Genomic DNA, 113,004 nt, shown 5'->3' with positions numbered 1-113,004 from the left:
ACTGGCCCCGGCAAACAGCGCCTCCAGCCCCAGCAACGGCAACGGTCCGCGCCTTGGCAGTCCCAGCAGGCGCCGTGCAACGCGATTGGCTGCACGCAGCTGGCCATCCTCCTGCACCGCCAACAGTCCCTGCAGCGGTGACGCCAGCCAACGCGGATCATGTTGCACGGCCAGCAGATGCACGTCGGCGAGGCTACGGAACAAGCGATTTTCGCTGGCAAGCGCAGCCTGCCGGAAATAGCCCTGCAGCAGGGCGGGATCCCGCTCTCCAAGACCGGTGATGTCGATCACCCCACAGACCCGACCGTCGAGATCGTGCAATGGCTCGCTCAGACAGAACACCGGCGCGAAACGCTGCAGGTAATGTTCGTTGCCGCGTACCAGTGCCGGCACATCGTCGGCCAGGCTGACCGCCGGCGCGGTGGTGCCGATCTCCGTCTCGCCCAACCGTCGCCCGACCTGGATCGGCCGCAGCAAGGGAGCGTCTTCCAGGCCGTGGGCCTGCTGCGCAATCACCATGCCGTCGCGGTTGGCGCAGAACATCGTCCAGCCACGCCCACCGAAGGCCGCCCAGAGCTGTTCCAGCTCCGGCTGCACGCAACGTGCCAGGCGCCGATCGTCGGGATGGGGGAGACGCTGTCCGCCCCCCAGTAACGGCCGATAGTCCGGCTCCTGCCCCGGTTGCAGGCCCGCCGCGCGCGAACGCAGCCATGATTGCTGCAGCGGCACAGGTAGCAGACCCAATGAGCGCGCATCGCCCTCGGCGAAAGCGGCACGAGCCGCCACCAGTTGTTGCTGTCCGACAGTCGTGGCCATCATGGGCGCAGCGTACACCCGCCAGCCGCAACGCCGCGTTACGCCTCGACAACGGAGCGTTTCCGTTTCAAGACGCGTTCAAACAAGGGATCAGAGCCCATGCCGGCCAGCGGCCGGCACTACCGACGGTGGACGTTACGCTGCGATCCGCAGCACCGGCTTCAGGGTGATGCCACGGGTGCTGTCTTCGGCCGCTTGGTTGATCTGTTCCAGCGGATAGAACTTCACCAGCTTGTCGAACGGGAAGCGTCCCTGCTGGAACAGGGTCACCAGCTGCGGAATGAACACCTGCGGCACGCTGTCACCTTCGACGATGCCGCGGATGCTGCGACCACCCAGCAGCAGGTTGTTCACATCGAAGCTGGCGGTCGTGCCCAGTTTCGGCGCGCCCACCACGCCCATCATGCCCAGCCCACCCAGCGCCTCGATGCCGGCGGACAGCACTTCCGGACGACCGGTCGATTCCAGCGCGAAGTCAGCACCACCTCCCGTGATCGCGCGCACCGCCTCGATCACATCGGTCTCCCGGCTGTTGACCACGTGGGTGGCCCCCAGCTCCAGAGCAAGCTCCAGGCGCGAAGGCACCACGTCGATGGCGATGATGGTGGTGGCGCCGGCGACCTTGGCCGCCATCACCGCACTCAGGCCCACCGCGCCGGCACCATAACTTGCGAAGCTGCTGCCTGACCGCACCTGCAGCGAGTTGAGCACCGCACCGGCACCGGTCTGGATGCCGCACCCCAGCGGGCCCAGCAGTTCCAGTGGTGCATCGTCTGGCACCTTGATCGCATTGATCTCGCGCGCCAGCGCGTAGGTGGCGAACGAGGATTGTGCGAAGAAATGGTCGTGCAGCGGCTGGCCCCGTGCATCGGTGATGGCGGTATGTCCGTGGCCGTCATCGCCACCGAAGTTCAGCGCGAAGAAATCCCTGCAGTAGGCACCGTGTCCGCCCCGGCAGGGATTGCAGTGACCACAGGCGCCGTAGGTCAGCACCACATGATCTCCCACCTTCAGTTCCTTGACGTTGGGCCCGACCGCTTCAACGATGCCGGCACCTTCGTGGCCCAGCACCGCCGGCAACGGCACCGGGTAGTACTGATCGCGCACGATCAGGTCGGTATGGCACAGGCCGGTGGCCACCACCTTCACCAGCACCTCATCATCCTGCGCGCCGCGCAGGGTTGCCTGCTCGATGACGAAGGGCTGCTCCTTGCCGCGTACCACCGCGGCGGTGATCTCACGCGTTGCGTTGTTGTCGTTCATCGTGATGGCTCCTTCGATCAGATCGGGTAAGCGGGCGCTTCGCCCTTGATGGTCAACCACTGCCACTGGGTGAACTCCTCGCCGTTGGCCGGGCCACCGATGCTGGTGCCGTTGCCGGACGCGCCGACGCCACCGAAGGGGTTGATCACCTCGTCATTCACAGTCTGGTCGTTGATGTGCAGCAGGCCGGTACGCAGGCGCTCGCCGATCTTCAGCGCGCGGCCGACGTTGCTGGACACGATCGCCATCGACAGCCCGTACTCGCTGTCGTTGGCCAGGCGCACGGCTTCGTCGTCATCGTCGAACGGCACCACCACCGCCACCGGTGCAAATATCTCTTCGTTGAATGCCGGATTGTCGGCCGCGACGTTGCCGAGCACGGTGGGTGCGAAGAACAGGTCCCGGTGCGTGCCTCCCGCTTCCAGCGTGGCACCGGCCTGCACGGCCTGCTCGACCACGCGTGCGGCATGGTCGCGCTGACCGGCATTGATCAACGGACCGATCGCCACGTCCTCGCGTGCCGGATCGCCTACCGTCAACGCGTTGGCCTTGGCCACCAGCTTCTGCAGGAACGTGTCGTGGATCTTCCGGTGCACCAGCACGCGGCCGGTCGCCATGCAGATCTGGCCCTGGTGCAGGTAGACGCCCCACGCGGTATTGGCCACCGCCAGGTCGAGATCGGCGTCATCAAGAATGATCAGCGAGTTCTTGCCGCCCAGTTCCAGCGAGACCTTCTTCAGATGCCTGCCTGCGGCTTCGCCAACCTTGCGGCCGGCCGCGGTGGAACCGGTGAACTGGATCATCGCTACGTTCGGGTCACTGGTCAGTGCGGCACCGGCAGCACCGTCACCCGGCAGCATATGCAGCACGCCCACGGGCAGGCCGGCCTGCTCGAACAGGCGCGCGATCACCGCGCCACCAGACACTGCCGTGCGCGGGTCGGGCTTGAGCACCACCGCATTGCCAAGTGCGATCGCCGGGGCCACCGCGCGCATCGCCAGGTAGAGCGGGAAATTGAACGGCGAAATGACCCCGACCACGCCCAGCGGGCGGCGCCGCGCCAGGTTCAGCTTGCCCGGTTCGGAGGGCAGGATCTCACCCGTGCTGCGCGACGGCAGCGCAGCGGCTTCGTGCAATGCCTTGATGGTCACCTTGGCTTCAAAACCCGCTTTGAGCCGGGTCGACCCGCTTTCGCGGACCAGCCAGTCAACCAGGGTGTCGATGTTCTCTTCGGCCAGCCGCGCGGCGGCGCGCAGCACCTGTGAGCGCTGCTCGTACGGAGCGCAGGCCCAGGCCTGCTGGGCCTGCGCGGCGGCGGCGGCCGAACGCGCGACCTGCACCGGGTCGGCCAGGCCGATCTCGCCGAGTACCTGGCCGGTGGCCGGCTCAACCACCGGGTGCCGCTGCGGGGCAGCCTGCCAGTGGCCATCAAAGAAGGCGCCGGCCCAGAGGGCATCCGGCAGCCACGGGGAAGATGCAGTCATGGGTGTCCTCCTGTGTCGTGCATCCATTCCACGCCCGTCTGCCTGGGCTGGCAATCGGCCATTCATCGGTAGCGTGCAACGGTTTGAATCATCAGGGATTTCCAGCTTCGCCACTGTCCAGTTCCTGCACAGTGGACAGCGCAGCACCGGCACACTGCCTACAATGGCGGCCCCGCCAGCCGACGTGCCCGCCATGACCGATACCACCCTGCCCACCGATGACCCCATCGCCGCCACCCGCCTCTGGCTGGAGCGCATCGTCATCGGCCTGAACCTGTGCCCGTTCGCCAAGGCGGTGTACGTGAAGGACCAGGTGCGCATCGTGCTGAGCGACGCCACCACCCCCGAGGCACTGGTGGAACAATTGGCCGAGGAACTGGTGCTGCTGCGCGATACCCCGGCCGAGCAGATCGACACCACCTTGATCGTGCACCCGCAGGTGCTGACCGATTTCCTCGATTACAACGACTTCCTCGACAACGCCGACGCGGCGATCGAGGCGTTGGACCTGCAGGGCATCCTGCAGGTGGCCAGCTTCCACCCGGACTACCAGTTCGATGGCGTGGCCGCTGACGACGCCAGCAACTACACCAACCGAGCCCCCTTCCCTACCCTGCACCTGCTGCGCGAAGACAGCGTGGCGCGTGCAGTGGATGTCTACCCGGACCCGGACGTGATCGTCGAGCGCAACATCCAGACGCTGGACCGCATCGGTGTGGAAGGCTGGCACCGCCGCCTGCGCGGCGACGACCTGTCATGAGCACGGTGCCGCCGATCGCCGCATGGCCGACGGCACCGCTGTCGGGCAAGGTCGTGCTGGTCACCGGTGGTGCCAACGGCATCGGTCGCGGTATTGCCCAGGCCGTGCTCGGCGCCGGTGGCCGCGTGCTGATCGGCGATCTGGACATGGAGGCCGGCCAGGCCTGCCTGGACGAATGGCAGCGCGGCGATGACGCCGCGTTCCATCGCCTGGACATCACCGATGAAGCCAGCGCACGCGACTTCATCAGCGCGGCCCTGCAGCGTTTCGGGCGCATCGATGGCCTGGTCAACAATGCCGGCATCGCCGGGCCACACGGCACACTGCTGCAGGATATGGACTGGGACGAGTGGCAGCGTCGTCTGTCGTCGCTGCATGGTGCGTTCCTGTGCAGCAAGCACGCGCTGCCAGCACTGACGGCCAGTGTTGCGGGCGCGATCATCAACATCGCCTCCACCCGCGCATGGCAATCCGAAGCGCACAGCGAGGCGTATGCGGCGGCCAAGGGTGGGCTGGTGGCCTTCACCCATGCGCTGGCGATCAGCGCCGGCGCGGCGGTGCGGGTGAACAGCATCAGCCCCGGCTGGATCGGCACCAGCGAGTGGCAGGCACCCTCGCGACGCCACGAACCCGAATACTCAGCCATCGACCATGCGCAGCACCCGGCCGGTCGTGTCGGCCGGCCCGAAGACATCGGTGCACTGGCGGTATACCTGCTGTCATCGCTGTCCGGTTTCACCACCGGCCAGGACTTCATCGTCGACGGTGGCATGACCCGGAAGATGATCTACGCCGAATGACCCGTCGTCGGTAATGCCGGCCGCTGGCCGGCATATGCGTGGATGGCGGCGACGTGCCAACCAAGGTTGGCACCTACCAGGGCATGTTCCAGTAGATCCACGCCATGCGTGGATGGCGGTGAAGTGCCAACCAAGGTTGGCACCCACCACAACGGTTCACGCCATGCCCGAATGGCGCAGCAGCGCGTCGATCTGCGGCGCGCGGCCACGGAACGCCTTGAAGTTCTCCGCCGCCGGGCGGCTGCCGCCACGCGACAGGATTTCATCGCGGAAGCGTGCACCGGTTTCAGCCAGTGCCTGTGGAGCCTCTTCAAACGCGGCGTAGGCATCGGCGCTGAGCACTTCAGCCCACTTGTAGCTGTAGTAACCGGCCGCGTAGCCGCCAGCGAAGATGTGGCTGAACTGGTGCGGGAAGCGATTCCAGACCGGCGGATGATTCACCGCCACCTCCGCGCGCACGCGATCGAGCAATGCCAGCACGCTGTCCTGCGCAGGTTCGAACTGGCTATGCAGCAGCATGTCGAACAGGCCAAATTCCAGCTGGCGCACGGTGGCCATGCCGCTGTGGAAGTTGCGCGCCGCCAGCATGCGCTCGTACAGCGCGCGCGGCAGCGGCTCGCCAGTGTCCACGTGCGCGGTCATGCCCTGCAGGTGGTCCCATTCCCAGCAGAAATTCTCCATGAACTGACTGGGCAACTCCACCGCATCCCATTCCACGCCGTTGATGCCAGCCACGCCCAGTTCACCGATGCGGGTCAGCAGCTGGTGCAGGCCGTGGCCCATTTCATGGAACAGCGTGGTGACTTCGTTGTGGCTGAAAGTGGCCGGCTTGCCATTGGCACCACGGCCGAAGTTGCACACCAGGTAGACCAGTGGCGTCTGCACGCTGCCGTCGGCGTGCACGCGGCGGTTGCGGCAATCATCCATCCACGCGCCACCGCGCTTGCCCTCGCGCGCATACAGATCGAGGTAGAACTGGCCGACCAGCGCACCTTGCGCGTCAACCAGGCGGAAGAAGCGCACATCCTCGTGCCAGACCGGCGCGCTGTCGTCCTGCACACGCAGGCCGTACAGCTGTTCGATCACCGAAAACAGGCCGCCCAGCACCTTCGGCTCGGTGAAGTACTGCTTCACATCCTGCTCGGAATAGCTGTAGCGCGCCTGCTTCAGGCGGTCTGCGGCAAAGGCCAGGTCCCATGCCTGCAGGCTGTCGATGCCGAGCTCATCGCGCGCGAACTGCTCCAGCTCAGCGCGGTCCTTGGCCGCGAACGGCTTGGCGCGCGTGGCGAGGTCACGCAGGAAACCGAGCACCTCGGCCGGGTCCTGCGCCATCTTGGTCGCTACCGAGTAATCACCATACGAACCGAAGCCGAGCAGCGCGGCCAGTTCGGCGCGCAGGGCCAGGATGCGGTCGATGTTGCCGCTGTTATCCAGCGCATCGTCGCCAAATTCGGACGCACGCTGTGCACTGGCGCGATACAGGATCTCGCGCAGGTCGCGGTCCTCGCCCCAGGTCTGCACCGGCAGGTAGCACGGCATCTGCAGGGTCAGCTTCCAGCCCGGCGAGCCGTCCTTCTCCGCCGCAGTGCGGGCGGCAGCCTTCACGTCGGCCGGGACACCGGCCAGGCGGTTTTCATCCTCGACGATCAGCGACCAGGCGTCGGTGGCGTCGAGCACGTTCTGCGAGAACTTCGCCGACAGCGCCGACAGCTCTTCCTTGATCGCCGCGAAGCGCTGCTGCGCCTCGGGCGCCAGTTCGGCACCGCCGAGGCGGAAATCGCGCAGAGTGTTGTCCAGCACCTTGCGCTGGGCCTGATCGAAGGTCGCGGCCTCCGGGCTGGCGGCCAGCGCCTGGTACTGGCGATACAGCGCCAGGTTCTGGCCCAGCGCACTGGCGAAGCGGGTCACCCGCGGCAGGTTGCTGTTGTAGGCCTCACGCAGTTCCGGGGTGTTGACCACGCCCTGCAGGTGGCCGACCAGGCCCCAGGCGCGCCACAGGCGCTCGGTGGCATCGTCCAGTGGGGCGACGAAGGTCTCCCAGCGCACCGGCGTTACCTGCTCGGCTGCGCTGACGGCGGCTTCGGCCTCGGCCAGCAGCACATCCAGCGCCGACGCCACGTGCTCGGGGCGGATCGCCTCGAAGCGCGGCAGGCCGGAAACATCGAGCAGGGGGTTGGCAACGGTCACGGCAGATCTCCAGGGAACGGGCCCGGCAGGCGGGCAGCTCTCTGGATATGGCGCTGCCGGGCGTGGCTGACAAGGGGGCGCGGCCCGGCATTCACGTCGGCCTTACGCTTCCCTGCCGAAGCTCTGGCTGCGGGGGAGTCCGCAGCGGTAGGTACCCAACGAGGCCCCACATGGAAGGTCTGGCTGCAGTTGCATCCGCCTCATCGGCGCGGTCGCTGGCGTTGTCCGCCAGCCCGGCCGAATTGACCTGGATCGCCGCGTTGTGCGATGCCGGCGACGACGCCCGGCGCCACCTGCATCAGCTGCAGGCGGTGCTGCAGCAGGGCGGCACGTTCAATGATGCACAGGAGTGGTACCCGTTCGAGGTGATCGAGCGTGGCGCCAGCCAGCTGCAATTGGGCCACGAGCGCGAGTTCGTGATCTGCGTGCTGCTGTGGCTGCAGGCACTGGCCCAGGGACGCGCCAGCATCCTGGACCCGAGCCTGCATCTGGATGACCGTGCGATCGACATCGAGGCACTGCCCGATGCGCTGCGCGATGCAGTACTGGATGCGTTCACCGCGGCAGGGTATTGATCTGGATGTAACACACCGCTGCGCTCGCCGGGCACGGCCCGGCGCTACCCGCCCGGCATGATCGGTAGCGCCGGGCCATGCCCGGCGGAAATGCCGGCCGGTTACAGTGCTTCCAGGCTGCACCACGGCAGCTCGGGCAAGCCTTGCCCGGCCACCGCTGCGGCCAGTTGTGCATCGGCGCCTTCGACATCGATGCCCTGGCGCGCGTACCACGCCGGGTCGTAGTAGCTCTGCGCATAACGCTCGCCGCTGTCGCACAGGATACTGACGATGCTGCCCTGGTGGCCCGCTTCTCGCATCCACTGCGCGGCCTGCAGCACGCCGATGAAGTTGGTGCCGGTGGAGCCACCGACACGACGGCCGAGCTGGCGGCTGACATGGCGCATCGCGGCCAGGCTCAGTGCGTCGGGCACCTTCACCATTGCATCGACACTGGTCGGGATGAAGCTTGGTTCCACCCGCGGGCGGCCGATGCCTTCCACACGCGAGCCGCCGCTGCAGGTCAGGCCCCGCCAGTCCTGTTCACCGGCCACGGCGGCTTTATAGCCATCGAAGAACACCGACACTTCCGGGTCCGCGCAGAGAATGCGGGTGTCGTGCCGGCGATAGCTGACATAGCGGCCCAGGGTGGCCGCGGTACCGCCGGTGCCGGGGCTGCACACGATCCATTCCGGAACCGGGCTGGGCTCTTCGGCCATCTGCTTGAAGATGGATTCGGCGATGTTGTTGTTGGCACGCCAGTCGGTGGCGCGCTCGGCGTAGGTGAACTGGTCCATGAAGTGACCGCCGGTTTCGCGGGCCAGCTTTTCCGAATCGCAGTTGAGGTCACAGGCACGCTCGACCAGGTGGCAGCGGCCCCCGTGGAACTCGATCGCGGCGATCTTTTCCGGCGAGGTGGTGGCCGGGATCACGGCAATGAACGGTAGGCCGAGCAGGCGCGCGAAGTAGGCTTCGGAGACGGCGGTCGAGCCGCTGGACGCCTCGATCACAGGCCGCCCTTCGCGCAACCAGCCGTTGGTCAACGCATACAGGAACAGCGAGCGCGCCAGCCGGTGCTTCAGGCTTCCGGTTGGATGGCTCGATTCATCCTTCAGGTACACGTCGATGCCCTCAAACCCGGGCAGCGCCAACGGGATCAGGTGGGTATCGGCGGAACGGTTGAAATCGGCTTCGATCTTGCGGATGGCGGCGGCCACCCATTCACGCTGCGACATGGCGGGCAATGCTCAGAACGGAACGGTGCGATCAGCCCATTGTACGTCGCGGTGCCGTCAGGTGCGGGCCGGTAGAATGAGTCCATCCGGCCGGCAACGGCCCTGTCTGAAGGACCTCCCCCATGACCATTCCCGCCCTGCGCGATGTCCCTGGCGTCGCCGCCCAGGCTCCGGCCGAAACCACCGGCTTCGTGTTCAACCACACCATGCTGCGGGTGAAGGACATCACCGCCTCGCTGGACTTCTACACTCGCGTGCTCGGCTACCAGCTGCTCGACAAGCGGGACTTCCCGGACGCCCAATTCAGCCTGTACTTCCTGGCCTACGTGCCGGCCGGTGCGGTGGTGCCGGAAGACGACAGCCCGCGCCGCGTGTGGATGGCCGGCCTTCCGGGAGTGCTGGAACTGACCCACAACCACGGCACCGAAACCCAGGACGGCGCGGTCTACCACGACGGCAACAGCGACCCGCGCGGCTTCGGCCACATCTGCGTCTCGGTGCCCGACATCGAGGCCGCCTGCCAGCGATTTGAAGACCTGGGCGTGACCTTCCAGAAGCGCCTGACCGACGGCCGCATGAATAACCTGGCCTTCATCAAGGACCCGGACGGCTACTGGGTCGAGATCATCGCCAACGCTTGACCCAGAAAGGGGCACAATTCCGGTAGCGCCGGGCCATGCCCGGCAGCCTTGAACAGGCCGCGCTGCGCGCTCGCCGGGCACGGCCCGGCGCTACCGACTCCGTCCCCTTTTTTGCGAGGTTCGTATGGAAACCATGGAACTGCACCGTGGCCGCCTGATCGACCACATCCAGCTGGTCGTACGTGATCTGGCCGCCAGCCGCCGCTTCTACCAGGCGGTGTTCGATACGATCGGCATCCCGATCGCTGGTGAAGGCGATGACTACTTCTGGGCCGATGAGCTGTTCATTTCCAGCGCCAGCAGCGAGGCGGCTGCCGGCCAGTTGACCGGTCGCCACCATCTGGCGTTCCAGGCCCGCGACAGCGCTACCGTCGATGCCTTCCACACTGCAGCCATCGCCGCCGGCGGTACCGACAACGGTGCACCGGGCGAACGCCCCTACCATCCGGGCTACTACGGCGCCTTCGTGCTCGATCCGGATGGCAACAACATCGAAGTGGTCTATCACGGCCCGGCGAACTACAGCGCCGATTCGGTGAAGGTCACTTTCTGATATCACCGAAGCCGTGAACGAAGAAGCCGGGCAATGCCCGGCTTCTCTGCGTCCAATGGCGTGGCCCTCAGTGGGCCGCCATGTAGATGTCCTGCAGTACAGCCTTTTCCAGTTCCAGTTCGCCCAGCAGGTTCTTCACGATGTCGCCCAGGCTGAGGATGCCAACCAGTCGAGTGCCTTCGGTAACCATCAGATGACGGCGCCGCGAGTACGTCATCAACGACATGGCCTGCTTCAGGGTCGCGTCCGGCGCAATGCCTTCCAGACCGGTGGACGGCAGACTGGAGATCACCCGGCGGCCGGCCTGCGGGCCGTCGTCGGCCAGGGTACGCACGATGTCCTTTTCGGAAATGATGCCGACCGGGGCATCGTCCTTGGTCACCACCAGCGCGGCGATTTTATTCGCGCTCATCTTGTGGGCGGCGGCACCGATGGTGTCTTCCGCATCGATGGTGATGACAGCTTCTTTCTTGGATTGCAGGAGCTCGCGGACGTTCATTCTTGTTTCCTGGTGCAGGTCACTAAGTCAAAAAGTGTGCTCTTCCGATGCGCCCCCTCCCCGGGAACAGACCTTTCAGCGCACGTCTGGCGCACCCGGCTGCCGGTGGAAATGGATCGGCAGACGACGTGCTGCAACGCGAACGAGGTGGGCTCAACGGCTCAACCCGACCCTCGGTCAACCTGATTCTACGACTGCGACCATCGGTCACTACCGGCATCGATAGGACAGTTCGTCGTGGGAACCAACTGACGATCCAGAGAATGGCACTACGGCTGAAACCGAGGCTGAATGCCGCAGCCGCGCAACGCTCAAGCTTGGCCGCCCGCTGCCGATGTGCGGACAGAACCCCAAGGTCCTGTCCCACTTCCGCGAATGGTGAGGAACTGGCCAGGGCCGGCCGGCCTCAGGGCGTCCCGCCGTTGACCGGGTTCGCCCGCAGCCCCTGGGGAAACGGCATGACCACATAGTCATTGCCGAAGATGTTCGGTGCGAACGGATAGTCGGTGGAGATGACCTGCGCACCGCTGGCCAGCGCCGCCTCACGCCGCGCTGTGTCGTTGGCGCGCGCCTCGCCGGTATCGATGTCGGCACGGCTGCGGACCAGGTAGCCCTCGCCCACCAACCGGCGGATCTCGCTACCTCGGGTCAGGGCGTTGTCGATCATCACGAAGGCAGCGTGGTCCATGCCCGGTTGTCCCTGCACGAATGCCATCCGCCCCTCCAGGTTCGGATGCCCCTGCAGATAGGGCGCGAAGGTCTCCAGGTTCAGGCCCGGCACGATCATCAGGAACACAAACCTGCCACGGGCTGCCGACAGCGTGGGCCATTGTCCCGCGCGCGCGGCAGCTTCCAGCGTCGGTGCGTTGCCGCGCACATCATCCGGGGTGATCACATGCCCACGACCGAGAATGCTCTCGATGGAAGCATCCATTTCGGCGAACGCCCGGGCATCGAACGGCTGCACCGGCGTAGCTCCAGCCACCCGCGTGGTGAAGCTGGAGAACTTCGGCTCCAGCAGCACGAACACCGGCGAATGCCCGGGGTTCGCATCGGACCAGCTGCGCAGTTGCTGCAGGCACATGCGGAAGGTCGGGCAACTGCTGCGGAAATCGACGTCCACCATGTGCAGGGTTTTCAACCCAGGCTCAAGCAGTGCGGCATCATGCAGCGGCGCCAGGTTGCCCTCGCCCTTCGCACGCAGCAGGCGGTAGGGAAGCGGATCGCTGAATCGTCCGCCGTCATGGTCGACGTTGAGGTCCAGTTCGATGCTGCGCAGGCCGGAACGCAACTGCGCGTCCAGCGTCGGGAAGCGGTATTCCAGCGCAGGCTGCAGTCCACCGTCGAAGGCATGCGGATGTTCGTCGGCAAAGGCTTTTCGCATCTGCTCAGGCATCTGCTTCATCATGCCATCGATGACCGGATTCAACAGGGGATCCATCACATCGAACACGCGTGGATCGGCTGGTTGACTGTAGCTGTTGTGGGTGCCGATGACCTGTATCTGGTTGAGGCGCAACTCCGACGCCTGGACGGCGGCGCCCGCCGCGCACAGCAGCGCGGCGCATGTCAGCGAACGGATCATCGTGCTTCTCCCCAGCCCTGCAGCCGAACCCTGATGCCGAACATCCGTGGATTGGCCCGGATGGACGTTGGCACGCCAAAGAACTTTCCTCCATTGCCGACATCGCGCACCCATTCGCGATCCTGCGCGTTCTCGACGTAGGCCTCGACCATCACTGCACCGTCGTTGCGCTCGAAACCCGCCCGCAGGTCGAGCAGGCCAAACGCCTTCTGGCTTTCGTTGTCGAGGTTGTCGTTGTTGAGGTAATAGCGGGAGCGCCACGCATAGTTGCCATTGGCGAATACCTCCCAGCGCCCGAAGGCCGGGGCACGCCAGTCCAGGCTGACGCTGGCCGTATGCTTCGGTGCCATGCGGAAAACATTTCCCGAGCGATCCACCAAGGTGCCGTTGACCACCTCGCTGAAGGTGTCATAGCGAGTGTGCAGGTAGGCATAGGCCGCCGACAGGGTCAGGTCTTGCGTCAGCTGGAGCGCACCACTGAGCTCAAGGCCACGCGCCGATGCCTTGCCGGCGTTGACCATGCCCACGGTGATGTCGCTGGCGCGCGTCTGGAAGTCCTTGTAGTCGTAGGTGAACGCAGCCGCGTCGAAGTACAGGCGCTTGCCCACCGTGCCCTTGGCGCCGATCTCATAGTTGACCACTTCTTCGGTCCCGAGCTTGCCGAAGGTCGGGTTCGGCTGCCCGTTCAACGGCGCACCGAAACTGATCTGCGGATAGCCCGAACGCAACCCTCGCGATACGCCGGCATACAGATTGATCTGGTCGCTGAACTTCCACGTCAATGCTGCGCGCGGCTGCAGCAGATTGAAGTCACCATCAGTGCTGAACTCCTGGCCCAGGGAGTTGCCCAGCCCATTGGGCATCGCGATGGGTGCCACCCCGTCGATGGTGGAGACCCGCGACCAGTTGCGCACACGGGCTTGGTCGCGGGTGTAGCGTACACCCGCATCCACGGTCAGTCGCGGCAGCAGATCCCACGAGACGTTGGCATAGGCGGAGGCGCTTCCACGCCGGTTGCGGGTAGAGGTACGGGTGGCCACGCCTTCGGTCACCGCACGGCCGAGATAGCGCGTGACCGGCGTGGTCACACGCGGGAAGCCGGCCAGGAGGTACTGCTCGTTGATCACCGTTTCAGCCAGATTGTAGGTGCTGTCCTGGTAGTAGCCCGCGCCGACGTTGGCACGGAAAGCGCCGCCATCATCGAATCCGAGGCGGAACTCCTGGCTGAGAATGCGCTGGTTGTCCGCCAGATTGCGGCCGATCAGGAACGGATAGGTGGTGCCATCGATGTCCCATGACTCGGAGAATTCCACCTTGCGCCATGCACTGATCGAGCGCAGTTGCCACGCGTCTGCCAGGCTCCAGTCGGTCAGCAGGGTAACGCCGGTCTGGCGACGGCGCTGCGGCGGATCGTAGCTGCTCTGCGCAGCCTCACTGAAGGGACTGGTATCACCGCCCGGGGAGGCGACGTTGATCGCTTTGGTCATCACGAAGCCATCATTGTCGGACTGATGATCGACGATCAGATCCATCGACAGCACATCGGACGGCTGCCAGCGCAATGACATCCGCGCAGCGCCCATGTCGTCATCGTTCAGATCCGGGCCACCGCCCAGGTTGTGCACATAGCCATCGCGCTCGCGCTTGCGCACGGCAATGCGCAGACCCAGCTCATCCTTCACCAGCGGTGTGTTGTAGATCGCTGTAGCGCTGTACAACCCATGGTTGCCCAGCTGTCCTTCCAACTGCCATTCCACATTGGAAGGGTCGGCCTTGCGCGTGTACACGGCGATCGCACCGATCTGCGCACCGCGACCGTACAGCGTGCCCTGCGGCCCCTTGGCGACTTCCACCCGCTCGATGTCAAACAGCTCCTTCAGCATGCCGCGCGAACGGCTGGTGTCCACATCGTTGAGGAAGAAGGAGATGCTCGGTTCCGAAACCGCACCGGAATTGCCTGCCTCGATACCGCGCATGACGAAGCTGGCGGAACTGTCGGTCTGCTGTTGCACGAAGAAGCCAGGGATACGGGTGGACAACCGCTCGAAGTCGGTGAAGTTCTGCTTCTCGATGTCCTGGCCGGTGACCGCAGCAATCGAAATGGGCACGTCCTTGATCGACTGCTCGCGCTTCTGCGCGGTGACGGTGACCGCATCGAGCTGGACGGGAGAAGGCGTTGCATCAGCGGCCTGGGCAGACACTTGTTCAGTCCAGGACAGACCGAGCGCGACCGCCAGGGCCAGGCTCAACGCACTGGGCTGGAATGGATGAGACAGCATGGATGGATCCCCTGGGAATAGGTTCAGGGCGAGATCCTAGGCAGGCGCAATGACAGGAACATTACGCTTGTACGGTTAAAATTTACCTAAAATATTGCGAATCAACAAAACACAGAACACTTGTTCAGCTCGCAAGATCCCGCAACTGCCACTCGACCAAGTGCCCGGTGCGCTGCTCGTCCCCACCCTCGGCATCGGTCAGCGCAGCGGCCCCCAGGCCCGTGATCGCCGCAGCCTGTGCGTCCAGCCGATCCGCCAGTCGGTGGTCGCCCTCCCGCAGCAGGCGCGCCAGGTTTTCACCGCGCAATCGACGCAGGTCGATCGCATGTGGGCGCAGCAGGGGATCGCGTGCAGCCGCAAGGCTGATCGACAGCGTGCCGCGCATGGTTACCCGTTGCCGCTGCGTCGCCGAATCGTCGCGCGGCGCCGGCATGCGTCCCTGCGCCACCAGATAGACCATTTCCTGCCCGGCGATGAGCAGGTCTGCACCAGTGCGGCAGTGATAGGCCACGCTGGAGGCGGGGATGCCAAGACGCTCGGCGACCGCACGATGGGTCAGGGCCTGCGCACCCTCTTCAAGGATCACCTCACACGCGGCCACCGCGATATCACGCCGCCGCCCCGGTTCCAGCAGCGGCGATGTTCCTTCCGGGGTGGCCAGGCCCAACGCCGGATCCAGCCGCTGTACGAGCGCCTCGAAGACAGCTGTGGTACTGGCCAGCCCCACTCTTTGCAGGGGATCCAGTCCATGCGACAGCCGCTCGATGGCCAACCGCCGCAGCAGGCGATAGTCCGGCAAGGCTTCCAGCGCCAGCGCATGCACACCCTCGTCGCTGGCATAGGCAAAAAGCAGTTCGGACCATTGCCCATCGTCGTCGATGCGAGCGGCCAGCAACTGTTGCCAGAAACGGCGCCGGTCCTGCAGCCAGGGCTGCAGCAGCGTGGCCGTCGCAGGGTCAACGCCGGCATGCAGCATCAGCTCGGCCCATACCATGCGGGTCACCCGCACATCACCGTGGGCATCATCAGCACCGGTGGCCTGCAGATACTGCTCCAGCATCGTAGCCAGGGCCGGCGCATCCCAACGTGGCACGGCGGCCATGCACGCGAGCCAGTCGGCATGCCACAACCGATCCCGTTCGCGTTCGGCGTCGACCAGCGCCTGCATCAGCTGAGCCTTGCTACCCAGGTGATAGCTGAGCGTTGCCAGGGTTACGCCAGCAGCTGCAGCGATTCGGCGCAATCCGAGTGCCCGCGTGCCTCCGCCTGCCAGTTCATGCCGCGCAACCCGCAGCAGGTGTAGACGCATCGGCAATGCCTCCGCCTCCATGCCCGCCATGGCCACAGCCCCATCCAGATCGCTCATGCTCGCATTCCTTCCATCTTCCGCGGCACCCACCAGGCGCCGCCCGCCAGCAGCAGGCAACCCGCAGCCGCCAGGGCCGGCCCCACCGCCATCATCGTTGCCAGCTGTGCGCTGTCCTCACCACGATAGTCGAATCCTGACAGCCAATGGCCCAGCCACCACGCACCACATGCCAACGCCGACTTGCTGGTGGCGGTAAGCAGTCCGAATGCCGCACCGGCCCGCAAAGGCGAACGCCCCGCAACCGCATCAGCGAACGCCGCCCACAGGGTCATGCCGAGCACACCACCCGCCAGGCCCATGGCCATCGCGCAGGCAATGGCGGCCCAGACGGCGGGTGCCAGTTGCCACCACGCCAGAGCCACCAGCATCAGTGTCAGGCTGCACGCAAAGATCACCGGCAACCGCGGTTGCCGGGCCAGTAGAAACTGCATCAGTGGTTGTGCGGCCAGGGTGCCGAGTGCGCCGCCCAGCAGCAGCGCTCCACCCCACAGGGATGAACGCAGCACATGGCCGACGAAGTATGGTTCCAACTTGGCGAACAGCGGAGCCCCGACCAGCAGTACAAAGAACATCGCCAGCAGCAGTGGAACGGGCAAGATGTGCAAAGGCGCGTCAGCGCGTTCGGATTCGCAGGGGCCAGGTGTTACCCGCGCATGGGTCAACACATGCCTCAGGCACGCCGCGCTGGCGATCGCCAGAATGGCCAGCAGCACGGTCAGCAGCATGAAACGCAGTGCCCGCTCCTGATGAGGTTGCTCCTGCAGCAGGGGCACGATCGCCAGCGCCAGGCACACCCCTGCCAGGCTGCTCACCGCTACCCGTACCGATGCAATCCGGCTGCGCGCAGCCGAAGAACGGGTCGCCAGGCTGAGCAGCACGTTCTGCGGCACGTCGTAGACGCTGTATCCGACCCGGAACATCAAGGCCAAGGCCAGCGCGAACGGCAGTTTCGCGTGCGGCGGCAGGTGGCCTGTGGAAAACAGGCCGATCAGCGCGATGGCTGCCACCCACGCTCCCTGCCATTGCAGGTGCGCGGCACCTGCAACCGACGCCAGCGAGTTCCGCCAGAACCGGCCGACCAGCAGATCGCTGGCTGCGCTGGCCAGAAGGCTGGTGGCGACCACAGCGCCCATCGCCATGGGCGGCAATCCAGCCACCTCAGTGAGGAAAAACGCCAGCAGCAGCTCACCGGTCTGCCAGAACAGGCTCTTTCCGAAGTGGGCTGCCGCATAGGCCTGGTCAACACGGAACTGGCCCTCGGCCAGCCTGGGCGGCGCAACATCCATCCACGCGCCTTCGCCTGCTGATACGGGAAAGCACTATGTGCCGCCAACATGATGCGGACATGACAACCCCGGCCGGGACATGGCCCGCAGAAGCGCGGGGGCCAGGCCTCCGCGCTTCCATTACCTGCTGCTGGCAATCGCCTTTACATCCACGATGCCGCGCGCCTTACTCCACCGTCACGCTCTTGGCCAGATTGCGCGGCTTGTCCACGTCGGTGCCCCGTGCCAGCGCGGTGTGGTACGCCAGCAGCTGCACCGGAATGGTGTGCACGATCGGGCTGAGCACGCCGGCATGGCGCGGCGTGCGGATCACATGTACGCCTTCGGACTCGTTGAAGTTGCTGTCCTGGTCGGCGAACACGAACAGCTCGCCACCACGGGCGCGTACTTCCTGCATGTTCGACTTCACCTTTTCCAGCAGGCTGTCGTTGGGCGCGATCACCACCACCGGCATGTCCTCGTCCACCAGCGCCAGCGGGCCGTGCTTCAACTCGCCCGCCGGATAGGCCTCGGCGTGGATGTAGGAGATTTCCTTGAGCTTGAGCGCGCCTTCCAGCGCGATCGGATAATGCAGGCCACGGCCGAGGAACAGCGCGCTGCTCTTGCGGGCGAAACGCTCTGCCCACGCGGCAATCTGCGGTTCCATGTTCAGCGCGTGCTGCACACTGCCCGGAAGGAAGCGCAGCTGTTCCAGGTAATCGGCTTCCTGCGCCTCATCGATGCGGCCATGCAGCTTGCCCAGCACTACGGTCAGCTGGAACAGCGCGGCCAGCTGGGTGGTGAAGGCCTTGGTCGAGGCCACACCGATCTCGGCGCCGGCACGGGTATAGCAGACCAGTTCGCTGGCGCGCGGAATCGCACTTTCCGGCACGTTGCAGATCGACAGCGTGTGCTTGTGGCCGAGCGACTTGGCGTACTTCAACGCCTCCATCGTATCCAGCGTTTCGCCGGACTGCGAGATGGTCACGATCAGATGCTTGGGGTTCGCGTAGGCCGCGCGATAGCGGTACTCGCTTGCGATCTCCACGCTGCACGGCAGGCCGGCGATGGCCTCGATCCAGTAGCGCGCGGTCAGGCCGGAGTAGTAGCTGGTGCCGCAGGCCAGGATCTGCACGCCTTCGATGCCCGACAGCACGGCCTCGGCATTCTTGCCGAACAGCTCGGCCGGGAAGCCGCCTGCGTCGATCGCCGCCTCGATGGTATCGCCCAGCGCGCGCGGCTGTTCGTGGATTTCCTTCTGCATGAAGTGGCGGTACGGGCCCAGCTCCAGCGATGCCAGCGACACATCGGACAGATGCACGTCACGCTCGATCGGCTGGTCATGCTCGTCGAAAATGCGCACGCCATCGCGCCGGATCTCGGCGGTATCACCCTCTTCCAGGAAAATCACCTTGCGGGTAGCCGACAGCACCGCCGAAACGTCGGACGCGACGAAATTCTCACCCTCGCCCAGGCCGATCAGCAGCGGACAGCCCATGCGCGCGCAGACAAACCGCTCCGGTTCGGCACGGCTGACCACGGCCAATGCATAGGCACCGGTCAGTTCCTTCACGGTGCGCTGCAGCGCGACCAGCAGGTCATCGCCGTCCTTCAGATGATGGTGGATCAGGTGCGCGATGACTTCGGTATCGGTCTGCGATTCGAAGCTGTAGCCCAGCGCGCGCAGCTTCTCGCGCTGTTCCTCGTGGTTTTCGATGATGCCGTTGTGCACCAGCGCCACGCCGTGGCTGATGTGCGGATGCGCGTTGGCCTCGGTGACACCGCCATGGGTGGCCCAGCGGGTATGGCCGATGCCCAGCACCGCAGTGAAGCCTTCGGCCTCGGCCGCCGTGGCCATTTCCGATACGCGACCGGTGCGGCGCACGCGGCGTACATCGCGGCGCTCACCCTGGTCGATCACCGCGATGCCGGAAGAATCGTAACCACGGTACTCAAGCCGCTTCAGGCCCTCGATCAGCACCGGCACCACGTCGCGATCAGCAATCGCACCTACGATTCCACACATGTCACACGTTTCCTTGAAGACGATCGGCGCATTCTAGCCTGCGTGTCCGGCGTCGCCCTCCTGTCCGCTTAATGAAAGTGTCCGGAAAGGTGTCCGCGGACACCCGGACACTTGAAGTCGCCGCGCAAATCATTGAACGAAAAGGAAATAAAGTTGGCATGCATCGTGCTTGTATCGGGTACCACCCAGGCACCACCGACAGGCACGCATCGATGATCCGCGACACTTCCGCACAGGACCAGATCGTTTCCTCCGCCCCGGCGGGCACCACCCGCGCCTCCTGGCAGCGCTACCGCTGGCCGGCGCTGGCTGCTGTCGCGCTGCTGGCCGGCATCGGCTGGGCCGTGCACGCCTGGTCCAATGCCAGCCGCTCCTTCGACAGCAGCCGCGTGCGCATCGCCGAAGTGAAGCGCGGCGACCTGGTCCGCGACATTGCCGCCGACGGCCGCGTGATCGCCGCCAACAGCCCGATCCTGTATGCCATCTCGGCCGGTACCGTGGACCTGAAGGTGGTCGCCGGCGACGTGGTCAAGAAGGGCCAGGAACTGGCGGTCATCGACAGCCCGGAACTGCGCAGCAAGCTGGCCCAGGAACAGGCCACCCTGGCCGGCCTGGAGGCTGAATCGAGCCGCGCCGCGTTGGACGCCACCCTGGCCCGCGCCAAGTCGCGCAAGGAAACCGATCAGGCCACCATCGAACGGCAGGCCGCTGACCGTGACCTGCAGCGCTACCAGCGCGGCTACGACGGCGGCGCGGTTCCGCAGATCGACCTGGCCAAGGCCAAGGACTCGCTGAAGAAGGCCGACATCACGCTGGCCAACGCCACCACCGATGCACACCTGCAGAGCCAGGGCGCGGACCTGGATGCCCGCAACAAGCGCCTGCTGGCCGACCGCCAGAAGGCCGTGGTGGCCGAAGTGCAGCGCCAGGTCGACGCGCTGACCCTGCGTGCTCCGTTCGATGGCCAGGTCGGCCAGGTGCAGGCCATCCAGTCCACCAACCTGGTCGCCAACGCGCCGGTGCTGGGCGTGGTCGACCTGTCCAAGTTCGAAGTCGAGATCAAGGTGCCGGAAAGCTTCGCCCGCGACCTGGCGATCGGCATGCCGGCGCAGCTGACCGGCGGCAACGGCAAGCCGTTCCCGGGCGAGATCAGCGCGGTGTCGCCGGAAGTGGTCAACGGCGAGGTCAACGCCCGCGTGCGCTTCGCCAGCGCACAGCCGGAAGGCCTGCGCCAGAGCCAGCGGATGTCGGTGCGTGTGCTGCTCGATACCCGCAAGGACGTACTGAAGGTCGAGCGCGGCCCGTTCGTCGAACAGGGCAACGGCGTGGCCTACGTGATGGATGGCCGCACCGCGGTGCGCCGCCCGGTGGAACTGGGCGTCAGCAGCCTGGGCGAAGTGGAAATCAAGTCGGGTGTGCAGCCGGGCGACCGTATCGTGGTCTCCGGCAGCGACCTGTTCAAGGACGCCGAACGCGTCTCCGTCAACTGATACCTGATACCTGAATCCTGGAGAGAGGACACCCCATGTACATGCTCGAAATGCGTTCGGTCGCCAAGGTCTTCCGCACCGAACAGGTGGAAACCCACGCGTTGCGCTCACTGGAACTGCAGGTCAAGGAAGGCGAGTTCGTCGCCGTCACCGGCCCGTCCGGCTCCGGCAAGACCACGTTCCTCAACATCGCCGGGCTGCTGGAAACCTTCACCAGCGGCACCTACATGCTCGACGGCCAGGATGTGAGCAAGCTTGGCGACGACGCACGCAGCCGCCTGCGCAACCAGAAGATCGGCTTCATCTTCCAGGGCTTCAACCTGATTCCGGACCTGAACCTGTTCGACAACGTCGACGTGCCGCTGCGCTATCGGAAGATGAGTGCCAACGAGCGCCGCGAGCGCATCGAGAAGGCACTGAGCCAGGTCGGCCTGGGCTCGCGCATGAAGCACTACCCCAACGAACTGTCCGGCGGCCAGCAGCAGCGCGCGGCCATCGCCCGTGCCCTGGCCGGCAGCCCGCGCCTGCTGCTGGCCGACGAACCGACCGGCAACCTGGACACGCAGATGGCCCGTGGGGTGATGGAACTGCTGGAAGAGATCAACGCTGCCGGCACCACCATTGTGATGGTCACCCATGACCCGGAGCTGGCCGCACGCGCGCAGCGCAACGTGCACATCGTCGATGGCCAGGTGACCGACCTGGTGCGCGAGCCGGTGCTGGCCACCCCGCCGCGCCACATTGTCGCCGTCAACGAGTGAGGGCCCGACCATGTTCGCCTACTACGCCCGATTGGCGGTGCGCAGCTTCCGCCGCAACAAGATCCTGACTGCGCTGATGGTGGTCGCCATCGCGCTCGGCATCGGCGCCTCGATGACCACCTTGACCGTGTTCCATGTACTTTCCGGAAACCCCATCCCGGAGAAGAGCGAGCGCCTGTTCTACGCGCAGATCGACCCCCGCCCGCGCAACGGCTTCGGCCTTGAGGAAGAGCCGGAGGAGCAGATGACGCGCTACGACGCCGAAGCACTGCTGCGCGAAGCCAAGGCCGAGCGCCAGGTGATGATGACTGCTGGCGACGCTACCCTCGAACCTGACAACAGCACGCTGAAGCCGTTCTCGATCGATACCCGCTGGACCTCGGCCGACTTCTTCCCGATGTTCAACGTGCCCATGCAGTACGGCCGCCCATGGACGCGTGAAGACGATGACGGGCGCGCGCGCGTGGCGGTCATTTCCAAGACACTCAACGAAAAGCTGTTCCAGGGTGCCAACAGCGTCGGCCGCGAAATCCGGCTGGAGGGCAATGCACTGCGCATCGTCGGCGTCATGAAGGAGTGGAACCCGGAGCCGCACTTCTTCGACCTGACCACCGGCGCGTTCGGCAAGGAAGAGGATCTGCTGGTGCCAGTCTCCACCTCCTTCGAACTGCAGTTGGGCAGCAACGGCAACATGAACTGCTTCGGCGAGAATCCGGACGGTGCCAACAGTTACTCGCTCAACGCACCGTGTGCCTACCTGCAGTACTGGGCGGAAATGGATCCGTCCAAGGCCGGCGACTATCGTCGCTACCTGGAGAACTACTCCAGTCAGCAGCGCCAGGCTGGCCGCTTCGAGCGCCCGGTCAATGTCCGCCTGCGCACCGTGATGGAATGGCTGGACTTCAAGGGTGCGGTACCCAGCGACGTGCGCCTGCAGTTGTGGCTGGCACTGGGCTTCCTCGGCGTCTGCCTGGTCAATACGGTCGGCCTGCTGCTGGCCAAGTTCCTGCGCCGCAGCGGTGAGATCGGCGTGCGCCGCGCATTGGGCGCCAGCCGTGGCCAGATCTTCCTGCAGTGCCTGGTCGAAGCCGGTGCCGTGGGTGTTGTCGGCGGCGTGCTCGGCATCGGACTGGCCCTGCTGGGGCTGTACGCGGTGCGCCAGCAACCGGTGACATACGCGCAGCTGGCCCATCTGGACGGCAACATGCTGCTGCTCGCGCTCGGCCTGACGCTGCTCGCCAGCCTCGCCGCCGGTTTCCTGCCGGCCTGGCGTGCGATGCAGGTCACCCCAGCCATCCAGCTCAAGTCGCAGTAAGCACGAGAACGAGGACTTCCCATGGACATCCGCCCCATCCTCAGCACTCTGCGCCGGCACAAGACCGCTGCCGCGCTGATCGTGCTTGAAATCGCACTGACCTGCGCCATCGTCTGCAACGCCCTGTTCCTGGTCAGCCAGCGCGTGGAGCGCATCAGCCGGACCAGTGGCATGGTCGAAAACGAACTGGTCATGGTTCGCGTGACCGGCGTCGGCAAGCAGACCGATGCCGCCGCCCGTACCCGTGAAGACCTGGCCTCGCTGCGCGCCATTCCCGGCGTCACCGCGGTCAGCGTGATCAACCAGCTGCCGTTCCGCAACAGCTCCTCCAACACCAGCATCTCGCGCGAGATGAACCAGGAGCGCCCCACCGCCAGCGTGGGCATGTACACGTTCTCCGAAGACGCGCTACGCACCCTGGGCCTGAACCTGGTTGCGGGACGCGACTTCCAGCCCGGTGAGTACTTCGATTTCGACAACCTGAGCAAGGCCAACGGAACGCCGGTGATCCTCAGCCAGGCCGCCGCGCACAAGATGGCACCGGACGGCAATGCGCTGGGCAAGACGTACTACATGGGCAAGCAGACGGTGAACGTGATCGGCATCGTCGACACGCTGGTCACCCCCAATGGCTGGGGCAACAACTGGGATGACACGATGATCATGCCGGTGCGCCGTGTATTCGGCGATGGCATCTACATGCTGCGCACCGACCCGGCGCGCCGCGACGAGGTGCTGAAAGCCGCACTGGCCGCACTGGACCGCAACGATCCCAATCGCCTGACCCGCGAGAAGGAGTCGTTCTCGGAGCAGCGCGCGGACTTCTTCAAGAACGACCGGGCGATGGTCGGCCTGCTGATCACCGTCTGCGTGGCCCTGCTGGTCGTCACCGCGCTGGGCATCGTCGGCCTGGCCAGCTTCTGGGTGCAGCAGCGCAGCAAGCAGATCGGCATCCGCCGTGCGCTCGGTGCGACCCGTGGCCAGATCCTGCGCTACTTCCAGACCGAGAACTTCCTGCTGGCCACACTGGGCATCGTGCTGGGCATGCTGGCAGCCTACGCGATCAATCTGGCTTTGATGAACCTGTACGAGCTGCCGCGCATGCCGCTGCTGTACCTGCCATTGGGTGCGCTGTTGCTGTGGGCCCTCGGCCAGATCGCGGTGTTCGGCCCTGCACGCCGTGCCGCAGCGGTGCCGCCGGCGGTCGCCACGCGGGGTGCCTGAGATGCGCGCGCAGCTGCTGGCGCTGCTGCTGGTCCTGCCGCTGCCGGTGCTTGCCGGCGGCGGCAGCTCGAAGACCCTGCAATGGCAGCAGGACGCCGCCCGGCTGGCATTGCATTCAACCGAAGGCCAGGTGCAGGTGGAGGCTGCCAGCCCGGAAGCCCGTTTTGGTGTCCGCCGGGGGGACCGCATCCTGCGCGTGGATGACACCCCCGTCTACCAGATCGAGCATCTGGCCCAGGCGATGAACCAGACCCACGCAGCCCGGGCCTACCTGTTGCTGCGGCGGGAGCGGCGGCTGCTGAGCGTCGCCGTGGATGTCGACGTCTGGCGCCTGGCTTTGGCAGCCCCGCCGCCACCGCCGCCACCGCCTGCTCCACCCCGCCACTGAGAAGCGGCACCCCCTGCACGTCCACGGGTTTGGCTATGCTTGATGGGTGGCGCCGGGCTCTCCCGGTGCTTGGACACGATCGGCTCCATCGGTGCCGCCCATCCCTTTCTGCAGAACCGCTTGATGCCTTCGATCCTGATCATCGACGACAACGCCAGTGTGGGCACCGCGCTGGACGTGCTGTTCTCCCTGCACGACATCGACACCCTGCAAGCGCAGAGCCCTTCCGAGGGACTGGCGCTGCTCGAGTCGCAGCCGGTCGACCTGGTCATCCAGGACATGAACTTCAGCGAGGACACGACCTCCGGTGAGGAAGGCGAGGCCCTGTTCGCGCAGATCCGCGCGCGCCATCCGGACCTGCCGGTGATCCTGCTGACCGCCTGGACTCACCTGAGCAGCGCGGTGGATCTGGTCAAGGCCGGTGCCGCCGACTACCTGGCCAAGCCCTGGGATGACCGCAAGCTGATGACCACGGTCAACAACCTGCTGGAATTGTCAGAGGCGCGTCGCGAACTGGACCGCCGCCGCAGCCGCGAACTGCGCCAGCGCAACGCGCTGGAAGAGAAGTACGACCTGTGCGGCGCCGTGTTCGCCGACCCGGCCAGCGAGCGCGTCATCGCCCTGGCCTGCCAGGTCGCACGTTCGGAGCTGCCCGTATTGATCACCGGCCCGAACGGCGCCGGCAAGGAAAAGATCGCGCAGATCATCCAGGCCAATTCGCTGGTGGCCAAGGGCCCGTTCGTGGCCGTCAACTGTGGCGCGCTGCCCTCGGAGCTGATCGAGGCTGAGCTGTTCGGTGCCGAGGCCGGTGCCTACACCGGCGCCAACAAGGCGCGTGAAGGCAAGTTCGAAGCTGCCGATGGCGGCACCCTGTTCCTGGATGAGATCGGCAACCTGTCGCTGGGCGGGCAGATGAAACTGCTGCGTGTGCTGGAGACCGGCCGCTTCGAGCGCCTGGGCTCCAACCGCGAACGCCAGGTCAAGGTGCGCGTGGTCAGTGCGACCAATGCCGACCTGCCAGCAATGATCCGCGACGGCAGCTTCCGCGAAGACCTCTACTACCGCCTCAACACGGTGGAGCTGGTGCTGCCGCCGCTGGCCGAACGCCCGGGCGATATCGTGCCGCTGGCCGAGCGCTTCCTGACCGCTGGCAAGCCCCTGTCCAGTGCCGCCACCGCGGCCCTGCAGCGGCACCCGTGGCCAGGCAACGTGCGCGAACTGCGCAACGTGATCCAGCGCGCCGAACTGCTGGCCACCGGCAACCGCATTGAAGTGGCCGATCTCAACCTGCCGCGCGCAGCCGCCGCACCGCGCCCGGCGCCGAGTACTGGCAATGATCCCGACCGTACGCGCATCGAGGACGTGCTGGCGCGCAACCACGGCGTCATCGCCCAGGCCGCCGCCGAACTCGGCCTGAGCCGGCAGGCACTGTACCGGCGGATGGATCGCCACGGCATCCCACGCGAATGAAGCGGCGCTCGTTCACCTTCCGTCTTTTCCTGCGCCTGCTGCCGGTGCTGGCGCTGGCTGCCGCGCTGCCGTGGCTGCTGGCGTACTGGATGGACCATGGTTGGGTAGTCACCACGGTGTCCGCGCTGGTCCTGCTGTCGCTGATGTGGTGGACCCTGCGCCGGGCCACTGCGCCGGTGCGTTCGCTGATGCGCGCCCTGTCCGGCACCACCAGCAGTTACCGCGATGGCGAGTACAACTTCGGTGTGTACTGGCCCGGCAACGACGAGCTGGGCGACCTGGTAGAAGCCCACCGCGAGCTGGGTGACGTGCTGCGCGCACAGCGTCAGGGCCTGGTGCAGCGCGAGCTGCTGCTGGACACCATGGTGCAGAACACGCCGGTGGCCATGCTGCTGATCGCCTCGGGCGGTGATGGCATCGCCCGCGTGGTGTTCTCCAACCTGGCCGCGCGCAAACTGCTGCACGGCGGCTGGAAACTGGAAGGGCAGCGCCTGGAAGAGGTACTGGAACAGGTGCCGGTGGAACTGCGCGATGCCATCGCCCGTGGCGGCGACAGTCTGTTCGCGGTACACGCCGAGGGAGAGGACGGCGACGAGGACGACGAGCAGGTCTACCACCTCTCGCGACGCGCTTTCCAGCTCAACGGCCGACCGCATGATCTGCTGCTGGTGCGCCTGCTCACCGCCGAACTGCGCCGACAGGAAGTGCAGACCTGGAAGAAAGTGATCCGGGTGATCAGCCACGAGCTCAACAATTCGCTGGCGCCGATCGCGTCGCTGGCCCATTCCGGCGGCGTGCTGGTGCAGCGTGAGCGCTTCGATCGGCTGCCAGAGATCTTCACCACCATCGAAGACCGTGCGCGCCACCTGGAAGGCTTCATCCGCGGCTATGCACGCTTCGCCAAGCTGCCGCAGCCGCAGCTGCAGACCGTTCACTGGGCGCCGTTCCTTTCAAGCATGCGGCAGCAGATTCCGTTCGGCATGGAACGTGAGCCGGATGAAGAAATGAGCAGCCGCATCGACATCGCACAGTTCGGGCAGGCGCTGTTGAACCTGTTGAAAAACGCGCACGAAGCCTGTGCCGAAGCAGAGCCGCCCAACGACGACGTGCAGGTGCAGCTGACCCGGTTGCCACAATGGTTGCGCCTGGATGTGCTCGACCGTGGCAAGGGCATGAACGAACAGGTGCTGCAGAACGCACTGATGCCGTTCTATTCGACCAAGCGCAACGGCACGGGGCTGGGACTGGCCCTGACGCGCGAGATCGTGGAAGCGCACGGCGGCCGGGTGTCGCTGCAGAACCGCGGTGACGGCGGGTTGTGCGTGTCGATCCTGTTGCCCGTGGGCTGAGCGGGCCAACGGGATTCCCGGTAGTCGCCGACCTTGCCCGGCCAGTAGATCCACGCCATGCGTGGATGCCGTTCCGGCAGATGCCGACCTTGGTGGGCCAGTAGATCCACGCCATGCGTGGATGCTGTTCCGGTAGCTGCCGACCAAGGTCGGCAGCTACCAGACCCGCCGCATCGCCACCCGCAGCTGCATCGGAAAACCCAACGCGGCTTCTTCGACCATCACCGCACGCAAGTCATCGTTCCACTGCGCCTGAGGCACTACGTCGAACCCTTCGCTGGCATAGAAAGCCGCATTCCACGGCACATCGGACAAGGTGGTCAGCACCGCCGCAGGGTAGCCACGCGCCTTGGCCTCGCCCAGTGCATGCCGCAACAACGCACGACCGTAGCCACGCCGCGCATGCATGGGATCCACGTCCATCTGCAGCACATGGAACTCACCGCAGAGCTCACCGGCCAGCAGATAGCCGGCAATGCCGCCGTCGGCCGCATCCACCACCCACAGCTGCCCGCGCTGAAGGCCGTCCTGCAGCGTCTGCAGGTCCAGGCCATGGCCGGCGAACACCGGGTAGGCCGGGTGGCCCTTCAGCAGTTCACCGGCACGTTGCTCGATGACAGGCAGCGCACCGAGCTCGTCGGCGCGCGGTGCACGTGGCTCAGGACTTCTTGAGCGGGCGCTTCCAGCCATCGATGGTTTCCTGTCGTGCACGTGCCAGGGTCAGCTTGCCGTCCGGGGCATCGCGGGTAATGACCGAGCCCGCTGCAATGGTGGCGCCCTCGCCGATCAGCACCGGTGCCACCAAGGCGCTGTTGGAGCCGATGAAGGCGTTGTCGCCGATGGTGGTGGTCGACTTGTTGACGCCATCGTAGTTGCAGGTGATCGTGCCAGCGCCGATGTTCACCCTGCTGCCGATCACCGCATCGCCCAGGTAGGTCAGGTGGTTGGCCTTGCTGCCCACGCCCAGTGTGACCTTCTTGGTCTCGACGAAGTTGCCGACATGCACGCCATCGGCCAGCACAGTACCGGGGCGCAGCCGTGCGAACGGGCCAACCTGCGCAGCGCCTTCGGTGACCACGCCTTCCAGGTCGCAATGCGCGCGCACTTCGGTACCCGGGCCAAGATTGACGTCCTTCAACCGGTTGAACGGTCCGATGGTCACGCCATCGCCCAGCACGATGTTGCCCTCGAGCACGACGTCGACGTCGATCAGCACGTCGCTGCCCACGGTGACGGTACCGCGGATGTCCAGCCGCGCCGGATCACGCACCCGCGCCCCCTGTGCGCACAACGCGCGCACCGCACGGCGCTGCCAGGCACGCTCCAGCTGCGACAGCTGCCAGGGATCGTTTGCGCCTTCGGCTTCCTGCGCATCGGCCACCAGCGCCATCTCGGCAGGGGTGTATTCATGTGCGGCGAAAGCAAACACGTCGGTGAGGTAGTACTCGCCCTGTGCATTGCTGTTCGACAACTGCGACAACCAACGGCGAAGCGCGGTCGATTCGGCAGCGATGATGCCGGTATTGATCGTGCGCACGCGCAGTTGGTCGTCGTTGGCATCCTTCTGCTCGACGATCGAGCCGACCTTGCCTTCGGCATCGCGCAGCACGCGGCCGTAACCGGTCGGGTCATCGACATCGGCGACCAGCACCGCCAGTCGACCCGGCTGCGCCAGCAGGTCGCGCAGGGTCTGCGCGCGGATCAGCGGCACGTCGCCGTACAGCACCAGCACCTGCGCGGCGTCTGGCACCTGCGGCATCGCCTGGGCTACCGCATGGCCGGTGCCAAGCTGCTGCGCCTGCTCGGCCCACTGCAGATCGGGCTGGCCGGCAAAGTGCTGGCGCACCGCTTCACCACCATGGCCGTAGACCACGTGGATCGCCGAGGGCTGCAGTTCGCGGGCCGCATCGATCACATGCGCCAGCATCGGCTGGCCGGCGATCGGCTGCAGTACCTTCGGCAGCACCGACTTCATGCGCTTGCCGGCGCCAGCGGCGAGGATGATGACGTGCAGGGGCTGGGTCATGGGCAATGGTCCGCGCAGCCGCGGAGCTTGGGGAATAGAGCTGATAGCATAGCCGAGCAATCCGCAGGACCGATGTGAACCGTGTACGCCGTCAAGGAACGACTCTGCAATCTGCTGCCCTGGCTGGGCGCGTTACTGCTTCTGCTGGGCCTGTGCATCACTCCGTTGTACAGGCAACTGCCATCAGGCCGCCTCAAAGAGCTGGTTGTCCTTTGCCTGTTGGCCGGCGCAGTTGCCTGGCTGCTGAAACGGACTCGCAGCATTCCCATGGCCAGCGGGCTGGCCTTGTTCTGGGTATTGCTGTTGCCCATATTCACCGGCCCGTTACCCTGGCTGGCCTCAGCGTTCCTGGCGCTTGCCGGCATTGCGATCGGGCAGATGCTGTTCCCCCGACGCCCTCTTGCGCTGCAGGCCATCGTTGGCATGGTAGCAATGGCCGGAGTAATGGGATGGACCTTGCTGTTGCCCATCCACAGCCGCTGGCTCTATCTTGCCGCCGCCGTCGCGCTGGTTGCTTGGCGCCGCTCCACCTTGTGGGCCCTGCTTAGGGTGAGCAGGACGCACTGGCGGCGGGCAGTGGAAGCGGCGCCGCGAAGCGCCACCCTCGCCATGTTCGCAATGGGCTTGGCCAGCACCGCCTGTTGGCTGCCGACTCTGCAGTATGACGATCTCACCTATCACCTGCGGCTGCCCTGGCAGCTCATGGAGAACGGTGTCTACTTCCCCGCACCGCAGTATCAGATCTGGGCTCTGGCACCTTGGGCAACAGATATCCTCCAGGCCATTCCACAGGTGATCACCGGTACGGAATCCCGGGGGGCGGTCAACGCCATCTGGCTCGTGCTGCTCGCCACCGGTGCATGGCAGTTCGCGGCTGCGTTGGATGCAGGCCCTCAACTGCGCTGGCTGGCGATTGCCTTGATCGCCAGCCTTCCGATGACGGCCAACCTCGCCGCTGGCATGCAGGTCGAACTGCCCAGCGCCGCGGTGGTGCTGTGGCTGTGCGCACTGGCGGCTGCGCCCGCCGACGGTCGCCTGTCCAACTGGATGTTGATGGCAGTGTTGGCGGGCGGCTTGCTGGCAATGAAATCGATGAGCGGGTTGCAAGCCCTGCCTGTCCTGATCTGGGCGCTGTACCGCCATCCATGGCCTTCGTGGCCCAGCATCGGACAGGTGCTGCTGATCGGGCTGTTGATCGGTGGTTCCAGCTATGTATTCGCTACGTGGATCGCCGGAAATCCGGTACTTCCGCTGTTCAACAGTGTTTTTCACTCTCCCTACTTCGGGGCCGAGGATTTCGTTGACCTGAGGTACAAGACCGGATTTGGGCCCGGCCTGCCATGGAACCTGACCTTTCACTCGTCGAGGTATCACGAAGGATTCGATGGTGCCGCGGGGGTGATCCTGATCGGACTGGCAGGACTTTGGCTGCTCGCCCTGCTGCGTCCCTCCACGCGTGCAGCGGCCGTGGTCACGCTGGCCGTGCTCACCTTGCCCCTTATGCTGGTCCAGTATCTTCGCTATGCCTATCCAGGCATGGTCATGTTGTGCGTGCTGGCGCCAGCGGCACTCGGGGCGGGCCCTGTCCGTCGGTCGCTGGTGGGGCTGCTGGTGGCTGTCTGTGTACTCAACCTGGGCTACCAGTCTTCAGCCAACTGGATGCTGCGCGGTGGCGCACTGAAGCAGACGCTGAAGGCGCCAGGGGGCGATGTTCCGATGTTCCAGCGATTCGTGCCCGAACGCTCACTAGCCTCGGCCATCCGCCGATCAGGTGAAGCCCGGGGAAACGTACTGCTGCTGGACCCTTCCGACGCCTTCTTCGCCGAATTCGGTACGCGTGGGCGCACGATCAGCTGGTACGCGCCGGGCCTGCTGTCAGCGGCGGCAGCCGCCGAACTGGACCCCACTGGCCAGCGCTGGCTTGCCTTGCTGCAGAAGGAGCAGGTGAGGCACGTGATCCTGCGCGTGGAAACGACGACGCCTGTGCAACGAGCGGCGCTTGAGCTTGCTGGCGCGCGCCTGCGCGAGGAAGCTGGTGACCGTCAATGGTGGAGCTTGCCGCCGCTGCGGGAGCGTCATCCTTGATGGTCATCGTCGTCGCATCCCGGGCGCTGGAGCGCAGCGCCGTATCGGTGCATGCATCCCATCACCAGCCGAGAGGATACCGAGCGCTATGACCCTTGCCCGCCAAGGCGGCTCCTATTTCCTTGTCGGTCTGGTGCAACTGCTGCTGGACTGGCTGGTGTTCGTCGGCACCACAGCACTGGGAACTCCGGTTGTGCCAGCGAACATCGCCGGTCGCATGGCCGGGATGCTGCTCGGCTTCTGGCTCAATGGTCGCTACACCTTCGCCGAGGCCGGTACCCAAAAGCTTGGCTGGAAGCGCTTCGCGCGATTCTTCGGACTATGGCTGCTGCTGACCGTGTCAAGCACGTTGCTGATGAGCCTGGTCGACCACGCGCTGGGCCTGCAGTACACGTGGCTGGCCAAGCCGCTGGTGGAAGGCGGATTAGCCTGCGTGTCGTTCCTGTTGATGCGCTGCGTGGTGTATCGCTGATGCGGGATCGGGATCGGGATCGGTAGAGTCGATTGTTGATCGGCTGCGCTTCCAACAGGCCGCGAAAATCCCGTGCTGCGCGCGATAGTCGACGCTCCCTGACGCACAAACAAAAACGCCGGCACAGGGCCGGCGTTCTCGTGGGTGCAACGCGAACCTCAGTGCTTGAGATTCTTGCGCAGACGCTCCAGCGCCTGCAGCTGGACGACGGCTTCAGCCAGCTTCTGCTGCGCTTCGGCCACTTCCATCGCTTCGCCGCGGTTGGCCAGGATGCGCTCGGCTTCTTCCTTGGCCTTGCGGACCGAGGCCTCGTCGATGTCCTGCGCGCGGATCGCGGTGTCGGCCAGCACGGTCACCACCTGCGGTTGCACTTCCAGGATGCCGCCGGAAATGGCGAAATCCAGCTGCTCGCCGTTCGGCGTGGTCACCACCACCTTGCCCGGCTTCAGGCGGGTGATCAGCGGCGCGTGCTTGGGCGCGATGCCCAGTTCGCCCAGCTCACCGGTGGCCACGACCAGGGTCGCTTCACCACGGAAGATTTCCTGCTCGGCGCTGACGATGTCGCAACGGATGGTGCTCATGGAACTCTCTTCGCTAGGGGGCGGGTGTTACCCACCGCAGGGGTTTCCGCAGCGGTGGGCACAGGCCCACCCCGTGTCACGGATGGGACAGGCCGAGGCCTGTCCCTGCCGCATCAGGCCTTCTCGGCCATCTTCTTGGCCTTCTCGACCGCTTCTTCGATGCTGCCGACCATGTAGAACGCCTGCTCCGGCAGGTGGTCGTACTCGCCATCGACGATGGCCTTGAAGCCACGGATGGTGTCCTTCAGCGACACGTACTTGCCCGGCGAGCCGGTGAACACTTCGGCCACGTGGAACGGCTGGCTGAAGAAGCGCTCGATCTTGCGGGCGCGCGACACGGCCTGCTTGTCTTCTTCGGACAGTTCGTCCATGCCCAGGATGGCGATGATGTCCTTCAGTTCCTTGTACTTCTGCAGGGTCTGCTGGACGCGCTGGGCGGTGTCGTAATGCTCGTGGCCGATGACCAGCGGGTCCATCTGGCGGCTGGTCGAATCCAGCGGATCGACGGCCGGGTAGATACCCAGCGAAGCAATCGAACGCGACAGGGTCACGGTCGAATCCAGGTGGGCGAAGGTGGTCGCCGGCGACGGATCGGTCAAGTCATCCGCGGGAACGTAGACGGCCTGGATCGAGGTGATCGAACCGTTCTTGGTCGAGGTGATGCGTTCCTGAAGGACGCCCATTTCCTCAGCCAGGGTCGGCTGGTAACCCACGGCCGACGGCATACGACCCAGCAGTGCCGACACTTCGGTACCGGCCAGGGTGTAGCGGTAGATGTTGTCGACGAACAGCAGCACGTCCTTGCCCTTGCCGTTCTCGTCCTTCTCGTCGCGGAAGTACTCGGCCATGGTCAGGCCGGTCAGCGCGACGCGCAGGCGGTTGCCCGGCGGCTCGTTCATCTGGCCGTACACCATCGCGACCTTGTCCAGGACGTTGGAGTCCTTCATCTCGTGGTAGAAGTCGTTGCCCTCACGGGTACGCTCACCCACGCCGGCGAACACGGACAGACCGCTGTGCGCCTTGGCGATGTTGTTGATCAGTTCCATCATGTTGACGGTCTTGCCGACGCCGGCGCCGCCGAACAGGCCGACCTTGCCGCCCTTGGCGAACGGGCACATCAGGTCGATGACCTTGATGCCGGTTTCCAGCAGCTCGGTGGCCGGGGACTGGTCTTCGTACGACGGTGCGTCGCGGTGGATTTCCCAGCTGTCGCTGGCGGTCACCGGACCGGCTTCGTCGATCGGACGGCCGAGCACGTCCATGATGCGGCCCAGGGTACCGGCGCCGACCGGCACCGAGATACCGCGGCCGGTGTTGTTGGCGACCAGGTTGCGCTTCAGGCCGTCGGTGGAACCCAGCGCGATGCAACGGACCACGCCGTCGCCCAGCTGCTGCTGGACTTCAAGAGTGATCTCGGTGTTTTCCACCTTCAGTGCGTCATACACCTTCGGCACCGACTCACGCGGGAATTCGACGTCGACGACGGCGCCGATGATCTGAACGATCTTGCCCTGACTCATTGCTGCATCCTCTAAATGTGTGCTTTGAACGAACGCGGTCAGACTGCTGCCGCGCCGCCGACGATTTCGGAAATTTCCTGGGTGATCGCTGCCTGGCGCGCCTTGTTGTAGACGAGCTGCAGATCGCCGATCAGCTTGTTCGCGTTGTCGCTGGCCGACTTCATCGCAACCATGCGTGCAGCATGTTCGGACGCGACGTTTTCCAGCAGCGCCTGGTACACCAGCGATTCGATGTAACGCGTCATCACGTGCTCAAGCACGGTCGCGGCATCGGGTTCGTACAGGTAGTCCCAGTCGTGATGGGCGACCTGCTTCTCGGCGGCCGGCAACGGCAACAGCTGATCGAAGCTGGCCTTCTGCGTCATCGTGTTGATGAAGCGGTTGTAGACCAGGTACACGCGATCGACCTTGCCTTCGGTGAAGGCATCGAGCATGACCTTGATCACGCCGATCAGCGATTCCAGCTTCGGCACGTCACCGATGTGGGTCACGCTGCCGACCATGTTGACCTTCACGCGACGGAAGAAGGTCGATGCCTTCTGGCCGATGGTCACCATGTCCACTTCGGCGCCCTTGTCCTGCCAAGCCTTGGCTTCACCCAGGAGCTTGCGGAACAGGTTGTTGTTGAGGCCACCAGCCAGGCCGCGATCGGAGGAGATCACGATGAACCCGACCCGCTTGACCTGCTCACGCTCGACCAGGAACGGATGCTGGTAGTCGGTGCTGGCCTGCGCCAGGTGGCCGATCACCTGCTTCATCGCCTGCGCGTACGGACGCGAGGTCTTCATCCGATCCTGCGCCTTGCGGATCTTGGAGGCCGAGACCATTTCCAGGGCGCGCGTCACCTTGCGGGTGTTCTGCACGCTCTTGATCTTGGTTTTGATTTCGCGTCCGCTTGCCATCTTTGATTCCCGTAGAGCGGGGCGATGCCCCGCTGCATTCAGCGGTGTAGCGGGGCCAGGCCCCGCCACACGTTCGTCTTACCAGCTGCCGGTGGTCTTGAACTCGGCGATGCCCTTCTTGAAGGCACCTTCGATGTCGTTGTCCCAACCGCCGGTGGCGTTGACCTTGCCGATCAGCTCGCCCTGGGTGTTGGCGAAGTGCGCGTGCAGGCCTTCTTCGAACGCCAGCAGCTTGTTGACCGGCACGTCGTCGAGGTAGCCCTCGTTGACGGCGTAGATCGACAGCGCCTGGTTGGCGATCGACATCGGCGCGTACTGCTTCTGCTTCATCAGCTCGGTGACGCGCTGGCCACGCTCCAGCTGCTTGCGGGTCGCTTCGTCCAGGTCCGAGGCGAACTGCGCGAACGCAGCCAGCTCACGGTACTGCGCCAGCGAGATACGGATGCCGCCGGACAGCTTCTTGATGATCTTGGTCTGGGCCGAGCCACCGACGCGCGACACCGAGATACCGGCGTTCACGGCCGGACGGATGCCGGCGTTGAACAGATCGGTTTCCAGGAAGATCTGGCCGTCGGTGATCGAGATCACGTTGGTCGGAACGAAGGCGGACACGTCGCCGGCCTGGGTTTCGATGATCGGCAGCGCGGTCAGCGAACCGGTCTTGCCGGTGACCTTGCCTTCGGTGAACTTCTCGACGTATTCCTCGGACACGCGGGCAGCGCGTTCCAGCAGGCGCGAGTGCAGGTAGAACACGTCACCCGGGTAGGCTTCACGGCCCGGCGGGCGCTTCAGCAGCAGCGAGATCTGGCGGTAGGCAACGGCCTGCTTGGACAGATCGTCGTACACGATCAGCGCGTCTTCGCCGCGGTCCATGAAGTACTCACCCATGGTGCAGCCCGAGTAGGCGCTGATGTACTGCATGGCAGCCGATTCGGAGGCGGTGGCGGCAACAACGACCGTGTGTGCCAGTGCGCCGTTCTCTTCCAGCTTGCGCACGATGTTGGCGATGGTCGAAGCCTTCTGGCCGATCGCAACGTACACACACTTGATGCCGGTGCCCTTCTGGTTGATCACCGCATCGATGGCCATCGCGGTCTTGCCGGTCTGGCGATCGCCGATGATCAGCTCGCGCTGGCCACGGCCGATCGGGATCATCGAGTCGACCGACTTGTAACCGGTCTGCACCGGCTGGTCGACCGACTTGCGCCAGATCACGCCCGGTGCAACGCGCTCCACCGGAGCGGTCAGGTCGGTACCCAGCGGGCCCTTGCCATCGATCGGCTCGCCCAGGGCGTTGACGACGCGGCCCAGCAGTTCCGGACCAACCGGCACTTCCAGGATGCGGCCGGTGGTCTTGGCAACGTCGCCTTCGCGCAGGTGCTCGTAACCGCCCAGGACCACGGCGCCGACCGAGTCGCGCTCCAGGTTCAGGGCCAGGGCGAAGCTGTTGTTCGGCAGTTCGATCATTTCGCCCTGCATCACGTCGGCCAGACCGAAGATGCGCACGATGCCGTCGGACACGCTGGTCACGGTGCCTTCGTTGCGCGATTCCGCGGCCAGCTTGACCTTCTCGATGCGGTTCTTGATCAGTTCGCTGATTTCGGAGGGGTTGAGCGTGGTTGCCATCGTCAAGTCCTAGTGCCGGCAGCGGGGCCGGACGTTAAATGAATTCAGTTAGCGAGCGCGGTCTGCAGACGGGCCAGCTTGCCCTTCAGCGAACCATCGATGACCACGTCACCGGCGTCGATCACGGCGCCACCGATCAGCGAAGCGTCGACCGCGGTGGTCACTTCGACCTCGCGGTTGAAGCGCTTGCGCAGCGCGGCCTTGATCGCATCCAGTTCACCGGCCGAGAGTTCGGCGGCAGAGGTCACGTTGGCCTTGACCACGTGCTCGGCATCGGCGCGCAGGGCGTCGAACATGCCGGAGATTTCCGGCAGCAGCGGCAGACGATGCGATTCGGCCAGGATGGCCAGGAAGCGCGAGTAGGTTTCGCCGTGGGTCGCCGGCGCCAGCAGGGCGACGGCATCGTCACGGCCCAGCTCCGGGTTGGCGAGCAGGGCCGCCACGCGCGGATCGGCGGCGACGTGGGCGGAGAACGCGAGGGCGTCCGACCACGGCGCAAACGCGCCTTCGTCGCGCGCGGTCGCGAACGCGGCGCGGGCGTACGGGCGGGCAAGCGTGAGGGCCTGGCTCATCCTTAGATCTCCGAGGCCAGCTCGTCGAGCAGCGCCTTGTGGGCGTTGGCGTCGATTTCGCGCTTGAGCAGCTTTTCGGCACCAGTCACGGCCAGCGCGGACACCTGCTTGCGCAGATCTTCACGGGCACGGTTGGCGGCGGCGTCGATCTCAGCCTGGGCCAGATCCTTCTGACGGGTGGCTTCGGTGATCGCTTCGGTGCGGGCAGCGTCAACGATCTGGTTGGCACGCGCGTGGGCCTGATCGATGATCTCGTTGGCCTTGGTGCGGGCTTCCTTCAGCGCTTCGTTGACCTTCTCCTGCGCCTGGGCCAGATCTTTCTGGCTGCGGTCGGCAGCAGCGAGGCCTTCAGCAATCTTCTGCTGGCGCTCTTCGATCGCGTTCATCAGCGGCGGCCAGATCTTGGTCGCGATGATCCAGATCAGACCAGCGAAGGCGAGCGCCTGCGCAAGAAGGGTGAAATTGATATTCATGGTTAGCTCGATCGCTGGTTTCGGGGTGGACGCGCCGCCGAAGCGGCGCATCCGGCCTTCATCCGAAACCGGGTGCATCAGCACCCGGTCTTCTCAAACCGCTGTATCAGCCGGCCAGAGCCTTGGTGACGGCGCCAGCAAAGGCAGCCGACAGCGGGTTGGCGAAGGCCAGCAGCAGGCCGACGGCGACCGAGATGATGAACGCGGCGTCGATCAGGCCAGCGGTGATGAACATGCGCACCTGCAGGACCGGGATCAGCTCCGGCTGGCGGGCGGCCGACTCCAGGAACTTACCAGCCATGATGGCCAGACCCAGACCGGCGCCCAGCGCGGCCAGGCCGATCATGATGCCGACGGCAAGGGCGGTGGAGCTCTGAATCTGCGCGAAGTTGGTCAGGACGGCGAAGTACATGGTTATCTCCAGGAACTTAAGTTGCTAAGGGTGATGAAACGGATGAAGGTTGAAACGCGTTGAAGCTTGAAACTCAGTGAGCGTCTTCCGACAGGCTCAGGTACACGATCGACAGCATCATGAAGATGAAGGCCTGCAGCGGGATCACCAGCAGGTGGAACAGCATCCAGCCGAGGCCGAACACACCACCGGCAATGGCACCGAAGAAACCGGCACCACCCAGCACCCAGATCAGCAGGAACACGATTTCGCCGCCGAACATGTTGCCGAACAGTCGCATCGCCAGCGAGATCGGCTTGCTCAGCCACTCGACGATGTTGAGGATCAGGTTGAACGGCATCATCCACTTGCCGAACGGCGCCGTCAGGAATTCCTTGATGAAGCCAAGCAGGCCCTTGGACTTCAGCGCGAAGAACAGCATCAGGAAGAACACGCTGAAGGCCATGCCCAGGGTGGCATTGACGTCAGCGGTCGGCACCGGCTTCCAGTAGTGCACGCCCGCCCATTCCAGCGGCTTGGCGATGAAATCGGCCGGGATCATCTTCAGCAGATTCATCATCAGGATCCAGAAGAAGATCGTGATGGCGATCGGCGTGACCAGCTTGCTCTTGCCGTGGTAGGTGTCCTTGGCCTGGCGGTCGACGAACTCCAGGCAGATTTCCACGAACGCCTGCCACTTGCCCGGCACGCCGGCGGTGGCCTTGCGGGTTCCCAGCCAGAACGCGACAACGATCACCAGGCCCATCAGGACAGCGGTGAGGAAGGTATCGACGTGGATATGCCAGAACATACCCTCACCCTTGCCGACCGGCGCGGTCAGGTTGTGCAGGTGATGCTGGATGTAGCTGGTAGGGGTTAGAGCCTCGCCCGCCATGTGTCCGGAACCTTCAGTTAATTGAATTCTGTCAACGCCTGGCCATGGCCAGGACCTGGAACATCAAGCCGACGGCGATACCGGCCAACAGCGCCAATGCAGGCAGCTTGAAGACCAGGAACCCCACCAGCAGGACGCCGAATACCACCACCCACTTGGCGACGATCGCGATGATCAGGCGAGCCATCGCCGATCCCGCGGCCAGTGCTCCCCCACCCAGTGCCATCCGTGCCGCAACCCAGCCACCGGCCGAAATGGCCACACCGGACGCCAGTGCGCCGAGGGCATACTTCGGACCTACCAGCAGGAAAGCCAGGGCCAGGACAGCCACCGCGGCCAGCGGGTAGACCGCGGCGCGCAGCATCAGTCGCCGACCCGCATCAACGGAGTTCAGCACAGGACGTCCCGCGTGGTTGCAAGTGGAGGGCTGAGGCGGCTACAGCAGGGGGGGCCTCATCGAGCCGCCAAATTATAGCAATGGGACAATTTGCGAGACAACCGCTGCCTGTTCATCCCGGGAAGCCGCAAGTTGCGGTAGCGGTTACATTTTTGCGTGCCACCCTGGGGACAATGACGTCCGTATGATGTTGCAGCGCAGTATTGAACTTTGGTCGCAGGCCACGGAACTTTCGCCGCAGCGGGTTGGTCCGACCTTTCGACCTGCCTGCAGCAACCTCGTCGACGCTTCGCCCGCAGGTCCCACGATGGCCCCGAAGCCCGGCTCCGGGGCCATCTTTTTTGCATCTTCGCGACAGCGCTGAACCGTGCACATGCTGTGGACCATACGTTCACGGATGGTGGACGCCGCCGTCCGGCACAGTGGTCTTCATTCTGATGAACCACTGCAAGGACTCTTCGATGCGCCCTGTACCCACCCTGCTCGCCCTCTCCCTGCTCGCCACCGGCGCTTCGTTCGCCACTGCCGCCCATGCGGCCGAAGGCGACGACCGCTTCGCCATCCGTCTGGGTGCGATGAACATCGATTCGGACAACACGCTCCGCGGCAGCACCACGGTAGCCGGCCAGGACATCGCCCTGAATCAGGACTTCAAGCTGGGTGGCAAGGAATGGGAGCCGCGCATCGACGGCATGTTCCGCATCAGCAACCGTCAGCGCCTGCTGTTCAACTACTTCAAGTACGACAAGGACCGTCGCGAGACGCTGGACCAGGGCATTTCCTTCGGCGGTGAAAATGTGCCGGCCGGCAGCTTCGTCAAGGGTGAGCTGAAGTACCAGGTGGCCAGCCTCGTCTATGACTACTCGGTCGTCGATACCGACACCTTCGACCTCGGCCTGCAGATCGGTGGTGAGTACGCCAAGATCAGCACCAAGGGCTATGCGGACCTGGGCACCGTCTACGAGGGCCAGTTCCTCAACGAGAAGGCCGACGGCATTGCGCCGGTGGTGGGTGCGCGCATGACCTTCAACCCGTCCGAGCGCTGGATGATCACGCTGCAGGGCCAGTACCTGAACACGCGCTGGGGCAGCTTCGATGACTACAAGGGCGACCTGAGCCGCGCCAATGCGATCGTCGATTACCGCCTCACCAAGAATTTCGGTGTGTTCGCCGGCTATGACTGGTTCAAGCTGGACGTGGACAAGAAGGGCAGCGACGGCACCATCGGCCTGAAGCAGGAGTTCAAGGGCCCGGTGGCCGGTATCAGCTTCGTGTTCTGATCCCCCGCCCCTTCCACGGCACTCTCTCTCCTGGCGCGGCCTCCGGAACATCGGGGCCGCGCTTTTTTGTGCTGTTTTTCCCTACGTGCAGGAGCAAGAGCAGCTGGGTCGAGCGCCTGAGGGAGAGGGGGCTGGGTGCGAATGTCCCCCGGCGCCGGCCTGCGGCCGTCACCTCCTCCTTTACTTCGCACCCAGCCCCCCCCCTCCCTCCGCGTGTCAGGCGTCCACGCGGCCCAGGCAGTGGCTCTCGACTGTCCGCAAGCCGAGCCGCTGCGCGGGTGGCAGGCGTTTGGACAAAGTAAAGGAGGAGGCGACCGCCACAGGCGGGCGACGGGGGACATTTGTCGAAATGCCTGCCACCCGCGCAGCCGCCCAATCGCTCGCAATGAGAACGATCGAAGTCCACACAAACGACCAACAAAAAACCCGGCTTGCGCCGGGTTTTCCGTTTCGCCGGACATGGCCCGGCGCTACTTCTTTCTAGGAAGGTACAGATCGGTGATCGTGCCGTCGTAGATTTCCGACGCCATCGCCACCGATTCGCTCAGCGTCGGGTGGGCGTGGATGGTGTGGCCGATGTCTTCGGCTTCAGCACCCATCTCGATGGCCAGGCCGATCTCGGCCAGCAGGTCACCAGCGTGCACGCCAACGATGGCACCACCGATGATGCGGTGGGTCTCTTCGTCAAAGATCAGCTTGGTGAAGCCCTCGGTGCGACCAATGCCGATCGCGCGGCCGCTGGCGGCCCACGGGAACTTGGCCACGCCGACCTTCAGGCCCTTGGCCTTGGCTTCGGTCTCGGTCACGCCAACCCAGGCGATCTCCGGATTGGTGTAGGCCACCGACGGAATCACGCGGGCCACCCACTCCTTCTTGTGGCCGGCAGCCACTTCAGCGGCCAGCTTGCCCTCGTGCGTGGCCTTGTGGGCCAGCATCGGGTTGCCGACGATGTCGCCGATGGCAAAGATGTGCGGCACGTTGGTGCGCATCTGGCGGTCCACCGGGATGAAGCCACGGTCGGTGACCTGCACGCCGGCCTTTTCGGCATCGATCTTCTTGCCGTTCGGCGAGCGGCCCACGGCCACCAGCACGCGGTCGAAGGTGCCCTGCGCCAGCGCAGGCGTCTGGCCTTCCTCGGCGGCTTCGAAGGTCACGGTGATGCCCTTGGCATCGGCGGCGACGCCCGAGGCCTTGGTCTTCAGGTGCACTTCGATGCCCTGCTTCTTCAGGCGGTCAGCCAGCGGCTTGACCAGGTCCTTGTCGGCGCCCGGCATCAGCTGGTCCATGAACTCGACCACGGTGACCTTGCTGCCCAGCGCACCGTAAACGGTGGCCATTTCCAGGCCGATGATGCCGCCACCGACAACCAGCAGGGAGCCCGGCACTTCGGCCAGCTCCAGCGCGTCGGTGGAATCCATCACGCGCTTGTCGTCCCACGGGAAGTTCGGCAGCTTCACTGCCTGCGAACCGGCGGCGATGATGCACTTCTGGAAGCGCAGCAACTGAGTGCTGCCGTCAGCAGCGGTGATCTCCAGCTCGTTGGCCGAAACGAATTTGCCGACGCCCTGCACGCTGCGGACCTTGCGCTGCTTGGCCATGCCGGCCAGGCCCTTGGTCAGCTGGTTGACGACCTTTTCCTTGTACTCGCGCAGCTTGTCCAGGGTGATGGTCGGCTTGCCGAACTCGACGCCGAAATCACCGGCGTGGGCCACTTCGTCGATGACCGCTGCGGCGTGCAGCAGCGCCTTGGACGGAATGCAGCCGACGTTGAGGCAGACGCCGCCGAGGCTGGCGTAGCGCTCGACCAGCACCGTATCCAGGCCGACGTCGGCGGCGCGGAAGGCAGCGGTGTAGCCGCCCGGGCCCGAGCCCAGCACGACCATCTCGCATTCGATGTCAGCCGGCTTGCCGCTGGACAGCGCCGGCTTCGGTGCGGCTGGTTCGGCCGGGGCGCGGTGCGACGGAGTCACCGGCGGCTTGCTGGCCGGGGTGGCCGCAGCCGGGGCCGGGGTGGCCGCAGCCGGGGCCGGCGCAGCGGCCTTGGCCGGAGCTTCGGCGGCGCCTTCAGCATCCAGCAGCACGACCACGGCGCCTTCAGACAGCGTGTCACCCAGCTTGACCTTGATTTCCTTGACCACGCCGGCGGCCGAGGACGGCACTTCCAGGGTGGCCTTGTCCGATTCCAGGGTCACCAGACCCTGGTCTTTCTTCACCGTGTCGCCGACGGCGACCAGCACTTCGATCACCGGTACATCGCTGTAATCGCCGATGTCGGGAACCTTGATTTCAATCGTGGCCATGGTGGATTTTCCTCGTGCCCGACCGGCATGGCCGGTGGGCTGTCACTGCGTTTCGACAGGCGGCCGCGCCAGGGGCAGCGGCCGCACGGTGGGGGCGAAGCGGGTGCCTTACAGCAACACGCGGCGCATGTCGGCCAGCACCTGCGACAGGTACGTGGTGAAGCGTGCGGCCAGGGCGCCATCGATGACGCGGTGGTCGTAGCTCAGCGACAGCGGCAGCATCAGCTTCGGTGCGAATTCCTTGCCGTTCCAGACCGGCTGGATGGACGACTTGGAGACGCCGAGGATGGCCACTTCCGGTGCATTGACGATCGGGGTGAACGCGGTGCCACCAATGCCGCCCAGCGAGCTGATCGAGAAGCAGCCGCCGCTCATGTCGGCCGGGCCCAGCTTGCCGTCGCGCGCCTTCTTGGCCAGTTCGCCGGTTTCCTGCGCGATCTGCACCACGCCCTTCTTGTCGACATCGCGGATGACCGGAACGACCAGGCCGTTGGGCGTGTCGGCGGCGAAGCCGATGTTGAAGTACTTCTTCAGGGTCAGGTTCTCGCCGCTGGCATCGAGCGACGCGTTGAACTCCGGGAACTGCTTCAGCGCCGCAGCACTGGCCTTGATCAGGAAGGCAAGCATGGTCAGCTTGATGCCGGCCTTCTCGTTCTCCTTGTTCAGCGCCACGCGCAGGCCTTCCAGGTCGGTGATATCGGCCTGTTCGAACTGGGTGACGTGCGGAATCATCGCCCAGTTGCGGGCCAGGTTCGCACCCGAGATCTTCTTGATGCGCGACAACGGCTGCACTTCGACATCGCCGAACTTGCTGAAATCGACCTTCGGCCACGGCAGCAGGTTCAGGCCACCACCGGCAGCGACAGCAGCACCGCCGGCAGCCGGCACGCCACCACTGAGTGCGGCCTTGACGAACTTCTGCACATCACCCTTGGTGATGCGGCCACCCTTCTCGGTGCCGTTGATCTGCAGCAGGTCCACGCCCAGTTCACGGGCGAATACGCGCACTGCCGGGGTGGCGTACGGCACCTTGGCCGGCAGCACGCCATCGGCGTTGAACTGCACCGGCGGGCTGGACGGGGTACCGGCCGAGGCGATTTCGCGGGCAGCCAGCTTGTCCGGCTGCGCCGGCACAGCGACCGGCTCGACCTTGGTGGCGGTCTCGGCGGCAGCCGGAGCGGCAGCAGCGGCAGCCTTGGTCGGTGCCGGCGCGGCGGCGCCCTCGGCTTCGATGATGGCGACCACATTGCCCTGCGACAGATTGTCGCCGACCTTGACCTTGATCTCCTTGACCACGCCGGCCACCGAAGACGGCACTTCCATGGTGGCCTTGTCGCTTTCCAGCGTCACCAGGCCCTGGTCCTTCTTGACCGTGTCGCCCACGGCGACCAGCACTTCGATGACCGGGATGCCGGCGTAATCGCCGATGTCCGGCACCAGCGCTTCAACCGCGCCACCGCTGGCAGCCGAAGCGGCCGGCGCAACTGCGGCCGGGGCCGGCGCGCTCTGGGCGGCGGCGGCCGGGGCAGCGGCCTTGGCCGGTGCGGGTGCCGGGGCAGCCGCGGCCGGCTTGGCAGCCTCGCCTTCAGCCACTTCGATCAGCGCCACAACCTTGCCTTCAGACAGGCTGTCACCGACCTTGACCTTGATCTCCTTGACCACACCGGCCACGGCCGACGGCACTTCCATGGTTGCCTTGTCGCTTTCCAGCGTCACCAGGCCCTGGTCCTTCTTGACCGTGTCGCCGACGGCGACAAGCACCTCGATTACCGGGATATCGCTGTAGTCACCGATATCGGGGACAAGTGCTTCCTTGATTTCGGCCATGGGGATAACTCCGGCAATCTGGTGTAGGGAAACGTCTATTGTGCGGCCAGCGGGGGCCAGCGCCAACCGTTACAGGTGTTTTCAGTACGCACGCAGCCGAGACACGCTGTTGCCCATGGGTTGTGGCTGCATCCAGTCGGTAGCGTATTGTCCGGACAATGTCGGCTTCATGTCGCCAGTGCGTCGGCCACCGGCTGCCAGGCCAGGCGCAGGCGCGACAACGACCACGCCGCATTGGCCGGGCTGGTGGACGGCAGTGCCAGCAGCCTCGGTGGCGCCTTGAGCCCGGGCAGTACCCAACGCTGGAATGCCTGCAGCGCCGCGCCGCCGTTGCAACCGATCAGCTCCAGCTCAGGAAGCGAGGCGATCAGTGCCGGTAGTGCATTGGGTATTTCCGTACCACGCACGATGTCGGCATCCAGGCTGCCGCGCCGTTCGCACTGGCCGATCACATCCCACAGGCCGATCTTTGCCGCCATCAAGGCCTGCAGCCGTTGCGGGTAGGCCAGGGTCACGTCGAAACCGCAGATATCGGCCAGCAGCGGCCAGAATCGATTGCGCGGGTGCGCGTAATAGCGCTGCTCCTGCAATGACGCAACGCCCGGCATCGAGCCCAGCAGCAGCACCCGGCACTCCACGTTCACCTGCGCTTGCAGGCCGATGCACATCGTTGCTTCGCTCACATCTTCTCCAACTGCATGAATGCCGCTGATGGCCGAAAAGCCCATGAAAACAGGCTTTCCGCTCCAGTCGCTGAACAAAGAAAACTATTTTTTAACGCGCGTCGGATTCGATTCATGTTGGGGCGACTACGGTGTGCTCGCCCCGCAACCGGGGGCCCAAAACAAGAAACATTAGGAGATACCCCCATGCGCTCCATCCGTATCCTGAGTCTCGCCCTGCTGACCTCCGCCGCGTTCGCGCCGGCCGCTTTCGCCCAGGACAGCAGCAGCACCGACACCGCTTCGGGCAAGCATTTTGCCGTTGTTGGCGGCATCTCGCTGCTGGAACCGAAGAACGACCCGATCACCGGCGTGAAGAAGACCGATGGCGGCCCGGCGCCGACCGTCAGCTTCAGCTACTACATCAACGACAACTGGGCCGTTGAACTGTGGGGCGCTGCCGACAAGTTCGACAACAAGTTCAAGGGCCCGGACAACGCCCGCCTGGGCTCGGTCGAGCAGCAGCCGATCGCGCTGAGCGGCCAGTACCACTTCGGCCAGGCTGACAACGTGTTCCGTCCGTTCGTGGGCGTGGGCTACTACCAGTCGAGCTTCAGCAACGAGAAGCTGGGCAACGGCGCTGACACCGACATCCGCTTCAAGGATGCCAAGGGCGTGATCGGCACCGTCGGCGTGGACATGAACATCAACTCCACCTGGTTCGCCCGTGCCGATGCGCGCTACATGCGCTCGCGCCCGGACGTGAAGGTCGGCGGCGAGAAGATCGGTGAAGCCAAGATGGATCCGTGGACCGTCGGCTTCGGCATCGGTGCCCGCTTCTGATCCAGGCAGTACCTGCTTCATTGATGTAACGCGACGGGCCCTACGGGGCCCGTCGTCGTTTCCGTCACCTGCGTTCTGTAGAGTCGAGCCATGCTCGACTTCTGGAAAAGCAGCCGAGCATGGATTCGACTCTACACACACAGGATGCGGAGGCGCGATGCACGACGTCGACCTGCTGGTGATCGGTGGCGGCATCAACGGTGCCGGCATTGCCCGTGATGCCAGCGGTCGTGGCCTGCGCGTGCTGCTGTGCGAGCAGCATGACCTCGCTGCGCATACATCCAGTGCCAGCAGCAAGTTGATCCACGGTGGCCTGCGCTATCTGGAACAGCGCGAGTTCGGCCTGGTGCGCAAGGCCTTGAGCGAACGCGAGATCGTGCGACGTCAGGCCCCGTACCTGGTCCGGCCGCTGCGTTTCGTGCTGCCCTGGGAACCGCACCTGCGCCCACGCTGGTTGCTCCGCACGGGCTTGTGGCTGTACGACCACCTTGGGCCGCGCAGCCCGGCCTTCCCTGCATCGGGCGCGCTGGACCTGCGCCATGACCCACTGGGCGCACAGCTTTCGCCATCGCTGCGACAGGGCTTCAGCTATGCCGACGCGCAGGTCGATGATGCGCGTCTGGTCGTCCTCAATGCACTGGATGCCGCGCAACGCGGTGCACAGGTGCAGGTCCACAGCCGCTGCGCCGATCTGCGCGCCGAGCAGGGCCGCTGGCACGTGCTGCTGGAAACCAGCGATGGCCAGCAGCAGGCGCTGACCACCCGTGCTGTGGTCAACGCTGGCGGTCCCTGGGCCGGTGGCCTGCTGGATCGGATGCAGCCGCGCAGCGCCGGCCCTGCCCTGCGCCTGGTGCAGGGCAGCCACCTGGTCCTTCGCCGCGCGTGGCCTGACGACAGCGCCTGCCTGCTGCAGCAACCCGATGGCCGCGTGGTGTTCCTGCTGCCGTTCGCCCACGACCACCTGCTGGTCGGCACCACCGACACGGACTATCGCGGCGACCCGGCACGCTGCAGCGTACTGCCTTCCGAAGTCGCCTACCTGTGCGAGGCGGCCAACCGCTATCTGCGCGAACCGATCACTCCGGAAGACGTGGTCTGGCAGTTCGCAGGCGTGCGCCCATTGCTGGCCGACCCCGACCCGCGCGCGGCGAAGCTGAGCCGCGACTACCGCCTGCAGCTGCAGTCGGAGCCCGCACCGGCACTGCATGTGCTCGGCGGCAAACTGACCACCTACCGGGTACTGGCCGAGGAGGCACTGGAACTGCTCCGTCCGCAGCTGCCACAGATGGGCCCGGCCTGGACCGCCGGCGGTGAGCCGTTGCCGGGCAGCGACTGGGGCGACGCCGCCCAGGCATGCTCGCGCCTGCTGGCATCGGCCCCGTGGCTGCCGGCAGACACCGCGCGCCGGTGGGCCGAAGCCTATGGCAGCCGCAGCGTCGCCCTGCTGCAGGATGCGCAGGGCACGGACGACCTGGGCGAAGCCTTCGGCGGCGGCCTGCACGCACGCGAAGTGGCGTTCCTGCGTGACCACGAGTGGGCGCGCACCGCGGAGGACGTGCTGTGGCGCAGGAGCAAGCTGGGCCTGCGCCTGGATGCCATGCAGGTGGCACGGCTGCAGGCGTGGATGGAGCATCCCACCCTGTAGAGCCGAGCCATGCTCGGCTGCGTTGTGCAAATGCAGCCGAGCATGGCTCGGCTCTACAGAGAGAAAGGTAAGTTACCCTGACCGTTCTACCGGAGACGCTGCATGACGCCCCGCTACGTGCTGGCCATCGACCAGGGCACCACCAGTTCGCGCGCGATCCTGTTCGACCATGCCGGTGACATCGTCGGTAGCGCGCAGCGCGAGTTTGCGCAGATCTTCCCGCAGCCCGGCTGGGTGGAGCATGACCCGCGCGAGATCCTCACCAGTGTCTATGCCACGCTGACCGAACTGCTCAGTCGCGGGCAGATCGACCCACGTCATATTGCCGCACTGGGCATCACCAACCAGCGTGAAACCACGGTGGTCTGGGACCGCGCCAGCGGCCAGCCGATCCACAACGCCATCGTCTGGCAGTCGCGGCAGAGCCACGCCATCTGCGAGCGCTTGAAGTCCGAAGGCCATGAAGCGTTGGTCCGTGAGCGCACCGGCCTGTTGATTGATGCCTATTTTTCAGCCACCAAGATCCGCTGGATCCTCGACCACGTGGAGGGTGCACAACAGCGTGCCGAACGCGGCGAACTACTGTTCGGCACCATCGACAGCTGGCTGGTGTGGAACCTGAGCGGTGGCCAGGCGCACGTGACCGACTACAGCAATGCGGCACGTACCCTGCTGTTCAACATCCACACGCTGGACTGGGATGACGAACTGCTGGCGCTGCTGGATATCCCGCGCGCGATGCTGCCGCAGGTACGCGACTCCAGTTCCGTGTACGCGCACACGCGACCGCAGTTCTTCTTCGACCACCCGATTCCGATCGCCGGCATCGCCGGTGACCAGCAGGCCGCCCTGTTCGGCCAGGCCTGCTTCCAGCCGGGCATGGTCAAGAACACCTATGGCACCGGCTGCTTCATGCTGATGCATACCGGCGCGCAGGCGGTGCGCTCGCGCAACGGTCTGCTGACCACCATCGCCTGGGGCCTGGACGGACGCGTGGAGTATGCGCTGGAGGGTTCGATCTTCGTCGCCGGTTCTGTGGTGCAGTGGCTGCGCGATGGGCTGCGCATGATCGAGCGCGCCGGTGACAGCCAGGCGCTGGCCGCGCAGGTACCGGACAGCGGCGGCGTGTACCTGGTACCGGCCTTCGTCGGCCTGGGCGCCCCCTATTGGCGCAGTGACGTGCGCGGGGCGATGTTCGGCCTGACCCGCGGCACCCGCAAGGCGCACTTCGTGCGTGCGGCGCTGGAGGCCATGGCCTACCAGACCCGCGACGTGCTTGATGCGATGCAATCCGATGCAGGCATCGCGTTGACCGAGCTGCGCGCCGACGGTGGTGCGATCGGCAACGACTTCCTGGCCGGGTTCCAGGCCGACATCCTCGGCGTGCCGTTGCTGCGACCACGGCTGACCGAGACCACCGCGCTGGGTGCGGCTTACCTGGCCGGGTTGGCGGTGGGTTTCTGGTCAAGCCGTGAGCAGATCGCGGCGCAGTGGGGCCTGGACCGGCGCTTCGAGCCACAGATGGAGGTGGCCCGGCGCGAGAAGCTGTATGCCGGTTGGCAGCAGGCCGTGGCGGCCACCCTCGCCTTCCACGTTGATTGAGGGGTAGTGCCGGCCGCTGGCCGGCAACCCCATGATCCTTGGCGGCGTTTACAGATTGCCGGCCAGCGGCCGGCACTACCGCATGACCAGAACGTCCGTAGCGCCGGTCAGAACGCCGGCAGCACCGCGCCCTTGTACTTGGTCTCGATGAAGGCCTTCACCTGCGGGCTGGTCAGGGCCTTGGCCAGCTTCTGCACGCGGGCGTCGTCCTTGTTGTCCGGGCGCGCGACCAGGAAGTTCACGTACGGCGAGTCCATGCTCTCGATCGCCAATGCGTCCTTGGTCGGGTTGAGGCCGGCGTCCAGCGCGTAGTTGGTGTTGATCAGGGCCAGGTCCACCTGGTCCAGCACACGCGGCAGCATCGCCGAATCCAGCTCGCGGAACTTCAGCTTCTTCGGGTTGGCGGCGATGTCGCGCTGGGTCGACAGCGCGTTGGTCGGATCCTTCAGCTCGATCACACCGGCCTTGTGCAGCAGGATCAGCGCGCGGCTGTTGTTGCTCGGGTCGTTCGGGATCACCACATCGGCGCCTTCGCGCAGCTCGGCCAGCGACTTGATCTTGCGCGAGTACGCCCCGAACGGCTCGATATGCACGCCGATGACCTTCACCAGGTCGCTCTTGCGATCACGGTTGTAGGCATCCAGGTACGGCTCGGTCTGGAAGTAGTTGGCATCCACCTGCTTCTGCACCAGCTGATCGTTGGGCTGCACGTAGTCGTTGAACACGCGCACGTCCAGGTCCACGCCTTCCTCCTTGAGGATCGGCTTGACCACTTCGAGGATCTCGGCATGCGGCACGGCCGTGGCAGCCACCACCAGCTTCTGCGAGGGCTCGCCGGACTTGCCGCAGGCGGTCAGGGCCAGCGCAGCGGCGAACAGGGGCAGCAACAGGGTCTTCTTCATGGGCGCAATCGATCTCGGGGGGAGTGTCAGGATTTTTCGTAGTTGGTCAGGGCCAGTTCCAGCAGCGCCTTGGCCTGCTCGCGCAGCATCACCGGCTCGACAATCTCGGCGTCCGATCCGTAGTGCAGCACGTCCATCAACAGTTCGCGCGAGACGCTGTACGGCACCTTCAGTTCATAGCGGCCGTCGGCCAGGAAACGGCCCTGCTGCTTGGAATGCCAGTGCTCGTCGGCCACCCAGCGTGCAGCCTTGGCGCTGAACAGAATGGTCGCCCAGCCCTTCGGTGCACCGGAGAAGATGCCGTAGCTGGCGCCCAGCTGCTCGTCCAATTCGCTGTCGGCAACGTCGCGGGCGGTGCTGTCGACCACCCGCGCCTTGTGGATTCGGTCCACGGCGAAGCTGCGCAGCGCCTCGCGGTCATGGTCCCAGGCATCCAGGTACCAGTTGTCGCGGTAGTGGGTCAGGCGCTGCGGCGAGACCGTACGCTTGGTCGGCTCGTCGGTGGAACGGGCCCGGTATTCGAATGCCAGCTGGCGTCGCTCCAGCACGGCCGAGGCCACGCTGCGGAAGCTGCCCTCGTCGAACTTGCGGCCACGGTGCGGAATCACCCGCACACGGTCCACCGGCCAGTTGGAAACGCCGGCCTGGGCCGCCAGCAGGCTTTCAATGCGCTGCTGCAACGGTGCCAGCACCGAGGACAGCACACCGCCGCCGGTCCGTGCCAGCAGGTGCTGCGAGGCCAGCAGGGCGTGCAACTCTTCCGAGCTCAGCCACAGGCCGGGCAGCTCGAAGCGGTCACTCTCGTCGGCCTGGTAGCGGAAGCCCGCCTCGCCGTCCCCCTCGATCGGTGCCATCAGCGCATCGCGCAGGAAGGCCAGGTCGCGGTAGACAGTGGCACGGGAACAACCGAGCTTGTCCTGCAGGGTCGCCACCGTCACCGGATAGCGCGCGGACTTGAGCAGACGATGCAGGGCGGTGATGCGTTCGTATCGGTCCATACCCCCGATTATGTCCGAGTCGCGGGTCTTGTGTGGGACGTTTGGGCTATCGTGGGCACCCCCGCCCCCAGGAACACGCGATGCGCCGGTTGCCTGCTCTGCCCCTGCTGGCCTGTCTGCTGCTGGCCGCCTGCGATCGCGCACCGGCTCCGGCCAGCGGCGGAGCCGGTGCCGCCGTCCCCGCCGCCGATCCGGCACAGGCGGTGCTCGCGGCCAGCCAGCGCTTCGCTGCACTGCGCAGCTTCCATGCCGAGCTGGAGGTACTGGGTGCACCGCAGCCGGTGCGCAGCGCCATGGACTTCGTCGCCCCCGATCGTTTCCGGGTGGAGACTCCGGCCGGGCCGCAGACCATCATCGGCGACACCATGTTCCTGCGGGCCGAGGGTGGGGTCCGCCAGGTACCGACCCCGCCGGGGCTCCTCGAGCAATGGCGCAACCCGCTGCCGGCCGATGCCCTGCCCGCCGATCTGCAGGCCGAAGACCTCGGCAGCCAGACGCTGGACGGGGTCGAGACGCGTCACTACCGCCTGCGCGGTGCCCAGCCCAGCGAACGGCTGGAGTACTGGGTGGACGCCAAGGGACTCCCGCGGCAGATCGTACGCAGCGGCAACAGCAACGGCCGCAGCTTCCAGCTGCGGCTGCGCTATTCGCGCTTCAACGACCCGGCATTGCGCGTCGATCTACCCTGAATGGGGCGTCTCAGCAACGTTTCCTGAAGCGCGTTTTGGATCGATTCGGACCGCCATCACGCTTCCAGTATCATCACCGGCTGCCAACCGCTTCGGAGAAGCCCCGATGTCCCTGCGTGTGTCCCTGCTGATCCCCCTGCTGCTGTGCGCCCCGCTGGCGTATGCGCAGGATGCCTCCGAACTGGCGGCGATGTCCTCGCCGTGGAGCGGCAGTGGCGGCGAGCTGGGCTTCGCCTCGGCACGCGGCAACAGCAGCACCGAGAGTTTCAACGGCCGCCTGCGCCTGCGCTATACCGACGGCGACTGGGTACACAGCATGGACCTGGCCGGCCTGCGCTCCAGCTCCAAGGTGATCGAGACCCACGACGACGGCTCCACCAGCCGCCGCAACAACACCACGGCCAACCGCTACACCGGCAGTGCCGGCAGCGCGCTGCAGCTGGGCGAGCACCGCCAGCTGACGGCCACGGTGCGTACCGAGCGTGACGACTTCGCCACCTACGACCGCCAGAGCTCGTTCGGTCTGGGTTACGGCACCCGCCTGTGGAACACCGAGCGCTTCTCGTTCGACGCGCAGATCGGCCCCGGTGTGCGCCGCACCCACAGCACCGAGGACGACCGCACCCGCACCGGCATGATCGGCCGCGGCCTGTTCGACATGAAGTACTCGCTGACCGACAACACCGACCTGGTCAACACCCTGCTGGTCGAATCGGGTTCCTACAACACCTTCGGCCAGAACGACTTCGGCGTTTCGGTGAGCATGAACGAACATCTGGCGCTGAAGGCCGGCTGGCAGGCGCGTTACAACAGCGACGTGGCCGAGGACAAGCGCAAGACCGATACGCTGACCACGATGAACGTGGTCTACAAGTTCAAGTAAGAAAACGGGCGCCAAGGCGCCCGTTCTTCTTTCGGTAGTGCCGGCCGCTGGCCGGCAACTGCATTCAAATGGTGGCATGAGGTTGCCGGCCAGCGGCCGGCACTACCTGCGGTGGCTCAGACGTTCAGCAGTTCGCCGGCGCCATCATCCAGCAGCATCTTCGCCACGCGCTGGCCCAGCGTTTCCGGGTCACTGGCCGGGCCCACGGCCTCGGCACGCACCGCACGCCCATCGCTGGCGCTGCCAACCAGCCCCTGCAGGTGCAGGTCGTCGCCCTGCCACTGCGCGATCGCGGCCACCGGCACGTGGCAGCTGCCATGCAGCGCGCGGTTCATCGCCCGCTCGGCTTCGACGCAGGCACGGGTGGTCGCGTCATCAAGGCCGGCGAACAGCGCCATCACGCGCGTATTGCTGCCATCACATTCCACCGCCACCGCGCCCTGTGCCGGCGCCGGCAGCCACTGCGGCGGTTGCAGGCGCGCGACGATGCGCTCGCCCAGTCCCAGCCGCTCCAGCCCGGCCACGGCCAACACGATGGCGTCGTAACCGCCGTTGTCGAGCTTGGCCAGGCGGGTGTTGACGTTGCCACGCAGGTCCAGCAGCTGCAGGTCCGGTCGCAGCGCGCGCAGCTGCGCCTGCCGACGCAGCGACGAAGTCCCCACCCGCGCACCGATCGGCAGTGCATCCAGCGAGGCATACAGATTGGAGACGAAACCATCGGCCGGATCATGGCGGGTGAGCATTGCCGGCAACGCGAACGGTTCGTCCAGTTCCATGGGCACGTCCTTGAGCGAATGCACGGCGCAGTCAGCCTCGCCGCGCAGCATCGCCAGCTCCAGTTCCTTCAGGAACAGGCCCTTGCCGCCGATGGCAGCCAGCGACCGATCAAGCACCTCATCACCGCGGGTGCTCATCGGCACCAGTTCCACATGCAGGCCGGGGTGGGCCTGGCGCAGGCGGTCGGCGACGTGTTCGCTCTGCCAGAGGGCGAGCGGGCTCTTGCGGGTGGCGATGCGGACGGTTTCCATCCGGTCATTATCGCGCCTTCGGCGCGGATACGGCCAACGGCGGAGCCCCTCGTGGCTGGGGCTATCAAAGCAGAAGCCGTGCTTGGCCGGGGCGGTGAGGTCATGCGGGGACGCCGTGAACCCATCCCTGGGGGCTTGGCCGCGGCATCCATGCCGCGGACACCCCGCCTGACCCCACCGCCCCGGCCTTTGACAGTTTCCGTGTGCGTCAGCCACGGAAGATCAGAAGAAAAAATCAAAAGCCGATTGCTTCCGGGGTCAGATCCCTTTTCCCCCACCCGATAACAACAATGCCTTTGCCGTCCGACGCGGGAAAAACGAGAGGGTTGGGCCGAGGTGGGGTGGCGGGACCGTTGGCGCCATGGGCCTGAGGCATGCCTCGGGCGGGTTGGGCAGGACGCCCAACCCCGGTCTTGCCGTGTGCGCAGGACAGCGCACACGAGCAAGGCGCCATCGAGCTTACAGGGATGTACTTGCAGCATGTCCCGCCACCCCACCCCGGCCCGACCCAGCACGTAGCAGCACCGAGCCATGACCCGCTGTTGCTGTTGCTGTTGCTGTTGCTTTCGACATTGCTCGTAAGCAGTCGCGGCCGCAGGCCGCGCGGAACACTCACAGATGCCGCAGTTCCTGCTTCAGCGTCGCCACGCAACGGCGGCTGACTTCCAGCTGTTGCTTGCCATGCCGCAGCACCGCCTGCACCTGCCCGCCCGTGCCACGGCGCAGTTCCACCAACTCATGGCGCGCCACCAGGCAGTTGCGATGGATGCGGATGAAGCGGCTGGCGAACTCTTCTTCCAGCGACTTCAACGACTCCTCGATCAGGTCCTCGCCGCGCGCGTGATGCACCACCACGTACTTCTCTTCGGCCTGCAGGTAGTGGATGTCGTCCAGCGGAATCAAGCGCAGGCTGCCGCGCAGGCGCGCGCACAGCACGCTGCGGGCCTGCTGCCCGCGGTGGTCCTGCGGCTGGCCATCACGGCCGGCCAGGAATGTGCGTGCCCGCGCGATGGCGGCTGCCAAGCGCTCGGCACGCACCGGCTTCATCAGGTAATCAATCGCGGCCGCCTCGAACGCCGACAGCGCATGGGCATCGTAGGCGGTGCAGAACACCACCGCCGGACGCGGCTCGAAGCTGGCCAGGTGGCGAGCAGCTTCCAGGCCATCCAGCCCGGGCATCGCGATATCCAGCAGGACCAAGTCCGGCTGCAGTTCCGCGCACGCGTGCAGGGCCTGCTCGCCGTTGCCGGCCTCGGCCACTACATCCACGCCTTCCTGCGCGGCCAGCAGGCTGCGCAGTCGCTCGCGCGCCAGCGGTTCGTCATCGGCGATGACCACCCTCACGATCGTCCCCTCACTGGATCGGCACCGTCACCTGACAGGCATAGTAGCCCTCGCTCCAGCCAGCCGTCATCCGCGCGGCACTGCCGAAGCGCCAGGCCAGGCGATGGCCGATGCTGTGCTGGGCATGACCCGCACCGCGTGCCAGGGCCAGCCCCGGGGCCTGCGGGTCGGGTGCCGGGTTGCGCACGCGGATCTGCAGTTCATTGCCCTCGCGGGCGAGCTGCAGTTCGATGGTGCCGCCCGCGGGCAGGCGCGAGATGCCATGCAACACGGCATTTTCCACCAGCGGCTGCAATACCAGCCTCGGCAAGGGCAGGTCCCACGGCAGTGGCTCGTCGCGCTGCCAGTGCACCTGCAGGCGCTCGCCCAGGCGCAGCGATTCAATCGACAGGTAGCGCTCGGCCAGCTCGCATTCGTCGCGCAGGGTGGAATCGCCCTCGCCCGCACCCAAGGCGGCGCGGAACAGATCGGACAGATCCAGCACCGCCCGCTCAGCGACCGCCGGGTCGCGGTGCAGCAGGCTGGCGATCAGGTTCATGCTGTTGAACAGGAAGTGGGGACGGATCCGTGCCTGCAGCGCATCGGCCTGCGCACGTGCGTTGGCCTGCACCTGTGCGGCCCAGCGATCACTCACATAGAAATAGCGCAGCGCCAGCGCGCTGATCAGTGCGGTGGTTGCGGCACTGCCGAGAGTGAAGCGCCAGAAGCTGATGCCGCGGGCGAAGTTGTCACCCAGCACCGCATACAGGGCATGCACGATTCCGGCGCAGACCACCGCGATCATCGCCGCCAGCACAATCGCCGTTGCTGCGCCCAGCATCTGCGGCAGCTTCGACAGCGCCTGCCGCAGCAGGCACAGGCTGGCGGTTACTGCCAGCGCCAGCCACAGCGCAAAGCCACTGGCCGAAAGCAGTTCGCCGACGGTCCAGTGGCGGCTGCCATCGGGCGCCAGGGCCAGCACCACCACCACCAGTTCGGCCAGGCCAAGCATCGCCGCCAGCCGCGGCAGGCGGCACAGTTCCGGCATCCACGGCGGTGTGCTTGCCGGAGACATGGCTCAGGCGGCGCCCAGGCGTTCCTGCAGCCAGTCACCCAGCGCCTGGATCTCTTCGGCGCAGACCTGGTGGGCCATCGGGTAGCTGTGCCATTCCACGTCCAGGCCCAGCGCCTGCAGCGCCTGCCCGCTGTGCACGGCCACCGCCTGCGGAATCACCGGATCGCTGCTGCCGTGAGCCATGAACACAGGCACCTGTACGGCACCTTCAACGCGCTTGGCGCTGTCGGCTTCGGGCAGATAGGTGGACAGTGCGATCAGGCCGGCCAGCGGCGCGGTACGCGACAGCGCGGCGGTGAGGATGATTGCCCCGCCCTGCGAGAAGCCGGCCAGGAAGATCTTCTCCGGCGCGATGCCGCGTTCGATCTCACGGGCGATCATCGCATCGAGCTGCTGCACCGATTCCTGCACCCCGGCCATGTCGGCGCGCGAACGGAAGTCCATGCCGACGATGTCGTACCAGCCGCGCATCGGCACGCCGTTGTTGATCGTGATCGGCCGCACCGGTGCATGCGGAAACACGAAACGCAGCGCCGGCCAGTGCGGGCGCACCAGTTCCGGCACGATCGGAGCGAAGTCATGGCCATCGGCGCCGAGGCCGTGCAGCCAGATCACCGACCACTGCGGCGAAGCGCCGGTTTCCTGTTCCACCGTTTGCAGCATGATGCGGCTCCTTCAAGTTCGAGCCGCATTATGCCGCTGCCGCGGGGAGATCAGTACAGCGGTGGTTGCTCGGCCGCTTCCCGGCGCAGCTGCGCGGCACGCACCAGCACCGGCGGCGGGATGTTCTCTTCGGGAATGTCGAGCAGGCCGAGGCGATGCAGGAAGGCGCCGGGGCCACGCGAGGAGGTCAGTGCCACCACCGGAATGGCCAGCACCATGCCGATCACCACCGGCGCCATCCACAGTGCCAGCGACGGCGACACCGCCCACGCCAGCATGCCCATGAAGGCACCGAACACGCCCAGGCCACCGTAGCCGCGGATCAGGGCCAACCAGGAGATGCCGCCGTCGTCGCGCTGCTGGGCATCCCAACCCGAATCGCGGCCGGACAGCACTTCGGCCACGCCACGCGACTGCACGTACATCACCACCGGCGCCATCAGTGCGGCCAGCACGGTTTCCACCAGCATCGATACGAACGCGCGGATCGCTCCACCGCAGCCGCGGCGGTCGACCGGGTCGAGCAGCATCGCCAGGTAGCCCAGCACCTTGGGCAGCAACAGCACGGCCATGGTGGCGGCGAACAGGCGTACTACCTGTTCCTCGTCCTGGGCACGCCAGTACACGCTGGGCGACAGGTGCAGCAGGGCGTTGAAGTCGATGCCCTCCTGGAACAACGGGATGGCAATGCCGATCAGCATCAGCATCGCCCACATCGGCGCGGTGAAGTAATGGCCGATGCCGATCAGCATGTGCATGCGGCTGATCCAGTGCAGGCCACGACTGCCCACCACCTTGCCGTGCTGCAGGTTGCCCTGGCACCAGCGGCGGTCGCGCACCAGCAGGTCGGTGAGGGTCGGCGGACCTTCCTCGTAGCTGCCACCCAGGTAGGGCACCATGTGCGCGGCCCAGCCACCACGGCGCATCAGCGCCGCTTCGACGAAATCGTGGCTGAGCACGTGGCCGCCAAACGGCTTGCGTCCCGGCAGCGCCGGCAGGCCGGCCTGATCGGCGAAGGCGCGGGTACGGATGATCGCGTTGTGGCCCCAGTAGTTGCTCTCGGCGCCATGCCACCAGGCCACGCCGCGGGCAATCACCGGCCCATACACGCGGCCACCGAACTGCTGCATGCGGGCAAACAGGGTACGGCCACCGATCACCGAGGGCAGGGTCTGGATCAGGCCAACGTCGGCGTTGTGTTCCATGCCGGCCACCAGGCGCACGATGCTGTCGCCGGTCATCAGGCTGTCGGCATCCAGGATCAGCATCTGCGGGTAGGCGCCACCGAAGCGGCGCACCCAGTCGGCGATGTTGCCCGCCTTGCGCGCGCCGTTGTCACTGCGGCGGCGGTAGAACAGCCGCCGCTGGCCGTCGGGCACGCGCTCACGGAGTTCGGCGAACACCTGCTCCTCGGCCCGTGCGATGTCCTCGCGGCGGGTATCGCTGAGCACGAAGAAGTCGAAACGTTCCAGCTGCCCGGTGGCCGCCACCGATTCGTAGATCGCCTGCAGGCCGGCCAGCAGCCGGCGCGGGTCTTCGTTGTAGGTCGGCATCAGCAGCGCGGTACGGCTGTGCACGGTGGGCAGCGGTTTGTCCGGGTCGATGCCGAGGCGGTAGCCACGGTCGAACACGGCGGTCAGGAAGCCGGCCACGGCACTGGCAAAGGACAGCGCGATCCACGCAAACAGGCCAACGAACAGCACCAGCAGGCAGGCTTCGAGCACGCTGATGCCATTGGCCGACAGCACCCGCCACATCATCCGGGTGGCAATGGCGGTCATGGCGAAGGCGCCGCCAAAGATGTACAGCCGGCGCAGGCCGATCATGCGCGGCGATGTGCGATGCCTGCGGACCTTCAATTCGCCGTCGCGCAGGGTCTGCTCGGGCATCTGCAGTGGCGATTCAGCAGGCAGCAGCGCCCATCCGGCGTCAAGCCGGGACGTATCCGCTTCCGCGTGGATGGTTTGCCCCCCCATGCCGCCTACTCCGCGCAGTCGGCACGGCCGGCCGTCCCGGCCGGGCTGCATGCACGAAGGTTCCCGGCGCGCCTTCCCGGCGCCCGCACTTGTCCTGGCTGTGCCGGCCTGTGGCCGCACAGTCGATGTCTGTCACTACCGGAACCCACACGATCTCCAACGGGGCGGAATCGAAAATGCGGCGCCAGTCTAGGGCGCTGGATGTAAGCCGCGCGCGAAGGTCTACGCCGGGATTTGTCCCCATTCAGCAAACAGCAGGCGATCTCCCTTCGGGACAACAGAATGTCATTTCGTCGCCTCGGGTACTGGATCGTAACAAACGCGAACGGTTATCATTTCATTAACCAGGCAGGTCACCGTCTCCACACGGCCGAGACCCACCCAGCTGCGCCGGTTCCAACCCTGCGCCAATGACCCATGGAAGGGGGCTGCCTGCTGTCTGCGCGCGCCTGCTGCTTCCACCGGGTCCCCTCTCCTCCGATGGAAGCCGTCATGTCCCTGTCGTCCCGCAACTGTTCTGCGCGCCTGTCGCGCACCCGCCTGTCCCGCGCCCTGGCCACCGCCTGCCTGCTCACCCTGCCCGGTCTGGCCGCCGCCGAGGCCGGCGCCGATGCCTCCACCAAGGACCTGGATACCGTGGTGGTCACCGCCTCGGGCAATCAGCAATGGATCAAGGATGCCCCGGCCAGCATCAGCGTGATCAGCCGCGAGGACATCGCACGCCAGCCGGTGCATGACCTGGCCACCCTGCTCAGCCGCGTTCCCGGCGTGACCGGCGGCCTCAGCGCCGTTGGCGAACAGTCCAAGATCAAGCTGCGCGGCATGCCGTCCAACTACACGCTGGTGCTGGTGGATGGCAAGCGCATTGGCAGTTCGGCCTCGACCAACTACCGCCCCGATCTGGGCCGCCAGGACCTGAACTGGATCTCGCCCGACCAGATCGAGCGCATCGAGGTGGTGCGCGGGCCGATGTCGTCGCTGTACGGCTCCGATGCGATGGGTGGCGTGATCAACATCATCACCAAGCGCATCGGTGATGACTGGAACGGCAGCGCCACCCACAGCTACACCCGCCCGGGCGACGGCAAGCGCGGTGACACCCAGCAGATCGGCGCGACGTTCTCCGGCCCGCTCGGCGAACGTTTCGGCCTGCGCATCGGTGCCAACAGCATGCGCCGTGATTCGGACAAGTCCAACGGCGGCGTCTACGGCAATGCCTATGCCGGCGAGAAGGACCGCAACGTCGACGCACTGCTGCAGTGGAAGCTCAGCGACGCGCAGGAACTGTCGCTGGAAGCCGGCCATGGCGTGCAGCAGTCCTTCATCGATGCCTCTCTGGAGAAGCAGGACGAAGGCGCCTGGGGTGCCAGCGAACTCAAGCGCAGTTCGCTGGCGCTCAACCACGATGGCAAGTGGAGCTTCGGCAACTCGAAGATCAGTGCCTACTGGACCGAGTACAAGAATGACATCGGCGCCACCGGCCGCTCCGAAGCCACCGATACCATCATCGAAGGCAGCCTCACCACGCCGTTCACGCTGGGCGTTGAACACCAGTTCGCCGTGGGTGGGCAGTGGAAGCGCCAGGAACTGACCAACACCGATACCATCGGCCGCGCGCCGATCGACTACGCCGGCAACGCGGTGAACGGTTCCGACCTGGAAGTGGATACCTGGGCACTGTTCGTCGAGGACGAGCTGAAACTGCACCGCACGCTGGCGCTGACCGTGGGCGCGCGCCTGGACCACCATGAGAAGTTCGGCGGCCACGTCAGCCCCCGCGCCTACCTGGTCTGGCACCCGGCCGAACAGTGGACGATCCGCGGTGGTGTCTCCAAGGGCTTCCGCGCCCCCAGCCTGACCGAAAATTCGCCCAGCGCAGCCACCCAGTCCGGCGGCCGCGGCTGCACCTCGCTGATCCCGATGGGCTATACCCGCGGCGGCTGCTACATGGCCGGCAACCCGGACCTGGATCCGGAAACCAGCACCAACCGCGAGATCGGCATCAGCTTCGACAACGATCTGGTCGATGCCGGTCTGACCTACTTCCATACCGACTTCAGGAACAAGATCGAGTACGCACCGCTGGGCAAGTTCAACGGCATCTGGTGGACGCGCATGAGCAACGTGCAGCGCGCGCGCACCAGCGGCATGGAAGGCAATCTGAACTTCCGCTTCGGCGAGCACTGGCGCTGGCGCACCTCGGCCACCTGGATGAAGGAAGCCAAGAACCTGACCACCGGCAGGAACCTGATCGATACGCCGGAGTTCTCCGGCTATTCGTCGCTGGACTGGACGCCCAACACGGTGTTCTCCAGCAGCCTGTCGGCGCAGTACACCGGCAAGCAGACCGGTACGGCCACAACCTTCCTCAAGGCCTACACCCTGTATGACCTGACCGCGGCCTGGAACGTCAACGAGGTGCTGACCCTGCGCGGCGGCGTCAGCAATCTGGTCGACAAGAAGCTGTATGCGGAAGGCTCCACCGACTACTTCGTGGCCGGGCGCAGCTACTTCCTGAGCATGACCGCACGGTTCTGACCGGCGGCGCGCGCCGCGATCGCGCTGGCGACAGGCCAGCGCGATCGGCGGTGTTGCGGATTACTCGCTTGCCAGTGCGGCCGGGGCCGCTTTCTGCGTAGCGGCCGTGCGTGCACGGTCCATCGCCACCGCCAGTTGCTGGCGTGCGAGCAGCTGTTGTGCCTGCACCACTTCAGGTGTCGGCAGGAGCACCGGTCCCGGTGCGTTTTCCGGTGTAGCAGGTGTGGTCATGCAACCTCCATGGACATCCCGCCGCCGCCCGGATTCAGCTGGGGCGGTAGCGGAACTGCGCACCGTATCCTAAAAACAAGGCGGGTGGGTGACGGCGCGACGCCCCGCCGCAGCCCTGCACATGCAAGGCGCGTCACATTTTTGACGGCGGAGAGTAGTTTCCTGAACCGGCGGCCTCGTATCATGTAATCGTTTTCCTACAAGGACGTAATCGTCAATGAACGCAGTCGACCTCTCCCACTTCAGCCCGAAGTGGCAGTTCCGCTTCAACTTCTTCCAGCAGCATGGCGCTCCGAAGGAGCCGCGTTTCAAGGAAGCCTGGAAGGCGCTGTCCTTCGGCGACCGCCTCAAGATCAACATCAATTTCTTCGCCTTCTTCTTCGGCTTCATCTACCTGTTCATTCTGGGCATGTGGCGCAAGGCGCTGGTGGTGATCGGCATCGGCATCGTGCTGGGCATCGTCTCCCTGTTCCTGCCGGATGTCGTCGCACGTCCACTGTTCATCGCCATGAACTTCCTGGTCGCCGCCAGCACCAACTACAGCTACTACCTGGAGCAGGCGAAGGGCAAAGCCAGCTGGAATCCCTTCGAAGGCATGTTCTAAGCCACGGGCGGTGCCGGCAACGGGGCCGGCACACCCACGCACAGAAACGACGACGCCCGGCATTGCCCGGGCGTCGTCGTTTTCCAATAGCGCGGTTCAGGCCGCGCGGCGTGCCGTGGTCACCGCCTCGGCCTGCAGGCGGAAGCGCGACACCGCCACCGCCAGCTGCTCGGCCTGTTCCTCCATCGCACGTGCGGCCGCACTGGCTTCTTCCACCAGTGCGGCGTTCTGCTGGGTGGTCTCGTCCATCTGCACCACGGTCTGGTTGACCTGCTCGATGCCGGCCGACTGCTCGCGCGAAGCCGCCGAGATTTCGGCCATGATCTCGTTGACCCGTCCGACCTGGCCGACGATCTCCTGCATGGTGCGGCCCGCGCCATGCACCAGCTGCGCACCGGCACCGACCTGCGCCACCGAGGCGTCAATCAACCCCTTGATCTCCTTGGCCGCGCCAGCCGAACGCTGTGCCAGCGCGCGCACTTCGCTGGCGACCACCGCGAAGCCACGGCCCTGCTCACCGGCACGTGCCGCTTCCACCGCCGCGTTCAACGCCAGGATGTTGGTCTGGAACGCAATGCCATCGATCACCGAAATGATCTCGGCAATGCGCTGCGAGGAGGCCTCGATCTGCTCCATGGTCTGCACCACCTGGCTGACCACCTGTCCACCTTCGCTGGCCACACCCGCTGCGGAACCGGCCAGGGTGTTGGCCTGCAGCGCGTGGTCGGCATTCTGGCGTACGGTGGAGGTCAGCTCTTCCATCGAAGCAGCTGTTTCTTCCAGGTTCGCAGCCTGCTGTTCGGTGCGACGCGACAGGTCACTGTTGCCCGCAGCAATCTCACCGGCGGCCAGGCGGATGCTGGCCGCAGACTGCTGGATCTGGCCGACGATTCCGGTCAGCTGCTGCACGGTGCTGTTGGCATCGTCGCGCATCACCGCGAACACGCCGTGGAAGTCGCCCTGCATGCGCGCGCAGAGGTCGCCTGCGGCGATCGCGCGCAGCAGCGTCGACAGTTCGGCCAGGTTGTGGTCACTGACCTGCATCATGGTATTGAGGGTTTCCACCATGCGGCGGAAGTCATGGTCGAAGCGCAGGGCGTCGCCACGCACCGCGAAGTCACCGGCAGCAGCGGCGGCCGCCAGTTGCTGGATCTGATCGTTGATCGCCGCCAGATTGCCCTTGGTGGTGGCCATCGCAGCGCTGAACACCGCCTTCTCGCCCGGCAACGCTTCCATGTCCACGCTGAGGTCACCCACCGCATAGCGCTGCATCACCTCGACCAGACGCTGGGTAACCGCATTGCTGGACGCAACCAGCTGGTTGCTGTCGGCCACCATCCGACCGTACTCGCCCGGGAACGCAGCGGCGTCCATGCGGTAGCTGATCTCGCCGGCATCGTGGCGACGGGCCATCTCCGCCTGCGCGGCCATCACCGACTGCAACTGCCCCCGCATGTCCTGCATCGCGTCCAGCACGCGGCCAACTTCGTCATTGCTGCGCGCTGGCAGGGTACTGTCCAGCTTGCCGGCGGCGACATCGCCGGCCACGCGCACCGCTTCGGCCAGCGGCCGGATCGCCAGCCGGCGCAGCAGCACGTAGACACCTGCACTGAGGGTCAGGGCGGCAACCACGCCAACCAGCAGGGTCAGCCACAGCAGCTGGCGCGCTTCAGCCACGATCACCGAATGCGGCACCACCACGCCCAACGCGAAGCGCTGCGGGGCATCGCCCACGCGCAGCGGTACGTACACGCGCACGTTGCCGGCCGCGTCGGGGGTGAAGGCTTCGAACCGGCGGTCGGCGGCGATGTCGGCCAGCATGCTGCGGGTCAGCGCATCGCCGCGCGGCTTGCCGATTTCGCTGGCATTGGCCGAGGCCAGCACCACGCCATTGGGCGAGAGCAGTTCGACCCGGCCGGCGCCCATCGGCTTCAGCGTGGCCAGGTGCTTCTGCAGCGCGGCCAGCGAGAAGTCGACGGTGAACACGCCGAGGAACGTGCCGTCTTCGATGATCGGTGTGCTCAGCGTGCTCATCAGCACCTGCTGGCCAGCGATGTCGTAGGCATAGGGCTCGCTGACCTTCGGCAGCTTGTCGCGGCTGGGCGCCATGTACCAGTCACCGGACCCGCTGGCGGTTTCGGTGTAGTCGGTCATCGTCGACTGCTGCGGCTTGCCGTCGTGCCAGGCCCAGTAGCTCATGTAGCGACCGGTGGCATCGTGCGCTTCGGTGTTGACGAATTCGGCGTCCTTGCCGTCGAAGGCATCGGCCTCCCACATGGTGCTCTTGCCCAGCCACTCGGGATGGGTGCGCAGCTGCTCGCCGAGCACGGCGGCCAGGCTGGCACGATCCGGAACATCGCCGCGTGCGCGCTGGGCGAGCACGGTTTCGACCATGGCGTCGTTGCTGGCGAAGGCCGTGCCCAGATCGGCCGAGACCTGGCGTGCCTCGGCGGTGGCCTCGCTGGCCATGGTCTGGCGCGAGGCGTTGACCAGGCTGGCACTGGCCTGGCGATAGATAAGGAACGCGGTCAGGCCGAAGCACAGCAACGCGATCACGGCGGTGCCAAGCATCAGCTTGTGGGCGATGCTGCCCGGGCGGCGGGCGGCGGCGGAGCGGGAAGAAGGCATGGAAGGATCCGCAAGGCAGTTCAGGACGACCGGCACCGCGAGGGCACCGCGCAGGCGCGCGATCCATCGCGCAGGCCACCGGTCGCCGGGCCGGGCCCAGCGCAGGAAGCGCACCGGGTTAGCGGCCGCCCGCCAACGAGGTTGAGGCAACCCGCTCGCACATTCCTGAACGCGCTCAGGGACAGCTCAGGCAGCTGTCACCTACCGTCTCATTCGGCCACGCGGTCCTTGATCCACTCGGCCCTCGGCAACACCTCGATGCTGCCGGCAGCGTACTGCTGCAGCACCTCATCGGGGCCGAACCGCGGCTGCCAGCCCAGTACGCTGCGGATGCGGGCGCTGTCGTAGACGCGGTCGATGCTCAGCGGCAACGGCCAGCCCCGGCGCTCGAACTCGGCCAGCAGCTGCGGCGCACGCCGGGCCAGCACCCTGCGCGGCTGGGTTGCCAGCTCCAGGCAATCCTCGCGCCGGAACGGCGTCGGCGCACAGGCGAGGTAGCGCGCGAACGCGTCACCCTGATCCAGCAGCAGCGCCGCATGCGCACTGGCAACGTCACGTGCGTCGATGCCGCGATGCAGGCGGAACATCGCCATGCGCTCGGGCGGTTCGGGAAAGCAGCGGCCCATGCGCAGCACACGTACGCTGAAGTCCGTGGTTGCCGCTGCTTCGGCCAGCGCCTCGGCCTGCAGTTTGCTGCGGTGGTAGATGGTGCGCGGCAGCGGTTCGGTGTCTTCATCGATCCAGCGGCATCCACCGGCCACCACCGCATGGCCGTACAACGCAGTGGTACTGGTCAGCACGAAACGACGGGCGCCCGCCTCGCGGGCTGCCGCCAGCAGATGCCGGGTTGCGTCCACGTTGATCTGCTGGAACACCGCATCCGGCACCAGGCCCACATGCGGCGCATGCAGGGCGGCGGTGTGGATCACTGCGTCGACGCCCTGCACCGCGCGCGCGACAGCCGGGTGATCGGTGACATCGGCGATGATGCGCGTCGTTGCAAATGGGCTGCGATCCAGCCCTACCACTTCATGGGCAGCGGCCAACGCGCCGAAGATCGCGCGCCCGATCCGCCCGGAACTGCCGGTCAACAGAATCTTCATTGAGTCCATTCACTCGAAGCGCCCGGGAACTACCGGGATGATTTGATTCTAGGCATGCAGCATGTCCTCTGCGATAGGACATGCTTGCAATGGTGCGTTCATCTTGACGACGCAGGCGTGGCCAGCAACTGCCGTGCGACGAACAGTGGATCGTCACCACCGCTGACATCAGGTGTGACACCGGTGCGCTCCCAGTTGCCGCCGGTACGCAGATTGATCGGCTGCCGGTCCGGAATGCTGATCTGATAGCCGTCCGGCAGCAGGACAGAATCATCGAACATATGTGCGGCACCGCCACTGCGGCTGCCGACGATGCGTGCGCGCGCCAACGCCTGCAGCGAGTAGGCGACGAATTCAGCGGCCGAGCCGGTGCGGCGGTCGATCAGCACCACCAGCGGCTTCAGGTACGCCGGCAGGCTCGCCGGTGGCAACCGCACCGGAGTGCGTCGACCACGCTGCTCCAGTGCCTGCACCTGGGTGATGCTGGCCTCCAGCAAGGTACGCACCAGCAGGTCGGCGCTGCCATCGTCACCGCCGCCGTTCTGGCGCAGGTCCAGCACCAGGCCATCGGTATCGGCCAGCAGGGCGAAGGCAGCGGCCAGCCTGGGCCGTGCCAGATCGAGCGGATAGAAAGTACTCAGGCGCATGTAGCCGATATTGCCCTCGAGAACCCTGACCTCGCGCACGCCGGCACCGTTGCGGCGGGCGTCCGCACGCCAGGCCATCAGCCAATCGTCCTGACCGGCGCTGGCATCCACCCGCTCGACGTGGAAATGGCCATCGAAGTGGTCCAGGTCCTGGTTCAGGCGCGCACTGAAGGCCTTCGGATCCGCGCAGGTATCAGCGTAGCGCTGCTCGTTTGACCAACCACGCAGGGCATCGGCGATGCGGGCGCCTTCCGCTGCGTCCAGGTACTGCGCCTGTATCGCCGTGGCCGCCGCCTCCAGCACAGCGTCCTGTGCCGGGCAGGACGCCGCCAGCAGTGCGCCAAGCATCCACGAAACCGCCATGCCCCACCCCCGGATTGATGATATGTAAGCACTTATATATCATCCCGATCATGGATCTCCAACGCGCCACCCTGGGTAGCCTGCTGCGCGCCCTGCTTGATCAGCTGGACCCGGCGGTCGAGCAGGCCTATCGCGATCTTCAGCTCGACTATCGGCCGCGCTATACACCGGTGCTGCGCACGCTGATGGCGCAGGGCCCCTGCCGTATCAAGGACCTGGCGCTGGCCTGCGGGCTCAGCCATTCCGCGCTCAGCCAGACGGTGTCGGCGATGGTCCGTGACGGCTGGCTGCACACCGCCGTCGGCGAAGACAGCCGCGAACGCATTCTGCAGTTGAGCCCGCATGCACTGCAGGCGCTGCCGGCACTGCAAGCGCAGTGGCAGGCCACCGCACGCGCTGCACGCAGCCTCGATGCCGACCTCGGACAGCCACTGGAAGATGTCCTGCGTGAGGCGTTGCAGGCACTGGCACAGCGCTCCTTCGCGCAGCGCCTGCACGAGGCCGCGGCGCCCCAACAACGCCGCAGCTGATCCAGCGCCCCTGCACAAACGTCCCTTTCCGCTGCATCCACGCCAGCAGGTGATCACCGCCGTTTCAAGCGGTTGATTCATTCATCTGCGTGATCGAGCCTGCGCGCTCCTTCCCCCCTGGAGCACTCCTCATGCGCACGCCACCGGCACCGCTCACCCTGGCTGAACGCGACCGCCGCTGGGCCCTCGCCCGCGACATCATGGCCAGCGAACACCTCGATGCGCTGGTCGTGCATGGCGATCGGGAAGCCGCCGCACCGGCAGGCTTCTCGCCAGACTGCTACTTCACCAATGACCGGCCCGGCTCGATCGTGGTGTTCGTGGGTGACGCAGTCCCGCGTGTGTTCACCTTCGCCTCGCTGATGATCGCCGACCATCTGCAGGCCGGCCTGCGTGGCGACCTGCAGTGGATCTCGCCCGAACAGCTGTGGGTTGGCAAATCCGGCCACGAGGTTGGCCGCTGGCTGCAGCAGTGTGGCCTGCATTCGGCACGTATCGGCGTGCTCGGCCTGGAGCCCTACCCGCCGTTCTACTTCGACGGTGCGATGCCCGCACGCACCCTGCAGGGCATGCAGGCGGCTGTGCCCGGCGCGGCGTTCGTACCGGTCTACCGCGCGTTCTTCCAGCGCGCCTCGGTGAAGAGCGAGGAGGAACTGGCACTGATCGCGCATGCCGCCTGGATCGGCGAATCGATGAGCGAAGCACTGCGTGCCACTGCTCGCCCAGGTGTTTCCGAAGCCGAACTGGTTGCTGCGGTGACCGCCACCTGTTTCTCGCTGGGGGGCTATACCGCCGAAGTGCTGCTCGGCTCGGGTCCGGAATATGTGGGCTGGGGACCACCCGCCTGGCAGTACCGTGCACAGCCACCACGCATCCTGCGCGACGGCGACCTGGTGCTGTCGGAGATCTTCGCGCTGTATGGACTGATGGAGACCCAGCACCAGGCCGCCGTTGCCATCGGCGAGGTGCACGAGGACATCCACCGCGCCGCCGTTGTAGCCCGGGCCAGCTATGAGGCAGGCGTGTCCGCACTGCGCGTGGGCAACACCTTCGGCGATGTCGTCGACGCGATGGAAGCGCCCCTGCTGGAGGCGGGCGGCTGGCATGTGCACCCGTTGGTCCACAGCCTCAACCCCTATGGCCCCATCGGCTTCGGCCGCGCGCCGGGCATCGAAGCGCTGCCGGAAGCGGCCCGCTATGCGCACATCGCGCCGCTGCCGACGGTCGGGCGCGAGCTGCCCCTGCAGGCCGGCATGTGCTTTGCCTTCGAGCCGAACTGCGCGTTCGGCCGGCACATGGCCAACATCGGCGGTACGGTCATCGTCGGCGAGCACGCAGGTGCAGCGCTCAACGAAAACTCGACCTGGCTGATGCGGGCCGATGCCTGAGTTCATCGCCCACCTGCAGACACCGGCACGGCAACGTGCGGCCGAGACGCGCAGCAGCCAGACCCGGGCCCGGCTGCTGCAGGCCGGGCTGCAGCTGTTCAGCGCGCTCGGCGTGGAAGGCGTGCGCACCCGCCAGCTGGTGGACATCGCCGGCTGCAGCCAATCGGCCATCCCGTATCACTTCGGCGGCAAGCAGGAACTGTACGCCGCCGTGCTGGAGCGCTGCGCCCAGGCCATTGCCGAACGACTCCCGCTGCCGGCTGCACCGCCAACCGGCGCGCGCCAGGCCACGCAGCAGCTGCAGCAGTTGATGCGGGCCTTCGTCCACGCGTTGCTGTCGGCGCCGGATGCGGGCCCACGAACGCTGCTGTTGGCGCGCGAACAGATCCAACCGACGGCCGCGTTCGCCAGCGCGCACCGCGCGCTGTTCGAGCCCCTGCATGCCGCGCTGGCCGAGTGCGTGGCGCGCCTGCGAGGCAGTGATGCAACCAGCATGGAAACGCTGCTGCGTACCCATGCCCTGCTCGGCCAGGCCATCGTCTTCGCCGTCTCCCACGGCGCTCTGCAGACGCGGCTGAAGGAAGGAGCGCCCGCGCTTGAGGTGGAGATGATCGCGGCGGTGGTCAGTGGCATGGCACTGGCTGCGGCAAAGGCGCCACCGGCCTGAATGGCCGTGCCATCAATTGCGTGCGCAGGCCGCGTGAAGACCTTCACGAGGATGGCGACCTGGACTTAGCGTGCGATGACCAAGCATGGACACTGTCGCCGACGACGGCGGCGTCCATACAGCAGGAGACGTCACATGGCTGATCAGACCCCCCGCAGCTCCAACCGGGGCTTCGCCTCGATGGACGAGGACAAGCAGCGCGCGATTGCGGCCAAGGGAGGACGCGCCGCGCATGCCTCCGGCAACGCACATGAATTCAGTCCGGCCGAAGCGCGCGTTGCAGGCCGCAAGGGCGGCGAAGCGATCAGCCGCAACCGCGAACACATGGCTGCGATCGGCCGCGAAGGGGGACACGCACGCCACGCCAATGCGCGGCAGGAGCAACAGCAGCAGGACGAGCGCGCGGCAGAGGATCCGCAACGCCAGCAGGGATGAGAACGCTTTGCCGTCAGACCGGGGCGCGCTGCCGATACAGGCCGAAGGCCGCAAGCAGGGCCAGCGCGCCGGCCACGGCCATGGCCCAACCAAAGCCGCTGGCCATCGCGTTGCGGTACCACGCCAGCAGTTCCGGCGTCGAGTCCAGTGGGGTCGGTTGCAGGATCAGTTCGCGCGCCTGTGCAGCGAGCCCCTCCTGGCCTTCGACATGCGCGGAAGCTGCGAGCCGCTGCACCGCACGCAGGCTCATCAGGCTGCCGAGCAGCGCGATTCCCAGACTCATGCCAGCCTGGCGCAGCGCGTTCATCGTTGCGGAAGCGATTCCCGCGCGCTCGGTCGGCACGCTGGCCATGACCGCCATGCCGGTCGCGGGCACCGCCAATCCCATTCCAATGCCCAGCAGCATCAGCAAAGTACTGGCATATCCGGGCGAGGTGGTCGGTTCGAACGTCGCCATTGCGCACAGCGCCATTCCACTCAGGGCGTAGCCCAGTACCAGCGCGACATGCAACCCAAGGTGCGCGACCAGACGACCGAACAGCAGCGAGACGACGCCCATCAACAGGAACTGGGGAACCAGCTGCGAGCCGGCCAACGCCGCGTTGTGGCCCTGCGCCTGCTGGAAGAACAATGACAGGAAGAACAGGCTTGCGTAGGCCGTGAAACCCAACACGAACGAGGCCAGGTTGAGCATGCCGAAGCGCCGATCGACAAACAGGTCCAGGGGCAGCAACGGCCGCGCGACGCGACGTTCGACGATTCCGAACACGATCAGGCCGGCACCGGCGATGCCCAGGGCCGACAGGGTCAGTGGCGCAAGAAGGCCGTGCTCGCCGATCGCGATCAGGCCGTAACTGAGTGCGGCCAGTGCGATGATGCTGAGCAGTTGCCCGGCCGGATCCAACGCGGCGTGCTGTGGATGCCGCCGCTCGGGAATACCCCAGGCCCCCAGCAGGAGCGCCAGCAGGCCCAGTGGCAGGTTGATCAGGAAGATGCTCGGCCAACCGGCGCGCTGCACCAGCACGCCACCGAGCAATGGGCCAAGTACCAGGGCCAGCGCACTGAATGCCGACCAGCCACCGATTGCGCGCGCACGTTGGCGCGGATCGGGAAACGCGTGGCTGAGGATCGGCATCGCACTGGGAATCAACAATGCCCCCGCCATGCCCTGCACCGCGCGCCCGGCCACCAGGGTCGGAAGATTGCCGGCGCAGGCGCACAGCAGCGACCCCAGGGTGAAGGTGGCGACGCTGAGCAGCCACATCCGCCGATGGCCGTAACGATCCCCGAGCGGCCCCGCCGACAGCATCAGCGCCGACAGCGCGATCGCGTAGGCGTTGATCACCCATTGCAGGCCGGCCATGTCGGTCTGCAGTGCCTGCTGCAGGGTCGGCAGCGCCACATTGACGATGCTGATGTCCAGCGAGGCGAGGAATGTGCCGAGATAGGCCGCCAGCACGAGGGCCGGCCGTTGGAAGCGGTGCATGTACGGACCCCGGGAGAGGATGTGCGCGCATCGTAGCCATTGACTGACCGTCGGTCAATGACCGACGGTCAGTCAGATCAAAAGGGCGGCTAGAATGACGACCGTCGCACCCGGACCCCCGCCCACATGCAGACCCCAGCTGTCGCCAGGCCTCGTACCAAGCCCGCGGAAACCCGTCAGGAAGAACTGATGGACGCCGCGCAGGCACTGTTCCTGTCAAAGGGGGTAGACGCCACCACCATCAGCGACATCGTCGCCGCGGCCGACGTGGCCAAGGGCACCTTCTATACCTACTTCGCCTCGCGCACCGAGATCCTGCAGGCGCTGGCACAACGCTACACGCGGCAGTTCATGGAAGCGGTCGACCAGGCCGTGCAGCGGCACCCCGCCGGCGATGGCATAGCACGCCTGCGCGCTTGGATCCGCGCCAACATCGAACTCTACGTGCGCACCTACGCACTGCACGATGTGGTGTATGCCAACCATCATCACCATCAGCGCGGCAATGCCGAGCGCAATGCCATCCAGCAGCAGCTGCTGGGCATCCTCGAAGCTGGCAACGCCGCTGGACTGTGGCAGCTTCCAGCGCCGCAGGTCACCGCCTCATTGATCTATGCCGGCGTACACGGCGCCACCGACGATCTGATCGCCACACCGGCACAGGATGCCGATGCCTTCATCGGCGCGGTGGAAGCCGATTGCCTGCGCATGGTCGGCGTGCCACCGACCGGTGCCAAACGCCGCTGACGAACCTTCTACCGCTCATGCGTGGGCCAGGATGTTCAGCAGCCGTCCGAACGGATCGCGGACGTAGAAGCGGCGCACACCCCAGGGCTCATCTGCCGGGCCGTACTCCAACGGGATGCCCGCTGCGCACATGCGGTCCAGCACCTCCTGCAGGTTGTCCACTTCAATCGACAGGTCCGGTACCGCAGTGCCAGAGCCGCCTTCGCTGGCAAAGCTGACCTGGGCCAGCGCGCTGCCCGCTCCGCCGTGGGTGATGATCCAACCGTGGTCCATCACCACCGGCATGCCCAGCAGATCGCCATAGAACGCTGCCGCGCGCGACGGATCGGGCGTGGCGATGTTGGCGACGATACGTTTGACAGCCATGTGTAGCGGGTCCGATGCGCGATTCCCCATCCTCGCCGCTGCGTGCATGGGCTGCAAGCGTGCTCAGCCCAGATGGCTCATCGCAAGCTGGGTGATCGCGCTCTTCGGCAACGCGCCAACGGTGCGGGCCACCGGCTTGCCATCGCGCACCACCACCATGGTCGGAATGCTCATCACGCCGAACTCGTTGGCCAGCGCCGGCGATTCGTCGATGTTCACCTCGGCGAAATGAACCAGCCTGTTCAACTCATTCGCCGCCTGCTCGAACATCGGCTGCATCACCCGGCACGGGTGGCACCACTCGGCCCAGAAACGGATCACGTGCACGCCCGGCGCGTTGCGTACGGCCATGTCGAAGTTGCCGCTGGTCAACTGGCTGATCATGTTCAAGCTCCCTGCATCAGTTATGGAATGTACGTTCCATAAGTTGAGCGCCACCGGCTGACTTGTCAATGAATTCTGGAATGACTAGTCTTTAAGTCATTCCCCCTACCCTGGCTAACTCATGGCGCGCACTGGCCGCCCCCGCGAATTCGACCGCGACGACGCTGTGGAACAGGCGATGCTGTTGTTCTGGGAACGCGGCTACGAGGCCACCACGCTCAACGACCTGCGCAGCGCGCTGGGAGGGCTTTCCCCTGCCAGCTTCTATGCGGCATTCGGCTCCAAGGAGGCGTTGTTCGGCGAATGCCTGTCGCTCTACATGCAGTCCTGCGGCCAGTTGGCCACCCTGCTGGCGGACACCACCGACGGCCCACGTGAAGCGATGCGGCGCACCCTGCATGCGGCTGTGACCGCACAGACCTCGCGCAGCCGCCCGCGCGGCTGCATGGCGGTACTGTCCGGCCTGAACTGTTTCGAAGGCCATGAGGACATCGCCGCACAGGTCGAGCAGGCGCGTCGGCAGACCAGCCAGGCCATCACCGCCTGCGTGCAGGCCGGGCGTGATGTGGGCGAGCTGTGCCCGGACGTGGACTGCACCGCGCTGGCCACCGCCTTCGACGTGTTCCTCAAGGGCATCGCCATCCAGGCCCGGGATGGGCGCCGTGCCACCGAGCTGCATGCAGCCGTGGATGCGCTGATGGCGATCTGGGACTGCAATGCACTGCGCGCCGCGCGCCAGCACTGACGCAGGCATCCGTCGCGCTGAAACAGAAGAGCCCCGTCGGTGACGGGGCCCCATGCACGGCTCACATGGCGCGACTCACACGCCCATGCACAGATCAACCACGCAAGTGTTGTATGCCTGCTGGCATTCGCCGGCATCAGCACCACTGGCCAGACACATCTGGTAAGCCCGCCAGCACGGCTTGTCGCAGGGCTCGACGGGTCCTGCCACCGCCACCGAACCGGTACACGCCAGCGCGAAGACTGCCACCGCAACCACCTTCCGGATAACACGCATCGCCATCACTCCTTGATAAGCCTGGTGAGCCCAGGCCAGCTGACGGTAGTGGGGACACGGAGAGACCAGGTGAATGCTCGCGTCACACAACCTTAACCAGTTCATAAAATTTCCGTCACATCACTGGGGGTGATCGGCGTTCTGCGGGGTTAACCGCCTTGTTGTCCGTCAATCAAGGAAGTTGTCCGATGAATCACCCGCTGCACGGCCGTTCGTCCCGCTCCCGCTCTCCGCTGCACAGCCGCCTGGCGCTGGCCGTGGCCAGTTCCCTGTTGCTGGCGACGGCGATGCCCGCCATCGCCAGCGAATCACTCGACGCCTGGCAACAACAGCGCCAGTTGCAGGCGGCCTGGTCGCAACCAGTCGGCGGCGCTTCTGCAGCACCGACGGCCATCACGCCAGCGGCGGCCAGCACGTCCGTTCTCGGCAACCCAGGCGATGCGGCCAGTTGGCGCAGTGATGAATTCAACGCCGACTGGGGTCTGGGTGCGATGGGGGCTGACTACGCCTATGCACGTGGGCTCACCGGCCAAGGCGTGCGCCTTGCCCTGTTCGATTCGGGCTCGGCACTGGCCCATCAGGAATTTGCGGGGCGCAATACGTCCAGCATCACCATCGGTGCGGACTGCGCCACGCCAGGCGTGGTCTCCGGCACCGGCGCCTGCGAACAAACCCGTGGCGAGCAGCCAGGCTACAACTACTACGGCCTTGGCCCCGGCGTTCCCGCCGCACTGGCCGCGCGACTGATCGCGGCAGGCCAGCCCTATGGCTTCAGCTACGCCGACCATGGCACCCACGTGCTGGGCACCATCGGTGCCAACCGCGATGGCAAAGGCATGCACGGCGTGGCGTTCGGTTCGAACCTGACCGCAGCCCGTGTGTTTGGTGATACGTACTATGAGTGGCGCCTGGACCCGGACAACTTCTATCGCCCGCGCGCGCTGTACCGCACCGATCCCGATGACGCCGCCACCTTGGACATGTATGCGCAGATCCAGGCGCAGGGCGTGCGAGCCATCAACCACAGCTGGGGCATCTCTACCCGCAACATGACTGCTGCCGCGCTGGATGCGCAGTATGCAGCGATCGGTGACGGCTACGGCGTGTACGGCAGCATCTATGCCGGCAACGGCGACACGGCCGGCTCCACCCTGATCCAGGTGTGGTCGGCCGGCAACGGCAGCGGTGCGGTGGCAGGCATCACCGCCGCGATGCCGCGCTGGAAGCCCGAACTCGAGCCCTACTGGCTGGCAGTGGCCAATGTGCGCCGACCCAATGCTGCGGCGGGCGAAACCGACTACGTGATCGATGGCAGTTCCAGCATCTGCGGCGTTGCCGCCAACTGGTGCATCTCCGCCCCGGGTACCGACATCGTCAGCACCATCGTGTCCGGCGAGATCCAAGGGCGCATCGAGAATACCTCTGCCTACGTGCGGCTGATCATCGACAGCGAGAACACCCAGTACACCTACGGCACCAAGACCGGCACCTCAATGGCCGCACCCCACATCACCGGCGCTCTGGGCCTGTTGATGGAGCGTTTCCCCTACCTGGACAACGCACAGGTCCGCGACGTGCTGCTGACCACCGCACGCGATCTCGGTGCAGCTGGCATTGATCCGATCTACGGTTGGGGCATGGTCGACCTGCGCAAGGCCATCGAAGGCTATGGCTCGCTGCGCGTGGATACCAACGTAGTGATGAACCAGAAGGCCGGCGGCCTGAAGGTGTGGGAAGGCGATGCCTGGGACGACTGGACCAACGACATCGGCGGCCCTGGCAAGCTGACCAAGTCCGGCATCGGCTGGCTGCGCCTGAGCGGCGACAACACCTTCAACGGCGCGGTACTGCAGGACGGCACGCTGGAATTGAATGGTGCCAACACGCTCACCTCGGCGGTGGAAGTACAAGGTGGCCAGTTCCTGCTCAACGGCAGCCTGGTCTCCACCGCGCTGAACACCACCGGGGGCGTGAGCACGGTCAGCAGCAGCGGCCTGCTGAAGGACAGCAACCTGACCGTCAACGGTGGCGTGGTGTCCTTCAACGGCATGCAGACCGGCGGTATCACCACGGTCGGTGCCAACGGCCTGCTGAAGGGCATCGGCACGCTGGGCAACACCCGCGTCGACGGCATCATCGCGCCCGGCAATTCAATCGGCACGCTGACCATCAACGGCAACTACGTGCAGGGCGCGACCGGTGTCTACGCCGCCGAACTTGCTCCGGGCGGGCGCAGTGATCAGTTGCACGTGACCGGCACCGCCACCCTCGGCGGTACTCTGGTTGCCCTGCCGGAGCCGGGCACTTACTACCTGGGTGAGCAGTTCAACTTCATCCGCGCCGATGGCGGCGTCAGCGGGCAGTTCGCGAAAACCGACTTCAGCGCGTTCTCTCCGTTCCTGAAGTTCAGCCTGGCCTACGCTGCCAACGGCGCCCGCATCGACGTCGCACGCGGCGCCTTGCTGGCCAGTGCAGCGACCACGCCGAACCAGCGCGCGGTCGCCACCAGCGCCGATGGACTGGCGATCAACCAGGGCCTGCCCAAGCCGCTGACCCAGCTGTTCCCGCAACAGGTCGGTGGCGTGCTCGACGGTCTCAGCGGCGAATTGCACCCGGCCACGGCACTGGCCCTGGTCGAGGGCAGCCGTTACGTGCGCGATGCCGCACTGTCACGCCGTGCCGGCGTCGCCGCTCCCGGTGCCGACGCGGGCGATGCCACTGGCGCATGGGTGCAGGCCATCGGTGGCAACAGCAAGCTGGACGGTGACTTCAACACTGCCCGCACCGAGGCCAACAGCAACGGCCTGCTGATCGGCATCGACCGCGAATTCTCCGGCTGGCAGCTGGGTGTGCTCGCAGGCACCGGCCGGACCGACGTGAAGCAGCAGGAGCGCCGTGCTAAGTCGAAGATCGACAACACCCACTTCGGTGCCTACGCCAGCCACAACTGGGGCGGTTTCGGCCTGCGCGGCGGCGTGGCCTGGAGCAAGCACGAGGTGAAGAGCACGCGCGATGTGGCATTCGCAGGCTTCAGCGACAGCCTGAGCGCCCGCTACGATGCCCGCACCCGCCAGGCCTTCATCGAAGCGGGTTACCGCTTCGGTGGTCCGGAAGCCGGGCTGGAGCCGTACCTGCAGGTTGCGCGCGTGGAAGTGGACCTCAAGCGCATCACCGAACGCGGTGGCGCGGCCGCCCTGCAAGGCAAGGTGGACGATACCGGGACCACGATCGCTACCGCCGGTGTGCGCTTCGACAAGGGCCTGAAGGCTTCGTTCCAGCAGGACAGCTGGCTGCACCTGCGCGGCGGTGTGGGCTATCGCCGCGCATCGGGCGACCGCAGCCAGGTGGCCAACCTGGCCTTCGCCAACAGCAGCAGCACTTTCGCAGTCGAAGGCGCCCCCATCGCCGACAACGCGGTGGTAGCCGAGCTGGGCCTGTCGGCATGGCTGACCCCGCGGCAGCAGCTGGAACTGGGCTACAGCGGCCAGTTCGGCAGCGAGAGCCGCGACCACGGCGCCAATGCACGCTGGTCGGTCCGCTTCTAGGAACGTGTTCTCTTGAGGGATTGGGGCGGCCTTGCGGCCGCCCCTTTTTTCTGTCCGTTGCCAGCCGCTATGCAGCACGCGGCAGGCAGGCAGCACCCAGCAGGCTGGCCAGTGGCAACAGCAACCCATAGGCCACCAGCGGCCACACCGTGCCCCCCGGCAGCAACACGGTCGCCAACGTACCTACGCTGGCGACGATCACACTCTGCAGGGCGTAGTACAGCGCCACCGCCATCCCGGACGCATCCGCGAAATCACGTAGCGCACCGTTGGCGGCCACCGATACCACCATCACCAATCCCACCGCGATGCCCCACATCGGCAACACCACGCTGGCGAATGAAGGTGGCCACAATGTCGCCAGCGCCATCAGCAGCACGCCACCGATCATCGTCCACAGCCCGCGCAGGAAAGTACCGCGTACCTGCCAGCGGGCGATGGCCCTCTTCGCCAGCCGCGCGGTGAGGATCATCATCAGCGCCACCGTTGCGAACGCCAGGCTGAAGGACAACGGCGAATAGTGCATGCGTCCGACCAGGATGCGGGGTGCGATCGAGAAGAACACGAAGAAGGTGCCCATGCCCGCACTGAAGCCCAGCGTGTACACCCAGAAGCTGCCACTGCGGAGGATGCGCCGCAGTATCCCGCGCCGGGCGTTGCCGCGCGGTGGGCGGGTTTCCTGCCAATGGCGTTGCGCGCGCAGTCCGGCGATCAGGCCGAGCACGCCCAGCAGTGCGAAGATGGCGCGCCAGCCGAATGCGCCTGCCACCAGCGCGCCGAGGATCGGACCAAGCGCGGGCACGAAGGCCAGCATCGAAGCAAACAACCCATACAGCGATGCACCCTCCGGCGTATCGGCATACACATCACGCACTGTGGCGAAGGTCGCCACCAGCGCCGCCGATGCACCGATCGCCTGCACGGTACGCCAGGCAAGGAACGCTGTACCGCTGCTGGCCGCCGCCAGCGCCAACGATGCGGCGCTGAACAACAACGCCCCCAGCAGCAGCACCGGCCGGCGTCCTACTCGATCGGACAGTGGACCGAACACCAACTGGCCCATGCCGAGCACCAGCAGGTAGGCACTGAGCGTCAGCTGCACCAGCGCGGGCGATGTACCCAGTGCCTCTGGCATTGCAGGGACCACGGGAAGGTAGATGTCCATGGCCAGCGAGGCCAGGAGATCGAACGGTGCCATCAGCGCGATCGCCGACGACACGGAATGGGCCCAACGCGGGGCCTGTCGATTGAACATGGGGAGTCTCCGCCCAGAGTGAATCCGGCGGTGATCCATCCACTTCGCGCGCATCGCAGGGATGATCACCGCAACAACGTCTGCATCGTTGTTGCGGCTCAGCGGACTGTCTGCGGACCGTTCCCGTTGTTCATGGTGCCCATCGAATGCCTGTACAGGTGGCGCAAGTGTAGCAACCGCCGGCAGACGGCAGCAGCGGTCAGTCCAGCGGCAGCATGTCGATGCGCCGGCACCGTGTCTGCTTCACCTGCTCGATCAGACGCCGCACCACCGGCGAGGTTTCGGCCTGGCGGTACTGAACAGCAATGGTCGAGACGATGGTCGGGCCGGCCAGCGGCAGATAGACCATGCCAGGCAACACCAGCGTGCGTTGCAGCACCGATGGCACGATCGCCACCGAACCGACGCCCACGGACACTTCGGCCAGCACCGCTGCCAGATGGCCGGGCTGCGAACGGATGCGCGGGATGAAGCCACCACGGCGTGCCACCTCCATCGCGCCTGCCGGCTGTTCCGGCATCACGAACCCTTCTCTTGCCAGCGCTGCCGGTTGCACCGGACTCCGCGCCATCGCCAGCGGGTGCGCTTCCGGAAGAGCCACGCAGAACTGATCCTCAACCAGAGTGTGTTCGCCGACGCTGTCGGGCACCTCCATCGGCGGCCGGCAGAACACCACGTCCACCCGGCCTTGCTGCAGCAGCTCCGGCAGCACACCCATCGGCCATTCACTTACCTGCAGGTCAACGCCGGGATAGCGGCCGCGGAACCGACTCAGCTGGTCCTGCAACGCGCCGGCATACAAGGCCGAGCCCACATAGCCGATCTCGATCTTGCCGATCTCGCCGCGGCCGGCCCGCCGGCCCACGGTTTCGGCCTGCTCAAACCGGCGCAGCACGTCGCGCGCCTCGGCCAGGAACACCTCGCCGGCCGAGGTCAGCGCCGCCTCACGCCGTCCGCGCTCGAACAGTCGGGTGCCAAGCCTGCGCTCAATGTCCTGGATCTGCACGCTCAAGGTGGGCGTGGCGATCCCCAGACGCAGCGCCGCACGGCCGAAGTGCAGCTCCTCGGCCAAGGTGACGAAGTATTCCAGGTGGCGGCGTTCCATGGTCGGCGCATTGTTAGGTGAAACCTAACGTACCGGGAAAACACCGAGAATGAAATAAACACCGATCACTGCTGGAATGCCCGTCCACTCCTTCCCGCGAGCGACTGGTGCCGTCCTCCCCCACCCTTTCCCCCGTACCACGCAGACTGCCCGACCGGATCCTGCTGGTGGCCTCCCTGGGCTGCACGATGACCGTGCTGGAGACCAACGCCGTGGCGGTGGCACTACCCGGCATCGCGCGTGACCTGCATGCCGGCTTCGCGGATATCGAGTGGGTGATCAGCGCCTACATCCTGTCCTTCGTTTCGCTGCTGCTGCCGGCCGGTGCCATCGCCGACCGTTGCGGCCGCCGCCGCGTGCTGCTGATCGGCATCGCCGCGTTCGCATTTACCTCACTGCTGTGCGCATTGGCGCCCACCGCCTCATCGCTCTACCTTGCGCGGGCGCTGCAGGGCATCGGTGCCGCGTTCCTGCTGGCACCATCGCTGTCGATCATCGGCCACACCTTCCACGAGGGAGCCGCCAAGGACAACGCGTGGGCATTCTGGGGCACGGCAATGGGCATGATGATGGTGCTCTCGCCGTTGATGGGTGGCGTGCTTTCCACATTGTGGGGCTGGCGCGCGGTGTTCATCGCGATCCTGCCGTTCCTCGCCCTGCTCGGCTACGGCGCGTTGCGCTGGATACCGGAATCATCCGACAGCGTGCTCCGTCCGCTTGATCCACCTGGCATCGTCACCTTCAGCCTGGCGATCTTCGGCATCGTGCTGTTCCTTGTGGAAGGCCTGGCGCAGGGCTGGAGCGCTGCACCGGCGTTGACCGGGCTGGCCCTGGCCGTCGCCATGGGGATCGCCTTCGTGATCGTTGAGCGGGCGCAGCCGCATCCCATGGTGGACCTCGGGCTGCTGGCCGGCCCGCGCTTTGTCGGGGCACTCATCGCCATGATCGGCTACTCGATCAGCGCACAGGTGATGGCGTCGATGTTGCCGCAGTACCTGCAGAATGGCATGGGACTGGGCGCGTTGGTCGCTGGTGTCGGCATGCTGCCCTTCGCTGCGGCGATGCTGTTGTTCCCCGCGGTCGGCAGGCGGCTGGGCCACCACGTAACGAGCCCGGCGGTGCTGGCCATCGGCCTGTCGATCACCGCCGCCGGTAACGCCGTGGCCGGCCTCGCCGCGTGGCAGCAGCAGCCATGGCTGGCGTTCGTCGGAATGATCGTGATCGGTGCAGGTGGCGGCATCCTCAATGGCGAAACCTCCAAGGCCATCATCGGTGCGGCCCCGCGCGGCCGCGCCGGCATGGCTTCCGGTATCAGCGCCACCACGCGATTCGTCGGCATCCTGCTGGGGTTCACCCTCCTCTCCAGCGCCCTGAGCCTGGGCATCCGTACGACGTTGTCGGCTGCGGTTCCACCCGGCGATGTACGGCCGATGGCCGATGCGATCGCCACTGGGACATTCGCTGATCCCCACGCTGCGGCATTCGCACAGGCGATCTACAGCCATGGCTTCGCCAGCGCCCTGTGGACCTCCGCTGTCGCCGCAGCACTGGCCAGCCTGTCGGTGGCACTGCTGGGCCGTCCACAACGGCCGCCCACAGCACTCGCCAACGCCTCACGCCGGGAGCCACACGCATGCGACTGAACCTTCCGCTGATCCTGCTTCTTCTCGCACTGCCGGCCGCCGACGCGCTGGCAGCGGCTGCCAGCCCTGCCAGCGCACCGCCACGCGATGCCCTGCTCCAGCAGATCGACATGGGGATGGCCAATGCCGTGGCCTGGGAGTACGCATTCAACGCCGTCGCGTCCTGCGATGTCGCGCGGCTGGACCACGCGCTGCGCGAGCTGCATGACAGTTACCCCGTGCAGATCCAGCCGATGCTGGATGCCGGCTACACCGCTACCTACCGCGCAGCCGAGCCCTATCCCACCCTTCAGAACCGGCTGGCAGCGCTGCGCGATGCCGAGATCACCTGCATGGCCATCGCCGATGGTCGCAGCCACGCCAACGTCATCGACAGCGCCTCCGCGCTGCTGGTGTACATCGCCGATCAGCCACTGTAGCGACGCAACCGATGTCCAGTGCTGCAGGCAACAGGCGCCATTCCCCACGTACCGCGCGCGGCCATGACTTCCGCCGCCGCTACCGCCTGACCTGTGCAGCACTGCTCGCGATGGGCGGCCTGCTGCTGGCACGCGCGGCCGATGTACAGATCATCCACCATCGTTTCTACCTGCGACAGGCCGAAGCGCGGATGCTTCGGCACCATCCCCTGCGTGCCCATCGCGGGACGCTCTACGACCGCCATGGCATCGTCATTGCCGGCTCTGCTCCGGTGGCTTCGCTGTGGATCGACCCCAAGGAATTCCTCGATGCGTCCGGTTCGGTCGAGGCACTGGCAACGGCACTGAATGCGGATGCCGATGCGCTGGCTGGCCTGCTCGCGCGCAACCGGCTGCGCCGCTTCGTTTACCTGCCTGGCTTCCGCCGTGGAGATCCCGCTAGATTCGAAGCGTTGCTGGCCCGGACTCCCACCGGAGTGCATCTGCAAAGAGAGTTCAAGCGCTTCTACCCGCAGTCGGACCTGTTCGCGCAGGTCATCGGCATTACAGATATCGAAGGCAGGGGTGTGGAAGGGCTGGAACGGATGTTCGAGACGCGATTGGCGGGCCAGGCCGGCTACCGCGACGTCATCATCGATCGCAAGGGCCGCCCGGTGGAGCTGCACGACCGCGGTCTTCCCGCGCGCGCTGGCGAGGACATCGTGTTGTCGCTCGATAGTCGTATGCAATACGTACTCCATGCTGGCCTCGGGCCGGCGGTACAACGCCACGGCGCTGCAGCTGCCAGCGTGGTTGTACTGGAGGTCGGGAGCGGCCAGGTCCTGGCGATGGCCAACTGGCCCACGTACAACAGCAACGCCCCTGGCACTGGGCGTATCGAAGCCCGCCGCAACCGCGCCGTCACCGATGTATTCGAGCCCGGCAGCACGGTGAAGCCGTTTACGGTGGCTGCCGCGCTCGATGCCGGAGCGATCACCACAACCAGCACATTCGACACCCACCCCGGCTGGATCCGCAATGGGCGCTTCACCACGCGCGACTACCGTGACCTGGGCGTACTGGACACCACCCAGGTACTGAAGAAAAGTTCAAACGTCGGCATCTCGTTGATCTCGCGTCGGCTCAGCAACGATCAGCTTCGCGACATGTTCGCCGCAGTGGGGGCCGGACATCCGACCGGTAGCGGCTTTCCCGGCGAGCGCAGCGGCACGCTGGCCGATACGAGTGCCTGGAACGGCACCAGCAAACAGACCATGGCCTATGGTTACGGCCTGTCGATGACCACGCTGCAGTTGGCCAACGCCTACGCAACACTGGCCAACCACGGCATGCGTGTGCACCCCACGTTCGAGCTTGGGCATTTGCCGCCCAGCACGCGCGCGATGCCTGCACATGTCGCCGAACAGGTGTTGTCGATGCTGGCAACCACTTCGGGTCCGGGCGGCACTGCGACCCGTGCTCGCATCATCGGCTACCCGATTGCCGGAAAAACCGGCACCGCACGCAAGGCCAGTGCGGGCGGCTATGCACGCCGCTATATATCGCTGTTCGCTGGCGTCGTTCCTGCGGACCATCCTCGCTATGCAGTTGCCGTGGTGGTGGATGACCCTGATGCCCGGATGGGCGGCTATGGCGGCGGCGCCGTCGCGGCCCCCATCTTCAGCGAGCTGATGGGCCGTGTGCTGCATCTGACGGACATCGCACCTGAAGCCCCGGATTGATGCGGCTGCTACAAAGATGGCCGGGGCGGCGGTGCCGCCCCGGCCGTGACGGCCCCGGGGAGAAGGCCGCCAGTGATCGTCAGGCCGCCTTCATCGCGTGCTTGCGGGCACGCATGACGTTATGGCATTCCTGCACTTCCGGAAGGAGCTGGGTGACTTCCTGGCGCACGGCCGGCGGCAGCTCGTTGTCCTTCAGAACGTCCTTGAACGCGCCAAGCAGGCGATCTTCGGATTCTTCAAGCTCGGCCACGTAGCCATAGTTGGTGTCGCCGAAGGCTGCGCGCACCTTTCCGTAGAACTGTTGCATTGAACCGACCATGGTGCCGTGCTCGGCCGGCTTGCCGCCGCTGGCAGCAACCGAGCTGCTCAAGGCCGAGACGATACGACCCTTGACGCCGGCGATGCGGGTGAACAAGGCGGACAGCTCGGCATCCTTGACCTTGGTCGCCGCTTCCTCGTAGAACGACTTGCCGTCGCGGGCGATTTCGATCAGGTCGTTGAGGCGATGTTCAATGGTGGACTGGGTGCTCATGTAGTCGCTCCTGTGTGCTCGAAAATCTGTGGGGAATAGCAGCGCGATTGCGTTGCCTTCGACTCCACTGTGGCGGGTGCTCCGTGGCAGGCGGGTGAGTACGGATTGATGTACAGATCACCACGTTCAACGCGCGCTGACTTCTTCATGCGCAGGTTCATCCCCATTCACAGGGAATGAGCGAACCGGCGTCGATTCACCAGGGTGCGATGGTGATGATCAACGTGACCAGCAGCACGATGGCCAGTACAAGCAGCAACACATGCCACTGCCGCCAGCTGGGCTTGGGTTTTCCCGGGGTATTCACTACGCGTCTCCTTCCATCGGCAAAGGTGCACAGGCAGGCTGATGCACAGCAGCATTCGCGCGCGTGGAGATTTCGTGCATGGCCCGTGCATGAATGCTGCGTGCAACGCGCGACGATAACGCGTCCATAACGTAATCAGAATGTAAACGGAGTGTTAGGTTCCTTCCGATTCCGCACAGCGGAGTTTCAGATCGGTTTCCACGCAGCAATGCACGAAACCCATTCAACTGGATTTGGAGAGAGCCAAATGCATTACAAGTACACCCTGCTTTCACTGGCGGTGGGCACCGCCCTGGCTGCCACCTGGTCTCCGGTCGCGCACGCCCAGGAGGGCAGCGAAAAAACACCGAAGAACCTCGATCGCATCCAGGTCACCGGATCGGCCATCCGCAGCGTCGACATCGAGACGCAGCAGCCCATCATCGCCATCACTCGCGCGATGATCGATCAGCAGGGCTTCACCACCATTGCCGACCTGCTGCAGAACCTGACCTCCACTGGCGCCCCCACCATTTCGCGTGCGCGCGCCCTGGCGTCCGGCGAGAACGTCGGCGGCTATTACGTGAACATCCGCAACCTGGGCGCCACGCGCTCGCTGGTGCTGGTCAACGGCAAGCGCCTGGGCGCGACCACCGGCGGTTACCAGGATCTCAGCCAGATCCCGATGAGCGCGGTGGAACGCATCGACGTACTGAAGGACGGCGCATCCGCGCTGTACGGCTCGGATGCGATCGCCGGTGTGGTCAACATCATCACCCGCAAGAACTACGAAGGCCTGGAAGTGTCCATGCAGCATGGACAGTTCAGCCAGGGCGACGGCAAGGACAGCACCTTCTCGCTGGTCACCGGAGCCCGTGGTGAACGCGGCGGTTACACGCTCGCACTGGAGTACCAGAAATCGGACCCGGTGTTTGCCCGCGACCGTGAGTTTTCCCGATACGGTGGAGCCGGCCCCAACTACCCCGGTGCGGACTGGAGCAACATCAGCCAGAACGGTTCGTGGTGCGACCCGGCCCTGTACAAGTGCAACACCGGTGATGCGGTGTTCAAGACACTCAATCGTGGCGGTGACCCGAAGAACCCGAACGACTACCACCCGATCACGCCGGCCGAGTTTGCCAACGGCAACGAGCAGATGCACCTGCAGACCGGCATCGAACGTCGCTCGCTGTTCCTCAGCACCGACTACGCACTGACCGACCAGATCAAGTTCGCTGCCGACATCGGCTACAACGAGCGCACCACCGACCAGCAGATTGCAGGTTACCCGTACCAGTCCACCAAGTTCGGCACGCCGCTGGATGCGGCCAGCGTATTCAATCCCGTCGACCACAGCATCGCGTTCAATCGCCGCCTGTGGGAAGTGCCACGCACCACCGAGAGCAAGCTGAAGTCGCTGCGCTTCGCGCCGAGCCTGTCCGGCTACTTCGAGATGGGAAGCAAGGCGTACGACTGGGAGGTCGGCGCACTGTTCAACCGCAACGAGATTACAAAAACAGGCCGTGGTGACATGAGCCTGATCGCTTCCCGGCAGGCGTTGGGGCCCTCCTACCTCGACGCCAATGGTGTGGCCCGCTGCGGCACGGCGGCATCGCCGGTCTCGGGCTGCCTGGCTTGGAATCCTTTGCTGCCGTTCGGGGTCGCGGGGGCTGGCTCTCTCTCCGATCCCGAGCTGCAGCGCTTCTTGTTCCCGACCTTCAACGACACCGGCGTCACCAAGACCCGCAGCTACTTCGCCAACATCTCCGGACCGGTGATCGAGCTGCCGGCCGGCGACCTGTCTGTCGCTCTGGGCTACCAGTACCGCAAGGAAGAAGGCCGCTTCGTGCCCGATGCCTTTGCCCAGTCGCGGCAGAGCACGGCGCTGGGTGCCTCCACTACGGCTGGTGATTACAGCCTCAACGAGTTCTACGCCGAAGTGAACGTGCCGGTGCTGCGTGACCTGCCGTTTGCCAAGGAATTGACCGTGAACCTGGCCACCCGCTATTCCGACTACAGCAACTTCGGCAGCACCACCAACTCGAAGGCCAGCTTTGCCTGGCGCCCGATCGAAGAGCTGATGATCCGCGGCACCTTTGCTGAAGGCTTCCGCGCGCCGAGCATCTCCGACCTGTACGGCGGCCTTGGCACCAGCTTCGAGACGTATGTCGATCCCTGCGGCACCGGCGCCACCAACAGTGTCAACGGCAACGCCGCCTGCAACGCCGCGGGCGTGCCGCTGGGCTACCAGCAGCTGAACCAGAGCCTGAAGCCCTGCGCCAGCTATCCCTGTGCCACCCCCGACGAGTTCACCACCGGCTCCAACTCGAAGCTGCGCCCGGAAGAGTCCAAGAGCAAGACGGTGGGCGTGGTCTGGAGCCCGCGCTGGGTCGATGGCCTGGACATCAACCTCGACTGGTACAGCTACAAGATCACCAACATGATCATCGAGGACAGCGTGGACCGCATCCTGCGTGACTGCTACGTGCTGGGTAATGCCTCGCGCTGTGGAAGCGTCAAGCGCGCCGCTGATGGCCACATCACCAGCATGTTCTATGGCCTGGCCAACCTGGGCTCGATGGAGACCGAAGGCTGGGATCTGGGCATCCGCTATCGCCTGCCCGAATTCTCCTTCGGCCGCATCACCATCGACCTGCAGAACAGCTACGTTTCCAAGTACGACGAGCAGAACCAGAATTCTGCCGGTGACACGATCATGATGGGCCGGATCGGCCAGCCGGGCATCTCCAGACTGCGTTCGAATCTGGGCGTGAACTGGCAGCTCGGCAACTTCAGCACCCAGTACACCGTGCGCTACTACTCCGGCATGGTTGAAAGCTGCGTGCCGAACCGTCCGTGCACCCTGCCCGACCGCTACGCCTATGGCGAGCCGGATGCGCTGCGCAAGGTGGGCTCGAATGCGTTCCACGACATCCAGGTCAGCTACAAGCTGCCGTGGGACGGCACCGTGGCGTTGGGCTCGAACAACGTATTCAACCACCAGGGCCCGATCATGTTCTCCAAGCCGTCCAGTTCCTTCCCCTACTACGGCGGCTTCGACATCGGCCGCACCGTGTACGTGAAGTACTCCCAGCGCTTCTGATCGACAGGTTCGTGCTCGTGGCCGGCGGATGGGGAGTCCGCCGGCCACGATGCACACAACCTCCACCCGATCTCCATCGTTCTTCCACGGAATCTCCAAGATTCCCCGCAACACTGATGTCATGACGGCATAGGAGCAGGACCGCATGGATCGCCACGCGCCCCGACACTGCACGCCCGTCTCCAGGTTCACCACTGAACGCGACGGTGTGGCCCGGTCCCGATCCTCCGGACGTGCCGCCGCAAGGGAAGTACGAGATGACGACGGCAGTTCGCACTGGCCTGACCGACCTGGTCACTGACGCGCAGCGGTACCTGCGCAGGATTCTCCCCGGGCTCGCTTCGACGGTGCACCCGCTTGCTTCATCGCACGCCATTCCACGCGCGATGTCCTCGCGTTACCACCTTGCCGAGCTGATGTTGTATGGGGAAACCCCCGCGATGCTTGCCGTGGCCCGCGAACCCAGCGAGTCCAGCAGTCGGGTCATCCAGGACGTTCGCTGCCTGCGCGCTGCGGCAAATGCACTGGTCCTGTATGTCTCCCCCTACCTCACCCCCACCCAGCGGCGGTTCCTGGTAGAGGCCCACATCGACTTCGTGGTTCCGCATGCCCAGCTGTTCGCGCCCAGCCTGGCCATCGAGTTCCGCGATGCACCCGATCACGAGAAAAAGGCCATCTCGCTGCTGCCCTCGGCGCAGGCCGTGCTGATCCACGTATTGCTGTCGGGGCAGCCGCGGTGGTGGTCACCGCGCGAGATCAGTGCGGCCGCCGGCTATACCTCCATGACGGCATCGCGCCTGTCTGCCGAACTGGTCGAACGCGGCCTGGTCGAACGTTCCACAGGTGGCCGCGAGCGCTTCCTGAAGCTGGCCGGCAACCGCGATGAGGTCTGGGCGAGCGCGCAGCCGTTCCTGCGCTCTCCCATATTGAAAGAAGTGGATGTCTGCTGGGAATCGACCGTCGAGGTGCTGCGCAACGCCGGTCACCCGGCACCGATGGCTGGTATCGACGCGCTCGACCCCAACCCACCAGACCGGGCTGGCAGTACCCATGCTCTGCACGTCGACGCGTGGCGATTGCTGGGTGCGCTTCCCACGCCTGCACCGGAGCGCGCGCGCAATGCCCGGCTGCAGATCTGGGCCTACCCCCCCGCATTCACCAGCACCGGCAATGTGGTGGACCCGCTTTCGCTGTATCTCAGCCTGCAGGGAAAGCGCGGCCATGACGTGGATGCTCTGGAGCATCGGGTGGAACAGGCACTGAGCGGAGCGGTGCACGTTGTGTGATCGCGGCGCTAGGCCTGCACAGCCGCGCGCCTGGCTGCGTACTCGGCGAACACCACGCCGGCTACCGCCAGCAGGCCACCGCCCAACACCCAGCTACTGAGCGATTCGCCCAGCAGCAGTACTGCCAGCGCGGCGGTGACGATCGGCACCAGGTTGAAGAAGCCGGAGACGCGCGCCGCGCCCAACCGCGACAGCCCGGTCATCCAGGTCAGCGGCGCCAGGATCGACGCGCACACCGCCGCAAAACCAATGCAGCCGACAGCAGTCAGATTGCTCACCCCGGTACCCACCAGCAACTGCAGCGGCAGCAGGATCAGCGCCGCCGCCGTGGCCTGCAGAAACAGCGACTCCAGCACCGACAGCGGAATCTTCCAGTGCTGCATCAGCACGTTGTAGGCGGCGAAGGCCAATGCACCGATCAGCATGATCGCGTCCCCCCGGTTCAGGCCCTGCGCGGCCAGCCGCGCCAGGTCCCCCTGCGAGACCACCGCCACCACGCCGACGGTGGAAATCACCGCACCGAGAATGGATGTGCCACGCACCGGATGGGCCATGAACACGCGCGACAGCGCCAGCGCGATCAGTGGAATCAGCGCCTGGATCACCCCCATGTTGGTGGCCGAGGTGAAATGCGCCGCGTAGTACGCAAGGCACTGGTACATCACTCCGCCCAGGCAGCCCAGCACCAGGAAGCGCCCGAGATTGGCACGTACTGTCGGCAGATTGCCGCGCAGTCGCGGCCAGGCGAATGGCAGCAGGATGACGGCCGCCACCAGCCAGCGGAAGAAGCCGATGTCGATGGGCCCTACCGCCCCGGAAGCCAGCTTGGTAACGATGGTGTTGGCGCCCCACAGCAGGCAGGCGAGGATCGGAAAGAGATAGTTCAAGACGGCAGGTGTACGTGACGGGACGGCCAGCGTACGCTTGGCGCATATCGAGGACATCCCGAAAATGCGCCACACCGACCCCGCGTTGCGGCAACCGATGGAGCCGATCCCCACCTTCTGCCAACTGCCCGGACCGATCTATTTCCGGCAGGGTTCAATGGAGCCTACCGACTGGGGCACGCACAGCCATCCGTGGGGACAGTTCAACTTCGTGGCGCAGGGTGTGATGGAGATGAAGATCGACGGCGAGTGGATGGTGTCTCCCCCCCACTACGCCATCTGGATTCCACCGGGGATGGCGCACTACTCGCGCAACCGATCGTCATTGGCCTATCGCTCGGCGTATCTTTCTGCAGCGCTGTCGCGCCGGTTGCCCGCGCGTTGCAGTGCGTTGGAGGTCAGCCCGCTGCTGCGCGAGCTGCTGCATGAACTGGCACGACAGAGCGTGACCGACCCGCAGACACCGCCACACCGGCGCATGGCTGCCGTGGTGATCGACCAGATCATCAACGCTGCGGTGCTGCCCAGTTTCCTGCCGATCGCCAGCAGCGACGCACTGAAGCAGGTGATGACATATATGGAGAAGCACCTGTCCGCAGCTGAATCGGTTGCCGATATCGCGCAGCGACACCACATGAGCGTGCGCAAGCTCGAACGCATGGCACGCAGTGAACTGGGCATGTCGCTGGGTGACTGGCGTGGGCGGGTGAAGTTCGTGCGCGCCACCGAGGCGCTGTGCACGCGCAGGCCGATCAGCCGGATCGCCGAAGCGTTGGGCTATTCGGGGGTCAGTGCGTTCGCCGAGATGTTCAAGCGGCACGCGCAGTGCACACCGGACCAGTACCGCAAGCTGCATCGGGCGGGGTGAAGACCCGCCTCGAACGCTGTCGATTTTCCGCCCCATCGTTCGTCGGAACAGGAAAGGCAGACCCTCCGGCCTGCAGGAGCGCCCACGATGTCCCCGATCCTCACCGCCTTCGCCACCTCCCCCGACCGCGGCCAGGGCCTGGCCCGTGACATGCGCGTGCGTTGGGTCCTGGAGGAGCTTGGCGTGCCCTATGACGTACAGCTGCTTACCTTCGCCGACATGAAGCAACCCGCGCATCTGGCACGGAACCCGTTCGGACAGATTCCCACCTGGCAGGAAGGAGACCGGGTGCTGTTCGAATCCGGCGCCATCGTGCTGCACTTGGCCGAGCAGCATCCCGGCGTGTTGCCGACCGATCCAGATGCACGCATGCGCGCCATCATGTGGGTATTCGCCGCACTGAATACGGTGGAGCCGCCCATCGTCGAACGCTCCATGGCCTGGGTCCTGGAGCGCGAGCAGCCTTGGTACACGCAGCGGCTGGTGACGCTGGATGAACGTGTCCGGATGCGCCTTTCACAGCTGTCCGCGTGGTTGGGCACGGCATCGTGGCTGGACCGCGATTTCAGCGTGGGCGACCTGATGATGGCCTCGGTGCTGCTGCGCCTGAAGAGCAGCGGCATCCTCGACGAGTACACGCAGTTGGTCGCCTACGTGGCCAGGGCGACGCAGCGGCCCGCCTACCAACGCGCGTTCGCTGCGCAGTTGGCGGTGTTCCAGAACGGGTAGTTCCACGCCATGCGTGGAAACATTCAGCGCAACCTGCGCCCACAGGTGGCCTGCACCAGCATCAGCTGCGCCACCAGGATCAGCATCGCGCAGCCCGACAACAGCCACGGATCGACGTACCACTGTGCGTTGAGGCTGAAGTCTCCGGCGGAAATGCGCTTCCAGCCGTTGAAGTGCTGCATTGCCGCCACCACGAACGCGAAGCCGCCCGCGGCGTACGACAACCAGGGCACGATGAGCGCGCCCGGTCGCGCGAACAGCGTCAGCACGCCCAGCACGCCGATGACCGTGCGCTGCACGCGGCAGTAGGGGCAGACATAGGCCGCCCCGCTCCACTCGACCGTCCAGGCCAACAAGCTCACCAGCACCGCAGCGCCGGCCGCGATGTAAAGCAATCTGGGCGTGATCGCCATGCTGCCATCGTGTGCCATCCCGTGCTCCTTCGTTCAAAGACCCGGGCAGGGTAGCAGCGCGGCAGGATCAATCCTTCTTGAAGACCGTGCGCTTGCCGATCGGGCTGCTCTTGCGCGCCGTCGGCCGGGCCAGGCCCGGGATCAGGAAGTCGGTCACCTTGTGGCCCTTCTGGACCTTGGAGGCCAGCCATCGCGGCATGCGACCGCGGCCGGACCAGGTCAACCGCTTGTACTCGGGGTCGCGGTATTTGGCCGCCACCTTCCCGGTTCTGCGCCGAGCGGGCTTCCGGCTGGGTGCGGCCTCCTCGACGGCTTCTTCGCCGAAGAGTTCTTCCAGCGTATAGCCGGCTTCGGCTGCTGCGGTCTTCAACATTCGCCGTACCGCACTGGCCGGGCGGCGGCTGGAAATCAGTTGTCTGCGCTGTTCAGCGGCAACCACCAAGGCACCCAGTTCCCGAAGGCTGAGCGATTCAATATCGATCGTCATGGCGGGAAAGGTCTACTGCGGCATGGCAATCTGTCAAGACACCCCGCCAGGCTCTATACACAAGCTTCACCGCCTTTGGGCTCCGATCGGCATCGCCAGCCCCTGAGGACATCCCATGAGCCACTCATCGCATTCGCTTGCCTACCTGCTCGCGCGCATCCTGCTGATGGCATTGTTCCTGGTCTCAGGCCTGGGCAAACTCGGCGACCTCAGCGGCACCCAGGGCTACATGGAAGCCATGGGCGTGCCCGGCATCCTGCTGTGGCCCACCATCGCCTTCGAGATCGGCAGCGGGCTGTGCATCCTGCTTGGCTTCCAGACCCGGCTGGTCGCCATCGTGCTGGTGGGCTTCAGCCTGGTCACCGCTTTCATCTTCCACCACAACATCGCCGATCAGACCCAGCAGATCATGTTCCTGAAGAACCTGGGGCTGGCCGGTGGCTTCCTGCTGCTGGCCTGCACCGGGGCCGGGCGATACAGCATTGATGGGCGTGGTCGGCGCGGATAGGCGGCGGCCGCCGACAGGTATGCGCTAGCGACGAAGCTCCGCTTCCGGCGCCAGTGTGTGGATCACCCTGCCCTGCGCATCAAGGAACTCGATTGCGCCATAGCCTTCCGCTGTAATGGTCAGCCGCAGCCGCGTGCGGTCGGCCTTGTCGTTCAAGGCAATGGCCGGCATGCCATCAGAACCAACCACCAGGCCGATGCGCGTCGGTGCCTGCACGCCGGGAACCAGCTTGTTGCCCAATGCAGGTTCGCGGATCAGCTTCGGCGCCTGGTTGATCGAGAAGCTCACCGCGCCGTCCGGCGATACCCGCCAGCCGATCGCGTCCATCGCCGGATGATCCAGCGCGAGCACCGCCATTCCACCGTCGACATCGGCGGTACCAAAGCCTCCGCGCTCGCTGCCCTTGTCGTCGTACAGCACCATGCCGGCCACGTTGAAGGCGCGTTTGTACTGGAGTCCATCGATGATCGGCGCCGGCGTCTTGCCGGACAGCGTCATGCGGATAACACCCGTGTCATCGACGATATCGATGCGGCGGGCGGTGATGCGCTCATGGTCGGGGGTTTCCACGCGCGTCTGCGGCGTCTTGTCGACGATCAGGCGCTGCAGGGCTTCAACAGACGGGCGTTGGGGTGATTCGGAAGGCTCGGCAGCGGCGGGCAATGCCACGAGCGTGGTCAGGACGGCGAACGTACAGGCACTGCGCTTCATGCGGGCTCCTGGTCGAACGGATCGGCGGAAGCCGCATCATGCCACTCTTCTGCAAGGCCCTCCCATGTGCGCGGGGTCATCGGGCCCGAGCTGGAAGCATTGCGTCATCTGCCTCACGATCCGGCAACGCACCACTCACTGATTCATGAACCCAGCATGCGGCATTCTCCATCTGCGCCCAGCAATGAGCGCAACGAGAAAGACAACTGCTACACGCATGAGCTTTCCCCATTCAGTGCAACCGGACGGTTGATGGTGTTCACACCCATCGCTGCTGACGCCCCGAAAGGGCATCGTCGTGATCGGATCTGGTGCTGCAGGCTACCCTCACTGGCGGCCGGCGCTTCACAATGCACCTGCGGAGGCAAGTCTCTACCGGCGGATGAATTATTAACTCTTCAGATTCCTATCAAGCGCCCGCATCCCGCGCGCCCCGCAAGGCAGCATGATGAGCGCCCCCAAGGTAAGGATTTCCGTTCATCTCCATGCGTGACATCGGACAGTTCTACGTAACCAGCGTCGAGGGAGTGACGCGCCCGGACGGCACACTCCTGCAGGTCACTCGAATCGATTGCTCCTGCATCAAATGTTCCTGGCAGTTCAGGGCAATTCCCAATCACGGGTTGATCGATCTCGACGGGGCGGCAGCCCTGCGTTGCCCAACCTGCGGCAATCACCAGTCAGTCAGCCGGGCACGGCTTGAAGAGCTCAATCGGCGCAATGGCGAATAGCCTGCGCTTGAACCCTCCATCCACGTAACGCCGATGCTGCCGACATCCGCGACGCTGAACGACACGCGGCTCGCGCCTGGTCGCGCACCGGCAGGAACGGGCGTCCATCCGGCGCTTGCAGACCATCCCGTTCGGGCGAAAAACAGTCCTGACCCATCTGGCTGCATCCAGCTGCCGCGTCAGCGCGTATGTAGGATGCCCGCGCCTTGCGAGCATCCTATAGAGGAACGCGCCGTGAAAGCTCTTCAGCGGATAGCCGCCACAGTAAGCTTCGCCGTACTCGTCTCAGCTACTTCAACGAGCTTCGCCGCCAACACCGTGATGGTCGGCGGAGCGGAGATGTATCCAACCAAGACCATTGTCCAGAACGCCATCAACTCGAAGGACCACACGACCCTGGTCGCTGCGGTCAACGCCGCCGGTCTGGTCGATACTCTCAATGGAGCTGGTCCCTTCACCGTTTTCGCTCCCACCAATGCAGCCTTCAACAAGCTACCTGCAGGTACGGTCGATACGCTGGTGAAGCCCGAAAACAAGGCACAACTGACCAAAATCCTGACCTACCATGTTGTGCCCGGCAACTATAGCTCCGCACAGCTGATGGCCGACGCCAGGAAGCATGGCGGCAAGGCCATGCTGAAGACCGTTGAAGGTGAGCCCCTCACCGTTGCTCTGCACGACGGCAAGCTATGGGTCATCGACGCCAAGGGTGGCAAGGCCGGCATCAGTATTGCCGACGTCGGACAGTCCAATGGCGTGATCCATGTGATCGACACCGTGTTGATGCCGAAGTAGCTAGACGCCGTGGGAGGAATGCATTAGCGGCAGTCGCACAGCGGCTGCCGCTGTCCTGAGAGAAGACCTGCATGTTCACCGCGGCCAGTGCAGAAGTGGGTGCGCAATGAATAGCGTTCCGCAGTACCTGCGTATCGGCATTTCAATCACAGGCATCCCCTGGCCTGCCACGTACAAGGCACCAGGCGCCGTCGCCGGTGAATTGATTGGGTAAGGCACTCTTCAGCTGATCGACCAAGGGTACCTTGCCTTTCCAGCGATATCAGCTAACCGAGGTACTTCTTGGACCGTGCCAGCATCAACGAAGGATCACGCTGGAAGTAGAGATAGCCATCCCAGCGGAGGGTGGTGTTGCGGATCCAGTGCAGCTGCTTCTCATCCGTAGCGATGCCATCGAAGATCGCCTGCACGTCCAAGGGCGTGGTGAGCAGATCGTCATGCACCTGGTACAGGAACGTCAGCACATGGTTGCTCTTGACCGCCTCCAGCGGGGTCATCTGGTCGAGCTTGAACCCGGTGATGATGAAGATCCGCTGTTCGATCTCCTCGAGGCGATCATGGATTCCCAGGAGCTTGAGCGAGGCATCCATCGTCGCCCGCAACGACACCGGCTGCGGTGCCACCAGGCAACGCACGTCCTGGAAGTACTCCGGGTACTTCTCGATGGCAAAGAAGGTCGGGGTGGCGCCCATGCAATGGCTGAACATTGCGATGTCCATGCCCTTCAGGTCCTCGCGGGAGCGGACATAGTCCAAGGAGCCGATGACATCGCGGGCCTCAAAGATGCCATCGCTGTCCACGCCTCCATTGGCGGCGCCGCTCCAGCCAAAGTTTCGCAGGTCATACGCCAGCACGTTGTAGCCGGCGTCATGAAGGATCTTGTAGTCCTTGAGGAAGTTGAACTCGAAGTCGTTGCCGGCAACGCCGCCGATCGACTTCCAGGGTTCCAGGTGTGCCGGCATGCCGGTGCGGCTGGACCAGAGCGGGTGATTGCAGATCACCACCTTGTCCGATCCTTCGCAGGGAATGAACCAGCCTTCCAACGGAACACCGTCCTGGGACGGGAACGGAGATCCCCCCGTTTTCACGGACACTTACAAGAAGGCCGATTCACGCCATGAGGAGTGTTCATGTCGAAGCGAAGGAAGTTCAGCGTCGAGTTCAAGCGTGGTGCGGTTGAGCAGGCAAGTCAGTCGGGTGTGAGCTGCGCCCAGGTAGCCCGGGAGCTGGGAATCCGGGATACGTTACTGACACGCTGGAAGCGTGAGGCGCAGGGTCAGGGGCGAGTCGTCTTTGCTGGTGCCGGGACGCCCCGGGACAAGGAACTTGCGCAGTTGAAGCGCTCCTTCTAGTCCGGGTGAAGAAGGAGCGGGATTTTTTGCGAGAAGCGGCGACGTTCTTTGCCACAGGATCATCCTGAGGTATGAGGTGATCGAACGTTGCGGCGACGAGTTTCCGGTTCGACTGATATGCCGCTGCCTGAAGGTGTCGGCCAGCGGCTATTGCGATTGGAGCAAGCGCCTGCCCAGTGCTGGTCAGCTCGAAAATCAGCGTTTGCTCGACCAGATCCGCGCGTTGCATGAGGACAGTCGGGGCATACTTGGCGCAGGCCGGATGCAGGAAGATCTGGCCGATGCCGGCCATGGCCTGAGTCTGAGCCGGGCGGCGCGCCTGATGGCAGCTGACGGCTTGCAAGGGTGACCACGACCGAAGCGCCGAGGCCGGCAAGGCAAGCCTGTGTTGACCCCCGCCAGGCGTGCGTAACCGGCTGGAGCGGGAATTCAGCGCATTGGAGCCGGAGACCAAGTGGGTCACGGATATCACCGAGATCAAAACCCAGCAGAGCAAGCTGTATCTATGCATCGTTCTGGATCTGTTTGACCAGCGAGTGGTGGGCTGGTCGATGCACCACCGCCAGGACTGTCAGATGGTGATTCGTGCGGTGCAGATGGCGGTCTGGCAGCGTCAAGAGAGTTATGAGGTGGTCCTGCATTCGGATCGCAGCACCCAGTTCCGCAGCGGCGACTATCAGCGGTATCTAGCGGCCAACAGCCTAGTCTGCTCGATGAGCGCGGTGGGGCACTGCGGGGACAACGCTGCGCGAAGGCTTCTTTGGCCTGCTCAAACGCGAGCGGATCTATCGAACGAGCTACCCCACACTGGATGCAGCACGAGCGGATGTGTTTGACTACATTGAGCGACGCCACAATCCAAGGGTGCGGCGAAGGGTCGCCAGGCAGGATCAGGAGGTTGCAGCTCTTTTAGAACCGTCCGTGATTTCGGGGTAGAACCCGGTCAAGTCGACGACAATGGAGCACTCAGCGCGATGAGCGGTCTCCGGGGGGAGTTGGACCCAAGAACTGCAGCCTAGTCCATGACGTGCGCGACTGCCTGCAGATACCGATTTGGCCCATCAGGATTCGAACCTGAAACCAAGGGATTATGAGGCTCCACATTCATGCTTGGGAATCAATGGCATGCGCGTCGTATTTTTCCCGGCACATCCCCGTGGAACTCGCATTGTAGTGAGGCTAACTAAGCGTTTTTCCCGGCGATGCCTCTACCTTCACCAGTACCATTCCCGTCGATCGACAGCGAGCTGCGGCCGCCGGCAGGCAGCTACCCCATCGAACCGAACGGCGGCGGGTTGTGCTGCCTGGCCAGCCTGTTCGCGCGCAGTGACTCCCGGTAGGCGATGATCCTGGCCACGTCCTCGCGTAGACGCCCCTCATGCCTGGCCACCCAAGGTTCTGCGCCGGCGCAACCCTTTTCGTAGCTACTGCAGGTGCGTCACGGACCACCCGTACCGTGACGGTACCGGCCCAGTGTGGCTCCCAGCCCCATCGTTTATCCGCTCCGTCAACGCGACGAGCCCTCCCCCGTGAAGGCGATCACCATCCATAGGCTCGTCCGGGCAGCTGGAAGAGCGTGTACTCCAGTAGAAGTCGACGGGCAGCGGCATGGCCGGCAGGATCGGGTTGGACGTCGCAAGAGGCTGCGACAAGGGCGCGGGTTTCAGGCGTGAGCGTGTGCGGTGGCGGGGATACTGATGGCCCCTTACGCGCGATAAGGTACAAACTTTTGAGGTGACCGCGGGAAAGAGGTAATAAAGGTAACCACCCCGGAAGAATCCATCATTTCATAACTAAAATCAACTATTTACATTAAATATATCAAGGTAACAACAGGGTAACCCCTTAGTAATCCCATTACTTTTATAGGGGTAACTTCGGCGGACTTAAATTTCCTTATGAATCAATTGCATTACCTTGTAGAGGTCAGAAAATTACCTAAGATCACCTCTAAGGGTAACCAGATTCCTCCTTTTCAATCAAACACTTAACCATCATTCGGGTGCGAGTGTTACTTGGTTACCTCCTTCCCGTGGCCACCTGAAACATTGCCATTGTTGAAAGTAGCCAGAGAAGGCCACAGGGAGCCTCGCCCGTCCCATCGCGCAGGGAACCGCAGGCCAGCCGGTGCCAGAGAACCACGGAGAACGTCATACAGGGTCGGGTCCTGCTGCAAGCAGTGCAGGAAAAGCACCCCATGAAGTCCGCGGGCGTGGCGGGGAGGGCGATCATGATGTGTCCAAAACCTCACGCAAAAAGCCACGCGTGTGGCCCAAGAAGACATGGGTCTGACTCTTCGAGGCCCGGAGGAAAATCTGATTGCTCCCCGTGGTCAGTGCGTCAATCTGCGCCTCACGCGCGAAGTAGTACGTTGCGCCCATCTGGCGGGATTTCAGGATTACCCGCGTGCGTTCATTGCCAGCCCGATACCAATCATGCTGGTAGTCGAAACAGCCATCCACGAACGCCATCTGCAGGCGCTCGATATCTTCCTCGCTGAACTCGTTCTTGCGCGTCTTCTTCGTTGCGGCATTGCGGTTGGCCACCGCAGGCTTCAGATTGGCCTCATTGCCGCCACCCGGGTAGCGCTGAATGCCCGCCTACCGCTCGAGCTGGCGGTGCAGCAGATCGATCTCTTTGAAGTCGCCGTCGGACTCCCCTTCCTTGTGGATCAGAACGGCAAGGCGCGTTACCGGTGCGTCACCGACGTGCTCCAAGGCGTCGGCGCGGCCCCATTCGTCGCGCGCCCTTCAGCTGTGTACCGTCTTCTTTTTCTCGCCAATCTACGAGGCGACATCGCACACGCGCCAATCCATCCAGTAAGGCAGCTGGGCTTGGCGCCGTGGATCGAAGTGGAGTTTTTCGGCTACGCAGGTCGCGTGAACAGGTTGCTCAGCGCCACGCGCGCGTGAAACGGAAAACCCCTCGTAGGGCGGCGACTTACACGTTCCACGCGTTGCTGCAGCTGCGACCTCATTCGACCATGGGTCATCGCATCGAGAACCGATGCGCACTGACACCAGCAGAGGGCGAAATGGCCGGGAGACCGACAAGAAGATGCTGCGTTCCAAGTTCTTCTGTGTCGCCGTCAAGGACGCCCTGAACCGGGCCGTGGAAGTGACCGAAGGCCACGACATGCCCGATCAGGTCCGCGCCCGACTGCTGCTGGCCACCGTCAGCGAAGAAGCGCCGCTGAATGCCGAAGGCGTTGGCCAGGCGGTCGAGGATCTGCGCAAGACCAGCCAGTCCAACGACTGAGCGCACACCGAGCGAACCCCGCAACCCCGTCGGCTCGGGGCCGATCACCCAGCCCTATTCCCCTATGGGTGTGACGCCCCGACCACCGGCGACCTACGAGGCCACCATGAGTAGTTTTGTTGCCAACGCATCACCTATCGCCAAGCAGTCCAACGTCAACGCCGGCGCGTTCTGGCCGGAGATCGACTTGGTTTCGCTGCGTGAGGCGATCCGTGTCGCAGGCGACATGCCGGCGTCGCGGATGCGAAGCACTGTGGTGTCGGACGTCATGGACGTAATGCGGGGACTGGAAACATGGCAGGCAGGCAAAGATACCGTCGGCTACACCGCCTTGGCCGACGTGCCAGCACAGGTGGTCGACGGCAGCGTCCGGCGGGGGCATCTGTTCCTCCGCGCGGTCGGCTGCGCCACTACCGTCGAACTACACGAACGCTACCGCTCCTTTGACGCAACTGCACAGGGCAACCAACGTGCGGAGGAACTGACCCCGACCATTGATGAGATCCGCCGATATCTGCGCAACGCCATCTGCGACCTGCAAGGCATGCCGCGCGTCACGGTGGAACTGGTCTGATGCGCGTCGCTTCGATGCAGGGCGACACGCTCGATGCGCTCTGCCACCGGCACCTGGGCACCACCGCCGGAATGGTCGAGAAGGCGCATGCACTGAATTACGGCATCAGCCTGCATGGGCCGGTCCTGCCCACTGGCACTGTGGTGGAGCTACCCGACGTGCCCGCACCGTCCACCGGCGCCGCGATGCGCCCCCTTGTTCAGCTATGGGATTGATGATGACCGAACCCACCTCTACCGGCAGCATGGCAGCACTGGCAACGGGGGTCGGCCTCGCGTCGATCCTGCCGGGCATCCAGACCGACGCATTCCTCGGCGCATTCGCCGGCGCCACCCTGTTCGTCGTGTCGGCCAAGAATCTCCCGATCTGGAAGCGCCTGGTGTACCTGGCCATCAGCGTTGTCGCCGGCTACCTCGGCGGTACCGAGGTGATGCAGCGCTTTGGCGTGGTGTCCACGGGACTTGCCGCGTTCATCTGTGCGGCGGTCATCGTCACCCTAACCTTGGGCCTGATCGAGCGCAGCCGCACCGCTGATATGACCCGCCTACGGCGTGGAGGCTCCGATGGCTGAGTTCCTGACCACTGCCACGCTGCTGTGCAGCCTGGCCATATGCATCCGCCTACTGACCTACCGGCCTGCGCCCGGCGCCAGCCACCGCCCCGCCATCGCCTGGTGCGCATGGCTGCTGATCGCAGCAACTGGGGGGCTGGCGCTGCAGATCATGCTGCAGGGCGCCCGTATCCACGTCACCGTCTGGCAGCTGCTGCTACTGCTGGTCCTGCTGGTGGCCACCTATCGTTCGCGCGGCAACGTCGCGCACCTGTTCGGGAGCAACTGACGTGCTGACCACCCCACAATTGGCGCAGATCATGCAATGCCCGCTCACCCGCGCTCAGCGCTGGGTGGCGCCGTTACACGCGGCGATGAAGCGCTTCGGGATCAACACGCCTGTGCGCGCCGCGTACTTCCTCGCGCAGGTCGGCCACGAGAGTCTGAGCCTGTTGCGGGTGGAGGAATCTCTCAGCTACAGCCGTGAGCGCCTGCTCGAAGTGTTCGGCAAGTACGTCGAAGGCCTAGAGGCGGCTGCGTTCGTCCACACGCCAGTGAAGCTCGGCAACCGCGTCTATGCCAACCGCAACGGCAATGGAGACGAGGCCAGCGGCGACGGCCATCTGTATCGCGGGCGCGGCCCGATGATGCACACGGGCAGGGGCAACTACGAGAACATTGGCCAGCTGATCGGTCAGCCGCTGGAAGACATGCCCACCCTGCTGATCGAACCGGAAATCGGTGCCATGGCGGCGGCCGCGTTCTGGCACGACAATCGCCTCAATGCCTACGCGGACCAGCGCGACGTGTTGAGCGTCAGCCGAGTGGTCAACCTGGGCAACGCCCGCAGCCGTGCCACGCCGAACGGAATGGCCGACCGCAGCGCACGCACCAACCGCGCCCTGGTCGCGCTGGGCGCACGCTGATGCTCTACCGCGCCCTTGCGATCGCGGCCCTGATCGCGGCCACTACCGGACTTTTCAGCTGCCAGCAGGCGCGAGTGAGCCGCGCCACCACCGCACTGGACCGCGCCAACCTCGCCTTGACCAATGCCAGTGCCGAGAAGAAGGACCTGGCCGGAAAGCTGGCGCTGGCGCAGAGCACCACCCGCCTGGTGACCGAGTATGTGGATCGCGTGCAGATTGTGCGCGAGCGGGGCGAAGCCATCACCAAAGAGGTTCCCGTCTATGTCACTCCGACCGCTGATGCTGCTTGTGCTGTGCCTGTCGGCTTCGTGCAGCTCCACGACGCAGCCGCGGCAGGCATCGCCCCAACCGGAACTGCCGACCCTCCTGATGCGCCCGCTGCCAGCATTACGCTATCTGCCGTCGCCGAAACCACCGCAGCCAACTACAGCCAGTACCACGCTGCCGCCGGTCAGGTGACGGCGCTGCAGCTACTGGCCATTCAGCTGCACACTGCCCTGACCGAGTGCGCGCGGCGATGAAGAAGCCCCAACTGCTCCGCCAGCACCTGGTCGCGGCGATACCGTCACTGGCGGCAGATCCTGAGCGCCTGCTGGTGACCGTTGATGACGGCGGACTGGTAGCGAGCTTCACGGCTGGCCTGTCTTTCCAGTACAGCTACACCCTCGAGCTGATCCTGCGCAACTTCAGCGGCGCACCCGAGGCCGTCATGGTGCCGCTGCTGCAGTGGCTCACCCGTCACCAGTCCGATCTGCTGGCGGCCCCCGCCAACCGCGACAAGCTGAGCTTCGTGGTGGACGTGCTGAGCGACACGCTGATGAATCTATCCATCAAGTTGCTGCTGACCGAGCGCGTGCGCGTGGTGCAGGACGATGCCGGCGCCTTCCAGCTGGAATACATGCCGGAGCCTCCCACCGAATGGGAACACCGCCACTCCTTGGCTGGTGGCCCGCTGGTCGCTGATGGCGAAATTCTGGCAACGCTTCCAGCCATCGTCGAATGAGCAAGGATCTGCAACGGTTGGAGGCTTGGATGGCGCCGCTGCTGCATTGCCTGACCGCTGATGAGCGCAGCCGCTTGGCGCGCAGGGTCCGCACTGCGGTGCGCAGCTCGCAGCAGAAGCACATTGCCAGCCAGCAGCATCCTGATGGCACCTCTTTTGCAGCTCGACGCAACGCGCCGCCGCGACGAGCCAGGGCCGGGCGCATCAATCTCCGCGTCATGTTCGGCAAAATCCAGCAGGCCAAGCATCTGTGCGTGCGTATCAATGCCGGCTAAGTGGCGGTAGGCTTCGCCGGGCGCGTCTCTCGCATTGCCCGCATCCACCAGGAAGGCCGCACCGATACCGTGAGCAAGGGTGGCCCCCACGTCACCTGCGCGCGACGCGAGCTGCTCAGCGCCACCAATGCCAACGAATAGCCGATCCTCGAGCTGATCCTCGACCACCTGCAGGCCATGTAGCGTAAGCGGCGGCGCTACATGCCGCATTCCACGGCCGCGCGCGCGCGCGATGGGAATCTGGACCGGACCTATCTGCCGGTGCACCCGTGTCCTCTTTTACCGCCATCGAAGTCGATAAGCTGCCAGCGCCGGACATCTTCGAGCAGCGCACGTTCGAGGCCATCCTGGCCGAACGCCTTGCCGAATTTCGCCACCTGTGCCCCGACTACACCGCCCTGGTCGAGTCCGATCCGGTGATGAAGCTGCTGCAGGCCAGCGCTTATCGCGAGCTGGTGCTGCGTGAGCAGTTCAACCAGCGCGCCCGCGGCCTGCTGCTGCCCTATTCCAACGGCGCCGATCTGGACAACCTCGCTGTGCCGTTCGGCGTGCAGCGCAAGCTGCTCACCCCGGCAGATCCGAAGACCAACACGCCCGCCGCCTACGAGAACGATGCTGCATTCAGGCGCCGCATCCAGCTGGCGCCGGAAAGCCTGTCGGTCGCCGGCCCCGAAGGTGCCTACATCTTCCACACACTCTCGGCTCACCCGGACGTGCTCGACGCCAGCGTGGCCAGCCCGTCGCCGGGCAAGGTGGTGGTCACGGTCCTTTCGCGGCAGGACAACGGCACGCCGTCGGCCGGACTGTTGAAGACCGTCGAGGCCGCGCTGCTCAACGACAACGTGCGTCCACTGACCGACTACGTGACCGTGGCCCCGGCCACCGTGAAGCCGTTCGAGATCCGCGCTCGGCTGGTGACGTTCAACGGACCGGACAGCGCCCTTGTACTGGCCGAGGCCCGCCGCCGCGTAACCCTGTTCCTGCAGCAGACCCAGCGCCTGGGCCGCGACGTGCCGCTGTCGGCCCTCTACTCGGCCCTGCACGTCGATGGCGTGCACCGCGTGCAGCTGATGGCGCCCACGGCGGATATGCCGGTGGATGCGCAGTCAGCGCCGTTCTGCACCAGCGTGGTGATCGAACACGGCGGCACCGATGCCTGACACCACCTCCCTGCTGCCCCCCAACTCGACGCGGCTGGAAAGCGCGGTGGAGCGCGCTGACGCCCAGCTGTCGGGCGTGCCCATGGTCCACGACACGCTCTGGAACCCGTGGAACTGCCCGGCCGAGTTCCTGCCGTTCCTCGCGTGGAGCGTGTCGGTCGATACCTGGGACAGTGATTGGCCCGAGCGCATCAAGCGCGCCCGCATCGCCAGTTCGTTTCAGATCCAGCGGCACAAAGGCACCGCCAAAAGCATCGCCGACCTGGTCGCCAGCTTCGGCGGTCAGGTCCAGATCCGCGAGTGGTGGCAGTCCAAGCCACAGGGCCAGCCGCACACCTTCGACCTGTTTCTAACCATCAGCGGCGACGGCGGTCAGGACTCATCAGCCGAGTTCGTGCACCAGATCGTTGACGCCGTAAACCGCACCAAGCCCGTGCGATCGCACTTCACTTTCACCCAAGGCATTCAGGCCGACAGCCAAGTCGGAGACGTCGCAGGTGCCCGAGCGGCGGTCTACCGCCGCCTGACGATGACCGGAGATTGACCCCCCATGCGCATGAAGATCACCACAGCCGGCCGCGCAAAGCTGGTCAACGCAACCAATACCGGCACCAACACGGTGCTTATTTCCCACATTGGCCTCACTGCCACCGGCTTCACCCCCACCGCCGCCATGACGCAGCTGCCGGGCGAGTTCAAGCGCATGACCACCTTCGGCGGCAAGTCAGTCGCGGCCGATACCATCCACGTCACGCTGCAGGACAGCGGCGCGGAGAAGTACACCCTGCGTGGCTTCGGGCTGTACCTGTCCGACGGCACTCTGTTTGCCGTGTACGGCCAGGCCGACGCGATCATGGAGAAGGCGAGCATCTCCACGCTGCTACTCGCAGCCGACGTGGTGTTCGCCGATATCGACACCGCGCAGATCAAGTTCGGCAGCACTGAGTTTCTGAATCCGCCGGCCACCGAAACGGTCCCCGGTGTGGTCGAGCTCGCGGACAGCCCAGAAACCATCCTGGGCGCGGACGCCGTGCGCGCAGTCACCGCTCGCGGATTGAAGGCGACGCTGGATAACCGTTTTGGTGCCAATGCACCGACGCCGTTCGTCAAAACGCTACTGTCCATGGCCACGGCCGCGGCTATCCGCGCCAGCCTCGAAGTAAGGGGCGCGGCGTTGAAAGATATGGGCCACGGCAAGGGGCTGGATGCCGATACGCTCGACGGCATGCACGCCTCGGACTTCCCGCAGGTGGGCAAAGTCCAGCCGATTGACGCGATCCCCGGCAACTCGAACCAGGTTCGATGGATCAAGCTGGGCACGCTGCCGTGGCGCGGTGCCGCCGCAAGCATTCTGCTGCTGGAAATGACCAATGGCGCCATCGGCAGCCCACGCTACGCTTGGGAACAGATCGCCGCGTCTACGCGCACCTTTAGCGATGCCACCACTGTGCTTACGCAGGCGGTTGTCGATGGCATGGTGCAGCACACCCGCATTGGCGCCGACTCTTCGCTGGACCGGCCCAGCCGCTTCGGCCTGGTACTGTCGACGGACGCTGCAGGCAAGTCCACAGGCGTCGAGCTGTGGCTGCAGCAGCGCGAGTACAACCAAGGCCATGCCGTGCGCGTGGTCAACACAGCCGGCGCGACGTATCACGGCCCTGGCACGTTCGTCACCGCCGAGCCACAGGGGATCATCTACGCCACTGTGCAGCCGCTTGCTTATATGGGCGACCTACGCAAGCTGGTCGAGGCGACCGAGAACACCTGGGGGCGCCTGCAGAGATTCAGCCTTGGCGCATCCATGCCCAACGACCAACGCTTCCGCCTGGGTGACGCCGGCGGCGAGCTGCGAGGTTCACCGACCGGGAGCGTTGTCGTGTCGTCTGGCCAGAATGAAGGCGGGTACGTGTACCTGCGTCCCAACGGCACGCATGACGCGACCGGCCAGCTTGTCGTTTACAAGAATGGTGTCGCACACATATCCACAGCCAAGATCGGCACCGGCTCGGGTGACGGCAGCGTGTTGTGTGAGTTGCACTCGGAGCGCCCGTGGCAGTTCAAACAGGGCGGCACCGAAGGGCAGACGGGGTTGGATCTTCACGACGCGACCGGCGGTAAGGAATTCCGCCTGACCAACACGGCGAATGCCAACAGGATCATCCTCAACCCGACCGGCAGCTGGATCAACGCCGCCGAGTTCCGGGGCAAGCTGACTGGCAACGCAGACAGTGCCAACAAGCTCGCCGCGCCGCGCGCGATCAACGGCACCAACTTCGACGGCACGACCGGGATTACTACGGCAACTTGGGGCACCGCTCGGAATATCCAGATCGGTAACGCTACCAAGATGGTGAACGGCAGCGCGAATGTATGGTTCACGCTGGCGGAAATTGGGGCCGGATCGGCCGCTGACGTTGCCGCACGCGTGGCGTATCTCAAGCCGACCACCGACGACGACAGCTGGGTCGATACGTGGGATGCGCTGCGCATCAACAGGCAGGGCAGTGCGTCAGCGACCACGATGCCGGCGCAGTACACAATTGCCTGGTCACTCCCGAGCTATGACAACTCACGTGGCCTGGCCATCGCAGCCGACTACGGCGGCGGCAACCGTTTCTGGATGCGCTCCCGCCGAGACACCGCGCCTTCCAATGACCGCTGGAAGGGCTGGGTAGAGCTGTGGTCGAGCGCCAATTTCAACCCGGTCACTAAGGCCAATCTTGCGGGCGCTGATTTCACCGGAGCCGTTTCAGCCCCCTCATTCAAGGCAACGTCCAACGGCTTCATTGGTGGCGCTAAGTACGCCGTGCTTGCACCTGACGCCCAAGACGGCGAAGTCCTGCTGCGTCCGAACGGCGGTGGGTCGGTCGTCGGCCAACTGAGCGTCACCAAGGCCGGCGTGCGCTGGGAAGGAAAGGGCCTGTGGCACTCAGGCAACTTTGAACCGAGCACCAAGGCCAATCGTATCCCCGGCCAGGTGATCATGTTCGCGGGCAACGCCGCGCCCGGCGGTACGCTGCTGTGCAACGGCGCCGCCGTGTCGCGCACAACTTATGCCGAGCTGTTCGCCGCCATCGGAACGCTGTACGGCGCGGGCGATGGCAAGACCACGTTCAACCTTCCGGCGATGCTGGAAGGCACCGTGATCACCCACACGCAGAAACCGGAAACCGTCGGAACCGCGACCGGCGGTGAGGTGATCCGACATGCGCATGGTGCATCGTCGGCCAGTGCCGGCACCCACAGCCACACCATCTCGGTGGCGGGCGGTGGTGCTCACTCGCACGGCGCCAGTGCTGCAGCTGCCGGCGAGCACGCTCACGGTGCATGGACCGATCAACAGGGCCACCACGGGCACACCGGCGGCACCTCCGCGGCAGGCGAGCACAACCATGTCGTGCCGTTCGGCGACAAAATGACCTATCCGTGGGGAACCTACGGGAATCAGGACCAAGCAGGTGTGCGCGCGAGCGCCGTGGACTACGACAACAACTGGCCGTACTCCAACGCCGCGGGCTCGCATACCCATGCGTTCAGCACAGACGGCGCGGGCGGTCACGCCCACAACGTCAGCATGAATGGCGCCGGCAACCACACCCACACCATTTCCGTCGCCCAGGTGGGTGATCATGGCCACAGCGCGTCGGCTGCGGATGCGGGCGCACACACCCACGCGGTCACGGTGAACAACACCGGCGGCGACCGCAACCTGCCGGCCGGCCTGCGAATGATCTACTGCATCACCTACTGAGGAACGGAGCATGTCCACCGAAACCCGCTTTGCCCACGCCTTCGATCCCGCCACCCGTGCATACATGGGGCCCGTGCGTCTGCAGCCGTCGCCTGATGGTGTCTGGCACTTACCCGATGGCACCGTAGAGGTGGCCCCGGCGAAGGCCGTCGGGCCGTGTCAGGCGCTGCGCCTGGCTGATGACGGGAGTCGCTGGGAACTGGTTGCCGACTTCCGCAACCGCGTGCTGTGGGATACGGGCACCGCGATGCCCGTTCCCAACCGCCTGAGCCTCGGCGAATCTCTCCCGAAGGGTGTGACGCTGGCCGAGCCGAACCGGCTCGATGGCTCCACGCCGTACTGCAACGCATGGGACGCCGTTCGAGGCGAGTGGACGCTGCAGCCCGATTACAGCGGCCGCGCGACCTGGAACAAGGCCGATGGCGGTTTCGCGCCGCCCTTGCAGCGTGGCAAACCGCTGCCTGACACCGTGACCGATCACGCTCCGCCCATGGAGCGCAGCGGGCCGATCACCTATGACGATGGCGCGGGCCTTTGGGTTGAAGCTGCAGGCAGCAACCCCACCGCAGCACAGCCAAGCTGATACCGCCCCGAAGCACGGCGGCGCGATCCATTCGCCCGCCGTTGTAACGATCCCATCTACCGCCCGCGCTCCGTGCGCGCGCGAGGGACCGCCGGGAACATGGGGGCATGGAGAGCGCCCTGCCCCAACAGATCAACAACCTGCTGCGCGACGGTGTGGTGACCGAGGTCGATCACGCCCGGCACCTCTGCCGCGTGCAGACGGGCGAAGCGCACACCGACTTCCTGCCATGGTTCAGCGCCGCCGCCGGCGAGCTGCGGACCTGGGCACCGCCGAGCAGCGGCGAGCAGATTGCACTGCTGTGCTGCGACGGTGACCTGGCCAACGCCATCGTGCTGCGCGGCCTGTACTGCGAGCAGTACCCGGCGCCGTCGAACAGCCCCAGCCTGACGCTGATCCAGTTCAAGGATGGCGCCGTGGTCAGCTACGACCACGACGCGCACGCCCTGTCGGCCGTTCTACCCGCCGGCGGAACCGTGGCCATCACCGCCGACGGCGGAACCACCATCACCGGCCCGGTGACGATCAAAGGTGCCACCAGCATTGAAGGCAAGGTGACGATCACCGGCAAGGCAGAGGTCTCCGAAGACGTGACCGCCGCCGGTATCAGCCTGACCAAGCACAAGCACCCCGGCGTGCAGCCCGGCGGTGGTACCACCGGGGCGCCGGCATGATCGGCATGGATGGCCGCACCGGCGCGTTCAGCGATGATCTGGCACACCTGCGCCAGTCCATCGCAGACGTTCTGACGACCCCTATCGGCTCGCGCGTGCAGCGCCGCGAGTACGGCTCACTGCTGCCCGAGCTGATCGACCAGCCGTTCAACGATGAAACCCGCCTGCGGCTGTTCGGCGCCACCGCCACCGCGCTGATGCGTTGGGAGCCGCGCATCAGCCTGACCCGTATCGACCTGGCCCACGGCGACGTGGCCGGCTCGTTCGTCCTCGACCTGCACGGCCAGCTGGCCACGCCGAGCGGCGCTTCGCGCAACACCCGCCTTTCCGTACCACTCCGCTTTCACACCCCCTAACCGAAGGAGAAGCCCATGGCCGCCAACGGCTACCATCACGGCGTTCGCGTCATTGAAATCAACGGCGGCACGCGCCCGATCCGCACCGTCTCCACCGCCGTGATCGGCGTCGTCTGCACCAGCGAAGATGCGGACAAGGATGCCTTCCCGCTGGACCGGCCGGTCCTGATTACCGATGTGCTGAGCGCTGTCGGCAAGGCAGGCAAGACCGGCACCCTGCGCGGCACGCTGCAGGGCATCGCCGACCAGGGCAACCCGATTGTGGTTGTGGTGCGTGTTGCCAACGCTGGCAATGACACCGACACCACGGCCAAGGTCATCGGCACCAGCGAAGGTGGCCGCTACACCGGTCTGCATGCACTGCTGGTAGCACAGGCACAGCTGGGCGTGCGTCCGCGCATCCTGGGCGCGCCGGGTCTGGACACCCAGCCCGTTACCGCAGCGCTGGCCATCGTTGCCAAGAAGCTGCGCGGCATGGTTTACGCCAGCTGCGCCGCAAGCGCCAGCGTGTCGGAAGCCATCGCCTACCGCGAGCAGTTCGCAGACCGCGAAGTGATGTTGATCTATCCCGACTTCATGGCCTTCAACACCGCCACCGCATCCACCGGAATGGCCTACGCGGTCGCCCGTGCGGTAGGCGTGCGCGCCATGACCGATCAGCAGCAGGGTTGGCACAAGTCCATTTCCAACGTGCCGGTGGCTGGCGTGACCGGCATCAGCCGCGACGTGCATTGGGATCTGCAGGACCCGAACACCGACGCCGGTCTGCTCAACGCCGGCGACGTGACCACCCTCATCAACTCCAACGGCTACAAGTTCTGGGGTTCGCGCACCTGCAGCGACGATCCGTTGTTCCAGTTCGAGACGGCCACCCGCACCGCGCAGATCCTGGCCGACACCATCGCTGAGGCAATGCAGGTCTACATCGACAAACCGCTGCACCCGTCGCTGATCCGCGATCTGCTGGAGAGCATCAACGCCAAGTTCCGCGAGCTGGTCTACGCCGGCTACCTGATCGGCGCCAACGCCTGGTACGACGAAGGCGCCAATGCCTCGCAGGCGCTGGCAAGCGGCCAGCTGGTGATCGACTTCGACTACACCCCGGTTCCGCCGCTGGAAAACCTGCAGCTGAACCAGCGAATCACCGACCGCTACTTCGCCGACTTCCCGGCCCGCATCAGCGGCTAAGCCCTCATAAGGAACCTCTGCCATGGCACTGCCCAGCAAGCTGAAAAACCTCAACCTGTTCAACGACGGCCTGAGCTACATCGGTCAGGTCACCGAGTTCAAGCTGCCCACCCTGACCCGCAAGATGGAGGAATACCGCGCCGGTGGCATGCTCGGCCCGATTGACGTCGACCTGGGACAGGAGAAGATCGAGGCCGAGTGGAAGTGCGGCGGGCTGATGCTCGACGTGCTGCGCCAGTACGGCGCCGTCTCGCACAACGCTGTGCAGCTGCGCTTCGCCGGCGGCTACCAGCGCGAGGATAGCGGCGAGGTGGATGCGGTCGAGATCGTCATCCGCGGCCGCCACACCGAGATTGACGCCGGCACCGGCAAGGTGGGCGACGACACCGAGTTCAGCGTCAAGACCTCGGCCAGCTACTACAAGCTGTCGATCAACGGCCACACTGAAATTGAAATTGACCTGGTCGGCATGGTCTTCATGGTCAACGGTGTTGACCGCCAGTCTGCCCTGCGTCGCGCCATCGGCGCCTGATCCCTTCCCCAATTGCCGGCCGCTTCGGCGGCTGGGCCAACTCTGTGAGAGATGCGCCATGATTACCGAATCCAACACCACCACTGCCGGCGAAACCACAGAACACAACGTGATCGTGCTCGAAAGCCCGATTCAGCGCGGGGAGGAGATGATCCGTTCTGTTCGCCTGCGCAAGCCGACCGCCGGCGATCTGCGTGGCATCAAGCTGTTTGACCTGGCACAGATGGACGTGACTGCGCTGACCACTGTCCTGCCGCGCATCAGCCAGCCGATCCTGACCACCGCCGACGCCGGCAAGCTGGAACCGGCCGACCTGATCGAAATCGCCCGCGTCATCGGTGATTTTTTCGTACCGAAAGCGGAGAAGGAATTCCTGCCTGCGTAGAGGATCTGATGGCCGATATCGCGGTGATTTTCTCCTTCACCCTCACCGAGCTGTCGGCACTTTCCCTCTCTGAACTGATCCGATGGCGCCAGCGCGCCCATGAACGTAGTGGAGCCCAGCAGTGATACAGTCCGCGTATGGACATTCTTGTCGCCATCGTCGTTGCGCTGGTTGTGCTGGTCCCGGGCAGCTTGCTGCTGCTGTGGGGGTCCAGCGCTGCGTGCAGCTTCCTGGCCACGCTGGTAGCCGATCCTACGGACACCACGAAGCCGTAGCTGGCGCCTCGGTTGTCGTCGCATGAGCGGCGGCAACCTTCGCCTGCAGGTGGTACTGGAAGCGCTCGACCGCGCCAGCGCCCCGTTCAAGAAGGTCATGGCCGGCAGCAAGGAGCTGTCCACCGCCCTGCAGGAACAGCAGAACACCCTGCGCCGCCTCAATGCCTCCCAGCGCGACATTGCTGCCTACCGCCAGCAACAGCAGGCCGTGCGCGCCACCGAGCAAAGCCATCTGGCCGCACAACTGCGCGTCGCCGCCCTGGCCCGCCAGATCAAAGAGGCTGGCACCCCGACCCGCAAGCTGAACCGCGAGTTCACGCAGGCCAAGGGCGCCGCTGCACAGCTCAAGGGCCAGCACCAGCAGCAGTCGGTGGAGCTGCAGCGCCTGCGCAGCAGTTTGGACCGGGCAGGCATCAGCACGCGGCAGCTGGTTACGCATAAGCGCAAGCTGCGCGGCGAGATTTCCTCCGCCACAGCGCAGATGGATGCCCAGCGCACGCGCCTGGCCGCGCTCGATGCCGCGCAGGCCCGCAGCCGCAAGATCCAAAGCGGCGGCATGAAGGCTGCTGCGCGCGGCAAGAGCGTGGCATTGGCCGCGTTCAGCGCCCTACGCACGCAGACGCTGCCCATCGCGCAGGCCATGAGCTTTGAGTCGGCCATGGCCGACGTGAAAAAGGTAGTGGACTTCGACACTCCGGACGGCTTCGAGAAGATGGGCCGCGACATTGAGGAACTGTCGCGCCGCCTGCCTATGGTCCCCACCGACATCGCCAAGATCGTCGCGGCCGCCGGCCAGGCCGGTATTGCCAGCGACGAGCTGACCCGGTTCGCCGAGGATGCGGCGAAGATGGGCGTGGCCTTCGACACCACGGCCGAAGACGCTGGCCAGACGATGGCCACATGGCGTACCGCGTTCCGTATGGGGCAGGACGACGTTGTCGTGCTGGCCGACAAAATCAACTACCTGGGCAATACCGGCCCGGCCAGTGTCCAGAAGATCAGCGAGGTCGTGAATCGGATTGGTGCGCTGGGCGAGGTCGCCGGCCTCGGC

107 protein-coding genes and 2 pseudogenes (1 of these 109 only partly in view) are annotated in these 113,004 nt (G+C 65.4%); 60 read left to right on the top strand and 49 right to left on the bottom strand.

What is annotated here, in order from left to right:
* The 3 genes from ABR323_RS18770 to ABR323_RS18760 form a co-directional block, all read right to left on the bottom strand.
* Nucleotides 1-819 carry the 5' portion of a helix-turn-helix domain-containing protein gene (locus ABR323_RS18770; protein WP_439450381.1) on the bottom strand. It extends 279 nt beyond the left edge of the window, so the window shows 819 of its 1,098 coding nt (coding positions 1-819); its start codon is at nt 817-819; its stop codon lies off the left edge, out of view.
* A gap of 132 nt (nt 820-951) precedes the next feature.
* Complete coding sequence (locus ABR323_RS18765; RefSeq protein ID WP_135275169.1) at nt 952-2,079, bottom strand: NAD(P)-dependent alcohol dehydrogenase; 1,128 nt, start codon at nt 2,077-2,079, stop codon at nt 952-954.
* Nucleotides 2,080-2,096: 17 nt separating this feature from the next.
* Nucleotides 2,097-3,563, bottom strand: a complete 1,467-nt coding sequence (locus ABR323_RS18760; protein WP_439450380.1) for a benzaldehyde dehydrogenase — start codon at nt 3,561-3,563, stop codon at nt 2,097-2,099.
* A gap of 193 nt (nt 3,564-3,756) precedes the next feature.
* Here ABR323_RS18760 and ABR323_RS18755 point away from each other — a divergent pair, with 193 nt between their 5' ends.
* Both ABR323_RS18755 and ABR323_RS18750 read left to right on the top strand, forming a co-directional pair.
* Nucleotides 3,757-4,323: a DUF1415 domain-containing protein gene (locus tag ABR323_RS18755; RefSeq protein ID WP_135275171.1), complete on the top strand. Its 567-nt coding sequence runs from the start codon at nt 3,757-3,759 to the stop codon at nt 4,321-4,323.
* Complete coding sequence (locus tag ABR323_RS18750) at nt 4,320-5,123, top strand: SDR family oxidoreductase (protein WP_439450379.1); 804 nt, start codon at nt 4,320-4,322, stop codon at nt 5,121-5,123. The genes ABR323_RS18755 and ABR323_RS18750 overlap by 4 nt, the downstream gene beginning before the upstream one ends.
* A gap of 156 nt (nt 5,124-5,279) precedes the next feature.
* Here ABR323_RS18750 and ABR323_RS18745 read toward each other — a convergent pair whose 3' ends face one another.
* Complete coding sequence (locus ABR323_RS18745; RefSeq protein ID WP_439450378.1) at nt 5,280-7,310, bottom strand: M3 family metallopeptidase; 2,031 nt, start codon at nt 7,308-7,310, stop codon at nt 5,280-5,282.
* A gap of 170 nt (nt 7,311-7,480) precedes the next feature.
* Here ABR323_RS18745 and ABR323_RS18740 point away from each other — a divergent pair, with 170 nt between their 5' ends.
* Nucleotides 7,481-7,885 (top strand): hypothetical protein, encoded by a 405-nt coding sequence (locus tag ABR323_RS18740; protein WP_439450377.1) that lies wholly within the window; start codon nt 7,481-7,483, stop codon nt 7,883-7,885.
* A gap of 101 nt (nt 7,886-7,986) precedes the next feature.
* Here the strand turns inward: ABR323_RS18740 and ABR323_RS18735 are convergent, their stop codons facing one another.
* A complete protein-coding gene (locus tag ABR323_RS18735) occupies nt 7,987-9,099 on the bottom strand; it encodes a PLP-dependent cysteine synthase family protein (RefSeq protein ID WP_439450376.1) in 1,113 nt (370 codons plus the stop codon).
* Between the two features lie 122 nt (nt 9,100-9,221).
* On the opposite strand from ABR323_RS18735, the gene gloA reads away from it, so the two are divergent.
* Both gloA and ABR323_RS18725 read left to right on the top strand, forming a co-directional pair.
* The gene (gene gloA / locus ABR323_RS18730; RefSeq protein ID WP_439450375.1) at nt 9,222-9,740 is read left to right on the top strand and encodes a lactoylglutathione lyase; all 519 of its coding nucleotides are present in this window, start codon (nt 9,222-9,224) and stop codon (nt 9,738-9,740) included.
* Nucleotides 9,741-9,864: 124 nt separating this feature from the next.
* Entirely contained in the window at nt 9,865-10,293 is a 429-nt protein-coding gene (locus tag ABR323_RS18725; protein WP_049404183.1) for a VOC family protein, read from the top strand.
* Between the two features lie 67 nt (nt 10,294-10,360).
* Here ABR323_RS18725 and ABR323_RS18720 read toward each other — a convergent pair whose 3' ends face one another.
* From ABR323_RS18720 to glmS, 6 genes are all read right to left on the bottom strand, one after another.
* A complete protein-coding gene (locus ABR323_RS18720) occupies nt 10,361-10,792 on the bottom strand; it encodes a CBS domain-containing protein (RefSeq protein WP_135275177.1) in 432 nt (143 codons plus the stop codon).
* 406 nt (nt 10,793-11,198) lie between these two features.
* Nucleotides 11,199-12,377: a Ca2+-dependent phosphoinositide-specific phospholipase C gene (locus ABR323_RS18715; RefSeq protein ID WP_439450374.1), complete on the bottom strand. Its 1,179-nt coding sequence runs from the start codon at nt 12,375-12,377 to the stop codon at nt 11,199-11,201.
* Nucleotides 12,374-14,656 (bottom strand): TonB-dependent receptor, encoded by a 2,283-nt coding sequence (locus ABR323_RS18710; RefSeq protein WP_439450373.1) that lies wholly within the window; start codon nt 14,654-14,656, stop codon nt 12,374-12,376. Before ABR323_RS18710 ends, ABR323_RS18715 begins: the two co-directional genes overlap by 4 nt.
* 124 nt (nt 14,657-14,780) lie before the next feature.
* Nucleotides 14,781-16,022, bottom strand: a complete 1,242-nt coding sequence (locus ABR323_RS18705) for a TetR family transcriptional regulator (RefSeq protein ID WP_439450372.1) — start codon at nt 16,020-16,022, stop codon at nt 14,781-14,783.
* Nucleotides 16,019-17,311, bottom strand: coding sequence for an MFS transporter (locus ABR323_RS18700; RefSeq protein ID WP_439450371.1), 1,293 nt, complete (start codon nt 17,309-17,311; stop codon nt 16,019-16,021). The genes ABR323_RS18705 and ABR323_RS18700 overlap by 4 nt, the downstream gene beginning before the upstream one ends.
* 166 nt (nt 17,312-17,477) lie before the next feature.
* Complete coding sequence (gene glmS, locus ABR323_RS18695) at nt 17,478-19,316, bottom strand: glutamine--fructose-6-phosphate transaminase (isomerizing) (protein WP_439450370.1); 1,839 nt, start codon at nt 19,314-19,316, stop codon at nt 17,478-17,480.
* A 212-nt stretch (nt 19,317-19,528) separates the two neighbouring features.
* Here glmS and ABR323_RS18690 point away from each other — a divergent pair, with 212 nt between their 5' ends.
* The 7 genes from ABR323_RS18690 (at nt 19,529) to ABR323_RS18660 (ending at nt 27,313) form a co-directional block, all read left to right on the top strand.
* A complete protein-coding gene (locus ABR323_RS18690; protein WP_439450369.1) occupies nt 19,529-20,806 on the top strand; it encodes an efflux RND transporter periplasmic adaptor subunit in 1,278 nt (425 codons plus the stop codon).
* A gap of 35 nt (nt 20,807-20,841) precedes the next feature.
* Nucleotides 20,842-21,567, top strand: coding sequence for an ABC transporter ATP-binding protein (locus ABR323_RS18685; RefSeq protein WP_006394322.1), 726 nt, complete (start codon nt 20,842-20,844; stop codon nt 21,565-21,567).
* Between the two features lie 10 nt (nt 21,568-21,577).
* Complete coding sequence (locus ABR323_RS18680; RefSeq protein ID WP_135275180.1) at nt 21,578-22,882, top strand: ABC transporter permease; 1,305 nt, start codon at nt 21,578-21,580, stop codon at nt 22,880-22,882.
* A 21-nt stretch (nt 22,883-22,903) separates the two neighbouring features.
* Entirely contained in the window at nt 22,904-24,106 is a 1,203-nt protein-coding gene (locus ABR323_RS18675; protein WP_135275181.1) for an ABC transporter permease, read from the top strand.
* Between the two features lies 1 nt (nt 24,107).
* Nucleotides 24,108-24,494: a PDZ domain-containing protein gene (locus ABR323_RS18670; protein WP_439450368.1), complete on the top strand. Its 387-nt coding sequence runs from the start codon at nt 24,108-24,110 to the stop codon at nt 24,492-24,494.
* Between the two features lie 123 nt (nt 24,495-24,617).
* Entirely contained in the window at nt 24,618-25,964 is a 1,347-nt protein-coding gene (locus tag ABR323_RS18665; protein ID WP_439450367.1) for a sigma-54-dependent transcriptional regulator, read from the top strand.
* A complete protein-coding gene (locus ABR323_RS18660) occupies nt 25,961-27,313 on the top strand; it encodes a sensor histidine kinase (RefSeq protein ID WP_135275184.1) in 1,353 nt (450 codons plus the stop codon). The genes ABR323_RS18665 and ABR323_RS18660 overlap by 4 nt, the downstream gene beginning before the upstream one ends.
* 156 nt (nt 27,314-27,469) lie before the next feature.
* Here the strand turns inward: ABR323_RS18660 and ABR323_RS18655 are convergent, their stop codons facing one another.
* Both ABR323_RS18655 and glmU read right to left on the bottom strand, forming a co-directional pair.
* A complete protein-coding gene (locus ABR323_RS18655) occupies nt 27,470-28,003 on the bottom strand; it encodes a GNAT family N-acetyltransferase (protein ID WP_439450366.1) in 534 nt (177 codons plus the stop codon).
* A complete protein-coding gene (glmU, locus tag ABR323_RS18650; protein WP_439450365.1) occupies nt 27,972-29,339 on the bottom strand; it encodes a bifunctional UDP-N-acetylglucosamine diphosphorylase/glucosamine-1-phosphate N-acetyltransferase GlmU in 1,368 nt (455 codons plus the stop codon). Before glmU ends, ABR323_RS18655 begins: the two co-directional genes overlap by 32 nt.
* A gap of 81 nt (nt 29,340-29,420) precedes the next feature.
* Here glmU and ABR323_RS18645 point away from each other — a divergent pair, with 81 nt between their 5' ends.
* Both ABR323_RS18645 and ABR323_RS18640 read left to right on the top strand, forming a co-directional pair.
* A complete protein-coding gene (locus tag ABR323_RS18645) occupies nt 29,421-31,424 on the top strand; it encodes a hypothetical protein (protein WP_439450364.1) in 2,004 nt (667 codons plus the stop codon).
* 88 nt (nt 31,425-31,512) lie between these two features.
* The gene (locus ABR323_RS18640) at nt 31,513-31,896 is read left to right on the top strand and encodes a GtrA family protein (RefSeq protein ID WP_439450363.1); all 384 of its coding nucleotides are present in this window, start codon (nt 31,513-31,515) and stop codon (nt 31,894-31,896) included.
* A gap of 158 nt (nt 31,897-32,054) precedes the next feature.
* On the opposite strand, the gene ABR323_RS18635 is transcribed toward ABR323_RS18640, so the two are convergent.
* From ABR323_RS18635 to ABR323_RS18595, 9 genes are all read right to left on the bottom strand, one after another.
* Nucleotides 32,055-32,477, bottom strand: coding sequence for a F0F1 ATP synthase subunit epsilon (locus ABR323_RS18635; RefSeq protein WP_005419509.1), 423 nt, complete (start codon nt 32,475-32,477; stop codon nt 32,055-32,057).
* Between the two features lie 113 nt (nt 32,478-32,590).
* Complete coding sequence (gene atpD, locus ABR323_RS18630) at nt 32,591-33,997, bottom strand: F0F1 ATP synthase subunit beta (protein ID WP_135275189.1); 1,407 nt, start codon at nt 33,995-33,997, stop codon at nt 32,591-32,593.
* Between the two features lie 38 nt (nt 33,998-34,035).
* Nucleotides 34,036-34,899, bottom strand: a complete 864-nt coding sequence (gene atpG, locus ABR323_RS18625; RefSeq protein ID WP_135275190.1) for a F0F1 ATP synthase subunit gamma — start codon at nt 34,897-34,899, stop codon at nt 34,036-34,038.
* 78 nt (nt 34,900-34,977) lie between these two features.
* A complete protein-coding gene (atpA, locus tag ABR323_RS18620; RefSeq protein ID WP_046984974.1) occupies nt 34,978-36,525 on the bottom strand; it encodes a F0F1 ATP synthase subunit alpha in 1,548 nt (515 codons plus the stop codon).
* A gap of 44 nt (nt 36,526-36,569) precedes the next feature.
* Nucleotides 36,570-37,097 carry a F0F1 ATP synthase subunit delta gene (locus tag ABR323_RS18615; RefSeq protein ID WP_135275191.1) on the bottom strand — a complete coding sequence of 176 codons (528 nt, stop codon included), beginning with the start codon at nt 37,095-37,097 and terminating at the stop codon, nt 36,570-36,572.
* 2 nt (nt 37,098-37,099) lie between these two features.
* Nucleotides 37,100-37,570, bottom strand: coding sequence for a F0F1 ATP synthase subunit B (locus ABR323_RS18610; RefSeq protein ID WP_012512170.1), 471 nt, complete (start codon nt 37,568-37,570; stop codon nt 37,100-37,102).
* Between the two features lie 106 nt (nt 37,571-37,676).
* Nucleotides 37,677-37,982: a F0F1 ATP synthase subunit C gene (gene atpE / locus ABR323_RS18605; RefSeq protein WP_005411133.1), complete on the bottom strand. Its 306-nt coding sequence runs from the start codon at nt 37,980-37,982 to the stop codon at nt 37,677-37,679.
* Between the two features lie 73 nt (nt 37,983-38,055).
* Nucleotides 38,056-38,856, bottom strand: coding sequence for a F0F1 ATP synthase subunit A (atpB, locus tag ABR323_RS18600; RefSeq protein ID WP_439450362.1), 801 nt, complete (start codon nt 38,854-38,856; stop codon nt 38,056-38,058).
* 31 nt (nt 38,857-38,887) lie between these two features.
* Entirely contained in the window at nt 38,888-39,253 is a 366-nt protein-coding gene (locus ABR323_RS18595; RefSeq protein ID WP_006394654.1) for a hypothetical protein, read from the bottom strand.
* Nucleotides 39,254-39,714: 461 nt separating this feature from the next.
* Here ABR323_RS18595 and ABR323_RS18590 point away from each other — a divergent pair, with 461 nt between their 5' ends.
* A complete protein-coding gene (locus ABR323_RS18590) occupies nt 39,715-40,533 on the top strand; it encodes a hypothetical protein (RefSeq protein WP_439450361.1) in 819 nt (272 codons plus the stop codon).
* A gap of 470 nt (nt 40,534-41,003) precedes the next feature.
* Here ABR323_RS18590 and lpdA read toward each other — a convergent pair whose 3' ends face one another.
* The 3 genes from lpdA to ABR323_RS18575 form a co-directional block, all read right to left on the bottom strand.
* A complete protein-coding gene (gene lpdA / locus ABR323_RS18585) occupies nt 41,004-42,833 on the bottom strand; it encodes a dihydrolipoyl dehydrogenase (protein WP_439450360.1) in 1,830 nt (609 codons plus the stop codon).
* 108 nt (nt 42,834-42,941) lie between these two features.
* Complete coding sequence (gene aceF / locus ABR323_RS18580) at nt 42,942-44,660, bottom strand: dihydrolipoyllysine-residue acetyltransferase (RefSeq protein WP_439450359.1); 1,719 nt, start codon at nt 44,658-44,660, stop codon at nt 42,942-42,944.
* A gap of 167 nt (nt 44,661-44,827) precedes the next feature.
* Nucleotides 44,828-45,343 (bottom strand): DNA-deoxyinosine glycosylase, encoded by a 516-nt coding sequence (locus ABR323_RS18575; protein ID WP_439450358.1) that lies wholly within the window; start codon nt 45,341-45,343, stop codon nt 44,828-44,830.
* A gap of 186 nt (nt 45,344-45,529) precedes the next feature.
* On the opposite strand from ABR323_RS18575, the gene ABR323_RS18570 reads away from it, so the two are divergent.
* The 3 genes from ABR323_RS18570 (at nt 45,530) to glpK (ending at nt 49,412) form a co-directional block, all read left to right on the top strand.
* Nucleotides 45,530-46,165: an OmpW/AlkL family protein gene (locus ABR323_RS18570; RefSeq protein ID WP_010481310.1), complete on the top strand. Its 636-nt coding sequence runs from the start codon at nt 45,530-45,532 to the stop codon at nt 46,163-46,165.
* A gap of 157 nt (nt 46,166-46,322) precedes the next feature.
* Nucleotides 46,323-47,810, top strand: coding sequence for a glycerol-3-phosphate dehydrogenase (gene glpD, locus ABR323_RS18565; protein WP_439450357.1), 1,488 nt, complete (start codon nt 46,323-46,325; stop codon nt 47,808-47,810).
* A 102-nt stretch (nt 47,811-47,912) separates the two neighbouring features.
* Nucleotides 47,913-49,412: a glycerol kinase GlpK gene (gene glpK, locus ABR323_RS18560; protein WP_439450356.1), complete on the top strand. Its 1,500-nt coding sequence runs from the start codon at nt 47,913-47,915 to the stop codon at nt 49,410-49,412.
* Between the two features lie 107 nt (nt 49,413-49,519).
* Here the strand turns inward: glpK and ABR323_RS18555 are convergent, their stop codons facing one another.
* Both ABR323_RS18555 and ABR323_RS18550 read right to left on the bottom strand, forming a co-directional pair.
* Nucleotides 49,520-50,314, bottom strand: coding sequence for a MetQ/NlpA family ABC transporter substrate-binding protein (locus ABR323_RS18555; protein ID WP_439450355.1), 795 nt, complete (start codon nt 50,312-50,314; stop codon nt 49,520-49,522).
* 26 nt (nt 50,315-50,340) lie between these two features.
* Nucleotides 50,341-51,312 carry a helix-turn-helix transcriptional regulator gene (locus ABR323_RS18550; RefSeq protein WP_439450354.1) on the bottom strand — a complete coding sequence of 324 codons (972 nt, stop codon included), beginning with the start codon at nt 51,310-51,312 and terminating at the stop codon, nt 50,341-50,343.
* Nucleotides 51,313-51,392: 80 nt separating this feature from the next.
* Between ABR323_RS18550 and ABR323_RS18545 the strand changes: the two genes are divergently transcribed.
* Both ABR323_RS18545 and ABR323_RS18540 read left to right on the top strand, forming a co-directional pair.
* Entirely contained in the window at nt 51,393-52,001 is a 609-nt protein-coding gene (locus ABR323_RS18545) for a hypothetical protein (protein WP_439450353.1), read from the top strand.
* Between the two features lie 106 nt (nt 52,002-52,107).
* Nucleotides 52,108-52,884 carry a DUF481 domain-containing protein gene (locus ABR323_RS18540; RefSeq protein WP_135275201.1) on the top strand — a complete coding sequence of 259 codons (777 nt, stop codon included), beginning with the start codon at nt 52,108-52,110 and terminating at the stop codon, nt 52,882-52,884.
* 116 nt (nt 52,885-53,000) lie between these two features.
* Here the strand turns inward: ABR323_RS18540 and hemC are convergent, their stop codons facing one another.
* From hemC to mdoH, 5 genes are all read right to left on the bottom strand, one after another.
* Nucleotides 53,001-53,912: a hydroxymethylbilane synthase gene (hemC, locus tag ABR323_RS18535; RefSeq protein WP_439450352.1), complete on the bottom strand. Its 912-nt coding sequence runs from the start codon at nt 53,910-53,912 to the stop codon at nt 53,001-53,003.
* Nucleotides 53,913-54,524: 612 nt separating this feature from the next.
* Complete coding sequence (locus tag ABR323_RS18530; RefSeq protein WP_135275203.1) at nt 54,525-55,256, bottom strand: LytR/AlgR family response regulator transcription factor; 732 nt, start codon at nt 55,254-55,256, stop codon at nt 54,525-54,527.
* 10 nt (nt 55,257-55,266) lie between these two features.
* Entirely contained in the window at nt 55,267-56,310 is a 1,044-nt protein-coding gene (locus ABR323_RS18525; RefSeq protein WP_206141103.1) for a sensor histidine kinase, read from the bottom strand.
* 3 nt (nt 56,311-56,313) lie between these two features.
* Nucleotides 56,314-56,973 (bottom strand): alpha/beta hydrolase, encoded by a 660-nt coding sequence (locus tag ABR323_RS18520; RefSeq protein ID WP_439450351.1) that lies wholly within the window; start codon nt 56,971-56,973, stop codon nt 56,314-56,316.
* Nucleotides 56,974-57,023: 50 nt separating this feature from the next.
* Nucleotides 57,024-58,949 carry a glucans biosynthesis glucosyltransferase MdoH gene (mdoH, locus tag ABR323_RS18515; protein WP_135275205.1) on the bottom strand — a complete coding sequence of 642 codons (1,926 nt, stop codon included), beginning with the start codon at nt 58,947-58,949 and terminating at the stop codon, nt 57,024-57,026.
* Between the two features lie 492 nt (nt 58,950-59,441).
* Between mdoH and ABR323_RS18510 the strand changes: the two genes are divergently transcribed.
* Complete coding sequence (locus ABR323_RS18510; RefSeq protein WP_439450350.1) at nt 59,442-61,487, top strand: TonB-dependent receptor domain-containing protein; 2,046 nt, start codon at nt 59,442-59,444, stop codon at nt 61,485-61,487.
* A gap of 60 nt (nt 61,488-61,547) precedes the next feature.
* Here the strand turns inward: ABR323_RS18510 and ABR323_RS18505 are convergent, their stop codons facing one another.
* Nucleotides 61,548-61,718: a hypothetical protein gene (locus tag ABR323_RS18505; protein ID WP_439450349.1), complete on the bottom strand. Its 171-nt coding sequence runs from the start codon at nt 61,716-61,718 to the stop codon at nt 61,548-61,550.
* Nucleotides 61,719-61,935: 217 nt separating this feature from the next.
* Here ABR323_RS18505 and ABR323_RS18500 point away from each other — a divergent pair, with 217 nt between their 5' ends.
* A complete protein-coding gene (locus tag ABR323_RS18500) occupies nt 61,936-62,322 on the top strand; it encodes a DUF2628 domain-containing protein (protein ID WP_439450348.1) in 387 nt (128 codons plus the stop codon).
* A 96-nt stretch (nt 62,323-62,418) separates the two neighbouring features.
* Here ABR323_RS18500 and ABR323_RS18495 read toward each other — a convergent pair whose 3' ends face one another.
* From ABR323_RS18495 to ABR323_RS18485, 3 genes are all read right to left on the bottom strand, one after another.
* Nucleotides 62,419-64,950 (bottom strand): methyl-accepting chemotaxis protein, encoded by a 2,532-nt coding sequence (locus ABR323_RS18495; protein ID WP_439450347.1) that lies wholly within the window; start codon nt 64,948-64,950, stop codon nt 62,419-62,421.
* A gap of 209 nt (nt 64,951-65,159) precedes the next feature.
* Complete coding sequence (locus ABR323_RS18490; protein WP_439450346.1) at nt 65,160-66,053, bottom strand: NAD-dependent epimerase/dehydratase family protein; 894 nt, start codon at nt 66,051-66,053, stop codon at nt 65,160-65,162.
* 98 nt (nt 66,054-66,151) lie between these two features.
* Nucleotides 66,152-67,063, bottom strand: coding sequence for a S41 family peptidase (locus ABR323_RS18485; RefSeq protein WP_439450345.1), 912 nt, complete (start codon nt 67,061-67,063; stop codon nt 66,152-66,154).
* 50 nt (nt 67,064-67,113) lie between these two features.
* Between ABR323_RS18485 and ABR323_RS18480 the strand changes: the two genes are divergently transcribed.
* The 4 genes from ABR323_RS18480 to ABR323_RS18465 all read left to right on the top strand — a co-directional run bounded on the left by ABR323_RS18480 (nt 67,114) and on the right by ABR323_RS18465 (nt 70,083).
* Nucleotides 67,114-67,593 carry a MarR family winged helix-turn-helix transcriptional regulator gene (locus ABR323_RS18480; RefSeq protein WP_439450344.1) on the top strand — a complete coding sequence of 160 codons (480 nt, stop codon included), beginning with the start codon at nt 67,114-67,116 and terminating at the stop codon, nt 67,591-67,593.
* Between the two features lie 131 nt (nt 67,594-67,724).
* Nucleotides 67,725-68,981, top strand: coding sequence for a M24 family metallopeptidase (locus tag ABR323_RS18475; protein WP_135275212.1), 1,257 nt, complete (start codon nt 67,725-67,727; stop codon nt 68,979-68,981).
* A complete protein-coding gene (locus ABR323_RS18470) occupies nt 68,974-69,648 on the top strand; it encodes a CerR family C-terminal domain-containing protein (RefSeq protein WP_135275213.1) in 675 nt (224 codons plus the stop codon). The genes ABR323_RS18475 and ABR323_RS18470 overlap by 8 nt, the downstream gene beginning before the upstream one ends.
* A 135-nt stretch (nt 69,649-69,783) precedes the next feature.
* Nucleotides 69,784-70,083 (top strand): KGG domain-containing protein, encoded by a 300-nt coding sequence (locus tag ABR323_RS18465; protein WP_135275214.1) that lies wholly within the window; start codon nt 69,784-69,786, stop codon nt 70,081-70,083.
* A 13-nt stretch (nt 70,084-70,096) separates the two neighbouring features.
* On the opposite strand, the gene ABR323_RS18460 is transcribed toward ABR323_RS18465, so the two are convergent.
* Nucleotides 70,097-71,569, bottom strand: a complete 1,473-nt coding sequence (locus tag ABR323_RS18460) for an MFS transporter (protein ID WP_439450343.1) — start codon at nt 71,567-71,569, stop codon at nt 70,097-70,099.
* Nucleotides 71,570-71,695: 126 nt separating this feature from the next.
* On the opposite strand from ABR323_RS18460, the gene ABR323_RS18455 reads away from it, so the two are divergent.
* Nucleotides 71,696-72,316: a TetR/AcrR family transcriptional regulator gene (locus ABR323_RS18455; RefSeq protein WP_439450342.1), complete on the top strand. Its 621-nt coding sequence runs from the start codon at nt 71,696-71,698 to the stop codon at nt 72,314-72,316.
* A gap of 15 nt (nt 72,317-72,331) precedes the next feature.
* On the opposite strand, the gene ABR323_RS18450 is transcribed toward ABR323_RS18455, so the two are convergent.
* Complete coding sequence (locus tag ABR323_RS18450) at nt 72,332-72,682, bottom strand: VOC family protein (RefSeq protein WP_439450341.1); 351 nt, start codon at nt 72,680-72,682, stop codon at nt 72,332-72,334.
* Between the two features lie 63 nt (nt 72,683-72,745).
* A complete protein-coding gene (trxA, locus tag ABR323_RS18445) occupies nt 72,746-73,066 on the bottom strand; it encodes a thioredoxin (RefSeq protein ID WP_439450340.1) in 321 nt (106 codons plus the stop codon).
* Nucleotides 73,067-73,187: 121 nt separating this feature from the next.
* On the opposite strand from trxA, the gene ABR323_RS18440 reads away from it, so the two are divergent.
* Nucleotides 73,188-73,811: a TetR/AcrR family transcriptional regulator gene (locus ABR323_RS18440; RefSeq protein WP_135275218.1), complete on the top strand. Its 624-nt coding sequence runs from the start codon at nt 73,188-73,190 to the stop codon at nt 73,809-73,811.
* A gap of 75 nt (nt 73,812-73,886) precedes the next feature.
* On the opposite strand, the gene ABR323_RS18435 is transcribed toward ABR323_RS18440, so the two are convergent.
* Nucleotides 73,887-74,087, bottom strand: coding sequence for a hypothetical protein (locus ABR323_RS18435; RefSeq protein ID WP_439450339.1), 201 nt, complete (start codon nt 74,085-74,087; stop codon nt 73,887-73,889).
* Between the two features lie 188 nt (nt 74,088-74,275).
* On the opposite strand from ABR323_RS18435, the gene ABR323_RS18430 reads away from it, so the two are divergent.
* Nucleotides 74,276-77,632, top strand: a complete 3,357-nt coding sequence (locus tag ABR323_RS18430; protein WP_439450338.1) for an autotransporter domain-containing protein — start codon at nt 74,276-74,278, stop codon at nt 77,630-77,632.
* Between the two features lie 67 nt (nt 77,633-77,699).
* Here the strand turns inward: ABR323_RS18430 and cml are convergent, their stop codons facing one another.
* Nucleotides 77,700-78,887: a CmlA/FloR family chloramphenicol efflux MFS transporter gene (gene cml, locus ABR323_RS18425; protein WP_439450337.1), complete on the bottom strand. Its 1,188-nt coding sequence runs from the start codon at nt 78,885-78,887 to the stop codon at nt 77,700-77,702.
* A 199-nt stretch (nt 78,888-79,086) separates the two neighbouring features.
* Nucleotides 79,087-79,992, bottom strand: a complete 906-nt coding sequence (locus ABR323_RS18420) for a LysR substrate-binding domain-containing protein (protein WP_439450336.1) — start codon at nt 79,990-79,992, stop codon at nt 79,087-79,089.
* A 167-nt stretch (nt 79,993-80,159) separates the two neighbouring features.
* On the opposite strand from ABR323_RS18420, the gene ABR323_RS18415 reads away from it, so the two are divergent.
* The 3 genes from ABR323_RS18415 to ABR323_RS18405 are packed head-to-tail and all read left to right on the top strand — an operon-like array spanning nt 80,160 to nt 83,775.
* Nucleotides 80,160-81,635, top strand: coding sequence for an MFS transporter (locus ABR323_RS18415; RefSeq protein WP_439450335.1), 1,476 nt, complete (start codon nt 80,160-80,162; stop codon nt 81,633-81,635).
* Nucleotides 81,626-82,054, top strand: a complete 429-nt coding sequence (locus tag ABR323_RS18410; RefSeq protein WP_439450334.1) for a hypothetical protein — start codon at nt 81,626-81,628, stop codon at nt 82,052-82,054. Before ABR323_RS18415 ends, ABR323_RS18410 begins: the two co-directional genes overlap by 10 nt.
* Nucleotides 82,055-82,065: 11 nt before the next feature.
* Entirely contained in the window at nt 82,066-83,775 is a 1,710-nt protein-coding gene (locus tag ABR323_RS18405) for a peptidoglycan D,D-transpeptidase FtsI family protein (RefSeq protein WP_439450333.1), read from the top strand.
* A gap of 79 nt (nt 83,776-83,854) precedes the next feature.
* On the opposite strand, the gene ABR323_RS18400 is transcribed toward ABR323_RS18405, so the two are convergent.
* On the bottom strand, nt 83,855-84,307 hold the full coding sequence (locus tag ABR323_RS18400) for a PA2169 family four-helix-bundle protein (RefSeq protein WP_006395575.1): 453 nt from the start codon (nt 84,305-84,307) through the stop codon (nt 83,855-83,857).
* A gap of 554 nt (nt 84,308-84,861) precedes the next feature.
* On the opposite strand from ABR323_RS18400, the gene ABR323_RS18395 reads away from it, so the two are divergent.
* Both ABR323_RS18395 and ABR323_RS18390 read left to right on the top strand, forming a co-directional pair.
* Complete coding sequence (locus tag ABR323_RS18395; RefSeq protein ID WP_439450332.1) at nt 84,862-87,696, top strand: TonB-dependent receptor domain-containing protein; 2,835 nt, start codon at nt 84,862-84,864, stop codon at nt 87,694-87,696.
* A 257-nt stretch (nt 87,697-87,953) separates the two neighbouring features.
* Nucleotides 87,954-88,982 (top strand): hypothetical protein, encoded by a 1,029-nt coding sequence (locus ABR323_RS18390; RefSeq protein WP_439450331.1) that lies wholly within the window; start codon nt 87,954-87,956, stop codon nt 88,980-88,982.
* Between the two features lie 8 nt (nt 88,983-88,990).
* Here ABR323_RS18390 and ABR323_RS18385 read toward each other — a convergent pair whose 3' ends face one another.
* A complete protein-coding gene (locus ABR323_RS18385; protein ID WP_439450330.1) occupies nt 88,991-89,926 on the bottom strand; it encodes a DMT family transporter in 936 nt (311 codons plus the stop codon).
* A 7-nt stretch (nt 89,927-89,933) separates the two neighbouring features.
* On the opposite strand from ABR323_RS18385, the gene ABR323_RS18380 reads away from it, so the two are divergent.
* Nucleotides 89,934-90,737: a helix-turn-helix domain-containing protein gene (locus ABR323_RS18380; protein ID WP_439450329.1), complete on the top strand. Its 804-nt coding sequence runs from the start codon at nt 89,934-89,936 to the stop codon at nt 90,735-90,737.
* An 87-nt stretch (nt 90,738-90,824) separates the two neighbouring features.
* Nucleotides 90,825-91,466 (top strand): glutathione S-transferase family protein, encoded by a 642-nt coding sequence (locus ABR323_RS18375; RefSeq protein WP_439450328.1) that lies wholly within the window; start codon nt 90,825-90,827, stop codon nt 91,464-91,466.
* Between the two features lie 23 nt (nt 91,467-91,489).
* Here ABR323_RS18375 and ABR323_RS18370 read toward each other — a convergent pair whose 3' ends face one another.
* Together ABR323_RS18370 and ABR323_RS18365 are read right to left on the bottom strand one after the other, a co-directional pair.
* Nucleotides 91,490-91,897 carry a hypothetical protein gene (locus ABR323_RS18370; RefSeq protein ID WP_439450327.1) on the bottom strand — a complete coding sequence of 136 codons (408 nt, stop codon included), beginning with the start codon at nt 91,895-91,897 and terminating at the stop codon, nt 91,490-91,492.
* A gap of 49 nt (nt 91,898-91,946) precedes the next feature.
* Nucleotides 91,947-92,366 (bottom strand): H-NS histone family protein, encoded by a 420-nt coding sequence (locus tag ABR323_RS18365; RefSeq protein ID WP_135275229.1) that lies wholly within the window; start codon nt 92,364-92,366, stop codon nt 91,947-91,949.
* A 115-nt stretch (nt 92,367-92,481) separates the two neighbouring features.
* Here ABR323_RS18365 and ABR323_RS18360 point away from each other — a divergent pair, with 115 nt between their 5' ends.
* Nucleotides 92,482-92,874, top strand: a complete 393-nt coding sequence (locus tag ABR323_RS18360; RefSeq protein ID WP_135275230.1) for a DoxX family protein — start codon at nt 92,482-92,484, stop codon at nt 92,872-92,874.
* A gap of 24 nt (nt 92,875-92,898) precedes the next feature.
* Here ABR323_RS18360 and ABR323_RS18355 read toward each other — a convergent pair whose 3' ends face one another.
* Nucleotides 92,899-93,585 (bottom strand): hypothetical protein, encoded by a 687-nt coding sequence (locus ABR323_RS18355; protein ID WP_439450326.1) that lies wholly within the window; start codon nt 93,583-93,585, stop codon nt 92,899-92,901.
* Between the two features lie 965 nt (nt 93,586-94,550).
* On the opposite strand from ABR323_RS18355, the gene ABR323_RS18350 reads away from it, so the two are divergent.
* Nucleotides 94,551-95,111, top strand: coding sequence for a fasciclin domain-containing protein (locus tag ABR323_RS18350; protein WP_439450405.1), 561 nt, complete (start codon nt 94,551-94,553; stop codon nt 95,109-95,111).
* 266 nt (nt 95,112-95,377) lie between these two features.
* Here ABR323_RS18350 and ABR323_RS18345 read toward each other — a convergent pair whose 3' ends face one another.
* Entirely contained in the window at nt 95,378-96,154 is a 777-nt protein-coding gene (locus ABR323_RS18345) for an alpha/beta fold hydrolase (protein ID WP_439450325.1), read from the bottom strand.
* A gap of 87 nt (nt 96,155-96,241) precedes the next feature.
* On the opposite strand from ABR323_RS18345, the pseudogene ABR323_RS18340 reads away from it, so the two are divergent.
* Nucleotides 96,242-97,399: pseudogene (locus ABR323_RS18340) on the top strand (IS3 family transposase).
* A 1,292-nt stretch (nt 97,400-98,691) separates the two neighbouring features.
* Here the strand turns inward: ABR323_RS18340 and ABR323_RS18335 are convergent.
* Nucleotides 98,692-98,844: a terminase large subunit domain-containing protein gene (locus ABR323_RS18335; protein ID WP_439450404.1), complete on the bottom strand. Its 153-nt coding sequence runs from the start codon at nt 98,842-98,844 to the stop codon at nt 98,692-98,694.
* Nucleotides 98,845-99,081: 237 nt separating this feature from the next.
* Between ABR323_RS18335 and ABR323_RS18330 the strand changes: the two genes are divergently transcribed.
* From ABR323_RS18330 to ABR323_RS18230, 21 genes and pseudogenes are all read left to right on the top strand, one after another.
* Complete coding sequence (locus tag ABR323_RS18330) at nt 99,082-99,375, top strand: hypothetical protein (RefSeq protein WP_439450324.1); 294 nt, start codon at nt 99,082-99,084, stop codon at nt 99,373-99,375.
* A 94-nt stretch (nt 99,376-99,469) separates the two neighbouring features.
* Nucleotides 99,470-99,721, top strand: coding sequence for a hypothetical protein (locus tag ABR323_RS18325; RefSeq protein ID WP_439450323.1), 252 nt, complete (start codon nt 99,470-99,472; stop codon nt 99,719-99,721).
* A 106-nt stretch (nt 99,722-99,827) separates the two neighbouring features.
* Nucleotides 99,828-100,295 (top strand): head completion/stabilization protein, encoded by a 468-nt coding sequence (locus tag ABR323_RS18320; RefSeq protein ID WP_439450322.1) that lies wholly within the window; start codon nt 99,828-99,830, stop codon nt 100,293-100,295.
* Complete coding sequence (locus ABR323_RS18315) at nt 100,295-100,510, top strand: tail protein X (protein WP_439450321.1); 216 nt, start codon at nt 100,295-100,297, stop codon at nt 100,508-100,510. Before ABR323_RS18320 ends, ABR323_RS18315 begins: the two co-directional genes overlap by 1 nt.
* A gap of 2 nt (nt 100,511-100,512) precedes the next feature.
* Entirely contained in the window at nt 100,513-100,866 is a 354-nt protein-coding gene (locus tag ABR323_RS18310; RefSeq protein WP_439450320.1) for a putative holin, read from the top strand.
* Nucleotides 100,859-101,134 (top strand): phage holin family protein, encoded by a 276-nt coding sequence (locus ABR323_RS18305; protein WP_439450319.1) that lies wholly within the window; start codon nt 100,859-100,861, stop codon nt 101,132-101,134. The genes ABR323_RS18310 and ABR323_RS18305 overlap by 8 nt, the downstream gene beginning before the upstream one ends.
* 1 nt (nt 101,135) lies before the next feature.
* A complete protein-coding gene (locus ABR323_RS18300) occupies nt 101,136-101,771 on the top strand; it encodes a glycoside hydrolase family 19 protein (protein ID WP_439450318.1) in 636 nt (211 codons plus the stop codon).
* Nucleotides 101,771-102,292, top strand: a complete 522-nt coding sequence (locus ABR323_RS18295) for a hypothetical protein (RefSeq protein ID WP_439450317.1) — start codon at nt 101,771-101,773, stop codon at nt 102,290-102,292. Before ABR323_RS18300 ends, ABR323_RS18295 begins: the two co-directional genes overlap by 1 nt.
* Nucleotides 102,289-102,774 (top strand): phage tail protein, encoded by a 486-nt coding sequence (locus ABR323_RS18290; protein ID WP_439450316.1) that lies wholly within the window; start codon nt 102,289-102,291, stop codon nt 102,772-102,774. The genes ABR323_RS18295 and ABR323_RS18290 overlap by 4 nt, the downstream gene beginning before the upstream one ends.
* Nucleotides 102,771-103,190: pseudogene (locus ABR323_RS18285) on the top strand (phage virion morphogenesis protein). Before ABR323_RS18290 ends, ABR323_RS18285 begins: the two are co-directional and overlap by 4 nt.
* A gap of 128 nt (nt 103,191-103,318) precedes the next feature.
* Nucleotides 103,319-104,209 (top strand): baseplate assembly protein, encoded by an 891-nt coding sequence (locus ABR323_RS18280; protein ID WP_439450315.1) that lies wholly within the window; start codon nt 103,319-103,321, stop codon nt 104,207-104,209.
* A complete protein-coding gene (locus ABR323_RS18275; protein ID WP_439450314.1) occupies nt 104,202-104,753 on the top strand; it encodes a phage tail protein I in 552 nt (183 codons plus the stop codon). Before ABR323_RS18280 ends, ABR323_RS18275 begins: the two co-directional genes overlap by 8 nt.
* Nucleotides 104,754-104,759: 6 nt before the next feature.
* Nucleotides 104,760-107,960, top strand: a complete 3,201-nt coding sequence (locus ABR323_RS18270; protein WP_439450313.1) for a phage tail protein — start codon at nt 104,760-104,762, stop codon at nt 107,958-107,960.
* A 10-nt stretch (nt 107,961-107,970) separates the two neighbouring features.
* The gene (locus ABR323_RS18265) at nt 107,971-108,543 is read left to right on the top strand and encodes a hypothetical protein (RefSeq protein ID WP_439450312.1); all 573 of its coding nucleotides are present in this window, start codon (nt 107,971-107,973) and stop codon (nt 108,541-108,543) included.
* Between the two features lie 107 nt (nt 108,544-108,650).
* On the top strand, nt 108,651-109,217 hold the full coding sequence (locus ABR323_RS18260; RefSeq protein ID WP_439450311.1) for a phage baseplate assembly protein V: 567 nt from the start codon (nt 108,651-108,653) through the stop codon (nt 109,215-109,217).
* A complete protein-coding gene (locus ABR323_RS18255; protein ID WP_439450310.1) occupies nt 109,214-109,573 on the top strand; it encodes a GPW/gp25 family protein in 360 nt (119 codons plus the stop codon). The genes ABR323_RS18260 and ABR323_RS18255 overlap by 4 nt, the downstream gene beginning before the upstream one ends.
* A 15-nt stretch (nt 109,574-109,588) precedes the next feature.
* The gene (locus ABR323_RS18250; protein ID WP_439450309.1) at nt 109,589-110,761 is read left to right on the top strand and encodes a phage tail sheath protein; all 1,173 of its coding nucleotides are present in this window, start codon (nt 109,589-109,591) and stop codon (nt 110,759-110,761) included.
* Nucleotides 110,762-110,783: 22 nt separating this feature from the next.
* On the top strand, nt 110,784-111,293 hold the full coding sequence (locus tag ABR323_RS18245) for a phage major tail tube protein (protein ID WP_439450308.1): 510 nt from the start codon (nt 110,784-110,786) through the stop codon (nt 111,291-111,293).
* Nucleotides 111,253-111,678 carry a phage tail assembly protein gene (locus ABR323_RS18240; protein ID WP_439450307.1) on the top strand — a complete coding sequence of 142 codons (426 nt, stop codon included), beginning with the start codon at nt 111,253-111,255 and terminating at the stop codon, nt 111,676-111,678. Before ABR323_RS18245 ends, ABR323_RS18240 begins: the two co-directional genes overlap by 41 nt.
* A gap of 8 nt (nt 111,679-111,686) precedes the next feature.
* Nucleotides 111,687-111,803, top strand: coding sequence for a GpE family phage tail protein (locus ABR323_RS18235; RefSeq protein WP_313311307.1), 117 nt, complete (start codon nt 111,687-111,689; stop codon nt 111,801-111,803).
* A 172-nt stretch (nt 111,804-111,975) separates the two neighbouring features.
* Nucleotides 111,976-113,004, top strand: a 1,029-nt coding sequence (locus ABR323_RS18230) for a phage tail tape measure protein (RefSeq protein WP_439450306.1), incomplete at its 3' end; no start/stop codon positions are given.

It is taken from the genome of Stenotrophomonas sp. ATs4 (assembly GCF_051861585.1).
GTDB lineage: Bacteria > Pseudomonadota > Gammaproteobacteria > Xanthomonadales > Xanthomonadaceae > Stenotrophomonas > Stenotrophomonas maltophilia_AS.
The sequence above is the reverse complement of the archived record's forward strand: the minus strand, read 5'-3'. Positions and strand labels throughout refer to the sequence as shown.

What these genes read in the sequence shown, in the direction of transcription:
- ABR323_RS18765 (WP_135275169.1), bottom strand. Translation starts at nt 2,079, where the DNA reads ATGAACGACAACAACGCAACGCGTGAGATCACCGCCGCGGTGGTACGC.
- ABR323_RS18760 (WP_439450380.1), bottom strand. Translation starts at nt 3,563, where the DNA reads ATGACTGCATCTTCCCCGTGGCTGCCGGATGCCCTCTGGGCCGGCGCC.
- ABR323_RS18755 (WP_135275171.1), top strand. Translation starts at nt 3,757, where the DNA reads ATGACCGATACCACCCTGCCCACCGATGACCCCATCGCCGCCACCCGC.
- ABR323_RS18750 (WP_439450379.1), top strand. Translation starts at nt 4,320, where the DNA reads ATGAGCACGGTGCCGCCGATCGCCGCATGGCCGACGGCACCGCTGTCG.
- ABR323_RS18740 (WP_439450377.1), top strand. Translation starts at nt 7,481, where the DNA reads ATGGAAGGTCTGGCTGCAGTTGCATCCGCCTCATCGGCGCGGTCGCTG.
- ABR323_RS18735 (WP_439450376.1), bottom strand. Translation starts at nt 9,099, where the DNA reads ATGTCGCAGCGTGAATGGGTGGCCGCCGCCATCCGCAAGATCGAAGCC.
- gloA (WP_439450375.1), top strand. Translation starts at nt 9,222, where the DNA reads ATGACCATTCCCGCCCTGCGCGATGTCCCTGGCGTCGCCGCCCAGGCT.
- ABR323_RS18725 (WP_049404183.1), top strand. Translation starts at nt 9,865, where the DNA reads ATGGAAACCATGGAACTGCACCGTGGCCGCCTGATCGACCACATCCAG.
- ABR323_RS18720 (WP_135275177.1), bottom strand. Translation starts at nt 10,792, where the DNA reads ATGAACGTCCGCGAGCTCCTGCAATCCAAGAAAGAAGCTGTCATCACC.
- ABR323_RS18715 (WP_439450374.1), bottom strand. Translation starts at nt 12,377, where the DNA reads ATGATCCGTTCGCTGACATGCGCCGCGCTGCTGTGCGCGGCGGGCGCC.
- ABR323_RS18710 (WP_439450373.1), bottom strand. Translation starts at nt 14,656, where the DNA reads ATGCTGTCTCATCCATTCCAGCCCAGTGCGTTGAGCCTGGCCCTGGCG.
- ABR323_RS18705 (WP_439450372.1), bottom strand. Translation starts at nt 16,022, where the DNA reads ATGAGCGATCTGGATGGGGCTGTGGCCATGGCGGGCATGGAGGCGGAG.
- ABR323_RS18700 (WP_439450371.1), bottom strand. Translation starts at nt 17,311, where the DNA reads ATGGATGTTGCGCCGCCCAGGCTGGCCGAGGGCCAGTTCCGTGTTGAC.
- glmS (WP_439450370.1), bottom strand. Translation starts at nt 19,316, where the DNA reads ATGTGTGGAATCGTAGGTGCGATTGCTGATCGCGACGTGGTGCCGGTG.
- ABR323_RS18690 (WP_439450369.1), top strand. Translation starts at nt 19,529, where the DNA reads ATGATCCGCGACACTTCCGCACAGGACCAGATCGTTTCCTCCGCCCCG.
- ABR323_RS18685 (WP_006394322.1), top strand. Translation starts at nt 20,842, where the DNA reads ATGTACATGCTCGAAATGCGTTCGGTCGCCAAGGTCTTCCGCACCGAA.
- ABR323_RS18680 (WP_135275180.1), top strand. Translation starts at nt 21,578, where the DNA reads ATGTTCGCCTACTACGCCCGATTGGCGGTGCGCAGCTTCCGCCGCAAC.
- ABR323_RS18675 (WP_135275181.1), top strand. Translation starts at nt 22,904, where the DNA reads ATGGACATCCGCCCCATCCTCAGCACTCTGCGCCGGCACAAGACCGCT.
- ABR323_RS18670 (WP_439450368.1), top strand. Translation starts at nt 24,108, where the DNA reads ATGCGCGCGCAGCTGCTGGCGCTGCTGCTGGTCCTGCCGCTGCCGGTG.
- ABR323_RS18665 (WP_439450367.1), top strand. Translation starts at nt 24,618, where the DNA reads ATGCCTTCGATCCTGATCATCGACGACAACGCCAGTGTGGGCACCGCG.
- ABR323_RS18660 (WP_135275184.1), top strand. Translation starts at nt 25,961, where the DNA reads ATGAAGCGGCGCTCGTTCACCTTCCGTCTTTTCCTGCGCCTGCTGCCG.
- ABR323_RS18655 (WP_439450366.1), bottom strand. Translation starts at nt 28,003, where the DNA reads ATGGCTGGAAGCGCCCGCTCAAGAAGTCCTGAGCCACGTGCACCGCGC.
- glmU (WP_439450365.1), bottom strand. Translation starts at nt 29,339, where the DNA reads ATGACCCAGCCCCTGCACGTCATCATCCTCGCCGCTGGCGCCGGCAAG.
- ABR323_RS18640 (WP_439450363.1), top strand. Translation starts at nt 31,513, where the DNA reads ATGACCCTTGCCCGCCAAGGCGGCTCCTATTTCCTTGTCGGTCTGGTG.
- ABR323_RS18635 (WP_005419509.1), bottom strand. Translation starts at nt 32,477, where the DNA reads ATGAGCACCATCCGTTGCGACATCGTCAGCGCCGAGCAGGAAATCTTC.
- atpD (WP_135275189.1), bottom strand. Translation starts at nt 33,997, where the DNA reads ATGAGTCAGGGCAAGATCGTTCAGATCATCGGCGCCGTCGTCGACGTC.
- atpG (WP_135275190.1), bottom strand. Translation starts at nt 34,899, where the DNA reads ATGGCAAGCGGACGCGAAATCAAAACCAAGATCAAGAGCGTGCAGAAC.
- atpA (WP_046984974.1), bottom strand. Translation starts at nt 36,525, where the DNA reads ATGGCAACCACGCTCAACCCCTCCGAAATCAGCGAACTGATCAAGAAC.
- ABR323_RS18615 (WP_135275191.1), bottom strand. Translation starts at nt 37,097, where the DNA reads ATGAGCCAGGCCCTCACGCTTGCCCGCCCGTACGCCCGCGCCGCGTTC.
- ABR323_RS18610 (WP_012512170.1), bottom strand. Translation starts at nt 37,570, where the DNA reads ATGAATATCAATTTCACCCTTCTTGCGCAGGCGCTCGCCTTCGCTGGT.
- atpE (WP_005411133.1), bottom strand. Translation starts at nt 37,982, where the DNA reads ATGTACTTCGCCGTCCTGACCAACTTCGCGCAGATTCAGAGCTCCACC.
- atpB (WP_439450362.1), bottom strand. Translation starts at nt 38,856, where the DNA reads ATGGCGGGCGAGGCTCTAACCCCTACCAGCTACATCCAGCATCACCTG.
- ABR323_RS18590 (WP_439450361.1), top strand. Translation starts at nt 39,715, where the DNA reads ATGCGCCCTGTACCCACCCTGCTCGCCCTCTCCCTGCTCGCCACCGGC.
- lpdA (WP_439450360.1), bottom strand. Translation starts at nt 42,833, where the DNA reads ATGGCCACGATTGAAATCAAGGTTCCCGACATCGGCGATTACAGCGAT.
- aceF (WP_439450359.1), bottom strand. Translation starts at nt 44,660, where the DNA reads ATGGCCGAAATCAAGGAAGCACTTGTCCCCGATATCGGTGACTACAGC.
- ABR323_RS18570 (WP_010481310.1), top strand. Translation starts at nt 45,530, where the DNA reads ATGCGCTCCATCCGTATCCTGAGTCTCGCCCTGCTGACCTCCGCCGCG.
- glpD (WP_439450357.1), top strand. Translation starts at nt 46,323, where the DNA reads ATGCACGACGTCGACCTGCTGGTGATCGGTGGCGGCATCAACGGTGCC.
- glpK (WP_439450356.1), top strand. Translation starts at nt 47,913, where the DNA reads ATGACGCCCCGCTACGTGCTGGCCATCGACCAGGGCACCACCAGTTCG.
- ABR323_RS18555 (WP_439450355.1), bottom strand. Translation starts at nt 50,314, where the DNA reads ATGAAGAAGACCCTGTTGCTGCCCCTGTTCGCCGCTGCGCTGGCCCTG.
- ABR323_RS18550 (WP_439450354.1), bottom strand. Translation starts at nt 51,312, where the DNA reads ATGGACCGATACGAACGCATCACCGCCCTGCATCGTCTGCTCAAGTCC.
- ABR323_RS18545 (WP_439450353.1), top strand. Translation starts at nt 51,393, where the DNA reads ATGCGCCGGTTGCCTGCTCTGCCCCTGCTGGCCTGTCTGCTGCTGGCC.
- ABR323_RS18540 (WP_135275201.1), top strand. Translation starts at nt 52,108, where the DNA reads ATGTCCCTGCGTGTGTCCCTGCTGATCCCCCTGCTGCTGTGCGCCCCG.
- hemC (WP_439450352.1), bottom strand. Translation starts at nt 53,912, where the DNA reads ATGGAAACCGTCCGCATCGCCACCCGCAAGAGCCCGCTCGCCCTCTGG.
- ABR323_RS18525 (WP_206141103.1), bottom strand. Translation starts at nt 56,310, where the DNA reads ATGTCTCCGGCAAGCACACCGCCGTGGATGCCGGAACTGTGCCGCCTG.
- ABR323_RS18520 (WP_439450351.1), bottom strand. Translation starts at nt 56,973, where the DNA reads ATGCTGCAAACGGTGGAACAGGAAACCGGCGCTTCGCCGCAGTGGTCG.
- mdoH (WP_135275205.1), bottom strand. Translation starts at nt 58,949, where the DNA reads ATGGGGGGGCAAACCATCCACGCGGAAGCGGATACGTCCCGGCTTGAC.
- ABR323_RS18510 (WP_439450350.1), top strand. Translation starts at nt 59,442, where the DNA reads ATGTCCCTGTCGTCCCGCAACTGTTCTGCGCGCCTGTCGCGCACCCGC.
- ABR323_RS18505 (WP_439450349.1), bottom strand. Translation starts at nt 61,718, where the DNA reads ATGACCACACCTGCTACACCGGAAAACGCACCGGGACCGGTGCTCCTG.
- ABR323_RS18500 (WP_439450348.1), top strand. Translation starts at nt 61,936, where the DNA reads ATGAACGCAGTCGACCTCTCCCACTTCAGCCCGAAGTGGCAGTTCCGC.
- ABR323_RS18495 (WP_439450347.1), bottom strand. Translation starts at nt 64,950, where the DNA reads ATGCCTTCTTCCCGCTCCGCCGCCGCCCGCCGCCCGGGCAGCATCGCC.
- ABR323_RS18490 (WP_439450346.1), bottom strand. Translation starts at nt 66,053, where the DNA reads ATGAAGATTCTGTTGACCGGCAGTTCCGGGCGGATCGGGCGCGCGATC.
- ABR323_RS18485 (WP_439450345.1), bottom strand. Translation starts at nt 67,063, where the DNA reads ATGGCGGTTTCGTGGATGCTTGGCGCACTGCTGGCGGCGTCCTGCCCG.
- ABR323_RS18480 (WP_439450344.1), top strand. Translation starts at nt 67,114, where the DNA reads ATGGATCTCCAACGCGCCACCCTGGGTAGCCTGCTGCGCGCCCTGCTT.
- ABR323_RS18475 (WP_135275212.1), top strand. Translation starts at nt 67,725, where the DNA reads ATGCGCACGCCACCGGCACCGCTCACCCTGGCTGAACGCGACCGCCGC.
- ABR323_RS18470 (WP_135275213.1), top strand. Translation starts at nt 68,974, where the DNA reads ATGCCTGAGTTCATCGCCCACCTGCAGACACCGGCACGGCAACGTGCG.
- ABR323_RS18465 (WP_135275214.1), top strand. Translation starts at nt 69,784, where the DNA reads ATGGCTGATCAGACCCCCCGCAGCTCCAACCGGGGCTTCGCCTCGATG.
- ABR323_RS18460 (WP_439450343.1), bottom strand. Translation starts at nt 71,569, where the DNA reads ATGCACCGCTTCCAACGGCCGGCCCTCGTGCTGGCGGCCTATCTCGGC.
- ABR323_RS18455 (WP_439450342.1), top strand. Translation starts at nt 71,696, where the DNA reads ATGCAGACCCCAGCTGTCGCCAGGCCTCGTACCAAGCCCGCGGAAACC.
- ABR323_RS18450 (WP_439450341.1), bottom strand. Translation starts at nt 72,682, where the DNA reads ATGGCTGTCAAACGTATCGTCGCCAACATCGCCACGCCCGATCCGTCG.
- trxA (WP_439450340.1), bottom strand. Translation starts at nt 73,066, where the DNA reads ATGATCAGCCAGTTGACCAGCGGCAACTTCGACATGGCCGTACGCAAC.
- ABR323_RS18440 (WP_135275218.1), top strand. Translation starts at nt 73,188, where the DNA reads ATGGCGCGCACTGGCCGCCCCCGCGAATTCGACCGCGACGACGCTGTG.
- ABR323_RS18435 (WP_439450339.1), bottom strand. Translation starts at nt 74,087, where the DNA reads ATGCGTGTTATCCGGAAGGTGGTTGCGGTGGCAGTCTTCGCGCTGGCG.
- ABR323_RS18430 (WP_439450338.1), top strand. Translation starts at nt 74,276, where the DNA reads ATGAATCACCCGCTGCACGGCCGTTCGTCCCGCTCCCGCTCTCCGCTG.
- cml (WP_439450337.1), bottom strand. Translation starts at nt 78,887, where the DNA reads ATGTTCAATCGACAGGCCCCGCGTTGGGCCCATTCCGTGTCGTCGGCG.
- ABR323_RS18420 (WP_439450336.1), bottom strand. Translation starts at nt 79,992, where the DNA reads ATGGAACGCCGCCACCTGGAATACTTCGTCACCTTGGCCGAGGAGCTG.
- ABR323_RS18410 (WP_439450334.1), top strand. Translation starts at nt 81,626, where the DNA reads ATGCGACTGAACCTTCCGCTGATCCTGCTTCTTCTCGCACTGCCGGCC.
- ABR323_RS18405 (WP_439450333.1), top strand. Translation starts at nt 82,066, where the DNA reads ATGTCCAGTGCTGCAGGCAACAGGCGCCATTCCCCACGTACCGCGCGC.
- ABR323_RS18400 (WP_006395575.1), bottom strand. Translation starts at nt 84,307, where the DNA reads ATGAGCACCCAGTCCACCATTGAACATCGCCTCAACGACCTGATCGAA.
- ABR323_RS18395 (WP_439450332.1), top strand. Translation starts at nt 84,862, where the DNA reads ATGCATTACAAGTACACCCTGCTTTCACTGGCGGTGGGCACCGCCCTG.
- ABR323_RS18390 (WP_439450331.1), top strand. Translation starts at nt 87,954, where the DNA reads ATGACGACGGCAGTTCGCACTGGCCTGACCGACCTGGTCACTGACGCG.
- ABR323_RS18385 (WP_439450330.1), bottom strand. Translation starts at nt 89,926, where the DNA reads ATGTCCTCGATATGCGCCAAGCGTACGCTGGCCGTCCCGTCACGTACA.
- ABR323_RS18380 (WP_439450329.1), top strand. Translation starts at nt 89,934, where the DNA reads ATGCGCCACACCGACCCCGCGTTGCGGCAACCGATGGAGCCGATCCCC.
- ABR323_RS18375 (WP_439450328.1), top strand. Translation starts at nt 90,825, where the DNA reads ATGTCCCCGATCCTCACCGCCTTCGCCACCTCCCCCGACCGCGGCCAG.
- ABR323_RS18370 (WP_439450327.1), bottom strand. Translation starts at nt 91,897, where the DNA reads ATGGCACACGATGGCAGCATGGCGATCACGCCCAGATTGCTTTACATC.
- ABR323_RS18365 (WP_135275229.1), bottom strand. Translation starts at nt 92,366, where the DNA reads ATGACGATCGATATTGAATCGCTCAGCCTTCGGGAACTGGGTGCCTTG.
- ABR323_RS18360 (WP_135275230.1), top strand. Translation starts at nt 92,482, where the DNA reads ATGAGCCACTCATCGCATTCGCTTGCCTACCTGCTCGCGCGCATCCTG.
- ABR323_RS18355 (WP_439450326.1), bottom strand. Translation starts at nt 93,585, where the DNA reads ATGAAGCGCAGTGCCTGTACGTTCGCCGTCCTGACCACGCTCGTGGCA.
- ABR323_RS18335 (WP_439450404.1), bottom strand. Translation starts at nt 98,844, where the DNA reads ATGGGCGCAACGTACTACTTCGCGCGTGAGGCGCAGATTGACGCACTG.
- ABR323_RS18325 (WP_439450323.1), top strand. Translation starts at nt 99,470, where the DNA reads ATGCGCACTGACACCAGCAGAGGGCGAAATGGCCGGGAGACCGACAAG.
- ABR323_RS18320 (WP_439450322.1), top strand. Translation starts at nt 99,828, where the DNA reads ATGAGTAGTTTTGTTGCCAACGCATCACCTATCGCCAAGCAGTCCAAC.
- ABR323_RS18315 (WP_439450321.1), top strand. Translation starts at nt 100,295, where the DNA reads ATGCGCGTCGCTTCGATGCAGGGCGACACGCTCGATGCGCTCTGCCAC.
- ABR323_RS18310 (WP_439450320.1), top strand. Translation starts at nt 100,513, where the DNA reads ATGACCGAACCCACCTCTACCGGCAGCATGGCAGCACTGGCAACGGGG.
- ABR323_RS18305 (WP_439450319.1), top strand. Translation starts at nt 100,859, where the DNA reads ATGGCTGAGTTCCTGACCACTGCCACGCTGCTGTGCAGCCTGGCCATA.
- ABR323_RS18295 (WP_439450317.1), top strand. Translation starts at nt 101,771, where the DNA reads ATGCTCTACCGCGCCCTTGCGATCGCGGCCCTGATCGCGGCCACTACC.
- ABR323_RS18290 (WP_439450316.1), top strand. Translation starts at nt 102,289, where the DNA reads ATGAAGAAGCCCCAACTGCTCCGCCAGCACCTGGTCGCGGCGATACCG.
- ABR323_RS18275 (WP_439450314.1), top strand. Translation starts at nt 104,202, where the DNA reads ATGCCTGACACCACCTCCCTGCTGCCCCCCAACTCGACGCGGCTGGAA.
- ABR323_RS18270 (WP_439450313.1), top strand. Translation starts at nt 104,760, where the DNA reads ATGCGCATGAAGATCACCACAGCCGGCCGCGCAAAGCTGGTCAACGCA.
- ABR323_RS18265 (WP_439450312.1), top strand. Translation starts at nt 107,971, where the DNA reads ATGTCCACCGAAACCCGCTTTGCCCACGCCTTCGATCCCGCCACCCGT.
- ABR323_RS18260 (WP_439450311.1), top strand. Translation starts at nt 108,651, where the DNA reads ATGGAGAGCGCCCTGCCCCAACAGATCAACAACCTGCTGCGCGACGGT.
- ABR323_RS18255 (WP_439450310.1), top strand. Translation starts at nt 109,214, where the DNA reads ATGATCGGCATGGATGGCCGCACCGGCGCGTTCAGCGATGATCTGGCA.
- ABR323_RS18250 (WP_439450309.1), top strand. Translation starts at nt 109,589, where the DNA reads ATGGCCGCCAACGGCTACCATCACGGCGTTCGCGTCATTGAAATCAAC.
- ABR323_RS18245 (WP_439450308.1), top strand. Translation starts at nt 110,784, where the DNA reads ATGGCACTGCCCAGCAAGCTGAAAAACCTCAACCTGTTCAACGACGGC.
- ABR323_RS18235 (WP_313311307.1), top strand. Translation starts at nt 111,687, where the DNA reads ATGGCCGATATCGCGGTGATTTTCTCCTTCACCCTCACCGAGCTGTCG.